At 43.9% G+C, this 115,343-nt stretch carries 89 protein-coding genes, 1 tRNA gene and 1 other RNA gene (1 of these 91 running past the window's edge); 16 read left to right on the plus strand and 75 right to left on the minus strand.

The features are described from left to right. The coding region (locus QM873_RS06560; RefSeq protein WP_414279025.1) for a Spy0128 family protein at positions 1–2,083 on the minus strand (2,083 nt) is incomplete at its 3' end. Between the two features lie 228 nt (positions 2,084–2,311). Between QM873_RS06560 and QM873_RS06565 the strand changes: the two genes are divergently transcribed. Both QM873_RS06565 and galU read left to right on the plus strand, forming a co-directional pair. Continuing rightward, positions 2,312–3,328: an NAD(P)H-dependent glycerol-3-phosphate dehydrogenase gene (locus QM873_RS06565; RefSeq protein ID WP_270297276.1), complete on the plus strand. Its 1,017-nt coding sequence runs from the start codon at positions 2,312–2,314 to the stop codon at positions 3,326–3,328. A 61-nt stretch (positions 3,329–3,389) separates the two neighbouring features. After that, entirely contained in the window at positions 3,390–4,298 is a 909-nt protein-coding gene (gene galU / locus QM873_RS06570; RefSeq protein ID WP_123159615.1) for a UTP--glucose-1-phosphate uridylyltransferase GalU, read from the plus strand. 225 nt (positions 4,299–4,523) lie between these two features. On the opposite strand, the gene QM873_RS06575 is transcribed toward galU, so the two are convergent. The 15 genes from QM873_RS06575 to QM873_RS06645 form a co-directional block, all read right to left on the minus strand. Next, positions 4,524–6,488 carry a C69 family dipeptidase gene (locus QM873_RS06575; RefSeq protein WP_123159616.1) on the minus strand — a complete coding sequence of 655 codons (1,965 nt, stop codon included), beginning with the start codon at positions 6,486–6,488 and terminating at the stop codon, positions 4,524–4,526. A 239-nt stretch (positions 6,489–6,727) separates the two neighbouring features. Then, positions 6,728–7,402 (minus strand): rhomboid family intramembrane serine protease, encoded by a 675-nt coding sequence (locus QM873_RS06580; protein ID WP_414279026.1) that lies wholly within the window; start codon positions 7,400–7,402, stop codon positions 6,728–6,730. Continuing rightward, positions 7,386–7,925, minus strand: a complete 540-nt coding sequence (locus QM873_RS06585) for a 5-formyltetrahydrofolate cyclo-ligase (protein WP_154854332.1) — start codon at positions 7,923–7,925, stop codon at positions 7,386–7,388. Before QM873_RS06585 ends, QM873_RS06580 begins: the two co-directional genes overlap by 17 nt. 12 nt (positions 7,926–7,937) lie before the next feature. Then, positions 7,938–9,071, minus strand: a complete 1,134-nt coding sequence (locus QM873_RS06590; RefSeq protein WP_414279027.1) for an N-acetyldiaminopimelate deacetylase — start codon at positions 9,069–9,071, stop codon at positions 7,938–7,940. A gap of 63 nt (positions 9,072–9,134) precedes the next feature. Then, the gene (dapD, locus tag QM873_RS06595) at positions 9,135–9,833 is read right to left on the minus strand and encodes a 2,3,4,5-tetrahydropyridine-2,6-dicarboxylate N-acetyltransferase (protein ID WP_006595464.1); all 699 of its coding nucleotides are present in this window, start codon (positions 9,831–9,833) and stop codon (positions 9,135–9,137) included. Between the two features lie 209 nt (positions 9,834–10,042). Beyond that, entirely contained in the window at positions 10,043–10,957 is a 915-nt protein-coding gene (locus tag QM873_RS06600; RefSeq protein ID WP_154854325.1) for a hypothetical protein, read from the minus strand. Between the two features lie 69 nt (positions 10,958–11,026). After that, the gene (locus tag QM873_RS06605; RefSeq protein WP_154854322.1) at positions 11,027–11,938 is read right to left on the minus strand and encodes a hypothetical protein; all 912 of its coding nucleotides are present in this window, start codon (positions 11,936–11,938) and stop codon (positions 11,027–11,029) included. Between the two features lie 17 nt (positions 11,939–11,955). Then, a complete protein-coding gene (locus tag QM873_RS06610; RefSeq protein ID WP_270297253.1) occupies positions 11,956–12,702 on the minus strand; it encodes a hypothetical protein in 747 nt (248 codons plus the stop codon). A gap of 10 nt (positions 12,703–12,712) precedes the next feature. Beyond that, positions 12,713–13,444 (minus strand): hypothetical protein, encoded by a 732-nt coding sequence (locus tag QM873_RS06615; RefSeq protein WP_048716641.1) that lies wholly within the window; start codon positions 13,442–13,444, stop codon positions 12,713–12,715. Positions 13,445–13,653: 209 nt separating this feature from the next. Further along, positions 13,654–14,448, minus strand: a complete 795-nt coding sequence (locus tag QM873_RS06620; protein WP_048716644.1) for a hypothetical protein — start codon at positions 14,446–14,448, stop codon at positions 13,654–13,656. Positions 14,449–14,469: 21 nt separating this feature from the next. After that, positions 14,470–15,612 (minus strand): hypothetical protein, encoded by a 1,143-nt coding sequence (locus tag QM873_RS06625; RefSeq protein ID WP_414279028.1) that lies wholly within the window; start codon positions 15,610–15,612, stop codon positions 14,470–14,472. Positions 15,613–15,795: 183 nt separating this feature from the next. Further along, on the minus strand, positions 15,796–17,145 hold the full coding sequence (locus QM873_RS06630; RefSeq protein ID WP_129269852.1) for a glucose-6-phosphate isomerase: 1,350 nt from the start codon (positions 17,143–17,145) through the stop codon (positions 15,796–15,798). Between the two features lie 510 nt (positions 17,146–17,655). After that, an RNA gene (gene ffs, locus QM873_RS06635) (signal recognition particle sRNA small type) lies at positions 17,656–17,751 on the minus strand. Between the two features lie 38 nt (positions 17,752–17,789). Beyond that, a complete protein-coding gene (tadA, locus tag QM873_RS06640) occupies positions 17,790–18,302 on the minus strand; it encodes a tRNA adenosine(34) deaminase TadA (RefSeq protein WP_049474207.1) in 513 nt (170 codons plus the stop codon). Positions 18,303–18,521: 219 nt separating this feature from the next. Further along, complete coding sequence (locus QM873_RS06645; RefSeq protein WP_070665062.1) at positions 18,522–19,814, minus strand: adenylosuccinate synthase; 1,293 nt, start codon at positions 19,812–19,814, stop codon at positions 18,522–18,524. 296 nt (positions 19,815–20,110) lie between these two features. Here QM873_RS06645 and gshAB point away from each other — a divergent pair, with 296 nt between their 5' ends. After that, on the plus strand, positions 20,111–22,366 hold the full coding sequence (gshAB, locus tag QM873_RS06650; protein WP_414279029.1) for a bifunctional glutamate--cysteine ligase GshA/glutathione synthetase GshB: 2,256 nt from the start codon (positions 20,111–20,113) through the stop codon (positions 22,364–22,366). Between the two features lie 252 nt (positions 22,367–22,618). On the opposite strand, the gene QM873_RS06655 is transcribed toward gshAB, so the two are convergent. Beyond that, entirely contained in the window at positions 22,619–22,747 is a 129-nt protein-coding gene (locus QM873_RS06655; RefSeq protein ID WP_006595453.1) for a hypothetical protein, read from the minus strand. Between the two features lie 111 nt (positions 22,748–22,858). On the opposite strand from QM873_RS06655, the gene hslO reads away from it, so the two are divergent. Beyond that, positions 22,859–23,731: an Hsp33 family molecular chaperone HslO gene (gene hslO / locus QM873_RS06660; RefSeq protein WP_049485821.1), complete on the plus strand. Its 873-nt coding sequence runs from the start codon at positions 22,859–22,861 to the stop codon at positions 23,729–23,731. Continuing rightward, a complete protein-coding gene (dusB, locus tag QM873_RS06665) occupies positions 23,718–24,698 on the plus strand; it encodes a tRNA dihydrouridine synthase DusB (protein WP_006595451.1) in 981 nt (326 codons plus the stop codon). Before hslO ends, dusB begins: the two co-directional genes overlap by 14 nt. 317 nt (positions 24,699–25,015) lie before the next feature. Here the strand turns inward: dusB and QM873_RS06670 are convergent, their stop codons facing one another. From QM873_RS06670 to QM873_RS06715, 10 genes are all read right to left on the minus strand, one after another. Continuing rightward, positions 25,016–25,813, minus strand: coding sequence for an NUDIX domain-containing protein (locus tag QM873_RS06670; protein ID WP_343093950.1), 798 nt, complete (start codon positions 25,811–25,813; stop codon positions 25,016–25,018). Beyond that, entirely contained in the window at positions 25,814–26,596 is a 783-nt protein-coding gene (gene pnuC, locus QM873_RS06675; protein ID WP_195611745.1) for a nicotinamide riboside transporter PnuC, read from the minus strand. It lies immediately after the preceding gene. A 12-nt stretch (positions 26,597–26,608) separates the two neighbouring features. Next, complete coding sequence (locus tag QM873_RS06680) at positions 26,609–27,667, minus strand: AAA family ATPase (RefSeq protein ID WP_343093951.1); 1,059 nt, start codon at positions 27,665–27,667, stop codon at positions 26,609–26,611. A gap of 203 nt (positions 27,668–27,870) precedes the next feature. Next, the gene (locus QM873_RS06685; RefSeq protein WP_023024639.1) at positions 27,871–28,605 is read right to left on the minus strand and encodes a hypothetical protein; all 735 of its coding nucleotides are present in this window, start codon (positions 28,603–28,605) and stop codon (positions 27,871–27,873) included. Positions 28,606–28,767: 162 nt separating this feature from the next. Then, positions 28,768–29,172, minus strand: a complete 405-nt coding sequence (locus QM873_RS06690) for a DUF4430 domain-containing protein (RefSeq protein ID WP_023024640.1) — start codon at positions 29,170–29,172, stop codon at positions 28,768–28,770. Next, positions 29,153–29,641, minus strand: a complete 489-nt coding sequence (locus QM873_RS06695) for an ECF transporter S component (RefSeq protein WP_023027354.1) — start codon at positions 29,639–29,641, stop codon at positions 29,153–29,155. The genes QM873_RS06690 and QM873_RS06695 overlap by 20 nt, the downstream gene beginning before the upstream one ends. An 11-nt stretch (positions 29,642–29,652) precedes the next feature. Beyond that, the gene (locus QM873_RS06700) at positions 29,653–32,082 is read right to left on the minus strand and encodes an ATP-dependent Clp protease ATP-binding subunit (protein ID WP_414279030.1); all 2,430 of its coding nucleotides are present in this window, start codon (positions 32,080–32,082) and stop codon (positions 29,653–29,655) included. A 7-nt stretch (positions 32,083–32,089) separates the two neighbouring features. Next, on the minus strand, positions 32,090–32,548 hold the full coding sequence (locus QM873_RS06705; RefSeq protein WP_048716682.1) for a CtsR family transcriptional regulator: 459 nt from the start codon (positions 32,546–32,548) through the stop codon (positions 32,090–32,092). A gap of 384 nt (positions 32,549–32,932) precedes the next feature. Next, positions 32,933–36,622: an alpha-L-fucosidase gene (locus tag QM873_RS06710; protein ID WP_414279031.1), complete on the minus strand. Its 3,690-nt coding sequence runs from the start codon at positions 36,620–36,622 to the stop codon at positions 32,933–32,935. A gap of 106 nt (positions 36,623–36,728) precedes the next feature. After that, on the minus strand, positions 36,729–43,607 hold the full coding sequence (locus tag QM873_RS06715; protein ID WP_414279032.1) for an Ig-like domain-containing protein: 6,879 nt from the start codon (positions 43,605–43,607) through the stop codon (positions 36,729–36,731). Between the two features lie 387 nt (positions 43,608–43,994). Between QM873_RS06715 and QM873_RS06720 the strand changes: the two genes are divergently transcribed. After that, complete coding sequence (locus QM873_RS06720) at positions 43,995–44,465, plus strand: COG2426 family protein (RefSeq protein WP_048716691.1); 471 nt, start codon at positions 43,995–43,997, stop codon at positions 44,463–44,465. A gap of 129 nt (positions 44,466–44,594) precedes the next feature. On the opposite strand, the gene tsf is transcribed toward QM873_RS06720, so the two are convergent. Beyond that, positions 44,595–45,635 carry a translation elongation factor Ts gene (gene tsf / locus QM873_RS06725; protein WP_023024647.1) on the minus strand — a complete coding sequence of 347 codons (1,041 nt, stop codon included), beginning with the start codon at positions 45,633–45,635 and terminating at the stop codon, positions 44,595–44,597. Positions 45,636–45,714: 79 nt separating this feature from the next. Continuing rightward, a complete protein-coding gene (gene rpsB / locus QM873_RS06730; protein ID WP_414279033.1) occupies positions 45,715–46,497 on the minus strand; it encodes a 30S ribosomal protein S2 in 783 nt (260 codons plus the stop codon). A gap of 311 nt (positions 46,498–46,808) precedes the next feature. Here rpsB and QM873_RS06735 point away from each other — a divergent pair. Then, positions 46,809–46,879, plus strand: a tRNA-Cys gene (locus QM873_RS06735). Positions 46,880–46,995: 116 nt separating this feature from the next. After that, positions 46,996–47,718, plus strand: coding sequence for a hypothetical protein (locus QM873_RS06740; RefSeq protein WP_243635763.1), 723 nt, complete (start codon positions 46,996–46,998; stop codon positions 47,716–47,718). A 419-nt stretch (positions 47,719–48,137) separates the two neighbouring features. On the opposite strand, the gene nusG is transcribed toward QM873_RS06740, so the two are convergent. The 3 genes from nusG to rpmG all read right to left on the minus strand — a co-directional run bounded on the left by nusG (position 48,138) and on the right by rpmG (position 49,199). Next, the gene (nusG, locus tag QM873_RS06745; protein WP_006595435.1) at positions 48,138–48,674 is read right to left on the minus strand and encodes a transcription termination/antitermination protein NusG; all 537 of its coding nucleotides are present in this window, start codon (positions 48,672–48,674) and stop codon (positions 48,138–48,140) included. Positions 48,675–48,860: 186 nt separating this feature from the next. Next, the gene (secE, locus tag QM873_RS06750; protein ID WP_023024653.1) at positions 48,861–49,037 is read right to left on the minus strand and encodes a preprotein translocase subunit SecE; all 177 of its coding nucleotides are present in this window, start codon (positions 49,035–49,037) and stop codon (positions 48,861–48,863) included. A 9-nt stretch (positions 49,038–49,046) separates the two neighbouring features. After that, complete coding sequence (gene rpmG, locus QM873_RS06755; protein WP_006595433.1) at positions 49,047–49,199, minus strand: 50S ribosomal protein L33; 153 nt, start codon at positions 49,197–49,199, stop codon at positions 49,047–49,049. A 126-nt stretch (positions 49,200–49,325) separates the two neighbouring features. Between rpmG and ypfJ the strand changes: the two genes are divergently transcribed. Further along, the gene (gene ypfJ, locus QM873_RS06760) at positions 49,326–50,246 is read left to right on the plus strand and encodes a KPN_02809 family neutral zinc metallopeptidase (protein WP_414279034.1); all 921 of its coding nucleotides are present in this window, start codon (positions 49,326–49,328) and stop codon (positions 50,244–50,246) included. A gap of 307 nt (positions 50,247–50,553) precedes the next feature. Here ypfJ and pbp2a read toward each other — a convergent pair whose 3' ends face one another. Further along, complete coding sequence (gene pbp2a / locus QM873_RS06765) at positions 50,554–52,785, minus strand: penicillin-binding protein PBP2A (protein WP_414279035.1); 2,232 nt, start codon at positions 52,783–52,785, stop codon at positions 50,554–50,556. Between the two features lie 183 nt (positions 52,786–52,968). Here pbp2a and QM873_RS06770 point away from each other — a divergent pair, with 183 nt between their 5' ends. After that, on the plus strand, positions 52,969–53,844 hold the full coding sequence (locus QM873_RS06770) for an RluA family pseudouridine synthase (protein WP_414279036.1): 876 nt from the start codon (positions 52,969–52,971) through the stop codon (positions 53,842–53,844). 355 nt (positions 53,845–54,199) lie between these two features. Here QM873_RS06770 and QM873_RS06775 read toward each other — a convergent pair whose 3' ends face one another. The 33 genes from QM873_RS06775 to QM873_RS06935 form a co-directional block, all read right to left on the minus strand. After that, positions 54,200–57,412 (minus strand): pneumococcal-type histidine triad protein, encoded by a 3,213-nt coding sequence (locus QM873_RS06775; RefSeq protein WP_414279037.1) that lies wholly within the window; start codon positions 57,410–57,412, stop codon positions 54,200–54,202. 8 nt (positions 57,413–57,420) lie between these two features. After that, positions 57,421–58,356, minus strand: a complete 936-nt coding sequence (locus QM873_RS06780) for a metal ABC transporter solute-binding protein, Zn/Mn family (RefSeq protein ID WP_414279038.1) — start codon at positions 58,354–58,356, stop codon at positions 57,421–57,423. Between the two features lie 182 nt (positions 58,357–58,538). Further along, positions 58,539–63,872 carry a Cna B-type domain-containing protein gene (locus QM873_RS06785; RefSeq protein ID WP_414279039.1) on the minus strand — a complete coding sequence of 1,778 codons (5,334 nt, stop codon included), beginning with the start codon at positions 63,870–63,872 and terminating at the stop codon, positions 58,539–58,541. A 439-nt stretch (positions 63,873–64,311) separates the two neighbouring features. Next, complete coding sequence (locus tag QM873_RS06790) at positions 64,312–66,774, minus strand: GBS Bsp-like repeat-containing protein (RefSeq protein WP_414279040.1); 2,463 nt, start codon at positions 66,772–66,774, stop codon at positions 64,312–64,314. A gap of 252 nt (positions 66,775–67,026) precedes the next feature. Continuing rightward, on the minus strand, positions 67,027–70,185 hold the full coding sequence (locus tag QM873_RS06795) for a GBS Bsp-like repeat-containing protein (RefSeq protein WP_414279041.1): 3,159 nt from the start codon (positions 70,183–70,185) through the stop codon (positions 67,027–67,029). 144 nt (positions 70,186–70,329) lie between these two features. Further along, the gene (locus QM873_RS06800) at positions 70,330–71,382 is read right to left on the minus strand and encodes a sugar transferase (RefSeq protein WP_154854288.1); all 1,053 of its coding nucleotides are present in this window, start codon (positions 71,380–71,382) and stop codon (positions 70,330–70,332) included. A 15-nt stretch (positions 71,383–71,397) separates the two neighbouring features. Next, entirely contained in the window at positions 71,398–72,495 is a 1,098-nt protein-coding gene (glf, locus tag QM873_RS06805) for a UDP-galactopyranose mutase (protein ID WP_129269810.1), read from the minus strand. 128 nt (positions 72,496–72,623) lie between these two features. Then, on the minus strand, positions 72,624–73,772 hold the full coding sequence (locus QM873_RS06810; protein WP_129269808.1) for a polysaccharide polymerase: 1,149 nt from the start codon (positions 73,770–73,772) through the stop codon (positions 72,624–72,626). 202 nt (positions 73,773–73,974) lie between these two features. Next, positions 73,975–75,393: a flippase gene (locus QM873_RS06815; RefSeq protein WP_126404956.1), complete on the minus strand. Its 1,419-nt coding sequence runs from the start codon at positions 75,391–75,393 to the stop codon at positions 73,975–73,977. 6 nt (positions 75,394–75,399) lie between these two features. After that, complete coding sequence (locus QM873_RS06820) at positions 75,400–76,425, minus strand: zinc-binding dehydrogenase (RefSeq protein ID WP_154854284.1); 1,026 nt, start codon at positions 76,423–76,425, stop codon at positions 75,400–75,402. A 1-nt stretch (position 76,426) separates the two neighbouring features. Beyond that, positions 76,427–77,134, minus strand: a complete 708-nt coding sequence (locus QM873_RS06825) for an IspD/TarI family cytidylyltransferase (protein ID WP_129269804.1) — start codon at positions 77,132–77,134, stop codon at positions 76,427–76,429. A gap of 56 nt (positions 77,135–77,190) precedes the next feature. Beyond that, positions 77,191–78,156 (minus strand): glycosyltransferase family 2 protein, encoded by a 966-nt coding sequence (locus QM873_RS06830; RefSeq protein ID WP_129269802.1) that lies wholly within the window; start codon positions 78,154–78,156, stop codon positions 77,191–77,193. Further along, positions 78,156–79,250, minus strand: a complete 1,095-nt coding sequence (gene wecB / locus QM873_RS06835) for a non-hydrolyzing UDP-N-acetylglucosamine 2-epimerase (protein WP_154854281.1) — start codon at positions 79,248–79,250, stop codon at positions 78,156–78,158. Before wecB ends, QM873_RS06830 begins: the two co-directional genes overlap by 1 nt. Continuing rightward, positions 79,247–80,332 (minus strand): glycosyltransferase family 4 protein, encoded by a 1,086-nt coding sequence (locus QM873_RS06840; protein WP_129269798.1) that lies wholly within the window; start codon positions 80,330–80,332, stop codon positions 79,247–79,249. Before QM873_RS06840 ends, wecB begins: the two co-directional genes overlap by 4 nt. Beyond that, positions 80,307–81,032, minus strand: a complete 726-nt coding sequence (locus QM873_RS06845) for a WecB/TagA/CpsF family glycosyltransferase (RefSeq protein WP_414279068.1) — start codon at positions 81,030–81,032, stop codon at positions 80,307–80,309. Before QM873_RS06845 ends, QM873_RS06840 begins: the two co-directional genes overlap by 26 nt. A gap of 17 nt (positions 81,033–81,049) precedes the next feature. Beyond that, the gene (locus QM873_RS06850) at positions 81,050–81,835 is read right to left on the minus strand and encodes a LicD family protein (RefSeq protein ID WP_414279042.1); all 786 of its coding nucleotides are present in this window, start codon (positions 81,833–81,835) and stop codon (positions 81,050–81,052) included. Positions 81,836–81,838: 3 nt separating this feature from the next. Beyond that, the gene (locus tag QM873_RS06855) at positions 81,839–83,212 is read right to left on the minus strand and encodes a sugar transferase (protein WP_129822572.1); all 1,374 of its coding nucleotides are present in this window, start codon (positions 83,210–83,212) and stop codon (positions 81,839–81,841) included. Positions 83,213–83,231: 19 nt separating this feature from the next. Beyond that, entirely contained in the window at positions 83,232–83,927 is a 696-nt protein-coding gene (locus tag QM873_RS06860) for a tyrosine-protein kinase (RefSeq protein WP_048715614.1), read from the minus strand. Between the two features lie 12 nt (positions 83,928–83,939). Beyond that, positions 83,940–84,635: a Wzz/FepE/Etk N-terminal domain-containing protein gene (locus QM873_RS06865; RefSeq protein ID WP_129269790.1), complete on the minus strand. Its 696-nt coding sequence runs from the start codon at positions 84,633–84,635 to the stop codon at positions 83,940–83,942. A gap of 42 nt (positions 84,636–84,677) precedes the next feature. Further along, the gene (gene cps4B / locus QM873_RS06870; protein WP_414279043.1) at positions 84,678–85,409 is read right to left on the minus strand and encodes a capsular polysaccharide biosynthesis protein Cps4B; all 732 of its coding nucleotides are present in this window, start codon (positions 85,407–85,409) and stop codon (positions 84,678–84,680) included. Continuing rightward, positions 85,402–86,880 (minus strand): LCP family glycopolymer transferase CpsA, encoded by a 1,479-nt coding sequence (gene cpsA, locus QM873_RS06875; protein ID WP_414279044.1) that lies wholly within the window; start codon positions 86,878–86,880, stop codon positions 85,402–85,404. Before cpsA ends, cps4B begins: the two co-directional genes overlap by 8 nt. A 489-nt stretch (positions 86,881–87,369) precedes the next feature. Next, positions 87,370–88,230, minus strand: a complete 861-nt coding sequence (locus QM873_RS06880; protein ID WP_414279045.1) for a hypothetical protein — start codon at positions 88,228–88,230, stop codon at positions 87,370–87,372. Between the two features lie 156 nt (positions 88,231–88,386). After that, positions 88,387–89,922 (minus strand): cardiolipin synthase, encoded by a 1,536-nt coding sequence (gene cls, locus QM873_RS06885; RefSeq protein WP_414279046.1) that lies wholly within the window; start codon positions 89,920–89,922, stop codon positions 88,387–88,389. A 265-nt stretch (positions 89,923–90,187) separates the two neighbouring features. Beyond that, positions 90,188–90,610: an SP_0198 family lipoprotein gene (locus QM873_RS06890; protein WP_414279047.1), complete on the minus strand. Its 423-nt coding sequence runs from the start codon at positions 90,608–90,610 to the stop codon at positions 90,188–90,190. A 121-nt stretch (positions 90,611–90,731) separates the two neighbouring features. Further along, positions 90,732–91,979: a bifunctional folylpolyglutamate synthase/dihydrofolate synthase gene (locus QM873_RS06895; protein ID WP_414279048.1), complete on the minus strand. Its 1,248-nt coding sequence runs from the start codon at positions 91,977–91,979 to the stop codon at positions 90,732–90,734. A 224-nt stretch (positions 91,980–92,203) separates the two neighbouring features. Continuing rightward, positions 92,204–92,515, minus strand: a complete 312-nt coding sequence (locus QM873_RS06900) for a DUF1292 domain-containing protein (RefSeq protein WP_006595405.1) — start codon at positions 92,513–92,515, stop codon at positions 92,204–92,206. A 17-nt stretch (positions 92,516–92,532) separates the two neighbouring features. Further along, entirely contained in the window at positions 92,533–92,952 is a 420-nt protein-coding gene (gene ruvX, locus QM873_RS06905) for a Holliday junction resolvase RuvX (protein ID WP_414279049.1), read from the minus strand. After that, positions 92,952–93,218 (minus strand): IreB family regulatory phosphoprotein, encoded by a 267-nt coding sequence (locus QM873_RS06910; RefSeq protein ID WP_006597020.1) that lies wholly within the window; start codon positions 93,216–93,218, stop codon positions 92,952–92,954. The genes ruvX and QM873_RS06910 overlap by 1 nt, the downstream gene beginning before the upstream one ends. Positions 93,219–93,359: 141 nt before the next feature. Continuing rightward, positions 93,360–93,911: a hypothetical protein gene (locus QM873_RS06915; protein WP_048715629.1), complete on the minus strand. Its 552-nt coding sequence runs from the start codon at positions 93,909–93,911 to the stop codon at positions 93,360–93,362. 9 nt (positions 93,912–93,920) lie between these two features. Then, positions 93,921–94,514: an SP0191 family lipoprotein gene (locus QM873_RS06920; RefSeq protein WP_313964793.1), complete on the minus strand. Its 594-nt coding sequence runs from the start codon at positions 94,512–94,514 to the stop codon at positions 93,921–93,923. A 183-nt stretch (positions 94,515–94,697) separates the two neighbouring features. Beyond that, positions 94,698–95,096, minus strand: coding sequence for a transcriptional regulator Spx (spx, locus tag QM873_RS06925; RefSeq protein ID WP_006595399.1), 399 nt, complete (start codon positions 95,094–95,096; stop codon positions 94,698–94,700). Between the two features lie 87 nt (positions 95,097–95,183). Continuing rightward, positions 95,184–96,326, minus strand: coding sequence for a recombinase RecA (gene recA / locus QM873_RS06930; protein ID WP_125335103.1), 1,143 nt, complete (start codon positions 96,324–96,326; stop codon positions 95,184–95,186). A 46-nt stretch (positions 96,327–96,372) separates the two neighbouring features. After that, the gene (locus QM873_RS06935; RefSeq protein WP_414279050.1) at positions 96,373–97,641 is read right to left on the minus strand and encodes a competence/damage-inducible protein A; all 1,269 of its coding nucleotides are present in this window, start codon (positions 97,639–97,641) and stop codon (positions 96,373–96,375) included. Positions 97,642–97,998: 357 nt separating this feature from the next. On the opposite strand from QM873_RS06935, the gene QM873_RS06940 reads away from it, so the two are divergent. Continuing rightward, positions 97,999–99,036, plus strand: a complete 1,038-nt coding sequence (locus QM873_RS06940; RefSeq protein ID WP_414279051.1) for a S66 family peptidase — start codon at positions 97,999–98,001, stop codon at positions 99,034–99,036. Between the two features lie 53 nt (positions 99,037–99,089). Here the strand turns inward: QM873_RS06940 and QM873_RS06945 are convergent, their stop codons facing one another. From QM873_RS06945 to mutL, 3 genes are read right to left on the minus strand one after another with little or no spacing between them, the layout of a single operon-like run. Beyond that, the gene (locus QM873_RS06945) at positions 99,090–99,656 is read right to left on the minus strand and encodes a DNA-3-methyladenine glycosylase I (RefSeq protein ID WP_414279052.1); all 567 of its coding nucleotides are present in this window, start codon (positions 99,654–99,656) and stop codon (positions 99,090–99,092) included. A gap of 9 nt (positions 99,657–99,665) precedes the next feature. Beyond that, positions 99,666–100,259 (minus strand): Holliday junction branch migration protein RuvA, encoded by a 594-nt coding sequence (gene ruvA, locus QM873_RS06950; protein ID WP_414259988.1) that lies wholly within the window; start codon positions 100,257–100,259, stop codon positions 99,666–99,668. 20 nt (positions 100,260–100,279) lie between these two features. After that, positions 100,280–102,229, minus strand: coding sequence for a DNA mismatch repair endonuclease MutL (gene mutL, locus QM873_RS06955; RefSeq protein WP_414279053.1), 1,950 nt, complete (start codon positions 102,227–102,229; stop codon positions 100,280–100,282). Between the two features lie 252 nt (positions 102,230–102,481). On the opposite strand from mutL, the gene QM873_RS06960 reads away from it, so the two are divergent. Further along, positions 102,482–102,922: a LytTR family DNA-binding domain-containing protein gene (locus tag QM873_RS06960; protein WP_414279054.1), complete on the plus strand. Its 441-nt coding sequence runs from the start codon at positions 102,482–102,484 to the stop codon at positions 102,920–102,922. Further along, complete coding sequence (locus QM873_RS06965; protein WP_061564496.1) at positions 102,916–103,374, plus strand: DUF3021 domain-containing protein; 459 nt, start codon at positions 102,916–102,918, stop codon at positions 103,372–103,374. The genes QM873_RS06960 and QM873_RS06965 overlap by 7 nt, the downstream gene beginning before the upstream one ends. Positions 103,375–103,606: 232 nt before the next feature. On the opposite strand, the gene mutS is transcribed toward QM873_RS06965, so the two are convergent. After that, on the minus strand, positions 103,607–106,150 hold the full coding sequence (mutS, locus tag QM873_RS06970; protein ID WP_414279055.1) for a DNA mismatch repair protein MutS: 2,544 nt from the start codon (positions 106,148–106,150) through the stop codon (positions 103,607–103,609). Between the two features lie 106 nt (positions 106,151–106,256). Beyond that, positions 106,257–106,700 carry an arginine repressor gene (argR, locus tag QM873_RS06975; RefSeq protein WP_414279056.1) on the minus strand — a complete coding sequence of 148 codons (444 nt, stop codon included), beginning with the start codon at positions 106,698–106,700 and terminating at the stop codon, positions 106,257–106,259. Between the two features lie 102 nt (positions 106,701–106,802). Between argR and argS the strand changes: the two genes are divergently transcribed. Both argS and QM873_RS06985 read left to right on the plus strand, forming a co-directional pair. Then, complete coding sequence (argS, locus tag QM873_RS06980; RefSeq protein ID WP_414279057.1) at positions 106,803–108,491, plus strand: arginine--tRNA ligase; 1,689 nt, start codon at positions 106,803–106,805, stop codon at positions 108,489–108,491. A gap of 166 nt (positions 108,492–108,657) precedes the next feature. Further along, entirely contained in the window at positions 108,658–108,903 is a 246-nt protein-coding gene (locus QM873_RS06985; protein WP_006596982.1) for a hypothetical protein, read from the plus strand. 240 nt (positions 108,904–109,143) lie between these two features. Here the strand turns inward: QM873_RS06985 and nrdI are convergent, their stop codons facing one another. The 4 genes from nrdI to malQ form a co-directional block, all read right to left on the minus strand. After that, complete coding sequence (gene nrdI / locus QM873_RS06990; protein ID WP_006595385.1) at positions 109,144–109,611, minus strand: class Ib ribonucleoside-diphosphate reductase assembly flavoprotein NrdI; 468 nt, start codon at positions 109,609–109,611, stop codon at positions 109,144–109,146. Between the two features lie 55 nt (positions 109,612–109,666). Next, the gene (locus QM873_RS06995; RefSeq protein WP_006595384.1) at positions 109,667–110,179 is read right to left on the minus strand and encodes an ABC transporter permease; all 513 of its coding nucleotides are present in this window, start codon (positions 110,177–110,179) and stop codon (positions 109,667–109,669) included. Between the two features lie 173 nt (positions 110,180–110,352). Beyond that, positions 110,353–112,611, minus strand: coding sequence for a glycogen/starch/alpha-glucan family phosphorylase (glgP, locus tag QM873_RS07000; RefSeq protein ID WP_414279058.1), 2,259 nt, complete (start codon positions 112,609–112,611; stop codon positions 110,353–110,355). Between the two features lie 42 nt (positions 112,612–112,653). After that, positions 112,654–114,186 carry a 4-alpha-glucanotransferase gene (gene malQ, locus QM873_RS07005; protein WP_125335125.1) on the minus strand — a complete coding sequence of 511 codons (1,533 nt, stop codon included), beginning with the start codon at positions 114,184–114,186 and terminating at the stop codon, positions 112,654–112,656. 478 nt (positions 114,187–114,664) lie between these two features. On the opposite strand from malQ, the gene QM873_RS07010 reads away from it, so the two are divergent. Next, positions 114,665–115,343 carry the 5' portion of an extracellular solute-binding protein gene (locus QM873_RS07010; RefSeq protein ID WP_048715031.1) on the plus strand. Its footprint extends 578 nt past the window's final position, so only the first 679 of its 1,257 coding nucleotides appear in the window; the start codon lies at positions 114,665–114,667; its stop codon lies off the right edge, out of view.

Consider the following 115,343-nt stretch of genomic DNA (forward strand, 5'->3'; position numbering starts at 1 on the left):
CTGTGTAAGAAATAGCGTCAAAGGTCACTTTACCAGATTTGTTGGTGACAGTTTGAAGTTTATTCGCACCTTCGTACAATTCAAAGCTAAACTCACCGTCTACCAAGTCACGACCTGTCAACTCTTTAGACAACTCAATTGTTGCAGTCGTTGCGTTTGGTGTGAAGGCATTGGTAAATGTTTTGTTTTCTGGATAGACGACTTCTGCCTGCAAGGCATTTCCATCACGAGTAACTTTAACAGTCACTTGTTTTTCAGCTGTGTCGTAAGCAATAGTGGCATTATCGCCTTTGACCTCTTTCACAGTGTAAGTGTGTTCACCTTCTGCTGTGTAAGAGATTGATTCAAAGGTTACTTTGCCAGATTTGTTGGTGACAGTTTGAAGTTTGTTTGCACCTTCGTACAATTCAAAGCTAAACTCACCGTCTACCAAGTCACGACCTGTCAACTCTTTCGTCAACTCAATTGTTGCAGTTGTTGCGTTTGGTGTGAAGGCATTGGTAAATGTTTTGCTTTCTGGATAGACGACTTCTGCCTTCAAGGCATCTCCGTCACGAGTAACCTTAACAGTCACTTGTTTTTCAGAAGCATCGTAAGTAATTGTAGCATTATCCCCTTTGACCTCTTTCACAGTGTAAGTGTGTTCACCTTCTTCTGTGTAAGAGATTGATTCAAAGGTTACTTTGCCAGATTTGTTGGTAACAGTTTGAAGTTTGTTTGCACCTTCGTACAATTCAAAGCTAAACTCACCGTCTACCAAGTCACGACCTGTTAGGGCCTTATCTAATTCAATGACCGCACTGGTTGGTGTCGGTTCTTTGACAATTTTCTTATTTGTAACTGTTTTAAGGGCTGTTTTTGTTGTTCCAAAATCTTCTGCTTTGACATCAATTGGAGTTGCATCCAATTCATATCCTTCTGGAGCTTTTGTTTCAACTAATTGGTAAGCTGTGTTCAACAAGCCACCAATACTTGCTTCTCCTTTTGCATTGGTTGTCAACTTACCGACAACTGCACCTGTTGCAACACGGATCACGTTAAATTCAGCACCTGCTAAAGCAGTGTTTTCATCCTGGCTATCAACTTTCTTGAGGTTGATGGAGAAGGTATATCCTTGGGCTTCCCCACCAGCAGTTTGATAAACGAATGGGTTGCTCTTAGTTTCAACAACTTTTTTTGCATTCAAAGTTACATTGTTGAGGAACTTTTCCCCATTTGCAGGGGTATAAGGAATCTTCACCTTATAGACAATCGAGTAACCTTCACCTTGGGCTACATTTCCCAAGCTAACCTTGAAACTCTTCTTATCTGCTCCAAACTCAACTGGTAAAGAGACAACTTGCCCGTTTTTCAATTCTAATTTATGCGAACTGTTAACGGCCCAATTCCCTTTTTTAATCACAAAGGAATCTTCTACATAGTTCATTCCTTCTGTTTGCAATTGGTCAGTCACAACTGTCTCTGTTAAAGGCGCTTTCGCGGCATTGACACGTACTTCATATTGACGAGTGATGCTGCCATCTGCTAAGGTTTCTGTCCCCCAGCTAACCTTATCCAAGGTCTTTTCAGCATTCCCTGGGTCAACTACAAAGTCAACTTTTCCTACAGGGACAGGATTGTTGTCCACGTTCAAGGTGATGGGTACCTTGCTTGGAGATGCAGTTGCAGGCTCTACCCGAACTGCAAAGAACATGCTTCCTGAAATATTTGATTTCTTTTCCACATAACCTTCATAAGTCAAGGTGATGGTTTTATTTGCAGCATTAATGACTGCTTTTGCAACCACTGATTGACCATCCGGACTCATTACATCAAATGTTTGATCCGAAATAAATTTTAGATTCTGAGGGAGGGTAATAACCGCTTGATCCCCAGATTTGACCCCGTTCGGAACATTGAAAGTTAGATCAACCTTAATGTCCGTGTACTGGTCCACGGGTGACTTAGCAGGTGTGATCGTTTTACTTGTAATTTGGATCTTTCCTGTTGAGCCATCAGCATGGGCCGACCGAATTTTGGACAAACCAAAGACACTAGCTAAAACTAATACTAAGGTCAGTATTATTTTTAAGCTTTTTTTCATCATAAACTCCTTTTCTTTTTTGTTTCTCCCGTATATCACTAGCTAGAGTAATATACGAAAGCAATATTACCATATTCAGAATATAAATGCAAGAATAATTTACTAAAATTACCAATATTTTTCAGTTATCATATTATTTGCTTTTCCTATGAAATTCAGCTAGATTCCAAAGCTTTTTTCTCTATAGTATGGTAAAATAGAAATGAAATCTTCACAAAGGAGAATACTATGGATAAACAAACCGTTGCGGTCATCGGTCCAGGTTCTTGGGGAACTGCCCTTTCTCAAGTCCTCCACGATAATGGCCATGAAGTACGGATCTGGGGAAATGTCCCAGAACAAATCGACGAAATCAATCAAGAACATACCAACAAACGCTACTTTAAGGATGTCCTTCTCGATCCAGGGATCAAAGCCTACCACGATCTGAATGAAGCCCTTTCTGGTGTGGATGCGGTCCTCTTTGTCGTTCCAACCAAGGTAACACGACTCGTTGCCAAGCAAGTAGCTGAACTCTTGGACCATCCTGTCAAGGTCATGCACGCTTCCAAAGGATTAGAACCAAATAGTCACAAACGGATTTCTCAAATCTTAGAAGAGGAAATCCCTGCTTCTCTCCGTAGCGAGATTGTGGTCGTGTCTGGGCCAAGTCACGCTGAAGAAACCATCGTTCGCGATATCACTCTGATCACAGCGGCTTCTAAAGATTTAGAAACAGCTCGTTATGTTCAAGAACTCTTCAGCAACCACTACTTCCGCCTCTATACCAATACAGATGTGATTGGGGTAGAGACAGCCGGTGCCCTTAAAAACATCATCGCAGTCGGAGCTGGAGCCCTCCACGGACTTGGATTCGGAGACAACGCTAAGGCTGCCATCATCACGCGTGGACTAGCTGAAATTACCCGTCTAGGTGTCAAACTAGGCGCTAGCCCCTTAACCTATAGTGGACTATCCGGAGTTGGAGACCTGATCGTGACAGGGACTTCCATCCACTCTCGGAACTGGCGTGCTGGGGATGCCCTTGGTCGCGGTGAAAAACTAGAAGATATCGAAGCCAACATGGGCATGATCATCGAAGGGATTTCAACCACTAAGGCTGCCTACGAACTGGCTCAAGAGCTAGACGTCTACATGCCAATCACACAAGCCATCTACCAAGTAATTTATGAAGGGCAAGATATTCGTGAAGCCATCAACTTCATGATGAGCAACGAATTTAAAGAAGAAAATGAGTGGAACTAAGGAATTCTTCCTTCCCAATCAGATCAACAACCAATCATTCTTCAGTTAGAAAGGAATTATTATGACAAAAGTTAGAAAAGCAGTCATTCCTGCGGCTGGACTTGGAACTCGTTTCCTACCTGCTACTAAAGCCCTGGCCAAAGAAATGCTGCCAATCGTGGATAAGCCAACCATCCAATTCATCGTTGAGGAAGCCCTTAAGGCTGGCATCGAGGATATTCTCGTTGTCACTGGTAAATCAAAACGTTCGATTGAAGACCACTTTGACTCAAACTTCGAACTTGAGTACAACCTCAAGGAAAAAGGGAAAAATGACCTGTTGAAACTGGTCGATGAAACTACCGGGATGCGCCTCCACTTCATTCGTCAAAAACATCCGAACGGCCTTGGAGATGCTGTCCTTCAGGCGAAGGCCTTCGTTGGGAATGAGCCTTTCGTCGTGATGCTGGGTGATGACCTCATGGATATCACAGATGATACAGCGACTACGCTCACCAAGCAATTGATGAATGACTACGATGAGACACATGCTTCAACCATTGCTGTCATGAAAGTTCCCCATGAAGAAGTTTCTGCCTACGGTGTCATTGCTCCTCAAGGGGAAGGCATCAACGGACTCTATAGCGTTGAAACCTTTGTCGAAAAACCGGCACCTGAAGAGGCACCGAGTGACCTTGCCATTATCGGTCGTTACTTACTGACTCCAGAAATCTTCCAGATTTTGGAAAACCAAAAACCAGGCGCTGGAAATGAAATCCAATTAACGGATGCCATTGATACCTTAAACAAGACCCAACGAGTATTTGCCCGTGAATTTAAGGGCAGACGCTACGATGTAGGGGATAAGTTTGGTTTTATGAAAACATCTATTGATTATGCCTTGCAACACCCACAGGTTAAAGATGATCTCAAACAATACATCATTGATCTTGGAAAAAAATTAGAAACATCTGAACAAACTTCGGACTAAACCATATACGAATCTGAAGGATGCAAAAGAGACTGACCATATGGTGTAAGTGGTTCGCCACTCTACAAAATGGTCAATCTCTTTTTTCTTGTAAAAAAGAAGAGAGTGGGACAGAAATCGGTCATTCGTTAGAATTCGATTTCGTCGTCCCACTTCCGCATAATTGAGAGGCTAGGACTTTTGTCCCAGCCTCCTCTTTCATTTATTCTCTTGTTTATCTATTTTTTAAGGATGAACATTGTAAGAATAATTTGTATTTGGGTAAGTCTCAATTTCACCTGGATTGAAATTAGAACCGAAGCGATTATTGTTGTTTACACTGTTTCCTGCTACAGGAGCTTCAGCTGGAGCTTGAACAGTTTCTTCAGGCTTCGCAGGGGTTGCTACTTGGGTAGGTGCAGATGGTTGTTTGTCCTTGTTAGCAGCATAGCCAAAGCGATTGTTTGGATTTCCTTCTGCATTTGCTGGGATATCCTTATTAGAAGGGGTAGCCCTATAATAAGAAGCAGGAATTTCAATTTTTGTAATATTTCCGTCAACTTGTGGTTTTTCTGAAACTGTTGGTGTGTCTGGTTTCTTAGGCTCTTTAGGATCTTTAGACTCTTCAGGATCTTTATAATTATCTGGTTTAGAAGCACGATAAGGATCTGACTTGCGTCCAGCTGCCTCTAATTGTTTTTCCATTAATCTTTCATAATCTTTGAAGTGTTGGAAAAGGCGATCAGACAAGTCAAGGGCATCTTTCGTTACTTTATCTTCAGCAGCTTTTGCAGCTTCCGGTTGATCTTTTAGTGAATAATATTCAATATCTTTCTTCTCTTGATCAGCAATAAATCCTTTTTCTAGTGCTTTCCAATGTTCTTGGACGGTTTTTCCAAAGATATCTTGATTGTTGATTGCCATGTTGTCAATATGCCAAACAGTCCAATACCAAGAATTTGGATCATAGGTTTCTGTTTGTGGTTTAAAGACTTCATGAGTGTCTTTCACATTTCCATAGAATGGGACATATGGAGTGTTCCGTGATGGTCCCATTCCTAGCCAAACTGTACCACCAAATGATTTTGGTAGTTTTGGATTGATTTGATAGACATGGGCATCAATAACATTTTCATTACCTAGTGCATATTTGTATTGATCTTTGCGAACTGTGTCGTTTGCACCATTGTCACCTTGTTTCTTGACACCGATTTGATCGTCCGGTACAAAGCGACCATTCAAGTGTTCAAAACGGTTGCGTTGGAGAGCAAAGGCATCTTCTAATGTAAATTTCTTATTTGGATCAGTTGGTGAGCGGAAGAGTTCGTATTCATCATCCTCGTAAGTCACTTTTGAATTTGGATCAAGTACTGTAATCCCTGCATAAGTCCGAGAACGGTCTCCTTCTGCATATTTTTCAGGTCCGTAAGACTTAGCAATATGGAAGTTGCCATCTTTATCAGTCTTGTAACTTCCTGATTCTTTTGCTACTTTTTCAACATCTTTTGAAGCGATAACATTTTCCTTATCATTCAAATCAACGTGACCAAGGTAGTAGGTATTTGCAAAGACTGCATATTTATCTTCTGGTACCTTCACCGCTACATATTGGTGACCTGAAAGGATTTCCATATACCAGGTTTCGTTTTGGTCAGCAACTACAACTGTATTTCCTTCGGCTGATCCCTTTTCTTCGATAACTTTTCCAAGTAATTCGATTGCTTCACGAGCTGTTTTTGCACGAGGTAAAATCACATCGAGCATAGCAGCTTCTGGAAGTCCATCTTCTTTTAGTGGATCTTTTGCTAATACTTTTTTATTTGGGATTGCTGTAACAGTGGCAGTCATTGAAACACCCGCTTCGTTGAAGCCATGTTCTCCGAAAGCACCGTTGCTACCGTCTCCACGAGCGGAGTCATAGGTAGCTGTGTATTTCATTTCACTGGCAGCATGAGGATAGGTGAAACCATTGGATTCGTCCTGAATTTGGTCCCCTTCCTTATAATTCTTGGCATCAACAACAACATAGTTTTTGTTGTGTTTTCCGCCATTTGGATAATAAGGATAGTCCTCAGTCCGGCCAAACAGGGTGGTCCCATCCTTGGTCAACTGACGTCCAATGATAAATCCACAGCAAGCCTCAACAGCTTGAAACGGAAGGAGCAATATAGCCATCGCTACTAGCGAGAGCTTAATCAACCATTTTTTCATTGCAAATCTCCTCTTATTTAATATTTTATCCATTTTATGAATGGATAAGAAAGATATTTACAATTGCTAGTTTACTCCTTTTTAACCCTTTTTGCAAGCGCTTTCTTATGTTGTCTTTATTCACCTTTAGAGCATCTTTTTGGGTGTATCTGCTTGTTTTTGGTTTTTATATACAAAAAAACTGAGACTTCACTCAGTTTTCAGATAATTTACAAATTCGTTACAAATTCTTTGAAGGGCTAAAATATAAAAGGCCAAGCGTAAAGAAGGGTGGCCCCAGCTATATAAAGGAGCAGAGCTCCCAAGCGCCAAGTTTTTTTCACGCTATCTCGCTCACCATAGACTGGAAAGACAAAGGCTAGAATCCCTCCTCCTACCAAGCCTCCTAAGTGACCTGCCAGACTAATCCCCGGCATAAAGCTAAAGAGGATATTGACCAGGATCAATGAAGTATAACTTTGGCTCAGATACTGAATGTAGGGACTCCGAGCAATGAAGCGCAAACTGGCAATGGCCCCAAAGATGCCGAACAAGGCGGTAGAAGCCCCAGCTGCTACGACTTCTGGGGAAAAGATCATCACAAAAAGATTGCCCATTAAACCTGACAAGATGTAAAGGGCTAGAAAAGCTTTGGAGCCAAATAAATCCTCTGCGATTCTTCCGAGAAAATAGAGGGTAACCATGTTTAAAACAAAATGTTGCAAGCCAACATGAACAAACATGGCAGCAAGCAAACGCCAGCTCTGGCTCGGGTCCATTTGGATTTCCGCCCCTAAGACACCCCCAAAGTCGTAAACAGTTTGGACCGATTCATAGTCAAAGCCACGAAGCAATAACATGGCTAGAAAAACGCCGGTTGTTAATAGGAGCAAGCTACTGGTCACCGGGTATTTCTTATCAAATAGTTGATTCATCCACAAGAACCTCCTGTACTGGAATATCATGGGGAGCAGGTGAAAAGTCTACTTCCTGGCAAGCATAGATAGTGCTGACGGTCGCTCCGTCGAAATCTGCCAAATAGCGATCGTAATAGCCTCCTCCATAACCCAGACGGTAGCCATCCTTTTGAAAGGCCACTCCAGGAACATGGATCAGGTCAATCTCCGACTGATCTATCACTTGAGCCCCATCCTCTGGTTCCAAGAGACCAAAGGCTGTTGGTTTCAATTTCTGCGGATCATAGACTGCAAATTCCATGCGCCCTTTGGGATAGGTTTTTGGGATGACAACCTGTTTGCCATCTTCTTGAGCTGCATCAATCAGAAAACTCGTATCCACCTCATGCGGGAAGGACAAATAGGTCGCAATCACGCTTGCTTCTTGGTAAGCTGACAAAGAGCGTAACCGCTGGATCAAGGCTCGATCAGCCTTTCGCTTGTTCTCCGGCTCCAAGCCTTTCATCTTCTTCAATATACTTTTTCGAATACTTGCTTTCATTTCCGTCTCTCTTTATTGGTTGGCTTTCATTTTTAAGAAAGGACTAATGGCTTTGACACCAAAGTGCAGGGTTTCTTCCTTGGGACTCATCTGAGGGTGATGAAGGGCATAAGGACTGTCCACTCCCAACCAGAACATGACTCCATCCACTTTTGACAAGAGATAACCAAAATCCTCTCCGGTCATGGCGGGTAGGATATCCATCAAGGTCACATCTTCTGCTTGATCAAAGAAGGTCATCAGTTCATCTGCCAAGTCTGGATTGTTTTCCACTGGCAAATAGCCCCCTTGCTTGAGTTCCAAGTCTATGTCCATATCAAAAGCAGCTGCAGCTCCTCTCGCAATCGTCTCGAGTCGCTTCTGGGTCAAGAGGTTCATTTCCATGGTCAGGGTCCGAATCGTCCCATGCAGAAAGGCCGTCTCCGCAATGACATTATTGGTCGTGCCCGCATGCATGGAACCAAAGGTCACAACTGCTCCCTCGATAGGATCGACATTACGGCTGACAATGGTTTGAACCTGGGTGACAAAATAGCTGGCAGCAACCAAGGCATCCTTAGCTTCATGCGGAAAAGCGGCGTGTCCACCTTTTCCTTTAAAGGTCAGCTTCACTTCACAGGTCCCTGCAAAGAGCGTCCCCCGATTGGTCGCGATTTCGCCTACCTTTAAGTCCGGACGGACATGGAGGCCGTAGAATTGATCAGGTAGCCAGTCTCCAAAGGCCCCATCTTCATACATAAGCATGCCTCCAGCTTCATTTTCCTCGGCTGGTTGAAAGAGGAACAAGAGATTGTTCTTAGGCTGTTCTTGAACCAATTGCTCCAACAAGCCCAAGGCTAAGGTCATATGAACATCATGGCCACAGGCATGCATCCGACCTTCGTGGTGGGAGGCAAAGTCAAGGCCAGTTTGCTCGATAATGGGCAGTCCATCGATATCCGTCCGCCAGCCAATGGTCTTTTCTGGATTGGATCCTTTCAGAAAAACCAGGATCCCCGTCCGCCAGGTCCGCTGCTCGACGAATTCTTTTCCCTCGGTGATTTCTGCGATGCGCTCCAAGAGATAGGCTTGTGTTTTAAATTCTTCTAGTCCAATTTCTGGGATTTGATGCAGGTCCCGCCGAATTTTTACTAAATCAAGTGTCATATCCATCTTCCTCTTTTGAGAAGAAGCCGAGGTATCCCCCAGCTTCCTTTTCTTATTCCTCTATTATAGGTTACGCAAGGCATCCTCAAGCGCTGTTTTTTGTTGCGTCTGTTCGTCAATCGTCTTGATCACGCGCGCAGGTACACCTGCTACCACTACATTTTCAGGTACATCTTGGGTAACAATCGCACCCGCTGCTACGACAGAGCCATTGCCAACTTGAACCCCTTCGATGACAACGGCATTGGCACCCACCAAGACGTTATCCCCGATACGAACTGGTTCTGCAGAGGCTGGCTCAATGACACCTGCAAGGACTGCTCCTGCTCCGATATGGCTATTTTTACCAACCGTTGCACGGCCACCAAGAATAGCTCCCATATCGATCATGGTCCCTGCACCAATTTCAGCCCCGATATTGATGACGGCTCCCATCATGATTACCGCATTGTCTTCAATGGTCACCTGATCTCGAATGATCGCACCCGGTTCAATCCTGGCATTCAAATAACGCTTGTCCAGCAAAGGTACCGCTGAATTGCGACCATCTTGCTCTACGATATAGTCTTTGTTTTCTGTTAAGTTGGCAAGAAGGGGCTCAATCTCTTTCCAGTCTCCAAATAGGACATTGCCTAGCTTTACAACGGATGCTGGAAGCTCTCCTGCCAATTCCCCTTCAAAGGTCACTTTTACGTTGGTTTTCTTTTCTGCATTGCCGATAAAGGCGATAATTTCTTGTGCAGTCATTTTTTGTGCAGTCATGTCAGTACCTCTTGTTCTTTGTAGTCAGTCCTCTAGGAAGATAAACTCCTTTTGAACTCTTAGATTTTACTATTATAGCATAATTTGCAAGAATTCTTTCTCATCTAAAAATTTCATCAAAGCAACACGTTCTGGACCAATAGAGACAAGTAGAGAGGCCAGAATTTTTTGACAACCCCTAAATAGGAATTCTCAGATGATCTTATCGATTATGATTTATCCTCAACACTCCTTATACTCTTCAAACGGAATCTTCCCCCAGTTTCATCAAAAGACATAAAGACACTCATCTTATCCCTTGTAGTATAGACGATTGTAATTCGTTTGACTCCCCCAATAGCATAATTATTATGCATAAAGTCAGGAGTTCCTAATTCTTTTACAGCTTCTGTCAACTCTAGACCTTCTTCAGATGAAGCTTGCAAAGCCTTATAGTCTTTACTTGTTTTCGTGACTTCTCCTCTAAAACTTTTCCTAGTATAATAGGTCACACTACTGAGTTCCATAGAATCTTGTTCTTTCTGAAAATTAAGAGACAAGCGCCCTGTATCCCCGACGAGCTCATATTCTAATCCGATTCTCTGGCTACCGTCGGAGCTAGAGGACAGGTGACCAGAGACCGCTTTCCCAATCTGATCGACAATCTGCTCTGGCGTTACATTAGGTTCATTCGCTTTTCTCACTAAAGAAATGAAATCCTCTATGGACAATTCAATTCTGTGGTCCTTGTCAATATAAGGAGAATCTTCTCCAAAAAATGTAAATTCAGTTTTTACGGATGAATCTGTTGGGAGCTTCTCAGTCTTTTTAGTGGTTGAATAGGAATCTCTTTGATGGGAAAGGTATCTTACATAGTGGAGAGCCCCACAAAAGAGACACACAATGACGACAAGACCTATCCCTAGCTTCAGGAGACCACTGCGACGAGAAAACCAGGATGCTTTGAACTGGCCCATTTGGGATGCGTATACTCGATCTGATCTCGAATATTTGTCTTCCTCAAATTGATCTTTGGATTCAAATACCTCTCCTTGTGGTTGACCTTCTGAAAACACCTCCGGTACTTTTTTATTCCCCCCTGGCACTTTTGACCATTCTCGTTGAATTTTTCTACCTTTTTGCATTTCACTCTCCCTTATTCTCGTTTCTCAGGATGGAAGAAAACGGAATGAGACTCCTCCTTCTCACTTTAGTTATTCTTTTTTATCCTTCAATTTCGTCATACTTCCCAAACGGAAAAAATCTCCATCTTGATCAAAATACAAGGTAACTCGCATCTCATCACTTGCTTTATAGGAGATAGCAATTTGAGCCTCCGTCCCAGGTAAAAAACTGGAATAGAGCCAATCTGGTACTCCCAATTCTTTGATAGCTTCCATCAACTCCACCCCCTCTTGACCTGGCTGAGGAATAAGAGCACTATAATCATCACTTGTTCTTTCAGTTGATTCTCTCTGGCTTTCTAGGGTAAAATACTGAATCGAATGCAGAAGGAGGCGATTCTCCTTTTCACTAAAATCAAAGTCCAGTGCTGCTTTATTATCGGTAAGGAGATACGTCAATACACTTCCTCGACTACCATCAGAGTCTATACTCACATATCCATCTCTTGCTTTTCCTAATTGGTTGAAAATATCATTCATAGTAAGGTTGGCATCATTAATTTTTCTAATGTATGCGACAACCTCCTCTATATTGATATCAACTTTATGATTTGGGTCTGTATAGCGAGAGTTTTTATTAAAAAGATTTTTAAATTCCTTATCTGATAAACGAGCCTCTGTCCCCTTGCTTAATTTTACAGAGTGAGAATCATGCGCAGGTGATTTCACATATCGAGACACAATGTTAAAAAGGAACAAGAGGAACAGACCTCCTAGCACTAGCTTGAAGAAAATAGAGAAATGAGCTAAGTAAGACTTCTTAAGCACACTTTTTTGAAGATTCTCTCCACCATTTCGCTTCCCTGTTTTTGCTTCTTTGACCCTGCTTGGTAGTTCCATCCTATCATTCTGCAGATTACTTTTTGAAGAGAGCTCTGAAGAGATTTTATTTCCACCTGGGACCTTAGTCCATTCTCTCTGAATCTTTCTACCTTTTTCCATTCAATTTCTCCCCTCTATCAGGTAAGACTTGTAATCCCTTGAGAGTCCACCTGGCTCTTTCGCAACAAATAGCAAGAACCATCCATTATTTCAATCTCTAATAAATAAGATTTCCCCTTCTCATCCTGAAAGGATAGTTGAAAACCTTCCTGATCAGGCCCGATCTGGCGTCGGACGAGGAATTGTAATCCCTGATAGCTACCTAGAAGTGCTTTCAGATCTATCTTTTCTCCAGGTTCTAAGTTCTGGTAAACTTTTTCTGAAAAAGCTTTTTCCCCCTCCCGGTCTAGATTGGCTAGACTGGCGTCAATCTCTTCTAGCAGATAACTCCCATCAGCCCCCTTGCTAAAAAGCAAACGGATGGAGGCTCCCTTTCCCCTATCGTCCCATCGATAGAGCAGGGAGAGACTGGGTTGCTTACTTGCTGTAGATTGAAAGAGAACTTTCTCTTGGGGGTGCCCCATCCCCTTCAGAAGGGTCTCCAGGCGACTTCCAGTCTGCTTCAGGCTACCGTTTTGGTTCTTTATCGACAGAGAAAAATGCTTAATTTGTTCCAAGGTCCATGGCGAATCCTTTTTTTCATTCGTTTCTTTTAAGAGTCGCTCCCCTTGAAATTCTTTCGCTTCAAAAGTTGATAAGTTCCTTATTTCACTTATCGCTGTAGAATTTTTCGGCGGATGACTAAGGACCTCTAACCCCATCCCTAGGAGGAGCGCTAGCAACAGGAGACCAGGAATTGTTAACTTCTTGATGACTGTATCCATTTACTCCTCCTTATTCGACCTTGACTAGATGATAGCGAGCATCTTTTTGGGCTTGCAAAGTGAGAAAGACGAGCCCCTCTTGTGCACGGTAGGTTAGGACCAAAACTGTCTTTCCATCCTTATGATTCATAAGCAATGATTGTGGCAAGCCAACCTTTTGTAAAATGTCTTCTAGTTTCATGCCAGTTTTCTCTTTCCCACTAGCAAGACTGGTCAAGGCTGCCTTTTTCAGCTGTTTACTTTCTATATTCTGCTTAGAGGTTGGTTGATAGCCCTGAATAGCTGTTAGATAGTAGCCATCCTTCATATGGGTAAATTCAAATTGGTATCTATCTCGACCATCTTGTGTCGTTCCATAGCTGAGACGAAGGAGCTGCGTTCTAGCTTTTGATTCAAGCCGAGCTTGCTTGGCTCCCCCTAATTTTTTGACCAGGGTCTCTGGTGTCGTTCCCTTGGTGCTTGGCCCACCAGTCCCATCTCCTATTTTAAATTCTAGCAATTCCTCCAAATGCACCCCAACTTCTGGTCGATCTGATTTCGCCAGGAAGGCCTGCAGATAAGCTTCTTCCTTACGAAAGGTCACTTGCTGGTCTGGATTTAGCTGGTCTTGTGGCCTCCCAGAAGCAGCAAGCCCATAGCCTACTCCCAGCATTGCGAGGACCCCGAAAATAATCCCTCTTTTTTGGATGAAAGCTAAGAGGGTCTTCAGATGTTTTCCTGTTGTTTCCTTTACATTATCCATTCTGCGATCGTATCTGTATCCCTTTCCGTCCAACTGTTCACACGTGTTTCCTTTGTCAACATATCCTACTATACCATAAATAGCCAGTCCCCGCTAGAACAGAAAAAGATCTGAAAATGCCATTCCAGATCTTTTTAGGGTTTTAGGTGAATGGATTCTTCCTCCCTTACCTCTTTCGAAAAGAATGAATGAAGAGCCCTTCTTCATCATCATTCTTTTTCAGATAAGAGGAAATCACCATCTGATTGTCTCACAAAAGTCAACCTATATTCAGAAGAACTTGAGGATTTAATATTTACTCTCATTGTAGTCACAATATCATGAGTTTTGTAGTCCTCTTCTGCAGACATTGAAAGACTAGAAATCGTATGATCCTTAATCACTTCCTTGTAGGATACACCATCCTTACCAGTTTTGGCATCTCCCACTTTCAGTTTATCATAGTAAGATGAGGTCATAAAATCGTCCTCAGCTTCTTTATAATTTCCTGAATAATAGAGGTCTTTTAAATAATAATTGTCTCCATTCTTCTGAAACGTAAGGCGCATTTCACGTACAGTATGATAAGAAGGCAGCGTATCATCCTGATCTTCGTCTAACTCGCCCCATTCTAAATCAATTTTATCTCTTCGAAACGTGCCTTTCAAAGCCTTGCCATGTGCATCCACGACATCTTCAATGCTTGTTCCTAAATCTGGAGTTTCGTATGTCCCAAACTCCAAATCAGCTAAATCATCAATGTTCCAAGAAAATTCTGCTTCTTCCGGATTAATATACTTCCCAGACTGATCACGTTTTGATTCCCCTGCGTCAGCTGTTGGGTGAAGGGCCGGTTCGCTACTTTTAGCATTTGTTGCACCAAAAGAACGACCAAGAAATAGACCTGCAATGACTCCTAAGACTGCAAAAACACTAACACAAGCGATTAACAGACCTTTCCCTGGCTTCTTTTGATTACCAGTTTCTGGCACACCAAATGGTGCCTGTGATTGATTCATATTCATCTTTCATCTATCTCCTCTATATTAATAACGCTCTGGACCAATGTATAAGAAATCTCCATCTGGTTGTGCTAAGAAGCGCAATGTCTTATAATCGTCACCGACCTTAAAGTTTACGGTTGCAATAACACGAGTAGAGTCATACTTTTCTCCGTCCTCAGTCATTTTTGTTTCTGTTCCAATTCGAACAACATTTGATTTATGCTTTTTCAAAACTTCTGATAGGGAAGTTCCACCTTCACCAGTTTTCTTATCTCCTGTTTTCAGATTTTTGAATTCTTTTGTACTCAACTCACGATCTGCAGAAGTATCTTCATCTTCATCGTCTTCTTCGTCTGCATAGAATTCTTCTAAATCAAAAGCTTCCACAGTTTTCAAATAATAGTTGCCATCAACTTTTTCAAATCGGAAATAAACATTCTGATGTTCAGCATTCTTTGCGCGATCCCAATAAAGAGTAAGGCTATTCTTATCATACTCTACACTGGAAGCCAATCCATAGGTTTCAACAATCTGATCAGCAGTCAACCCATAACCATCCTTGTTGGTATAACTCAAGGTAGCAAGGTCTTTAAGAGTCCAGGTGAAAACAGTCTCCTTCTTTTCTGTAATGAAGCTGTTCTTTACCTTCTTTGCTTCTTCATTAGCGAGTTCTAAGCGTTTTGTTCGATTAGCATCTGCTTGAGGCTTAGATGAATGTCCCCAGAAATAGCCTGCTCCGCCACCAATCAAGCCACCAAGAAGGAGTGCAAGAAGGGAGAAGACAACAATTTTCGTCCATCCACGCTTCGGTTTTGGCTGAACATTCCATTGCGATTGGAAGGCTTGAGGGTTCCCTTGTTGGTAGAAAGGATTGTTTTCTACCTGAGGAGCTTGGTTTTGGAAAAATTGTCCCTGCCCACCAGCTTGTGGTCCTTCTACTGGAGAAGACTGTTGAAAGGCTTGCGCTCCTGGTGCGCCAAATGGCTCATAAGCTGTTTGACCAGTTTGTGCTCCAAAAGGTTCTTGGACGGTTTGACCAGTTTGAGCTTCAAGAGGTTGCTGAACAGTTTGTTCTTCTTGTGCTCCAAAAGGTTCTTGAACAGTTTGTCCCTCTTGTGTTCCAAAAGGCTCTTGAGAAACGTTCTCCTCTTGTGTTCCAAAAGGTGTCTTGTCTTCTGTTGTCATAATCTCTCCTTTACTAACAACCTGCGCCCGTCATTCTCCCCACTTTTCGTGACCATAGTTTGACGTGCAAAGTATAAATATAGTAGTTCTACTATATCATAAAACAGTCTATTTTTCCACCTCATTCTGAGATATTGAAAGCGATTAAAAAACGACCTCTTGCGAGATCGTTTTGTCTATTGATTAAAGACGAGAGTTAAGTTCTTTGCTCAATTCTTCAAATCCTGGTTTTCCAAGAAGGGCAAACATGTTACGTTTGTATGCTTCAACACCTGGTTGGTCAAATGGGTTGATAGCATTCAAGTAACCTGAAAGGGCGATTGCCAATTCGAAGAAGTAGATAGTATATCCAAGAGTGAAGGCATCTTGCTCAGGAAGAGTTACGTACATGTTTGGCACGTCACCATCTGTGTGGGCAAGAAGAACACCGTCAGTTGCTTTTTTGTTCACGAAGTCAACATCTTTTCCTTGAAGGTATCCAAGTCCGTCAAGGTCTTCTTCCAAAGTAGGGATGATCACGTTCTTACGAGGTTTGTCAACGCGGACAACTGTTTCAAACATGATACGAGTTCCTTCTTGGATAAATTGACCCAATGAGTGCAAGTCTGTTGAGAAGTTAGCTGAAGTTGGGTAGATCCCTTTTTGGTCTTTCCCTTCTGACTCACCAGCCAATTGTTTCCACCATTCTGAGAAGTATTGAAGGGATGGCTCGTAGTTTACCAAAATTTCAGTTGCATAGCCTTTACGGTAAAGGATGTTACGAACAGCTGCGTATTGGTAAGCTTCGTTTTCTGAAAGTTTGTCCGAAGTGTAGTCTTTACGAGCTGCGTTCGCACCTTCCATAAGGGCCTTGATATCTGCACCTGATGCAGCGATTGGAAGCAATCCAACTGCTGTCAATACTGAGAAGCGTCCACCGATGTCATCTGGAACCACAAATGTTTCCCAACCGTTGGCATCTGCTTCAACTTTAACAGCACCTTTTTGGCGGTCAGTTGTTGCGTAGATCCGTTTGTTCGCTTCTTCTTGTCCGTATTTCTTCACCAAAAGTTCTTTGAAGACACGGAAAGCAATCGCTGGTTCAGTTGTTGTACCTGATTTAGAAATCACGTTTACTGAGAAGTCTTTGTCAGCTACGTACTCTACCAAGTCAGCAAGGTAAGTAGATGAGATTGAGTTTCCAGCATAAAGGATTTGTGGCGCTTTGCGTTCTTCTTTTGTTTGCAAGTTTGCAAAGTGGTGGTTCAAGAAGTCAATGGCAGCTTTCGCTCCAAGGTATGATCCACCAATACCGATAACGACCAAAACATCACTGTCTGCTTTGATTTGCTCAGCAGCTTTCAAGATGCGGTCAAATTCTTCGCGGTCGTAGTTTTCAGGAAGGTCCAACCAACCCAAGAAGTCGCTACCAGCACCAGTTCCTTTACGGATCAATTCGTCTGCTGCTGTAACTTGTGCTTGCATGTAGTCCACTTCATGTGGGGCAACAAATTTACCCAAAACTTTTGAGTAGTCAAATTTAATATGAGACATGTTATTCCTCCAAAATTTCTTCTTCTCTATGATATCGCTTTACTGGGATTTAATCAAGGGAAACCATCCTGTAAAACGTTTTCATTTGCTAATTTTTTTATTTTCACAAATCAAGCAACGACGCAATAGCAATCGTTTGCATATAGAGCCTTATTTTGAACGGAACAGACAAAAAAAGGAGCCTATTCCGAAGCTCTATTTTTACGCTATTATTCTTTGAATCCCCTAATGAATTTCGAGATAATGCTAGTGAATTATAGCCCTCACGTCGCAAAGCTCCTCAGGATCAATATCTCTAAATTCATCTGCGATTTGCGGGCATGATTCACTACGTTCATTTATCGGAACGTAGTTCTCGCTTTGCTCGAACTGCGTCAATGTACCTAAGTTCATCTTCGTCCCTTGGACTTGATTCACTAAGGGCTATCATAGGTTTACAGCTTTTTCCCTAACGGGAAAAACTGCATCCATTGCTCTAAGATTCGTCTGCGTCCCTTGGACTTGACTCATCAAGAGCAATAGAAAAGAGCACACAGTTCACTTCGCTTAGGGCTGCTGGATTCCTCCCCTGACCCGCTTCACGCAGAACTGTTGCTCCGATAGGTATTATATCATAATTTGTGGATTTTGCAAAGGTCCGGTTTTTATTCTTGTGTTTCGGCCTTGGCTGCGAGCTTGGCTTGTTTTTTTCGTTCTCGGCCTTGGCGGAAAAAGGTCTGCATAATGGCTGCACATTCTGCTTCCAAGATTCCTGTTTCTACTTCCACCCGGTGATTGAGACGTTCATCTGTCAAAATGTCGTAGAGACTCCCTGCTCCACCAAACTTCTGATTGGTCGCACCGTAGACTACCTGAGGGATCCGGGCCAGCCCGATGGCACCACTGCACATGACACAGGGTTCAATGGTCACAAATAGGGTGGTATCCAGCAAACGCCAGCTCTCTTCGTGCTGATTGGCTTCTTCGATCGCCATTACCTCCGCATGCATGACCGCTCGCTGCAATTCTTCTCGCGCGTTGTGCCCACGTCCAATGATCTCGCCGTCTTTGACAATGACACAGCCAATAGGAATTTCCTCATGGGCCAAGGCGATCTCTGCCTCTTTTAAAGCCTCTCGCATAAAAGCTTCTTTCTCTTCTAGGGTATAGTCTCTCACTTGTACACTCACTTACTTTTTATGTTCTTGTTCTATTATATGATGAAGCCAGAAAAAAAGCCACCAATGGGTGACTTCTTATAGGGAGATATTATGAAAAAAAGTTTGGATTCTAAACAAAGTTGGGAGGTCTTTGTTTATGGTCTTAGTATAGACCACAGGGCTTAAAGTATTCTTAAGACTCAAAAAAGTTGAGAGAGACTCCCAACTTTTATTGAATTATTTACTTGACCAGACACTTTCCAGGATATTGGTTTGGTCACGATCTGGTCCGACTGAGAAGGTTGAAATGCGCACACCAACCAACTCACCGATCCGGCGAACATAATTGCGGGCATTTTCTGGAAGCTCATCCAAGTGGCGGACACCTGTGATGTCTTCTGACCAGCCTGGTAATTCTTCATAGATTGGTTTGCAACGTTTGAGTTGCTCCAAGCTTGCTGGGTAGTGGTCAATGCGTTCTCCATCCAAGTCGTAAGCCACACAGATCTTCACTGTATCCAAACCTGACAGAACGTCGATGGAGTTCAAGCTGAGGTTGGTAATTCCTGACACACGACGGCTATGGCGCATGACAACTGAGTCAAACCAACCGACACGACGTGGACGACCGGTTGTTGTCCCATACTCATGGCCGACTTCACGGATCCGATCACCCACTTCATCAAAGAGCTCCGTAGGGAATGGGCCATCTCCAACACGGCTGGTATAGGCTTTACATACACCGACAACCTTATCGATCTTACTTGGGCCGACACCTGATCCGATGGTCACCCCACCTGCAACAGGGTTTGAGGAAGTTACAAATGGATAGGTTCCTTGGTCGATATCCAACATAACCCCTTGGGCTCCTTCAAAGAGCACGCGCTTGCCGTTATCCAAAGCATCGTTCAAGATAACAGAAGTATCGGTTACATATTGTTTGATTTGTTGACCATATTCATAGTATTCTTCGAAGATATCGTCAAATGACAAAGCCTCTGCATCATAGAGTTTGGTAAATTGACGGTTCTTTTCTTCCAAATTGATGCGAAGGCGTTCCGCAAAGACGTCACGGTCCAAAAGATCCGCAATCCGAATTCCTACACGTGCAGCCTTGTCCATATAGGCTGGTCCAATCCCTTTGATGGTCGTTCCGATTTTGTTGTCCCCTTTAGACTCTTCTTGGAGACGGTCCAATTCGATGTGGTAAGGAAGGATGACATGGGCACGGTCAGAAATGCGAAGGCTGTCTGTTGATACCCCTTCTTCATGGAGATAAGCCAACTCTTTGACCAATGATTTCGGGTTGACCACCACCCCATTTCCAATCACAGAGATCTTTTCAGGGAAGAAGATACCAGAAGGAATCAAGTGCAACTTGAACTTTTTGCCGTCAATCACGATGGTGTGACCGGCATTGTCCCCACCTTGGTAGCGAGCAATGACTTCTGCATTGGCTGATAGGAAGTCTGTAATCTTCCCTTTTCCTTCATCTCCCCACTGGGTTCCTACAACAACTACTGATGTCATATCTTTGTCTGAGCTATATAGCTCGTCCTTTCTTGAAAAGCAGGCAGGAATCTCACCTGCGATTATGTTTTATACCTCATTATATGAAAAATTTGACAATTTTTCAAGGAGGGTTCATCATTTCATTTGTTTTTTCTCTTATGTAGACGAATTACATTTTTACAAAATATGTATTTTCTGAATTTTAGTACTTAATTTAAAATAAAAGTTCGGAATTTTTGTAAAATCGTAGCGGAAATTTGCTTTCTTTTTCCGTTTGTAATAGACTAAAATAACTACCATAGGACGGTGAAACGATGACGATTAATCAATTACTGCAGAAACTGGATACATCAAGCCCTATTCTCCAAGCGACCTTTGGTCTGGAGAGGGAAAATCTGCGAGTGACAACTGATGGACACTTAGCTCAAACTGCTCATCCGAGTCAGCTTGGTTCCCGCAATTTCCACCCGATCATCCAAACAGACTTCAGCGAACAACAACTGGAACTAATTACACCTATTGCTCACTCTACTAAGGAAGCGCGGCGCTTACTGGGAGCTATCAGCGATGTGGCAGGCCGCTCAATTGACCAGAGTGAATGCCTGTGGCCTCTGTCCATGCCACCGCAGCTGACTGAAGAAGATATTATCATCGCCCGTCTGGAAAACGAATACGAACGCCACTACCGAGAGGGTTTAGCGAAAAAATATGGCAAAAAACTACAGGCCATCTCTGGTATCCACTACAACATGGAGCTAGGGAAAGATCTGGTCGCTGCTCTCTTTCAAGTCAGCTCCTATCATTTACTCAAGGACTTTAAAAATGACCTCTATCTCAAACTGGCTCGAAACTTTCTGCGTTTCCGATGGCTCTTAACCTATCTCTACGGTGCTGCTCCTCTGGCAGAAGCCGGCTTCTACAGTCAGGAATACCCGCAGCCTATCCGCTCTTTTCGCAACAGCAACTATGGCTATGTCAATGACGAGAATATTCAGGTGTCCTACACTTCTTTGGAGCAATATGTAACCGATATTGACAACTACGTTCAGTCTGGCGAGCTCAGTGCTGAAAAAGAATTTTACTCAGCCGTTCGCTTCCGTGGACAGAAGCACAATCGCGCCTATCTGGAGCAGGGTATCACCTATCTGGAATTCCGCTGCTTCGATCTCAATCCTTTTGACCATTTGGGCATTAGCCAAGAGACCTTAGATACTGTCCATCTCTTTTTACTGGGCCTGCTCTGGCTAGATGATGTAGAAAATGTTGATGCAGTATTAAAAGATGCTCATGATTTGAACCAGAAAATTGCTTGTAGCCACCCGCTGACTGCCCTGCCAGATGAGGCAGACAGCTCAGCCATTCTCCAAGCCATGGAAGGGCTCATCCAGCATTTTGAACTGCCAACTTACTATCAAACTTTGCTGGACCAGATGAGAGAGGCTCTCTTACATCCTCAGCTGACACTGTCAGGACAGCTCCTGCCCCATATCCAGCAAGATTCCTTAACAGCTTTTGGTCTAGAAAAAGCAGAAGAATACCACCGCTATGCCTGGACTGCTCCTTATGCCCTCAAAGGCTACGAAAATATGGAACTGTCCACCCAGATGCTACTCTTTGATGCTATTCAAAAGGGGCTAAATGTCGAAATTTTAGATGAAAAGGACCAATTTCTCAAGCTTTGGCATGGTAGTCATGTAGAATATGTCAAGAACGGTAATATGACCTCCAAGGATAACTATGTCATCCCTTTGGCCATGGCCAATAAAACAGTCACCAAAAAGATTTTGGCAGCAGCTGACTTTCCCGTTCCGGCTGGAGCAGAATTTTCTTCTCTAGAAGAGGGACTGGCCTACTACCCTTTGATTAAGAACCGAGAAATTGTTGTCAAACCCAAGTCAACTAACTTCGGACTGGGCATCTCTATCTTCCAAGAGCCAGCTAGCCTGGAAGCTTATCACAAGGCTCTGGAGATTGCTTTTTCAGAAGATGTCGCCGTCTTAGTGGAGGAATTTATCGCTGGAACGGAGTACCGCTTCTTTGTCTTAGACGGACAATGCCAAGCAGTCCTCTTGCGAGTGGCGGCCAATGTCGTCGGAGACGGTCAGCATACCGTGAGAGAATTGATTACCATCAAAAATGACAATCCTCTGCGGGGCCGAGATCATCGTTCACCGCTTGAAATCATTGAACTGGGGGACATTGAACTGCTCATGCTGGACCAGCAAGGCTATGGACCAGATGATATCCTGCCTGCTGGAGTCAAGGTTGACTTGCGGCGCAATTCCAACATTTCTACTGGCGGAGACTCGATTGATGTCACAGACAGCATGCACCCATCTTATAGGGAACTCGCTGCGGACATGGCAAAGGCTATGGGAGCCTGGGCCTGTGGCGTTGATCTCATCATCCCTGACAGCTCTGCTATTTCCACAAAGGAAAATCCCAACTGTACCTGCATCGAGCTCAACTTTAATCCTTCTATGTATATGCACACCTATTGTGCTGAGGGGCCGGGACAAAGCATTACTCCGAAAATACTAGCTAAACTTTTCCCAGAAATGGACCTATAAAGTAAGAAAACGCAGAAGATGTCTCTGCGTTTTTGTTTTGTAACCGAGGTAGAGTTTTAGATGATAACCTAAAAAGATTAAGCATGGTCCTCCTACAAGTTTAAAATAGCAAGTCATTTGCTGTAAAATCATCCTCTAACAAGCAAATTTCAAACCTCTCCTGCATATAGCAGAGGAAATCTTCCCTTTTTCCTAAAAAGAATCATAGGTCGCGAATACAAGGCTAGTATCATCTGAACAAGTTCCAGCCAGTTACTGTTGGCTTCCATAGCCCACCATCTCAACCGCTTTAAAACTGCCTCGGGTTAAAAATTCATACGGAACCCCTAATGCATCAGCTACCGCCAAACCATAGACTGCCGTTTTCAAAGATTGGTTCATGCTAGCCTCCTTTGTTTTATTATACTATTTTTGGTCTTAAAATTCTTCCTAATCCCCAAAAACAAGCGCAGGCCCGCGCTTGTTTTTCTATTTTATGCTAAAATAGAAGCTATGGACAAAATTATTAAAACTATCTCAGAAAGTGGCTCCTTCCGTGCCTTTGTACTAGACAGTACAGAGACCGTGCGAGCAGCCCAAGAATACCATCAGACACAAGCAAGCTCAACTGTGGCCCTCGGTCGGACCCTGATCGCAAGTCAAATTCTCGCCGCCAATGAAAAGGGAAACACCAAGATAACGGTGAAAATCCTCGGTACTAGCTCACTTGGTGCTATCATCACTGTGGCAGATACTCAAGGAAACGTCAAAGGCTACGTGCAAAATCCTGGGGTGGATATCAAGAAAACAGCGACTGGTGAAGTCGTGGTCGGACCATTCGTCGGAAATGGGGAATTCTTAGTCATCACCGACTACGGCACAGGCAACCCGTATCATTCCATGACACCTCTGGTCACTGGAGAAATCGGTGAAGACCTGGCTTACTACTTGACCGAAAGCCAACAAACGCCATCTGCAGTGGGACTCAATGTCCTACTTGATGAAGAAGACAAGGTCAAGGTAGCCGGTGGGTTCTTGGTTCAGGTCTTGCCAAATGCCAAGGAAGAAGAAATTGCCCGTTTCGAAAAACGGATCCAAGAAATGCCAGCCATTTCTACCCTTTTAGCATCTGACGACCACATTGAAGCCCTTCTTGCTGCCATCTATGGCGAAGATCCTTACAAACGTCTCTCAGAAGAAGAGATCCGCTTCCAGTGTGACTGTAGCAAGGAACGCTTCATGAATGCCCTGGCAAGCTTACCAGCCAAAGACCTTCAAGAAATGAAGGACGAAGACCATGGAGCTGCAATCACTTGCCAATTCTGTCAGACAACCTACCACTTTGATGAAAACGACTTGGAGGAACTCATTCGTGACAAATCTTAATACACCTTTTATGATTGGGAACGTCGAGATCCCAAACCGGACGGTCCTAGCACCTATGGCCGGTGTGACCAACTCAGCCTTCCGAACCATTGCGAAAGAACTCGGAGCTGGGCTTGTGGTCATGGAAATGGTCTCTGACAAGGGGATCCAATACAACAACGAAAAGACCCTGCATATGCTCCATATCGATGAGGGAGAAAATCCTGTATCGATTCAACTATTTGGTAGTGATGAAGACAGCTTAGCACGCGCGGCAGAATTCATCCAAGAAAATACCAAAACTGATATCGTGGATATCAACATGGGCTGCCCAGTTAATAAGATCGTGAAAAACGAAGCGGGTGCCATGTGGCTCAAAGACCCAGACAAGATCTATTCCATTATCAATAAGGTTCAATCTGTCCTGGATATCCCCCTCACTGTTAAAATGCGGACAGGTTGGTCGGACCCTTCTCTAGCAGTTGAGAATGCCCTCGCAGCGGAAGCCGCAGGCGTATCTGCCCTCGCTATGCATGGTCGGACTCGGGAACAAATGTATACGGGGCATGCGGATCTTGAGACCCTTCACAAGGTTGCACAAGCTCTGACCAAGATTCCATTTATCGCCAATGGTGACATCCGTACAGTTCAAGACGCCAAGCAACGGATTGAAGAAGTCGGTGCCGATGCGGTTATGATCGGCCGTGCAGCCATGGGCAATCCTTACCTCTTCAACCAAATCAATCACTACTTTGAAACAGGAGAAATCCTGCCTGATTTGACCTTCGAAGACAAGATGAAGATTGCTTATGAGCACTTGAAGCGCTTGATCAATCTCAAGGGTGAGCACATTGCCGTTCGCGAATTCCGTGGTTTAGCTCCTCACTACCTCCGAGGAACCTCAGGCGCAGCCAAACTCCGCGGAGCCATTTCGCAAGCTAGCACTCTAGCTGAGATTGAAGAACTTCTTCAATTAGAAAAAGCTTAATGACAAAAAAACAGCATCGAAATATTGATGCTGTTTAAAATATGTACTAACTATTTTTAACATAAAATAGCTAGCTGGTTTTTCAAAAAAACTGACTTATTTTTTTAGTCAGTTATGTAAATCTAAAACTTTCCGCTGTGAGAAAAGCGCCTGAAACACAAATGTTTCAGGCACTCGGAATTATTGAGACCTTAGGCTCAATAATTAGTCATGGAACTTCGAAGAAGTTCGCTGACGTCCGTACTCACTTAAGGAAAGTTTTTAGAAGAACTTATCTTCATTTGACAGCATCAACTTTTTGATGCTGTTTTTGTATCTTATTGATCCGCTTGAGATTCGCTTTCTTTCCAGCGATAGGTCTTGCGTGGTTTTTTCTTAGGTACCCGCTTAACCCCCACTTCTTCAACGTAAGAGCCATAGGTCACAAGGAAATTATTGGTCAAAATTTCTTTATCTGGATGGATCAGATTCACCAACTCGGTTGCTTCGTATACGGTGAAAGGCTCTTCTAGGAGATGGAGGAAGGTTGGATTCCAGGCCAAGCGCCCTTGGATCCGCTTGATGGATTCTTGGACAATCTCATAGTGGTCAAAGGCAAAATCTTCAGCCGTCAAGACACGTCCATCTAGGGAACATTCCCCATGTTTGAAGTCCACATCGAGAAAGAGAACTTCTTTGGCATCATCTCCAGCTCGGACTATATCTACTGCTTCAGCTGGCAAATAAACCAAGTGAGCAATGGTAATGACCCAACCCCGAGGGTCCCGACCAGGAGTAGAAACTGTCATTAGTTGCTCGACCTTTTGAGGGGTCAATTCTAGTCCAACTTCTTCCTGGACTTCACGGATACAAGCCTGGATAGCATCTTCGTGCTTTTGCAAGAATCCTCCAACCAAGGCGACCCGATGCTGACAAGGGTGGGTTTTCCGGCGAATCACCAAGAGTTTCAAGCGCCCTTCTACAAAGCAGTAGGCCACCATATCCGCTGTCACGCTTGGATTTTCATAGGTGGGATGATCCTGCTCCTTATACCAACGGAGGAATTCTTCCTCGCTGACGACCGTCTCGTAGTATTCCTTTTCGTTCATCCCTTCCGGAATGCTTGTTGCTGTCATTTAAGCAACCTCCTTTTTCACTGCTTTACTCCACTGATACCAACCGACAAGACTGTTAAGGGTATAGCCCCAGTACATACCTTGAATATGGATGCTCTTTCCCCACCAGAGGTAGATACTGAAGAGGTTGGTCGCAATCCAGAAAATCCATTGTTCGCGATAGAGACCGGTCATGAGAAGCTGTCCGACACCATTGGTCGCATCTGTTATACTATCACGGAAAGGGCGAGCACTGTGGATGCTTTTATAGGCGTAGCCCATCCCGATCCAAATCAGAGCTGTTAGAACCAAATACTTGATCCATTCCATTAAGGTTAATTTCTTGGACTCAAAGTGAGATTCTTCTGCATCCCCCTGGTCATTGATCCGATTTGACAACCAAACATAGAGACCAATTGGTTGCATCACGAAGAAGTACAGGGTTGTCAGAACTTCTCCATAGAAGTTTTTGTTCAAGGCTAGGACGAGGTAAATCGCTGAGTTAACTGCTCCAAAGAGATAGTTACTAGCCCGACCTTCTGCTACTAGTATCACACAAACGATTCCTGTCCAGGAGGCAAAGAGCCCTAACCAATCGTGACTTGCTTCCTGATTGGTAAACTCTAGGACAAAGGGCACGCTAGATAAAGCAAGCAAATAGAGCCATTGTGTCAGAGTGCGACCTGCAAATAGGTCTTTCCAAAGGAGTTTCATAATCCCTACGAAGCCACGTTTGCCAGCTTCTCGATGGACATTTTTTAAATGCTCCCCGAATGTTTGAATTTTTTCTTGTAGTCGTTTCATGCTGCTTCTCCTTTAATCAGCTTGATAAATCGTATCGATGACACGCTTTGCTTCTTCGTAATTCCCCAAGTAGTCCTGCCCGAGATAGGCTGTAGGAATATCTGCGAGATATTGGTGGCGGAGGTGATCCAGGTGATTTGAAAAACTGTTGCGAATTTCATCATCTGCCATGGTCATATCACGGAAACCATCATTGACATAGGATCCAATGGGTTGGACAAATAAGATCAGATCCCATTTTTCCTTAGCGAGGATACTAACGAATAAGTTATCAAAGGTATCCATCACACTGGTCTCTTGGCCTTCTACTTCCATATAGTAGTCGTAATAGCCCTTGGTCACCAGAGAGTTGGTATCCGCAATGACCAGTCCACGATTGGCACTACTATCGATTAATTTTGAGGTTTGATCGTATTGTCCGAGTAGGAGATAATAATAGTCCTTGGGGGTCAGCTCATCATCCCGTACATTATTTCTGATCTGGTACTCGCGAGCATACTCCAAACTCACTGGCGCATCATAGAAGCGGGCCAAATCTTTTGCCAAGGTCGTCTTCCCGTTACTAGCACTCCCCATAATGAGGACCTTTTTGGTAAACTGACGACGGAAGGGTTGCGCAATGTATTTCCAATACTTGCTGGGATTTTCCCGGATAAGGGTTCCTGAGATGCCAAACTGGCGCTCCTGTAAGTGCGCTTGAAAGCCTCTCGCTTCAAGTTCCTCTTGATACGTTTTTTCCCCAACATAGAAGATGAGCTCTTCTCTCTCAGCATCATATTGAATGGTTTCTAAGGCTGTTTTCAACCAAGGCTCCCATCCTAAGGGATAGCGAGGAAGTTCTGTCTCGTCTAATTTATAAATTTGGGTGAGTTCATCATTTGAAAAACCTTCTCGAATATAGCGAAAACGTTTCTGCAAAGGAAGGCCAACTTCTTCTCCTCGGTCACCTTTGTAACCAGAGACAATCACACAAACGCGGTCGCATTGGCGTTTTGCCCGTTGAATTAAATCAATATGACCTTGATGAAGGGGGGCAAACGTTCCAAATACTACTGCCACTTTTTCTTTCATCTAACTGGCTCCTTTATCATAATGTCAAAACATGTTTTGCTTATGATTTTATTATAAACTATAATTTCAATCTGTCAATACTTTTTTATAAAAAAATATATTTTTATAAAACAAAAATTAAAAAAGATTCAACTCTGTATGTTATTATACAGAATTGAATCCCTGATTTCAATCATTTTTTTAATTTTCTCAGTGGCGAGCCATTATTCCCGAACCAAGGCATGCGCATGGCCATTTTCTGTCACTTGAACACTTGCCACTTGACCATCTTGACCGACAACTATATCCAGGCTAGCTGCAGATCCATCTTGGGTGGAAATCAAGCCAGCATGGTAATGACCTTGATCCAAGTTGTATTCATAGCTTCCAATTGTATAGCCCACTGCATCGCCACCAGGAGTTTGAATGGTTACTTGTCCACCTTGTCCGATGCTTACGCCTGTATCGCGACCGTCGGTCCAACTACCTGCTGCTCCTGAATAATCCCCTGAGGCATAACTCAAGACACCTTTATAGCGTGGGTTCTCTGTCTTAGAGGCTTGTTCTTTGGCAGTCGTGCGACCTTCTTCCAAGCTAGGACGTTTTTGTTTTTCTGGTGCTGAGTTCACTGCTGGTTTTGTTTCTTTGGAAGGAGTTGGAACCAGGCCTTGACTGGCTTCTGGAACTCTTGGTGTCACTGGAGTTGATGGATTTTCTTGGCTCGCTTGTGTTTCGCTCGAAGCCATGGCAGGTGATTGTGCAACTTCTGTGCTTTGTGTGGTTTTGCTTGCGGTCTTTTTCTCTTCTTTTTTACTAGTAGAGCTTTGTTTCACTTGCGCAATTTTACTAGTTGAAGATGGACTGGTTTCCTTTTTCTTTTCTGATCCACATCCGCTTAAGAGAAGAGCAGCTGTTAGAGCAAGGGTAAATAGACTAAAGAAAGTTCCTTTCATTTTCATGGCAATACCTCTCTTTTGTAACATTTGTTACATTTTGTAATATAATTGTAACATTCATCTATAAGGAAGTCAAGAGGATTTGCAAGTCTTATAAAAAATAGAAACTAGTTTCAAAAAAAGAGTGAACAAATGGAGCCCTAGTCCAAGCATTCACTCTTTTTCTTATTGATAAACTTCTTGATAAAATTCGATGGTATCTCCATCTTGGACAGTTGTTTCTGCTGCCCCTTTTGGTGCCATCTCTCCATTGATCTTGTACATCCAATAGAGTCCCTTGCTTTCGTCCTGGGCTACGCCATCGATCGAGGTGATGAGGCCACTCTTCTCCTCAATCTTGTAGTTAGCTTTCAGGACTTCCATCAGGTTGGCTTTTTCAGCAACCTTCAAGGTCTTGCTTTGAGCTTCTTGCCCTTCAGGGGCGATACTGACCGTAATGGTAATTTGTTTTTCTTTCGCTACTTGTGAGCTAGAAGCTGAGCTTTCCGTAGTCGATGATTTGCTTTGTCCGCAACTGACCAATACAAGAGCTGCTAGGACAGCAAAGAAACTATAAAGTGTTTTTTTCATGATACAATCTCCTAAATACTACATAAAGTAGAGGGTAAAAACAGGCGGTGGAAAGGGCGTGGGCCAAGTTAAAGCTAAAGCCATTCACCAGAGCATAGGTCCACCAAGGCATGTGGTAGAGAACAGCATAAAGACTGTCAATCAGCACCCCGTAGAGAAAGGATAAGGTGCCGACCACTAGAGTCTGAACTTGCAAAGACAGATGGCGGTAAAGCCCCCGCCAAAGAGTCAAGAGGAGGCCAAAGGCCAGTATCTGAGCGAGCACCACTGGGCTCATCCCCAAGAGAAAAGCCGAGGTAAACATGGTGACCGCCATCACCAAACAGGCAAATTGCCAGTCTTCAAATAGCACCAGTAAAAAGAAAATGGCACTAATGGGTTGGACATTGGGCAAGAAGGCAAAGGCTTGTCTCAGTACCACACAGAGGGCTGCTAAGAGGGTGATTCGGGTCAAGCGTTTGAGAGGCACTGCATATCCTCCTAGTCAATCGTGAAGTTAAGCTGACCAGACTTGACACCTACCTTGAGGGTTTGCCCTTCAGCCACTTCTCCTCTCAAGAGGATCTCTGCCAAGTAGTCTTCCACCTGGGTCTGGATGGTCCGGCGCAAAGGACGTGCTCCCATTTCTGGATCATATCCGTGAGTCGCCAGCCATTTAAGAGCAGACGCTTGGAATTTCAGAGCAATGCCCTTCTCTGCTAGAGTTTGAACCAGCGGTTTCACCATAATCTTGACAATCTCATGCATTTGATCACTGGTCAAGCTATGGAAGACAACCTTCTCATCAATCCGGTTGATAAACTCTGGTCGATAGGTCTTCTTCAACTCTTCAAAGATGCGTTTCTCCATATTGGCTTGGTCAAAGCGAATATCCTTAGCTCCAAAGCCAACCGTCTTATCATCTCGTAAAGCGGTAGCTCCCAAGTTTGAAGTCATGATAATAATGGTATTGGAGAAATCTACCTTGCGTCCCTTGCTGTCGGTCAAGACACCGTCATCCAAGACTTGCAAGAGAACGTTAAAGATATCCGGATGGGCTTTTTCCACCTCATCAAACAAGAGGACTGAATAAGGTTTGTTGCGGACTTTTTCCGTCAACTCGCCCCCTTCTTCATAACCGACATAGCCTGGAGGGGCACCGTTGAGACGACTAGCCGCAAATTTCTCCATATATTCACTCATGTCAAAGCGGATCAAAGCAGACTCATCATCAAAGAGGACTTCAGCCAGCGCCTTCGCGAGCTCGGTTTTTCCGACCCCAGTCGGACCGAGGAAGAGGAAGGAGCCAATTGGCCGTTTGTGAGACCGAATTCCCGACTGATTGCGACGAATCGCTCGGCTGATACTTGAGACAGCCTGATCCTGACCGATCACGCGCTTATGAAGTTCTGCTTCTAATTCAAGGTATTTCTTAGCTGCTGTTTGGGTTAGTTTCTCCACAGGAATGCCTGACAATTGACTGAGCGTCTTCAGGATATCCTCTTCCTTAACTTCTAGCTGGTAGCCTTTTGGACTGGCATCTTCTTTTAGCAACTGAGCAACTTTTTTCCACTGCCCCTTGAGTAAGGCTTGATCGGCAGTTGTCAAGTCGGACTGAAGACCGGCTTGAGGCCCCTTGTTTTGCACGGTCGCTGCCGCCTCATCTAAGAGGTCAATGGCGGAGTCAGGCAAGAGGCGACTGGTCAAATAACGATTGGCATAAACAACAGCTGTCTCAATAGCCGCATCCGTAATATGAACACGGTGGTGACGTTCATAGGTCTTCTTGAGCCCTTGCAAAATCGCAATGCTATCTGCAACAGAGGGTTGCTCAATCAAGACCTTAGCAAAGCGGCGTGACAGAGCGGCGTCTTTTTCAATGTGTTTTTGGTATTCTTCTTGCGTAGTGGCTCCTACGGTCCGTAGGGTTCCACGGGCCAAGGCTGGCTTCAAGATATTGGCCGCATCCAAGGTGGAGTCAATCCCAGAGCCAGAGCCCATAATAGTATGGAGCTCATCAATGAAGAGGATGACATGTCCATCTTCTTCGATATCATTGATGATGTTGTTCATCCGCTCTTCAAAATCTCCACGGAACCGCGTCCCTGCGACAACATTCATCAAGTCCAATTCTAGGACCCGCATTTTAGCCAGTTCCGTCGGGACATCTCCGCTGGCAATCCGTTGAGCCAAGCCCAAGGCTAGAGCGGTCTTTCCGACACCGGCATCCCCGACCAGAACTGGGTTATTTTTTGTTTTACGGCTTAAAATCTGAATCATCCGCGAGATTTCTTGACCCCGACCAATCACCGGTTCCAAACTGCCATTGCGAGCCATTTCTGTCAAATCTCGGGTGTAGTCTTCCAAACCACCGCTGGTAGAGGCTGGCATGCCCATCATATTTCCCATGGTTTGACGATTGGGTTGCTGGGCTCGATAGAGCGAACGAATGGCCTTGACAGCTTCCTTGTCCCAACCTGCTCGTTGCTCCAAGCTCTTCCGAAGCTCGACGATTTTAATGCCCTCTTCCTGATCATCATAGCGGAAGCCGACATACTCCAATACTTGAGAAGCCAAGGTCCCCCTCTCTAATAGAAGCGCCAAGAGGACATGCTCTGTTCCAAGACTTTTGGCATGGACTGCCTGGGCAATCTCTTGGGAACGTTTCATGATTTCTTCGACACGGAAAGAAAAAGGAAACACCTCATAGCGGCCATCCCTCTGGTAGACTTGACCCGTAATGTGCTCCGCCGCATCTTGAAAATCATCAATCTGCATAGGATAGTCACTTAAGACAGAACCAGCTACACTATAAGGATTATTGGCTAAGGCTACTAGGATATGCCAGGTATCTAGGGTTTGGGAATCAAAATGACCCGCCAAGATTTGAGCGGCTTCAATCGTTTCTAATAAGGCTTTTGAATAGTTCATAAGGAGATTACATTCCCTTTCTATCGACTTGTTGGATAATTTTTCGTAGGATATTGGCTCGTAAGCGATGGGCTTCACTTCCCAGAACCTCGTCTGTCGTCGTCACTGACAAAAGCTCTGCCTCTCTCTTTGTAAGGAGTTTTTCTTCAAATAGCATTTGAAGGATATCGCCAAAAACAGTCTGACTGATTTGTTCTCCGATGCTTGCTCCAAGCTCTTTTAGCATCTGGTGTTGGTCTGAAAATTGGACCTTGCCAATCCGGATGTACCCTCCGCCTCCACGCTTGCTCTCTACGATATAGCCTCGACTTTCGGTGAAGCGGGTCTTGATCACATAATTGATTTGACTAGGAACAACTTGGAAGACATCTGCTAATTCGCTTCTCTTGAGCTCTGCGATGCCTGCTTGGGCCAGTAGCGACTTGATATAGGCCTCAATGCTATCTGATGTATTTTTACTTGCCATGATGCTCCTTTCTGACGTTTTCATTCTAGATAAGCTCTCTGCTTTTCAGAGGATCAAAAATGGTCTCATCATCCATGATGTCATTATTGACCTTATCTGACTATTATACAATTTTTACGCCTGTAAATAAAGCAAAGACTACGTCGAGATAGAATCTGAAGACCCCTTGTTGGTAGCCAGAAGGAGGCCAAAAAAGAGGCTGGGACAGAAGTCCTAGCCTCTCAATTATCTTTGGATTGTCGAGCAAGACGCAGTGGTTGAGTGGGCTCTACTACGCTGATTTCATCAGCTTTTACAGCCCTACTCAACTGTGCGGAGGTGGGACGACGAAATCGAATTCTTATGAATTACCGATTTCTGTCCCACTCTCTTATAGAAGGGGCATTAGGATTTCCGACGAGCGAATTTTACTCTTCCGCCTAAGAAGCCTAAGCCGAGTAGTCCGATCCAAGCTAAGAAACTTGCCTTCTCTGATCCTGTCTGAGGCAGTTTTTCTTGGGACTGCACAGGGTCCGGAGTTACTGCTTCTACCTCAGGAGAAAGAGGAGTCTCTTTCGAAGCCGTCGGTTTCAAAATTGGAGCAATTCCACTTTCTTTTTTGTCTTCTGGAGGAAGGAGCGGTTTCGTTTCTTGTGAGTCTTCACTTGGTTTTGTTGGTAGCGACAGATCCGGAATAATAGGAGCTTCTTCTACTTCCTTCGTCCCGACTTCCGTAATCTGATCCTGGGCCTCCACTTCGACAAAGGCATCGACTTCTGTCCGAATTTCTTTACCTTCTTCTTGTCGAACCTCGATCAACTTCAAGCGGCGTCCAACCTTCCCTGCTTGAAGGATCCTGCTTTCACCCTTGGCCAAATCCTTGTTTTCACGCGTTTGACTCTCAAATGGAATCTCCTCCGCTTCGATGAGAAGTTCTGGCTTTTCAAGAATCAAATCCCGAACACCTTCGTCTGGGCGTGTCTGCGTCAGTGGTTCATAATTGTGATCATCTTCTAAGATGGTCTCAAGGGCTTCCACTTGATTCGCTGTAGCAACCAAATCTGGTCGCTCTTGATTCAACAACTGAGTCAATTCCGTCAATTGCTCTTGAACAGTTGATTTGAGATTTGCTTTCAAGCGATCGAGAGAAGTAGCCTTGATTTTTTCTACTCCTTCTTTGATAACCTGTTGGAGCTCTTCTTGACTAAGCAACTGACTATCTTTTCCTGATAGGATAAAGCGGTCTACCTGAATGGCTCTAGATGACTGAGGATCATTGAGAGATGGATCCAAGTGCAGACGTAATTGGTGGTAGCCTTTTGCTAGACCTTGCAGATTGACCAAACTCTGGTCCAGTTTGCGTTGATCTCCATAGCCACTGAAGTAATGGTCGCCTTCAATCTCATAGTCATGACCACGCCCTTCTTCAAAGGCCATTTCTTTTCCATCTAGGGTGACGCTGTAGAGACCATGGCTTGGATCAACCACTCCTCGAACTTCCACACCAGTTCCCTTGAAGGTGATGGTCACATCAATGTGTTTCTTTCCTTCTTCATCGGTTACTTGGTTGAAGCTAGACCAAGATTCCGTTCCATTTGAGAAGTCTCGATTGTCCGTCTCATGATTCCAGCCTTGACTGTAGTGCAGTTTTGGATCTTGATCATCCACTTCTTTGCGATTTTCTGGAAGTAGGTCCTCGTTCATCACTTGGACTGTCAGTTCTGGAATAAAGCCGACCAGGCTGCCTTGATCCGGATGCAACAATTTGGCCTTAAAGTCATAGACATCGGTCGCTTTTCCTGCAAAATCAAGGGTTGGGACTTGGACTGTTTTTTCTGTCTCTCCATCTGCGAACTCAAGGGTGACATTGGTATCTTTGTAGACCTTGCCATGAACCCCTGTTCCTGGTTCTGTGATTAACTTAAGACTGGCACTTCCTTTAGAGCCACCTTTTCTTTTGACGACGATTTGCGCTGGCTCTCCTTTTTTAACAGCTAAGGTTGGCTGAGCAAACTCAAAGAGGCCTTTTTCTTGGTTATTGAGGGCATAAATCCCTTCCGTTGCGATAGCATCTCCCTTGCTATTGACCAAGGTCAAGGTATGGGAACCTGCTTTCAAATCTGGTGTTTCATAAACCTTTTGGCTGCGTTTGCGAGTTGGACTTTGGGTATTGACCGTCGCTAGTTTTTGCCCATCTACATAGACATCCATCTTCCCATGACCTGGGTCGACAGTTGCGACCACATAGGCCTTGGTCCCTTCGAATTGATAGGTTGCAGAAGCTCCCGCTTCCTTGGTCCACATCGAGGTGCCTCGAATGCCTTCTCCCTCTTCATTCCATTGGCTATTGGCCCGATCAGCTGTTCGATCGGAATGATAGGTCAAACCAAGCGGATAGCCATCGGTTTCTTCGATGCTGGCTGGTGTCTTATAGACAGAGACACCATTCAAGATTGGAGTGGCTTGGGCATCAGTAATTGACACTCGGAGGTAGCGACTATCAACTGGTTGCCCTTTGATCAAACGGCGATATCCAACGGTTGACCCAGCCCCAAAAGGAACCCATTGGCCATTCACCGCTACATCGATGGTGAAACCGGAAATCCGTTGGCCTTTTTCGATGGTTTCTTTGAGCTCTACCACATCAAAATGTTGCTCTTTTCCAAGATCGAGGACAAAAGAGCCGGTCTTGGCATCATCGGCAGGGGCCCAACTGGTCTTTTCATCGCCATCTGTCAAATGGCTGGCTGCGTAATGCGAATTGCGCCGTGTCGAGTCAGCTTCTACCAAAGCGCCCGCCGCATAGTCCACGCTGTAGAGTTGATCCAAAGTCTGGCGGAATTCTTTCAAACGGGCCACATCGGCATCCGCAAATTTTCCATCTTGATTGGGTGGAATATTGAGCAAGAGTGGCGTTCCACGACCGACAGATTTGAAGTAAATGTCCATCAATTCACGCAGGGACTTAGGCTCTTGATTGTCATGGTAGAACCAGCCAGAGCGAATGGAAACATCCGCTTCTCCAACTGAGTATTGTTTCCCTTCTGGATCTCCATGGTTGAGATAGCTATTGGATGGATTGTTGCGAATCTTATCCGGATTGACCTTATGCCAAACTGGATCTCCAGCAATTCCCTTTTCATTTCCTATCCAGCGAACATTGGTGGGCTCAGCTGAGAAGATAGCAATATCCCCTTGGGCTTTACGGATGGCGTCAAACCACTTATCGAAGGTATAGGTTACTTTTTGAGCCCCATCGCCACGCGCTCCATCCATCCAGACTTCAACAAATTTGCCTTTGTTTCCATATTTAGGATTTTCAAGGATTTCTTTGAGCTGGTTGAGATAGTATTCGTTGTATTGGTCCTCTGTATCCACATGGTAGAGCGGGCTGTGAGCATCCCAAGGGGAGAGGTAGACCCCCATATCCATGTCATACTTGCTAGCAGAAGCCGAAACTTCGGCTAGGATATCGCCTTTTCCTTCCTTCCAACCACTTTTGGCAATGGTATGGTCGGTGTATTTAGAAGGGTACAAGAGGAAACCATCGTGGTGCTTGACGACCATGATGGTCCGTTTGAAGCCAGCGTCTTTCAGGGTTTTGATCCACTGATCAGTATCCAGATGCTCTGGATAGAAATAATAAGGGTCTTCTTGCCCATCTCCCCACTCACGATCGTAGTAGGTGTTCATCCCAAAGTGGATGAAGGCTGCCAGTTCTTCGCGATGGTATTGCATTTGGGCCTTGCTAGGAAGCGGTCCGTAATCTGCAATTTCAGGCTCCTCATCTGCAGTAGCTACTGGTTGGGTTGCTTCTGTCCCTTGGCTGACTGCTCGGTTTTCTTTCTCACTCGTTACGGGTGAGGAATGTTCTGATTCTTCTTGGTGCTCTTTCACAGCTTTTTCCTCCTCCCCTTGATGCTCGACATCACTTGTGTCGACTCGTTCTTCACGAGTCTCACTTCTCTCAGCTTGTTCCTCTGCATAACTGGTAGTGACTCCTAAAAAACAAGTCGCTACGACTACAGAGCAAACCCCTACTGATAGTTTGCGGATGCCAAATCGATTTCTCTTATCAAATAATCTTTTTCCCATATTCCATTCCTTTATGTCATCAGGTAAAGAGGGTGGAGACTTTCCCCATCCTCTTTCTGTTACCTGTGATCTTTTCACCGTATGTTTGCTGGTTTATCCAGCTTTTTTACTTGGCCTTATCGGCTCTTTTTTTCTGATCATCCAGCACAGCACCGGCAAGACCTGCTGCTAAGAGACCTGCCACAAGGCTTGCGACGCTTTCTTCCGTTCCTGTATTTGGTAATCTACCTTCGGAAACTGAAGTTGCTGAAACTGCTGGCGTTTGAGCTGTTTTCTCGACTTCCTTCCCTGCTGCATCTGTCCCTTCCTGACGCACTGCTTTGACCTCAAGAGATGTTTGAGGAGTTGGGGTAGCTACTGGTCCTTCTGAGCCATGAGGATGTTCTGGGTTCGGAAGCGGTTGTGGCTCTGGCCGTGGTTGCGGCTCTGGCTGTGGCTGTGGTTGCGGCTCTGGCTGTGGTTGCGGTTGTGGCTCTGGTTGTGGCTGAGGTTCTGGCTGTGGCTCTGGTTGTGGAGTGTCTGGAAGTACTTCTTTCGTGCCCACCTCTGTGATTTCTGCCACTGGATCTAGCTCTACAAAGGCATCCAGTTTCTTCCGGCTTTCCACACCATTTTCTTGAGAAACTTCCACCAAGCGCAATTTGCGGCCTTTTTGACCTTCTTGAACCACACGTTTCTCTCCTTTTGGAAGTTCCGCATTTGGACGTTCTAAGCGTTCAAAGTCCATCTCTTCTGGCTCAATCACCAACTCTGGTTTGGTATGGACCAGATTCTTAACCCCTTCTTCAGGAATGGCTGAGCCTGTAGGTGCTTTTGCGGATAGAGAAAGTTGATATACTGTTTCTAGCTTGCCATCTTCTGAGACAACCTTGACAAGAACCGGAGCATTGGCACTTTTAGCATCGATGACCGTAACGGCTGTTCCATTCTTGCCTTGTGCTGAAACGATTGGACGTTCTCCCTCATACTCTAGATGATAATCTGTCACATCTGGTTTAAAACCTTCTAGGTCTTTGCCATTCACTTGGATCGTAACATCAGTTGTTGCCTGGGCCTCTTCTGTTGGGGCATAGGTGCTCAATTCAATGATTCCAATTCCTTTAAGATTTTCATCACGGACCATTCTTAAACGGATGGCTTTCGTTCTGGTTTCGTTGAAGCTGAGGTTAGAGATATAACCAGGCTCAAAGGCATAATCCAAGCTATACGGGATTTCTTCCCAGTTAGAGGCCTGGTTAAATGGATGATCTGGAAGATTCTTCAAATTGCCGTAATCATCTGGGACATCAAAGTCTGGACCAATATAGCGTTCAAGAACCGTTTTCGTTGGCAGACCTGTTTCCTGATCTGCAAAGAAGTCGACCGCTACTTTATTGACTAAGCGCTCTGTTACTTGACCATTTTTCTTGAAGATGAGACCAGCAAACACTTCTGTTTGATCTGGCTCTCTCTTCCAGTTGGTCCAACGGTAGTACTCGTTGTAGCCACCATCATTGATGTAATCGATATAGTCGATTTGATTTGGATCGAGATCGTTGGTTTCACTAGCAAATGCTCTGGTATCCTCTGCATTGTAGTCACGGTTCACAGAGAGGATTTCTCCTGTCTTTTCTGACACCCGAACGGTCAGCTGAGCTGTCAGATCATAGCCGAGGACTTTTCCTTCTAACGTGAAGCTGCCTTCATGAGAAAGTGCATCAGCTGGGATAGCCTGCCAGTCCACCGTCAGTTCCTTGCGTTCATAACCTGTGTCCCCTTTAAAGTAGACACCTACTGTAGATGGTAGAACTAGATCTTGACCGACTTTCACAAAACGTCTGCCTGCTTCTACTGCTACTGGAACAGCTTGTTTCAGTTTTTCTGCATCGCTTGTGAGATGGAGGCGGTATTCTTGTAAGATGGTGCCATCTTCCGCTTTGTGGATGACACGGATTGGCTCACCTTCATGGACGCTTGGCACAACCGTTGCAAGGCCGTGATGGCTAGCTGTGGCTTCCACTTGTGGATAAGCCCGATCACGCGCATCTATGTAGTAATCTGTCACACTTGGGTTGACCCCTGGCAAAACCTCACCATTGACACGAATGGTCACTTGGCTCTTTTCTTCTGCCGCAACCTTATTGGCAAATACCTGAATCTCTGAAATAGAGCTTCCACGTTTGCCTTCTGGTGTCTTCATTCGGATCCGAACCGCATAAGTGTCGACTTTATCAAAACTAAAATGATTCATCTTGCCAGCTGCTACCGGTTCTTGAACGGTGAGGTTGCTGACTTCTTTCCAGTTGGCTGGATTGTTAAATGGATGGTCTGTTTCGTCTTTGACGCGATTTGGATTGCTTGGAACAGTTGGGATTTGTTCCCCTGTATAGTACTCAATCACATATTCACTTGGAGCGCCAACGCCGTGGTCTTCGTGGAAACCAACATGGAGGTTGTCCACTGCTCGCTTGGTCAAGATACCAGAATCCCCAAACAAGATACCAACAGAATCTTCCGCATTGTCACGGCCCCAGTTGGTCCAACGGTTAGCTGGAACATCGGTAAAGGAGATGACCTTATCATTGACCTTAGCAACTGGATCCGCATCGTTAGAGTCACTTGCAAAGGCGAGTGGCAAGACTGATCCTGTCCATTGCTCAGCTACATTGGCTCCCTTGACTGTGGTGCTAGAAACACGAATATGAAGACGTGTTGGAAGGTTGGTTCCTTCTACACGGCCTGCTAGGACAACTTCTCCTTCTTGGGTCAAGAGTTGCGGATCGACCGCATCCCAGGCCACCTTGGCAGCATAGGTCTTGCCATTGGAGTGATAAGTCCGCACGCTTTCTGGAAGGGCTGGTTTTTCACCAACTGGCGTTGTCGTGCTGACTTCTTCTACAGCGATAATGCCTTCAACGGTGACTTGAGCTTGGGCTTCTTTTTCCACACCCTCTACATGACCTGTGACTGTAAAGCTATGATAATCCTTGACTTGATCCGCTGTCACGGCATCCCAGGTCACACGTTTTTCTTTCGGGAATCCCTTATCATACTCGACCAAGACGGTCTCCGGAAGAGCTGGCAAAACGTTTCGATCGGTGCTGATCCGTACAGGACGCACCTTGACAACCGTCTTTTCTTCTGGATTTGGCGTGATGGTAAAGGTTAATTCCCCTGTTTTTCCTTGGAAGTTGGCTTCTAAATGAACCAATCCTGCTTCTCGCAATTCCAAACCTTTATTGGTTGCGACTGCTTTTCCTTGACTTCCCGCTGCTGTTGCCACATCGATTTGATCTGCTTTGAGACTTGCCTGGCTACCATCTTGGTAATGAGCAATGACTTCAAGTGGTACTGTTTGGTCTTCCTTGAGTTCTTGCCCTTTTGGCAGACGCAATTCTAGGCGCTGGATCTGTGGACTTTCTTCTTGGAATTGGACCACATAGGTCTGTACAGCTCCCGTATCCTTAGCGGTAACATAGATTTGAGCCTTCAAACCATTTTCACGGCTAGCTTGTAGGACTGTCACTTGGGCATTTTCTGCACTTGCTGTGACTTGACCTGGCTCTTGCCCATAAGCGAGGGAACGGAAAATGGTATGGTTGCCACTACCAAATTTTGGAAGAGCTACTCCATCTCCATCTAGCTGAACCGTTGGTTTCTTAGCCTTGGCTACATCTCCTCCTGCAACCACTAGCGTCGCTTGGACCGTTTCCCCATTGCCTAGGAGACCTGTCGCCTTCAAGCGAGCACCTGGTGTGGATAACTGATCTTCTTGACCAGCTTCCAAGGTCCATTGATCAACTTCATAGCTAACTGTTCGGCCATCTGTAAAGACCAATTGCACAGTCTTATCCACTGTCGCTAGATCTGCTCCCTGCGGGATTTGTTTGATGACTGGAAGGACTTGCTCCACACCAATCACATCGACCAGAGCTTCGACCGTCCGTCCTTGAACATGACCTGTCACCCGGACTTGGCCAGCACGACTATAGTCTGCCGCATCCCATTCGACGGCTTCTTCTTGGGCCTTGCCATCACTATAAACAACAGATACGTGACTTGGAAGTTCAGGATTTTGTCCCAAGTACACTTGAGTTCGAACCGGTTCGACTCCCAAGACAGAGCGTTCTTCCTGGTCCTTCTTACCAGTAAAGAGGCTGACTTGGTCTGACTGCAAGCGGTCTGAGTCTGCATACAGGGTAAAGGCACCCGCCTGCTCAGTCGATTTGACAATGACAACCCCTTTGCCGTTGAAGGCCCGACGTTGCCATGAGCCATCTTCCTGCGCTTTGTAGCGTTCCCGGCTGGCTTGTTCCCCGTTGTCGACGCCGACAATTTGGCCTTGTCCATGCAAATGGAAATGCACCAAATTATTGGCAGTTGGAACGACACGACCTGCTTCATCGACGATTTCATAGGTAATATAGGTCAGATCCTTGCCGTCTGCTGCAATGGCGTGTTCTTCTTTCAGCAGGCGAACACCGGCTGGCTTCCCAGCTGTTTCGATTTGATCGCGGGCAATCACTTCGCCTGCTTCGTTGCGGGCAATAGCTTCCACCTTACCTGGCACATAAGGAACCAACCACTCTAGATAGAGTTCATCCGGATTTGCCCCTTCTTGGTAGGTCCGGCCATCTGCTGTGGTCTTCTTGGTAAAGGTCTTGACCCCTTGTGATTCCCCATTGACAATCAATTCCACACTGTGGGCATTAGAGAAGGAACGAACAGGGATCCGACCTTCTTCATCCATGACACGATTGGCCAATTCTGGATTTTCCCAGTTCCAATGCGGTAAGAGATGGACCATTGGATGTTTCTCAGCTGACAACCATTGACTTTGGTAGAGGTAAAAATCATTCTTCGGAAGACCGGCAGTATCGACAATACCGAAATAAGAACTTTTCACAGGTGTGTCATTTTGGTTGTGCCATGGTGTTGGCTCACCGATATAGTCGGTACCTGTCCAGATAAATTGCCCTGCATAGCCGGCATGATCGCGGTCAAAGGTCCAAGAGGCTGTCGCTGTCCGACCCCAACCAACCCGGTCATTGCCGTAGTCAGATTGTTCATAGTGGCGGTCTTCTTGGTTGCTTCCGACCCATTCTCTTTCAGGATGATAGTAAGAGCCCCGTGTCCGCGTTGCAGAAGAGGTTTCAGAACCATAAATGAGCCAGTTTGGGTGTTTAGCGCGTAGGCTTTCATAGTTGGCCTCTGAATAGTTAAATCCAACTGCATCGAGCTCTGCCGCTACCTTTTCATGCCCTCCTGATCCATCACCAAAGCGGAATTTATCAGCTCCCATGGTGACATAGCGGGTTGCATCCACTTCCTTGATGGTCTTGACCAGACGACGAACGGTTGCGACAGACTTATCAGATCCATCTGCTTCACCGACTTCGTTACCGATTGACCACATCACAATGGAAGGATTGTTCTTGCCTCGCTCTACCATGGTCCGAAGGTCATAGTCAGACCACTTATCCCCTTTACGAGCTTCTGGATGTGTTGCATCCTTTTCAAAGAATCGACCGTAATCGTATTGCTTTTTGCCACCATACCAGGTATCAAAGGCTTCTTCTTGGACCATCAAGCCCAACTCGGCCGCAATTTGCAGGGTTTGTTCACTCGCTGGGTTGTGGGTCGTCCGGATGGCATTGACCCCCATGTCCTTCATCTGTTTGAGACGGCGGTATTCAGCCTTGTAATTTTCCTCAGCTCCGAGGGCTCCATGGTCATGGTGAAGGGAAACACCATGGAATTTCGTAGCCGCTCCGTTAAGGAAGAAGCCACCTTCTGGTGTCCAGTTGAGATAGCGATAACCAAAGCGTTCCTTTTGCACATCGACCAATTGCGAATCCCGATAGACCCGTGTATACAGAGTATAAAGGGCTGGGTTATTGGTTTTGACATCCCAGAGGGTCGGTTTTTCAACATGAAGAGTATGAGACAGGTTGATCTCTTGACCAGCCAAAACGGATTGCACTTCACTGCGCACCTTTTCACTGACCACTTGACCATTTTGATCGACGATTTCGTATTCCGCATACACACTGTGGGCTTGATCATCTTGGTTGACAATACGACTCTTCACAAGAGTATCGACTGCCCCATTCTGTTGTTCTTCTAATTTTGGACTCGTGATGGTGGTCCCATACTTAGCTACATGGACCTTATCCGTCACACTGAGTTTGACATCACGATAAATCCCACTTCCAGAATACCAACGACTACTTGGCTGTTGGTTGACCACATGAACCGCGATGGTGTTTTCACTTCCATCCGCATTCAAATAAGGAGTAATATCATAAGAAAAGGCATTGTAGCCATTTGGATAATGACCCACAAATTGTCCGTTTACATAGACTTTGGAATCCATGTAAACTCCACCAAATTCCAAACGCACCTTCTTATCGAGGTCCTTGTCTTCCAAACGGAAGGTCTTGCGATACCAAGCATCCCCTCCATTTAATTGCCCCCCTTCATTTTGAGCAGGAGAGTTGTGATCGAAATCAAAGAAAATAGACCAGTCATGAGGAAGATCTAATTTTTTCCAATCCTTGACATCCACTTGACGCCCTTCTGCACCAGGAGCTGCGTTTAACTTGAAATACCAGTCCTTGTTAAAGTCTCGTTCGCGATCTTGCACCATGTCCTCCGCTACTTGTTTTTGATCCTTGGTAGCCTCTTCAGTAGCCCCAGCAGAACGTTCACTTGTTTGAGGTTCCCCCTGTGGCTTTTCGATTTCGCTCTCATTTCTTTCAGGGGTAATCACAGCAGGTGCCTCTAAGGTTGTTGAAGCTTTATCACTTGTCCCAACTTCTCCATTCGTCACCTCTGACGCTTCCCTTGTGGCTGTCATCTCCTCTTCTGTTACAGCTCTTCCTTCTTCTTCAGCTAAGACAGATGGAGCTCCAAAAAAAGATACACCGATTAATACAGAACAAGCTCCAACCGCGAGCTTGCGAATACTAAATACACTGCGCTTTTCAAAAAAAGACTTTCCCATATTTAACCTCCTCTTGGGATTTTTAACAATGTAAGCGCTTTCTAAAATGCGTTTGCAAAAAAAGAAACTCTACATTTTAACTATACCAAAAGTTGAGGCTTAAACAAGAGAGCTAGCTAAGAATATATAGTTTGTACTAAAAGAACTATACTTTGTCGAACTGATTTTTATTAGCAAAAATAGCCTTGTCTGGAGAATTAATCTATAATAACACTTCTTTCATATACGAGAACTTGAGAAAGAAATCGTGAGGATGATCCCAATTTAATACAAAGGATTCGAGCTCCCTCTATTCACATGCCTTCAAAAGGAATTCTCCTGTTTGAAACAGTTGTCATTCCAGCGGAGATAAGGTAGAATGAAAAGGATGAATTGAAAGGATGACACATGAACTACATTATTACTTTTTTGATCTCCATGATTCCTCTGGTAGAACTTCGTGGAGCTGTTCCCTACGCCATCTCTAGCGGAATTCCTCTTTGGCAAGCCCTCCTGATTGGGGTCGTTGGCAACATGCTTCCTGTCCCTATTATTTTCTTTTTCGCTCGCCATATCCTGGAGTGGGGGAAAGAAAAGCCTGTTATAGGGAATTTCTTTACCTGGTGTCTCAACAAGGGACATCGTGGAGGACAAAAACTAGAAGAAGCTGCAGGGGATAAGGGAATCTTTTGGGCCCTACTCCTATTCGTCGGTATTCCCTTACCAGGAACTGGAGCCTGGACTGGAACCCTCGCCGCCTCTATTCTAGACTGGGACTTCAAACGGAGCGTCCTTGCTGTTATGCTGGGAGTTGTCCTAGCAGGTCTCATCATGGGATTTCTCTCGCTCCTCTTTGGACTGGATACCTTTGCGCATTAATCACTAAAAGGACTGAAACATCTGTTTCAGTCCTCTTAGTATGTAGACAACCTATTTTTTACATAAAATAGCTAGATCACTTTATCTTACAAAAAAGAGGTTTCCAGCGAAACCTCTTATTTTTTATTCTTAGTTGTTAAGAGCTGCTGCCATTGTAGCTGCAACTTCTGCTTCAAAGTCATTTGAAGCTTTTTCAATACCTTCACCAACTTCAAAGCGAACAAATTCAACAACTGAAGCATTTACTGATTCAAGGTAAGCTTCTACTGTCTTGCTGTCGTCCATGATGTAGACTTGTGCAAGAAGAGTGTATGCTTGGTCAACTTTTGTGTTGTCCAAGAAGAAGCGATCCATTTTACCTGGGATGATTTTATCCCAGATTTTTTCTGGTTTACCTTCAGCTGCCAATTCAGCTTTGATGTCTTCTTCAGCTTGAGCGACAACTTCGTCAGTCAATTGAGCTTTAGATCCATACTTCAAGTGTGGAAGAGCTGGTTTACCAACCATTGCACGGCTTTCGTTGTCTTGGTCGATCACGTGGTTCAATTGTGCCAACTCATCTTTCACGAATTGCTCATCCAATTCTTTGTATGAAAGAACAGTTGGTTTCATTGCAGCGATGTGCATTGAAATTTGTTTAGCAAGGGCTTCGTCTCCACCTTCGATAACAGAGATAACACCAATACGTCCACCGTTGTGTTGGTAAGCACCAAAGTGTTGTGCATCTGTTTTTTCAAGCAAAGCAAAACGACGGAATGAGATTTTTTCTCCGATTGTAGCAGTTGCAGATACGTATGCTGCTTCAAGAGTTTCACCTGAAGGCATTGTCAAAGCAAGAGCTTCTTCGTTGTTAGCTGGTTTACCTTCAGCGATTACTTTCGCTGTTGCGTTAACCAATTCAACGAATTGAGCGTTTTTCGCAACGAAGTCAGTTTCAGCATTTACTTCAACTACTGCTGCAACGTTACCGTTCACATAAACACCAGTCAAACCTTCAGCGGCAACACGGTCAGCTTTTTTAGCTGCTTTAGCCATACCTTTTTCGCGAAGCAATTCGATCGCTTTTTCGATATCACCTTCAACTTCAACCAATGCTTTTTTAGCGTCCATGACACCAGCACCAGATTTTTCACGCAACTCTTTAACAAGTTTAGCTGTAATTTCTGCCATTTTGTTTCTCCTATATTTTTTTAAAAATAGGAGAGCCGGGCTAAGCCCCGCCCTCCTAGGTAATTACTATTTATACGAATTAAGCGTTGTCGCCTTCAACAACTTCAACGATTTCTTCGATTGAATCTGCTTGAGTTTCAGTTGCTGCCAATTCAGCTTCAACTGATGCAACTGCATCTTCACCTTGACGTCCTTCGATAACAGCATCAGCCATTTTCGCAGTGATCAATTTAACAGCGCGGATAGCATCATCGTTAGCTGGGATGATTACATCGATATCGTCTGGGTCAGTGTTTGTGTCGACCATCGCTACAACTGGGATACCCAATTTCTTAGCTTCTTTAACAGCGATTTGCTCTTTGTGTGGGTCAACAACGTACATTACGTCTGGGATACGAGGCATATCTTCGATACCACCCAAGAATTTTTCAAGACGAGCGCGTTGTTTGTTAAGAAGTGCAACTTCCTTCTTAGGAAGAACGTCGAAGATCCCTTCTTCTTCCATGCGTTTGATTTCTTTCAAACGAGCGATACGTTTTTGGATTGTTCCCCAGTTAGTAAGGGTACCACCCAACCAACGGTGGTTGATGAAGTATTGACCTGAACGAACAGCTTCTTCAGCAACAGCTTCAGCAGCTTGTTTCTTAGTACCAACAAACAATACAACTGCGTCGTTTGCAGCAGCTTCACGCATGAAGTCATATGCTTGGTCAGCGTATTTTACAGTTTGTTGCAAGTCGATAACGTGGATTCCGTTACGCTCAGTGAAGATGTACTTAGCCATCTTAGGGTTCCAGCGACGAGTTTGGTGACCGAAGTGTACACCAGCCTCAAGAAGTTGTTTCATTGAAATTACTGCCATGAGTAAATTCTCCTTTTTGTTTTTTTCTCCTCTCCCAGACGTCAGCTTGCAACACGACCACAAGGGCAACGGTGCCACAATGGTTCCGGGATGAGTATTTATTGCCTTACGCAACTTTATAAGTATAGCAGATTTAGAAGCTTTTTGCAAGTCATTTGAGAGAAATTCCTAGACTTTCCTGCTTTTCTTCAGAGTCTCCCTCCTTCCTTTATTTTTTCTGCAAAATTCTCATTCTTTCCCTTTCACAGACCTTTTGTCTGAAATTTTTTCTTGACCTTATCTGATTTTTAAGATAAAATAGAATATGTTGTGGCGGTATAGCCAAGTGGTAAGGCACGGCTCTGCAAAAGCTTGATCGTCGGTTCAAATCCGTCTACCGCCTTCACAAACAAATATCAATGAGCCCAGCAATGGGCTTTTTTGATACATCAGCTTGATTGAATCTCACTTTCGCTGCTTTGTCAGTGATCGTGTTTTCCAATTATGAAAGGAAAAGATATGATGAAAAAAGTGACCTTATCTGCTCTCAGCATCCTCTCTTTGGCCATGCTCGCCGCTTGCCAACCAGCACAAAAAGAGACTCAACAAAGAAAACCTCTTGTAAGTAGCTCTAAAAAAACCTCTAAAAGCTCTAAGAGTTCTAGAAGTTCATACTCTAAAAAGTCATCTAGCAAAAAGGATTTTTCATCAGGTTTCGATGACGATCATTCTTCTAGCTCTTCAGACTCTAACACGCGCGAGGATCCTAACTATACAATGAGTTTGATGGACCAAGGAGAATCACTGGAAGCTATCGGGGATATCCCTGAAATGCCAAAATGGGCTGCCTTCAAAGAAATTAAAGTGGAAATCCTTGTTGGAAATGAAGCCCTTGCTCCTACTTCAAAAGAAGAAGCCATCAGCAAGTTAGGTCCTACTGATTCCACTTCTGGCAATGGTGCTTACTGGCATGGAGATGGCAGTGCTATCTTGATTGATTTTAATGAAAAAGGTCAAGCCACTAACAAAATTGCAACCTTGCCTAACTCTAAAAAGGTTACGAATCTCAAGGATATTCAACCTGGAATGACAGCTAAAGAAGTCATTGAAAAACACGGCCGTCCAGAAACTGTTTTCGTCTTTGGCTACGCGACGATTTTTACTTGGAAAGGTGAAGACGGAAAGGACTACTCTGTCGGTTTTGACAAAGAAACAGTCTTCCAAGTCTCTGAACCTGCATAAAAATCCCTTTTTCGGGATTCTTTTCTAATCCTATTCAAGCGCTTAGCTGCTTTTCTCACCGATGGGATAGAAGTCCTTTTCATAACACACAAACCCTCCAAGACCAACGTCTTGGAGGGTTTCTTTGAATAAGAGGCTGGGACAAAAGTCCTAGCCTCTTAATTGTTTTTTGATTGTCTAGCAAGACGCAGTGGTTGAGTGCTCAAAGCACTGCTTTGAGGTGGTGGATAGAACTTGCGAAGCAAGTATCCTAAGTCTTTGTTCGCTTTTAAGCTCCAAATATGACCTAATGAGGGAAACAAAGTTTCCTTTATCTGCAACCTTCAACAGTCTCCCAGACTGTTGAAGCTGTGCGGAGGTGGGACGACGAAATCGAATTCTAACGAATGACCGATTTCTGTCCCACTCTCTTTCATCCATTACAATTCTGCAATTTGATTGAGGTTGACTTCTGCCACAGTGTCATTTCCAAACATGGTGATAATCATTTTCACCTTGTTGTTATCGATTTCTGTGATCTTACCAGTGTAATCTGCAAAAGCTCCATCGATGATGCGTACAGTATCTCCTACCTTCACATCAATGTTGAAATCTTGAACGGTTTGTCCCATTGAGATCAAGATGTTACGGATTTCATCTTCCAAAAGGGGAGTTGGTTTTGAACGGTTCCCGTGTGATCCAACAAATCCAGTTACGTTTGGTGTATTCCGAACGACAAACCAAGCTTCATCCGTCATGACCATTTCTACCAAGACATAACCAGGGAAACGATTTTCTTCGATTTCTTTTGTTTTCCCGTTCTTCTCAATTTGCACAGTTTGAGTAGGGATTTCTACACGCAAGATGTTTTCCAACATGTTATATGTTTGTGCGCGTTGAAGAAGGTTTTCCTTCACTTTGTTTTCATATCCTGAGTAGGTCTGTAGGACAAACCAGCCTTTGTCAAAACTATCCATTTTTATTTCCTTTCTTATCTACCAGAAGGGGTTCGTTTCATCACGATACTAAAAAAAGCCTTCTGGCTCTTGTTTTCCTAGCTCCATTATAACATAAAACCGGAGAAATCAAAGAAGTTTCTCTTGTTTTTCTTTAGCAAGACAAGAAAAAAAGCATCCACATGGGACGCAGATTTGTTTCTTTTTTTAGAACATATCGATGATCTTCAAAATACCTTTAGCCACTACTTGGTCAAACAAATAAATCAAAGCTACAAAAAAAGCGGTGTACTCAATTACTGAGATAAAATTTTTCCATCTTTCCTTGCGATTTGGCCAAGTCGTGTTTTTCAGCAAGACAAAAATATCTTTAAAAAATTTCACAACATTCTCCTATCTGGTTTCTTTATGAATTGTATATTTGCTACAATGTTTACAAAACTTGTTAACTTCTAGACGTTTGGGTTTTGGCGTCGCACTCAACTTGATTGAGTAGTTGCGTGACCCACAAACCGTACACGCTAGACTTGCTTTTTTTAATGCCATAACGCCTCCATTCACACCATTATAGCAAGTTTTCCACTATTTGACAAGTTCTTCTGCTCTTTGGGAGCGCATTTTGTTTGGCTTTTCTCTACGATTTGGTACAATATAGAGGATAAAGGAGAAATTATGAAAAGCGATCATCTGAAAGAAAGTAAAAACATTGAAGACCGTCGCGGGCAAAATGGTGGAAGCTACTCATCTAGCCGCTCTGGTGGGAATTTAGGGGGTGGTATTTTACAAATCCTCCTCTCACCTGGAAGCTTCAAGAGCAAACTAATCTTGATCCTGGTCCTCATCTTTTTGAGTGGCGGAGCTGGATTGAGCGGGCTCTTTGACCAGGGCCAAACCACGCAGAACTATAACTCAGGACAAGTCACTCGCCAAGGCAATACCCAGGTGAGTGACGGAGATAGCAAATTCGTCAGTCAAGTCCTTGGAACTACTGAGGATTTCTGGGGGCAAACCTTCCAAAAAGAAGGCCGAACCTATCACAAGCCAACCTTGGTTTTCTATACGGGTCAAACTCGAACTGGCTGTGGTGTAGGCCAAGCATCTGCCGGCCCCTTCTACTGTCCGACAGACCAAAAGATCTATTTGGATATCAGCTTTTATAAAGAGCTAACCACCAAATACAAGGCTAGCGGCGATTTTGCTATGGCTTATGTCATCGCTCACGAAGTCGGCCACCACATCCAAAACGAATTGGGGACTCTTCAAAGTTACCAGCGAGCCATCCGAGGGAAAAGTGAGACAGAAAAAAATGCCTTAAATGTCCGTTTGGAACTTCAAGCTGACTATTATGCGGGTATGTGGGCTCGCTACATTGAAGAGCAAGGCCTCATGGAGGCGGGAGATATCGAAGAAGCGCTCAATGCTGCCCACGCCGTGGGAGATGACACCCTTCAAGAACAAGCCTATGGCTACTCCGTTCCTGATAGCTTCACCCACGGGACTTCTGAACAACGTATGCGCTGGTTCAAACGTGGTTACCAATACGGTGACTTTGAACACGGAGATACCTTCAGCGTCTCCGACGAAGACTTGTAATGAAACTAAAAACAAAAGCCTTTCAGATCATCATCTGAAGGCTTTTTTGTTACCCTATCGACAGCTGTCTGAGCATCGAAAAGTATTGAAAAAAATTCTTTGCATTCAACATCTTCTCAGAAACTTTCCGCCGTGAGAAAAGTGCTTGAAACATTACGTTTCAAGCACTCGGAATTATTGAGACCTTAGGCTCAATAATTAGTCATGGAACTTCTTCGAAGTTCGCTGACGTCCGTACTCACCTAAGGAAAGTTTCTAAGAAGACTGTGAATGGCAAGGAACCTTACCATCTTTTAAGCATCTATTTTTAGAATCCAAACCAACCTTTGAAAGTATCCCAGGCATTTTGTGCTTTTCCAGGAATATCTGCTTCATCGATGGCTTTCTTGGCATCGTCTACGATACCTGCAGCGCGTTCTTTGACTGTATCAAAGAAGCCCTTGTCCTCTTCTGGACTCTCAGTTTCTGTTTCTTGACCGACAGGGGCAATGCCATTTTCCTGGTAAGAATTTTCCTCATTATCAAAGCTGGTTCCTTCTGTATAAGGTAGGACGCTATTGGCTACATTTCGGAAGATTACTGAGGCTGTCTCTGCACTGGTCCCTGTCAAATAGTGGGTTTCATCCGTCTTAGGAAAACCTAGCCACTGACTAATGACCACATCTGGCGTGTAGCCGATGACCCACTGGTCTCCGGAAAGATCGGGGTTGAAGTCCGTTTCAGTCGTTCCTGTTTTACCAGCCATGGTATAACCATACGGTGCTGCGTTGACACCCGTTCCGTTGGTAAAGGTTCCCAACATCATATTGGTCATCTTCTTATTGGCTGAGCTGCTGAGCACTCGTTTTGATTTCTGACTGTGACTTTTCACCACCTGACCGCTAGCATTTTCAATCTTGGTAATGAGATGGGCATCGTTCATCACTCCGTCATTGGCAAAGGTTCCATAAGCCTGAGCCATCTGAAGAGGGTTGGTCGTCACGCCTGATCCCAGGGCTACTCCGAGAGATTTATCCACATTGTCCATATTGAGGCCAAATTTTTTCCCATAATCAAAGACAGTATTGAGCCCTAACTCATTGGCTGTCGCTACAGCTGGAAGGTTGAGAGATTCTGCCAAGGCTTGGTACATAGGTACGGTCGGGCTACCTTGAATGCCGCCGTAGTTATCGACTGTATAACTGCCGTAGACCTTGGTCGTATTGTCCAATTCTTTGTTGGTTGACCAGCCGTTGGCAACAGCTGGACTATACACGACGAGAGGTTTAATGGTAGAACCAGGACTTCTAGCAGATTGAGTCGCATAGTTATAGCTTCGGAAGCCAGCATCTTGGTCACTAGCCACGCGCCCGACAATTGCCCGCACTCCTCCAGTCTTAGGATCCAGAGCTACACTACCAGATTCTGCCCGCGTGCCATCTTCAGCAACAGGGAAGAGATCCACATTGTCGTAGATGACCTGCATGCTGGCTTGGTAATTCTGGTCCATCTCTGTATAGATCCGGTACCCATTCTTGATGATATCTTCTTCTGTTAGGCCATATTCGTTGACAGCCTCGTTGATAACCGCATCGAAATAGGACGGGTAGCGATAATCTTCTGACTTGCCTTCATAGGCATCCACCAGTTGGCCATGAATATCAACTGCAGCGGATTGATCTGCTGTCGCTTGATCGATATAGCCAGCTGCGACCATATTTTGTAGGACCGTATTGCGACGATTGGTTGCATTCTCGACCGAATAAAGGGGATTATAAATTTCTGGCCCCTTGAGCATACCGGCAAGGACAGCCGACTGATCCAGAGTCAACTCACTAGCAGATACACCGAAATACTTCTTAGAAGCATCTTCAATCCCCCAAACCCCATTGCCAAAATAGGCATTGTTGAGGTACATGGTCAGGATTTCTTTCTTACTATACTTTTTGTTAATCTCGAGGGCTAGGAAGAACTCCTTAGCCTTCCGCTCAACCGTCTGGTCCTGAGAAAGATAGGCATTTTTGGCCAACTGTTGGGTGATCGTCGATCCCCCACCTGAGCGACCGGCAGTCAATATCGCCAGGAAGAAACGCCCATAGTTAATCCCACTATTTTTGTAGAAACTCCGGTCTTCCGTCGCAACAACCGCATTTTGTAAGTTTTCGCTAATGGCATCTAACTCAACGTAAGTCCCTTTTTGTCCTGTTAGGCTACCTGCTTGGTTCCCATCTTTATCATAGATGATCGTGGTTGCCTTGAGGGCATTTTGCAAATCTGCTACATTGGTCGTCTTGGCTATGTAGAAAAGATAACCTCCGACGACGAGACTAAAGGTCAGGCCAATCAGTAAGAAGATCTTGGTCAAGTGATACTTGCGCCAAAAGCGTCTGATCGGATGTTGGGAGTGAGATTTTCTCCGTGACTTGTCCAAGCGGCTATAGGTTGGAGCTTGCTCCTCCCCGTCTGTTGATAACTCAACCTCTTCCGCAATTTTCGTTGGTTTTTTTTCTCTTTGGAAATGACGAATCATTCCCTCCATTAATTCTTTTAATTTGTTCATAGTCCCTATTTTATCACCTTCCTAACGTCTAGACAAGAAAGACCTTCGCAAGAAAGGATGCTTTTAGCTTTCTTTAAGGTTGCCATCTAGTCCACACTAGAGCGGGTTTCAGCGTCTTGTTCCTCCCTCCCTCTTCCTCCTTCTCGCCTTTTCTTTCCTCTTGCTTTCTGATACAATAACACTATGCACTATACAATTACGATACCAAGCGCCTTGCCCGCCATGACGGTTAAAGAGGCCCTTGAAGATTATTTTCTCATCCCACGAAAGATTCGTCATTTTTTGCGAACTAAAAAACATGTTCAAGTCAATGGGGAGACTGTCCATTGGCAATCCATGCTTAAGGCTGGTGACCAACTGACCCTCACCTTTGATCCGGAAGATTATGAAGAAAAGGATCTCCTAGCAGGAGATGCTAGCCTGGTCCAAGCCCTCTATGAAGATGAGCACCTCATCATCGTGAACAAACCGGAAGGCATGAAAACGCACGCCAATCAACCAGATGAAATCGCCCTCCTCAATCACGTCTCCACTTATGTCGGGAAGACCTGTTATGTAGTCCATCGCTTAGACAAGGAGACTAGCGGAGCTCTTGTCTTTGCCAAGAATCCCTTTGTTTTACCCGTCCTGAATCGGCTGTTGGAAGACAAGAAAATCCAACGAGACTATTGGGCCTTAATCCTAGGCAACTTACCCAAAAAGCAGCTGGTTTATAAGGACAAATTGGGCCGGGATCGCCACGATCGACGCAAACGCATTGTTGATCCTCGAAAGGGCCTCTATGCGGAAACCCATGTGACCAGCTTAAAGACTTTCAAACGCACCAGCTTGGTCAACTGCCAGCTCCAGACAGGTCGCACTCACCAGATCCGCGTCCACCTCTCTCACCACGGCCATCCGATCGTGGGAGATCCTCTCTACAACCCCGAAAGAGCTCCTCGCCTCATGCTCCATGCCCATCGCTTACGACTCACTCACCCCTTCACTTTAGAGAAAATTCAAGTCGAGGCCCCTTCTCCAAGTTTTGAGAAAGGCTTAAAAGAGCAGACTTCTCCATAGAGCCAAATTCCTGATGTTTCTAATCTAGTGGACTAGAAAAAGCTTTCCGTTTGAAGACAAAGTCATTTTTGAAAATTTCCTACATGACTAAAAAAAGTCATTTTTGAAAATCATCTAGCTATTTTATGTAAAAAGTAAGATTATCTACATCTAAAAGAGGCTGGGACAAAAGTCCTAGCCTCTCAATTGTCTTTGGATTATCGATTAAGACGCAGTGGTTGAGTGGGCTCTACTGCGCTGATTTCATCAGCTTTTACAACCCTACTCAACTGTGCGGAGGTGGGACGACGAAATCGAATTCTAACGAATTACCGATTTCTGTCCCACTCTCTTTTCTGTTATTTCTACATAGGTCCTAGTCCGTCGTTTCTTCACTTGCGGCTGGGCTGACTTCTGTGTTTTCTGACTCTGGAGATGGAGTCTGAGCAGGATCTGAAGTTTCTTCCTTATTCAGATTAGAATCGCTCGTGGCAGGACTTTGAGGGGCTGGGTCTGCTTCCACTGTCACTGCTGTCGATGGAGCCGCTAGCAAATCATTTCTAAGGGCTTGGATCGCCTGTAACAAGGCTTTCTTGTCGCTCTTTGGATCAGCTAGTTGATCAAAGAGGGCTTCTAAGCGTTCAAACTGAGCATCACTGGCTCCTTTTTCGACCAATTGTTGGTGGAGAGCGATCAACTGGTTATAAATCTCTTGATAGAGGGCTACGTCGCCAAGTTGAGGTTCTTCTGTTTTCTTTTGCTTTTGTTGTTCAATCGTTTCACCAACTTCACGCAAAAGAGTTTTCCCAGTTGTCAAAGCCTTATCAGCATCTGGCTCTTGGCGCACCTGTTCCAAACGTTCTTCAAAAGCAGGACGTTTGCTTTCTTCTACTTGTGGCAAAAGAGAAGAGATTTGATCGATAAGGGCTGTCAGGAGATTAGAGCGTTGACGAGACTCTGTCTTTTCATCCAGGTCGCCATAGACCCCCTTGAGGAAGTCGTAAACAGCTAGGTTATAGGACGGAGCATCTGCTCCCTTTTGATCCAGAACTGTTTTTTCAATTGGATAGGTTGGAGCATTTTCCTGAGATACTAGTTGGTCAATGGCTTGCTTGGCTTGGTAGAGTTCCATGAAATGGGCTTTTGAGTCCCAAGCTTCTTCAAAGGCCTGAGCCCGGTAAAGCTTCAAAGCAAGGTCTGCTGCTGTCGCCCGCAATTCTGGTGTCAAGCGCGCATCACTTAAACTTTGGTAGAAATACTTGAGGTAGTCCACCGAAGTCACACCGGTCCGATCTTGCATCTCTTGAATGGCCTGCAACAATTTTCCTTCTTGCTCCAATCGTTGGCTATCTTTGGCCGTATAGGCTTCCTGCAACTGAGAAACCAGGCTTTCTTTCTTGAGTTGGAAGGCTTCGGTATCTAGCAAGCGAACCTGCTCCAACAATTCCTGGTAGCGACGGTCCAAGGCCGTTTCTTCTTTCGGTTTGACTTCCTGGGTCGCGTGGATATATTCCTTGTCAACTTGGTCAAGACTAGCCAAGTAGCCTGCTGTTGAATTGCTTGGGAAATTTTTAACAGTTTCTAAGAATTGACCCAAGTTCAGCTCAATCCGTCTTTGTTGCAGAGGGTCTGAAGCGTACAAAGTCCGACTTTCTGCTAGGAGTTGGTTGACCTTGTCCTCTATAGCTTTCTGGTCCAAGTCACCTTTCTGGTAAGCTGCTTGGATGGTCGGTAGACGGTGAGCTAAGTAGTCCGCCAGGCCTGCAGAGCGCACCTTGATATAGTGGTTATGGTCTCCATGCGGAATGACAAACTGACCATTCTCGATTTGCATCGTATATGGCGAAATACCGGAGCGAAGCGCTGTTGCATAGAGCTCGTTGATAAAGTCTAGCTCAGGATTCCCTGTTTCAAGCGGAATCCGAACATGCTCCTTCCGTACTGCATAAGGGTGGATATGGGTTGGATCATATTCTTGGTCTGGATTGTTAAAGACAAAGAAACCGTTTGAAATCTTGATAGCTTCCCGAGGGACGCCGTAAGTCTGGCTAATGTACTGAATTTTTTCTTCATCCGAAGCATCGCGCGAATAGGTCGCCACATCATCTGTCAGTGGTTGACCCTTGTCCTCTTCCTTCTTACCAGCCAACACTGCCTCTGCAGCTGCGATCTCTTGTGGAGAGAGATCCTTCTTGTAGAAGTAATGAGCATGGTCTCCGTGAGCGACCATATAGCCCTCGTCATCCTTGCTGATGACATGATCTGCATGGAATCCATGATCGTGCTCATGGGCCTGTTCGCCTTCATGATGATGATTATGATCGGCTTCATGGTCCTCATGGTCATGCTTGTGATGAGGATCCTCCTTCTCATGGTCGTGGTCCTGATCGACTGGTTTTGTATCTGGGCTTGAAGGTTGTGTTGGACTCTCTTCTTTTGCGATACTTCCACCTTGTGTACGGGACAGTTGGAACTGTCGTGCCAACTCCCGCTCTAAAGGCGAAAGGAGACTATAAGGGATGAAATGGAAGTGATCCCCATGAGGATAAACTACCCCTTGATCAGTCCATTTGGTGATCTTACTTGGATCAAAAACAGAACCATCCGACTCAACATGGCGCTCTGAAAGCGGAGTTTTTTGCAACTCTTCCAAAAGGCTCGGCAAGGTTCCCCCCTTATTAGTTGCTGTTGGATGAGGCACAGAAGCTGTAATCGTTGGAGTGACCGGGTCTGAGATTGGCTGATTCGGATTAACCGATGAAGCTAGCTGGCTAGAAGGTGGAGCAATAGGATTTACTTCATTTTTTCCTCCTCCATTTAAAACCGCTAAGGCAGCATATAATTCTCCAGCTGATAAGGCACTCTTCGGAATATAGTGGTAGTGTCCCCCATGAGGCACGATAAAGCCATCTCCTGTATCAGAAATTACATCCCCAGGATGGAAGACATAGCCGTCATCTGTCCGGTAGCCACCTTGGCTAGGCTTGACTCCTGCTGTTAGACTGGCTACTGTTTTCCCTTCTCGTAAAGCCTGACTTGGCTGACTAAAATCACGAGTTTGCCCAGCTTTTTGGACACTATCTTTCGAAGCTGAAACCAGCTCTCCTTTTTTCTGTTGGGCAATTTCCTCCACTGAACGAACATTCAGTGTATGTTGCGGATCGGTTAGATAAAGGTAGTAGGTCCCATCCTTCTTGATAATATAGCCATCTCGCACCTGTGTGACAATATCCGATTGCTGCAGTTGGTAAGTGGGATCACGTAATATCAGTTCCTCACTAAATATCGCATCGTAAGGGACCTTGCCATTGTAGTAATGGAAATGATCTCCATGGGAAGTCACAAAGCCCTCGTCAGTAATCTTGACCACAATCTGCTCTGCCTGGGTCTTTTCCTTCGAGTTGACGGTTTCAATGCTTTCTTCCTGCTTGTTTGAGCTACTAGCTGACTTTTTCTTGTCTCCTTGTAAATACTGCACCTGGTTCTGATTCTTTTTGCCTTCCTTGACTGGTGCTTGCTGACTTAAAGCGTAGGCACATAAACCCAGACCTAGGGTTGCTACTAATCCGATTGTTCCTTTTTTCTTCATTCTTCTACTTACTCCTGTAATTCTTTGGCTAGGCTAGCCATATTTTCTTCTAGGTTCTCCAAGAAATCTTTGTTATTTTCTGGATCTGCTTCGAGAGGATCCAAAACCTTCACTTTTGCCCCTGTCGCCTTGGCAATGCTATCAGCCACCTTGGAAGAGGTATGCTTCTCAACAAAGATAGTCTGAACTTGATAGTCCTTGACAAACTGCTGAATCTCAGCCAATTGACGGGCTGTTGGTTCCTGCTCAGGCGAGATTCCTGCAATTCCTAATTGTTTCAAACCAAAGCGCTTGGCTAAATAAGAAAAGGCTGTATGCTGAGTCACAAAGGTTTTTTGTGTCGCTTTTTCAAAGAGAGGTTGGTATTTGTCCACCAAAGCCTCACAGCGTTTTGCAAGCTTTTGGGCATTAGCCTCATAATAACTTCTATTTTCTGGATCGATGTCTCCCAACTCTTTGGCGATGATCTTCCCTTCTTCGGCGATTTTCAGTGGATCCATCCAGGTATGAGGGTCATACAAGTGTTTTGCATCCTTCCCTTCCGTATCCTCAATATCTTCTAAGCCAGCGACCTTATCCAATTCCATTCCCTTGCTGGCTTCGATGACCCGCAGTTTCGAGTCTTGCAAGCTAGGATCTAGACGTCCAGCCCAAGATTCGAGTGTTTGAGAATGGTAGACGAAGACATCCGCATCATAGATCTGGGCTGTCTCCTTGGCCGAAGGTTCGTAATCATGAATCCCAGCACCTGACTGAACCATCCATACTTCGTTTCGATCGCCTGAAATTTCCTTCACCAGGGAATAGACAGGGTAAAAACTCGTCACAATTTTAAGCCCCTTTTTAGTAGAGCCAGCTCCCGAACTCCTCTGGCTCCCACAAGCCACTAGCAACAAAAGGCAGATGAATCCTATTCCTAAGGCCCTTAGTTTCCTCCCAAACATGTATAAATCCTTTCTTTTTTCTTAATCGGTTTATTAAACAGTTAATTAACTAGTTAATGATAACGTTAATTTTTTAGTTTGTCAAGAATTTTTTTGTATTTTTTTTCACACAGAAAAAAGAGGCCCCTAGGGGCCTCTTCTATTCTCTTGATTAGTTAGACAAGATTAATCAAACCATGCGCTTATTTTTTCTTCTTTTTAAGGAGATAAGCTGCACCGCTTGCGACTACAAAGGCTAATACCAAGCTAATCAAGGAGATAGTGGTACCAGTGCTTGGCAAGATACCAACCTTCTTACCTGGTTTCTTAGGTTCTGGTGTCACTGGCTCTGTTGGTTCATGTTTATTGGTCAGAACAACATTACCTTGACCGTCATCTGTTTTCGTCACTTGGTAACCGGTTGGAACATCGACTTCTTCCACCGTATAGGTGACAGCTTTGCCCTTGACATTCTTGTCTAGATCCGCAAATGTGTGAGTCCACTTGTTCTCAGCTGACAACTCAATGACGTCACCAGATTTCTTACCATCCGCATAAAGTTGCACTTTCACACTCTTCGGACGAAGGCCATCTTTGTCCTCTTGGTCATCCCACTGTTTGGTTACAGAGAGGGTTTTCTTACCTGGAGTGTGCGTATTGGTAATAGTATAGCTTTCTTGGTCAATGCTTGGTGAATAGTTATTAACCTCTTCTTCTTGAAGGGTGTAGACGATTTCCTTGCCATCCTTAAACTTAGGAAGGCCAGTAAAGGTTTCTTTCCAATCGGTCTCGCTTGTAATATCTTTGCGAGCCACTTCTCCACCATTGGCTAGAAGTTTCACAGTGATCTTAGTCGGACGAAGACCATCTTGGTTGTCATTGTCCACCCAGATCTTAGTGACTGGAATATCTACCGTACTTGGAGTGTGCGTATTGGTCAAGACGATATCGCCCTTCTCCTTGCTCTCTTCTGTTACGGCGTAACCTTCAGGGACATCCACTTCTTTCACAGAATAATGAATCTCTTGTCCGTTTGCTTTTTCAGCAAGTTTCTCAAAGGTATGAGTCCATTTATTGTCAGCAGACAAGACAACTTCCTTGCCTAGCTTTTGATCACCTGCATACAATTGGACGCGAATTTCTTTTGGACGAAGGCCATCTTGGTTATGAGCGTCATCCCATTTCTTAGTGACCTTGACCTGAGTGACAGCTGGTTCATGCTTATTGGTCAAGACAGGATGAGCTGGATCCTTGTCATCAATTGAAAGGGTGTAACCTTCTGGAACATTCTCTTCTTTCACAGTGTAGTGAATGGTCTTGCCGGCTGCTTTCTCATCAAGGTTTTCAAACGTTCCTTGCCATTGATTCGCTTCTGACAATTCAAGGGTCTGGTCTGTAGCGACTCCATCTTTATAAAGTTTGACCGTAATCGTCGCTGGACGAAGACCATCTTGGTTATTAGCATCTTCCCATTTCTTGGTTACTTGAACTTTCGTCTTAGAAGGAGTGTGCGTATTGCTAATCACTACTTGACCCGGGTTCGTAGCTTCTACAGTTTGAGTATAGCCTTCTGGCACCTCTGTTTCTTTCACGGTATACTGAACCGTTTGACCAGCTTTCTTCTCATCCAAGTCAGAGAAGGTGTAAGTCCAGTCGTTGTCTGCAGAAAGTTCTACTTCTTTACCTGATTTTTGGTCATTAGCATAGAGCTGAACCTTGATGCTCTTCGGACGAAGGCCATCTTGGTTTTCTGCATCAGCCCACTTCTTGGTTACTGTTACACTTGTCTTTCCTGGTTTGTAGGTGTTGGTGATGGTTGATCCTTCGATAGCAGTTGAGTAGTTGGCAACTGTATCTTCTGTTACCGTATAGACTAGTTTTTGACCATTCTTATAGACTGGCAAGTCAGTGAAGCTGTGGCTCCATGTATCTCCCTCACCAGACAGAGTAGCCGTTTGTACTTCCTCTCCGTTGGCTAGGAGATGGACCGTGATGGTTGATGGACGGAGACCGTCTTGGTTTTGAGCATCGTCCCAAACTTTTTTCACGCTTACTTCTGTAGTTTCAGGAGTACGCTTGTTTGTAATGGTTGCTTTTCCATCGACGAACTGAGCTTCTTGACTATCAGCTGTATAATGAGTCGGTACCTTGACTTCTTTTACAGTATAGGTAAGCACATTACCATCATTGTCTTTGTCTGGAAGAGCGCTGAAGGTTACTTTCCAGTCATTTCCTGCTGAAAGAGCTACTGGTTTACCTTCTGCTGTTCCATTCTTGTACAATTGGAATTCAATCTTTTCTGGACGAAGACCTTCGACGTTGTCTTGGTCATCCCAGACTTTGGAAGCTTCCAGATCGATATAATGGATATCTTGCTCATTGGCGATTACTTTTGGTGAAGCTTTTGAACCAGTCGCTTCGCCATCAATCGTGACATGGTAGAGCTGCTGATCTGCATCGTAAGTGACAACGACTGCGTGCTCTGTCTCATCCAACTTGTAGTTGTTTGGAGCTTTCGTCTCTTTAAGAGTGTAAGTTCCTTCTGTTAGGGTGGTAAAAGCAAGGTCGCCGTCCTTGTCAGAAACTTGAGTCGCAAGGACAGTACCAGTCGCATCTGACAAGCTGAACTCCGCACCAGCTAAGCCTTTGCTAGTATCATCCTTGTCTACTTTCTTCACATGGAAGCTCGCCGCAAAGATTTGAGACGTTACGGTGTTGGATTCTCGGTTTCCTTCATGGCCTTTAGCCTTGTAACCAAATTGGTTATGAGCTTGTACGACACCTGAACGGCCACCGTTGTCCTTGTTGTCTTCTGTACGGTCTAGCATCAATTGCTTAACTTGGTCTGTCAATTCACTTGGATTGACAACAGGTATAGCAATATCTACTTGACTACGAGCACCAATAGTGGTTCCTTCGTTAGCAACAACCTTAATACCTGTAACCTGACTGTAGTCTGTGATATCTGTTGTCCAAATATCTTTGTCTGCAGCTTGTGCCATGGTGCTAGCTGTAACTGTGGTATCTGTTGTGTAGTATGCTGTCCATCCTTCTGGAGCAGTGATAGGACCACGAAGACTAACGGTGTATTCTGTCTTACGGGCTGAAGCATCCAGTGTATTGACGTCCCCAACTTTAGGAAGAACATCATAGATAACTGTATTTTCAACAGGGTTATCTGTGTTGTTTTTAATGGTTAACTTGTAATTAAAGGTTTCCCCTGGTTTAAAGGTACGAGTTACTGTTGAAGCATCAGACAAGTCATCGTTCTTGGCGATGAACTTACGAGAATAAACCCCTTCAGCTGCGACAATGGTATAGTTGGATTCCGCATGAGGGATTTTGTCCGTTGTTGAACCGTTGTTATTTAAATCATAGCTATCAACTGCGACTCTATTCGGATTAGCAGTTTCTAAATCCCAGAGTCCTTCCCCTGCCAGATAGATATGGTTGGTAAAGGTTCCGCCATCGGCCTTTCCTTTCAGCTTGGTATAAATAAACGGCAAACGAACTTGACCACCAGTCTCTAGAGCACGTTTGATAAATTCCTTTTGATCCAAATGGATAATCAAGGCAGAACGTCCAGAGTTGTGGTAGTTTTCGATGACCTCATAGGATTTATACCAAGGGCTATAATAGCGACCGTTCTTATCAAAATATTGATCTAAGTTATTGAAGTCGATATCCAGCGTATTTGGATCAAAGAGGTCAATGACTCGCAAGTCTTTGTAGTCCTTACCTGGATCCAAACGCACATTCTCCGCAGATAGGGCAAAACGAATGGTTCTTCCATCTGTGAATTGGACATTGTTGTAATCTGTATTCTTGGTCAGATTAACATTTTCTGTCAATGGAAGAAGCTTGAACTGCCATTTAGCAGATTGGTCTCTGTCCGCCCCTGACTGGGTTTTGTAAGTAATCCGTCCAGTATTTTCATAGGCATTCTTAGCCTCATCGTTCTCATCAATATGAGTCTTTTCTGGATCCTTGAAGGCTGTATAGGTAGAAATATAAATCCCTTGACCAGATGGAAGTTCAAAGTCGTCCTTCATCTCCAGTCTCCAGCCGACAACAGTACCATATTTGGTCAAATCAGTGCTTCCAAATCCATCCTTGTCTGCCTCTGGTTGGATTTCTTTAGTCGAGCCATCTTCCATTGTAAGGATGATGCGTTTCACGTATTGATTGATCAGAGGTCCATTTCCATAGTTCCCAATCATCATACGAGCATATTCAATCTTAGTAAACTTCAAGCGAGAGTCTACTTGCTCATCATAAAAGACAACATTCTTTTGAGCAAATGGTGTAATGTTATTGTATTTCAAGAGCCACTTGTAGTTAGCCGCCTTGTAGTCTGTCGAATCGTAGACATTTCCATCTGCTTGCTTAGCAAAGGCTCCTTTACCTTCCAAGTCACGTGAAGTGAGTCGGAAGATGAGAGAATCTTCAGCCGTTACATCCGGTTCTCCCTCACCGCGTTCCGCAGGAATCCCAACGACAGTTGCAGTATTGGTCAAATCTTTTACTAAGACATCTTCTAAGGTTTGGTCTTTTTCCATGACCAAATCAGGGAATTTCAAGTATAAGAAACTCTTATCTTGGATTTTTTGCATCAAATCTGAGTGGTAACTTTGAACATTTTTATTTTCATCAGCTACAAAAGTTTTTGATACAGTTCCGTCTCCATTATCGACCCAACCTTCTGATTTTTCTGTATCTAGAACCGCTGTACGAGTTTTTCCATCTTTGTCCGTATAGGTTGGCAGCTTATCTGTGATTGTTGCAGATTCCAACTGACGATAGCTACCATTGTACTGTCCACGCATCCCATCTAACAAGAAGGCAAACGGAACGGAAGTAGCTTTTTCGATGTACTTTTTGCCATCTGCTCCAGTTACAATCCCTGGAGAGGCTTCCGCATAGTCTCTGGACATGGTCGCATCATAGTTCTGATTGACAAACTTGGTCAAGGTATAATCCTTGTATTGAGGTTTCCAAGTGATACTATTTAAAGCAGTCTCAGCACCGTTAATATTGAGCGTCCCTGTAATATCCATCGAGTAGTTAGTAGGAGGGAATCCCAACTTAAACTTGGCGATGAATGGTAGGGTCAAGACTTCAGATTTTTGGTAGTTCGTAAAATGTAAGCTTACATGGTAGTCATCTCCCACCTTTGTCACTGTTGGTGCATCATGTTGTGAGCTACTATTAAACTCAGGAACATTGACCTCATCCAAGTACTTCCCTGGAAGCACTAGATTGACAACCACGTCATCGAGATCTGTCGTCAGATTCTTAGGGGTAATCTGAATGTAGCCAGACATGGTATCAGATGTGGTGTAGGCCATGCCGCCAGGATGCTCTTGCTTATCTCCATACAAGAGGCTAACATCTAAGGCACCATTATCTCCGACTGCTAGCTCTTGCGCCAGGGCTGTTACAGCACCTTGACCCAATTGACCCAGCATCATCAAAATGGTGAAGAGAGCAAACCCTTTTTTCAAAAAGGTTTTCCATAAGGACGGTCTCTTTTTCATTCTTTCATCTCCTTTTATCATTTTGAACCCAAAAAGTTCCACACTACATTTTTATCATATATGAGTCAATTAAGCCAACGATTATACAAAAAGTGTCGCTAAATGAACAAATGATCAACCTAATGTTTTTGTTTTTTTAAGTTTTTTTGATTTTTTCATCAACCAGCCAATTTAGGTTAAGTCCTCCGAAAATATGATTGCAAAGATCTATTATACGGCTCTACCCACTGTTTTCATAGCTTTTTTATACCCTATTCAATTACATTTAAATAGTTGCATATATATATTTAGGGTGTTTCTGAGTTTTTAAAATTGATTCCTTGTCTAACGACTCCTCGTCCAATCATCAAAGGGAGGCAAAAAACCAACCCCTTTATAGAGCTGGTTGTCTTTCTATTCTAGAAATATCATTAGGCAAAAATGCTGAAAAATATGTATGTTATTTATAGCGCGGTGTCGCAAATCCGCGGATATTGCCATGTCCGATACGGTATACATTGCGTTTGACAGTTCCAACTGCACCGGAATTTCCTTCGATTGTATGAATCAGTCCATTTTCGACGCGTTCCACAATTCCAATATGGTCTGCCCAACCATCATTTGATTGATAATCTTGATCCCAGTTAAAGGTGATGATATCCCCTGCTTTTGGTGTAGAGGCACCATTTTCATTCCAAATGCCCAAGCGTTTGAAAATTTGGATGTGACGTTCAACTCCACATTCACGGCCAATCAAACCACTCAAGCCTTCCCGCTGAAAGACCGTTGTGACAAAGACGTCACACCAGTCATCAGTCATCTTCACCTCATAACCAACTGGAAGTGGTTTGATACTGTTGTAATCATTGACCAATTGTTGGTGAGCTGCACTTCCTGTGCGAGCACCGACTAAACTAGCTGCTGCCCGTAAGACACGGTCCCGTTGCCCATTCGTTACACGAGGACTAAAAGCGGTCTGATCTACTGTTGCACGGGGATGAAGGGCTGTTTGACCAAGGTTAAAGCCTTCAACGCCACCATCGACGTAGTCCACATAGACGTGAGTAGTATAGTTGCCTGATTGATACTGGTGATTGGCTACAGAGACTTGCACTTCTGTATGTGTACCAGAAGGTGCTGTTGAATACCAGAAAAGATTTTCTTGGTGAGTTTGAGACCAGGCTGCGACACGGATGTTCTTAATCCGACGTCCCTGAGGCGCTTGATCCACCGTTACCATATAGGTTCCAGCACCAGAATTGACATTTTTGATCCCTGTTTGTGTCTTGGTCTGGGCATTTCGGAACTCAACTTCTGTAGTCGTTGAACCGACACCCACACGAGAACCATCATTTTGAATATAGTAAAGGTGAATATGGTACTTACCAGTAGAGTTCTTGTGATCGCTCGCTTTGACTGATACCTTGTAGTCTCCATTTGATTGACGAGTCGCTTCATACCAGCGAATATCGTCTTGGCCATCCCTATCAGACCAAGTTGGGACTTGCACAGTCCGAACACCTTTAGGGCTGTAAACATCCTTGATAATGACATCAAAGGTACCTGTATCCTTGTTATTATTTTGGATTAAGAGACTAGCAGTTGGACGTGACTGATTTTTGAAATCAATAAAGGCCTTCTTGACAAACTTATTTTGACCTTTGGCATCCACATAGAAAACTTGCGCTTCATATTGGCCATCAGCGTTTTCGTGGTCACTAGCTTTGGCTGTTACAGTATATGAACCATCTGCTTGACGAGTTGGCGTGTACCAGATGATATCTTTCATCCCATTGGCATGAGACCAGAATGGAATCTTCACTTCCTTGTAGCCATCGAAACCTTGAAGGTTCTTAGCTGTAATAGTGAAAGTCCCGTCTTTTTCTGATTTTGTAATGGTCAGATCAGCAGATGGTTTAGAAGCTGTGTAATCGATAAAGGCTTTCTTGACAAACTTGTTTTGGCCTTTGGCATCCACATAGAAGACCTGCGCTTCGTATTTGCCATCAGCGTTTTCGTGGTCACTAGCTTTGGCTGTTACAGTATAAGAACCATCTGCTTGACGAGTTGGAGTGTACCAGATAATATCTTTCATCCCATTGGCATGAGACCAGAATGGAATCTTCACTTCCTTGTAGCCATCGAAGCCTTGGAGGTTCTTAGCCGTAATGGTGAAGGTGCCATCTGACTCTGATTTTGTAATGGTTAGATCAGCAGATGGTTTAGGAGCTGTGTAATCGATAAAGGCTTTCTTGACAAACTTGTTTTGACCTTTGGCATCTACATAGAAGACCTGCGCTTCGTATTTGCCATCAGAGTTTTCGTGATCGCTTGCTTTGGCTGTTACAGTATAAGAACCGTCTGCCTGGCGACTTGGAGTGTACCAGATGATGTCTTTCATCCCATTGGCATGAGACCAAAATGGAATCTTCACTTCTTTATAACCATCCAAGCCTTGGAGGTTCTTAGCTGTAATGGTGAAGGTACCTTCTGAATCTGATTTTTCAATATTCAAATCTGCAGAAACTGGAGATTCCTGTTGAGGAACACTCTCATTTCGTGTTTCTACCACTCGTGCGCGTGCGCCATATGGAGCGCGACTAGCTACCACAGCTGGTGCTGGTTGCTCTGATATAACCTTGTCGCTAGTGCCCTTGTCAAAAGACTGGTTATTACTAAGAGTCGGTGTGTCAGGTACTGCCTCTGTTGCAACGACATTCTCTGTCTGAATACCTTTCTCAACTCCCACTCCTTCGTTCACAGTATTCTGCGCTTCTGATGAAGTTGTTGTTTTCAAAACAACAGCTGAAGTATTTTCTGGTGTTTGATCGGACGCATGTTGCTCATCAGCTTTGACTTGTTGTGTCGAAAAAGCTAACAAAACGGCTGTCCCAGCATAAAAAATAAGATCTTTCTTTTTCATGTATCTTCCCTTACAATTTTTTTACGGATTGTACCCACGTAATAGTATTATAGCACAAACCACCGGATCAAGGAACCTCTATAAAAAGTATAAGTTGAAGTAGAAAAAAAAGTTCTTGGTTGATTCAGTAAGTCCCTATATTTTTAAATTAAAAACGAGCATCTCCGTCTATGAGAATACTCGTTTTTCCAAAACAAAATGGATTATACCTGATTGCCATTGAATAAAATTTACTTACTTTTTTAGAAGTAGCTAAGCAAAAACACTGAAAAATGGCGATCCTAATTTTGCATCAATTGGATCTGTACTTTTTACCGAGAAGATGTAATCAATAGAATGCCAACCGTTATTAGCAGGGTTGAATGGATCTCTTACATAAGTTTTCCCATTATCGTAGCCCTGCAAGACAATTTCATGCGTATAAGGAGCATTGATAAAGATGCTTTCCTCAACTGCAGCAAGAACGTGTTTTCCTGATACTAAGGTAGCTGCAATTGCATCTTTCCCTGTAAGCATTTGGCTCGTCAATCCCCAATGCTTAGTAGCAGCCACTAGTCCATCTGCATCAGTTCCAGCTACAGCAATTTTATTAAAGGAATTGGTATTGTAATACAGATAATCCGCTACTGTCGTGGGTAGCACTTCTCTTCCGAGAATATCCGTAAATGCCATAGCTAAAGAAGTTGGAACACACCCGGATTGGTCCATATTGCTCACACCATACCATTTTGCTCCCCAACGAGGGTCCCGTTGAGAATAATAGGTTGTTTGTGGATTTACCTTTTGATTTCGTGGAGACAAGGCTGTCTGACCGAGGTTAAAACCTTCAACTCCCCCATCTTTGTAATCTACATAGACGTGAGTGGTATAGTTGCCCGCTTCATTACCGTGATTATTGGCAGAGACAGTGATCTCTGTATGCATACCTGTCGGTGTTGCGGAATACCAGTAAAGATTTTCTTGGTGCGCTTTAGACCAAGCTGCGACACGAATATTCTTAATCTGACGTCCCTGAGGTGCTTGATCCACCGTTACCGTAAAGGTTCCAGCACCAGAATTGACATTCTTAATAGCAGCTTGCGTCTTGGTCTGGGCATTTCGGAACTCAACTTCTGTAGTCGTTGAACCGACACCCACACGAGAACCATCATTTTGAATATAGTAAAGGTGAATATGGTACTTACCAGTAGAGTTCTTGTGATCGCTCGCTTTGACAGATACCTTGTAGTCCCCATTCGCTTGGCGAGTCGCTTCATACCAGCGGATGTCGTCTTGTCCGTCCTTATCAGACCAACTAGGAACCTGAACGGTCTGCACCCCTTTGGGGCTGTAGACATCCTTGATGATGACATCAAAGGTACCTGTATCCTTGTTGTTGTTTTGGATCAAGAGAGTGCCGGTTGGACGAGATTGATTTTTGTAATCAATAAAGGCTTTCTTGACAAACTTGTTTTGGCCTTGAACGTCCACATAGAAGACCTGCGCTTCGTACTTGCCATCAGCGTTTTCGTGGTCACTAGCTTTGGCTGTTACAGTATATGAACCGTCTGCTTGACGAGTTGGAGTGTACCAGATGATATCTTTCATCCCATTGGCATGAGACCAGAATGGAATCTTCACTTCCTTGTAGCCATCGAAGCCTTGGAGGTTCTTAGCCGTAATGGTGAAGGTGCCATCTGACTCTGATTTTGTAATGGTTAGATCAGCAGATGGTTTAGGAGCTGTGTAATCGATAAAGGCTTTCTTGACAAACTTGTTTTGACCTTTGGCATCTACATAGAAGACCTGCGCTTCGTATTTGCCATCAGAGTTTTCGTGATCGCTTGCTTTGGCTGTTACAGTATAAGAACCGTCTGCTTGGCGAGTCGGAGTGTACCAGATAATGTCTTTCATCCCATTGGCATGAGACCAGAATGGAATCTTCACTTCCTTGTAGCCATCGAAACCTTGAAGATTTTTAGCAGTAATGGTGAAGGTGCCGTCTTTTTCTGATTTTGCAATAGTCAGATCCGCTGAAACCGGAGTCTGATTTTTCTTTCCAATGGCTACTGTCGTCGTTGTTCCACCCACACCCGTCATTTGTCCATTGTTCTGAACATAGTAAAGATGGATATTGTAAAGACCGGTTGAGTTTTTATGGTCCGCCGCTTTTACATTGACGGTATAGGTCCCATTTGCTTGACGATTGGCTGTATACCAAACAAGGTCATCTTGACCACCTGTTTCTGACCAGATCGGTACAGAAACGGTTCGAACTCCATTTGGTGCCTTGACATTTGAGATGACAACGTCAAAGCGACCCGTCATAGTATCGTTATTGACAATGTCAATCTTCCCACTTAAGCTGCCTTCTGTTGGATCCGCTGCAGGTTTTGCGTTCGCTGTAAAGCGACCGGTATAGTCCACACTGTGGTCAAAGAGGTGTTTTCCTGGAAGCAATTCCGCTTGAGAAGTGAACTGCCACGCGCCAGCTTTCCCATTGTAACGCAAGCTTTTCGCATCGTTTACAGACAGTTTTGGAGAAGGGTATTGGGCAACCCAGAAGTTTTGAAGGCCAAATTGAGAGGTGTTGACTGGACCTTTCTTGCGAAGATTGTTTTCATCCAACCAGCTAGCACTGGTGTAGAACATCAAATTGGTGTAGCCATTTTTACGCATTTCATCTGCCCAAGCTTGGGTGGTGCGGTTGATGTTTGGCTGCATCTTAGCATCCTCAAAGTCATTGACCATGAGGGTGTTCTTTGGAAGATTCAACCGTTGCGCCGCTGCAATATAAAACCGTGCTTCTGTACGCGCTGCTTCTTCAGAAGTATAGCGAGAGAAGTGGTAGGTCGATACTTGCAGACCTGCTGCTTGCGCATTGCGAATTTGGTTCTCCGCATTCGGGTTCTTGTACCAAGTGTCTTCTGTCAATTTAACAACAACACCGCCCACGCCCTTATTAGCTAGGGTACGATAGTCACCAATACTAATCTCTCCGTTGTGGCTACTCACATCAACGAATGATTTTGGCTGAACCGCTACATCTGTTGAGCGACCAGCTGGAGCGTGAGTGCCTGTGTTAAAGAAGGTCGTGCTTCCTGTATCAGATGGAAGAGGAGTTTCTTCTTTCTCAGTAGTCGATGCTTCTACCGCTTTCTCTACAGATGGGGTTCCACTTTCTGAAGCCGCGACCTTGCTCGCAGGTGCTACAGGCTGTTCGGTCACATTTGCTGGTGCAGCATAGTTACTTGCGATTGGTGCTACCGACTTTTCAGCAACGGCTACTTCTGGCGCTTTTTCAGCTTGGACTTGGTTGCCTTCAGTAGTAGTGGCCTCGTTTGAAACCAGCTCATCTGCACTGACTCCCTGAGCAGATACAGCCATCAAGACTGCCGCTCCGGCATAAAAAATAAGATCTTTCTTTTTCATATAAACTTCCCTTTATACAAATTTTATACGTTAATCATTTTACCACACGGTTTCAGCGATGAAAAGTTTTATAAGGCGAATTTTTAAAATTAGTGATATTTTTTGAAAAACTAAAAAAAGAAGTCAGTCTGACTTCTTTTGATCTTATGATAAATGATTTAAGGCTGTCTTCAAGTAGTGACCATCTCGGATTTCCTGACCAACACGCTTGGCATTATCTACCAAATCTTGGTAATCGGCATCTGAAAGATTGTCGATGGTCTCCTTCAAGTCATGGAGCGACTCTACTGCAATCCCACAGCCCTTCTCAAGGACAAAGTGAGATAAAGCTGACTGTTTCCACACTACAAGCGGGAAGCCCGATGCTAGATAAAGCGATGCCTTGTGAGAGTTGTTGTAGCGAAGGTACTCGCCAAAAACACCATTACAGGTTTCCGCACTATCCCCATCCCAGACAAGTCCAAAACCACCCTCAAGAGCAGCAGGAAGTTCATCCGGTAGGAAAGAGCCAAAGTAGGTCTCATTCTCTAGGGCTCTACTCTCATCAAAGCCAACACCATAGAGGTTGTAGGCAGGTTTTGCAGGAAGAGCATAGAGATAACCAGCTTTTTCCTGGGCCAAATTCCCTGCTACAATGATTGGTTGATCCTTTGATAGACCATCTTTCTCTTGGTAATCTGGAATCATATAGTCGAAAATTCCAAGGCTGACAATCTTATCTTCCGCAATTCCCTTGTCTACCAAGACAGATTTCATAACTGGATTGTGGGCGATGATCCCATCAGCTGTTTTGAGAAAACTTGCTTCTTGAAGGTACATCCGAATTCTGTGTTTTAAAGGTAGTGAAGTCATATTGGCATGGCGAAGCACTTCTAGGTCATGAATCAAGAGATAGACTTTAATCCCTCTTTTTTGTGCTTTTTTAACCAAATGGGTTGAGAAAAAACTATGGTGAAGCATTGGAAACTGGATCAGCAACTCATCTCCTTGCTTTAGTTGATCCAAGGCTTGACCAAAAGCCTTTGCCTTATGGCGTTGAGCCGCAAGGGTACTCATCTGATACCAATTGTCGACAGAAAGGACCAAGGGATGATAGCCTTCTTCTTTCACAATACTTTCTACGTCATTGCGTGCTTTATTTCCTGCGTTCTTTGCGTTGACATCATGCAGGAATTCTTCTTTTAAATAGTATTTCATAGATTATCGTTTCTCTTAATCAAACTCATTTGCCACGACTTCTAGAGCACGCTCAATGACCACGTGCATGTCGTAGTATTTATAGTCTGCTAGGCGCCCACAGAAGATCACCTTGTCATTTTTAGTGGCTTCTTCTTGGTACTTGGCAAACATAGCGTTGTTCTTTTCATCATTGATTGGGTAGTAGGGTTCATCTCCCCGTTTCCAGTCAGCTGGGTATTCACGTGTGATAACTGTCTTAGGTTGAGTTCCATACTCGAAATGCTTGTGCTCAATGATCCGAGTATATGGAATTTCACGCTCGGTATAGTTGACCACGGCATTCCCTTGATAGTTTTCCTCATCCAAGACCTCGTGTTCAAAACGAAGGCTACGGTACTCCAACTCCCCATGTTTGTAGTCAAAGTACTGGTCAATCATCCCTGTAAAGACAACTTTATCAGCTGAGCTTTCTAGCTCTTCACGATTGGCAAAGAAGTCAACTCCAAGCTCTACTTCCACATCACCCAGCATGTTTTCGATGATGACGTTATAGCCACCGATTGGAATCCCTTGGTAACGGTCATTAAAGTAGTTATTATCAAAGGTCAGACGAACCGGAAGACGTTTGATGATAAATGGTGGAAGGTCTGTGGCAGAACGTCCCCATTGTTTTTCTGTATAGCCCTTGATCAACTTTTCATAGATATCCGGACCAATCAACTTGATGGCTTGTTCTTCCAAGTTTTTCGGTTCAACATCCTTCATATCAGCTGTTTGCTCAGCAATCTTATCCTTGACTTCTTGAGGAGTCTTAGTGCCCCACATAGCATAGAAGGTATTCATGTTGAAGGGAAGATTGTAGAGGCTCCCCTTGTAGTTAGCCACCGGCGAGTTGATATAGTTGTTAAACTCAGCGAACTGGTTGACATAGTCCCACACTTTTTTGTTAGACGTATGGAAAATGTGGGCACCATACTTGTGAACATTGATCCCTTCCACTTCTTCACAGTAGATATTGCCACCAATGTGGTCCCGTTTATCAATGACTTTTACTTTTTTACCACGCTTGGTCGCCTCATGAGCAAAAATTGCCCCCGATAAACCAGCACCAACAATCAGATAATCGTACATAGTTGTCTCCCTTTAAAAATATAGTCATCAGTTTTTAACTTAGCATGCTTCGAACTGATACAAAAACATGTCCAACAATCGTATTCTTTTACCTTATATGAGTCCTCCAACGACTGCTGAGATTATCACTAACTTAATGCTGACTCACCGACTGTTGTCGATGAGTTAACATCCACCGTGTTTCGAGTGAAGAGGATAAACATAAAAATATTATAAGAAGGTACAAACCAAAAGGCTTCAATCATACAGTTGACAGTGATCAAAGAAAGAATAGCAACGTAAAGATATCTCCCTTTCTTGAATTCATCCCTAGATACTAGAACATAAATTAAAATCAAAGCAAGTACCGGAATAATACCATAAGTGAAGAGCATTTGAACGTAGGAAGAATCAACATAGTTGTAGCTGAGAACAGACTCTGTACTTCCCCCTGAACCAATAAATTGAACGCCTCTGGTTCCAAACCAATTCAATTCGTATAAATTAAAGGCATTTTTCCCTAAGGCTAAGCGCCCTGTAATAAATTGATTGATTTTTACATAGAAAGGCGAAGTCCATGAGAAGTGATAAGTCAGATAGAGAATGAGGGAAGAAAAGAGCGCAGCTGAGTAGGGCATGAGGGCATAGAGCCCAATTTTCTTTTCCTTGGTTAAATAAAAGAAAACAAAAACCAAGGTTCCTACAAGCAGTGAATAAGCATTCATCCGAGCGTCACAAAACTTGATGAGAAAGACGGCCAAGAAAAGCCCACTCAGGGTCCGTAACCAGATGTAACGATTCTTCAACAGATAAGAAATCGCTATGAAAAGATAAAAACAGTGCGAGGCAAAATCCGTAGGATAGATAAACCCAAAGGAATTCCGAATAACGCCTCCCCGACTATATTGCAAGTTCGGAATAACTTTTAAAAGAGACAGGAAGAAGACTGATACAAGAATACTTCCACCAACAAAGATATAGGTCCGTAAAACAACCTTCCTATCTGCACTTATTAACAAGGACATCAATAAGGAATAGACTAAAAAATTGAGTCTACCAGTTTTCACAAATACGAGGACACCAATTGATAGTAAGGCTAATGAAAATAACAAGTACGTATAAGAAACATGAATCTTGTTCCAAAATCGCAATGCTAATAGTAAGACTACTAACAAAAGAGTGCTTGCATTCATGTGAAAAATCCCTTTATTCAACATCGTTGTTGATAGGGTATTAAAGAATATGACGATAGCTACGACAACACTAACGAGGAGGTCGTCAAATTTCATTTTTAACATATTGATAATACATTGATAAAAAACAAGAAAGCACGGATAACAAGAGACAGGTTCGTCTTGTGCCAGACAGAAGTGTCCATCTCACTATTTATATCCAAGCTGATCAAGAATCTTTTATCTTTCCTTTCTCGGCCTCTCTTTTCATAGTTACCATTATTTCGTCTAGCAAGTACCTCTTCCATCTTTATGGATGAGTCTTGCTCTATGCACGTTTCGTAAATTGCTGTTTCAACTCTTTCACATCCACCACCTTGAAGAGTAAAATCAAGGTTCCATAGATGACCCCACCTAGTCCAGCATACAGAACGACATTCAGAGTCGGCGAAAAATGGACAATGGACTTGACTAGTAGCAAGAGACCATACATGAGGCCTGAAGCGAGCACAATCTTCATCATTGAGCCTATAATCGGCACTTCTTTAAGATAAGCTCGTGTGAAGTAGAGTTGAATCCCCCATACCAAAGCTTCTGTCAACACTGAGACAATCGCAGCTCCAATAAAGCCCAGTTTTGGTAGGAAGATGAGGTTCAATCCGACACTGACAATGGCAGGTACAGTAGTCGAAATCATAAATTCTTTATTTTTATTATGAGGGATCAGAATTTGAATCCCCATGATATTGGTCCATCCGATAAAGAACATTCTAAAAATCATGATGGCAATGGCATAACGCGCATCCTGGAAGTCCTTCCCTAGGAAGAACTGAACAAAGTCATCATTGACGATTAGCATGCCGGCAATAATGGGGAAAATGACCAAATTATAAATCAAAAAGGACATTTGGTGCATCTTATTAACCGCCTTGTGGTCTCCTGAGGATAAGAGACTCGATACCCGAGGCAACATGACACTGCCCAGTGAGGTCACCAAGGTCAACAAAATATTGACCAGTTTTAAGGCTTGGTCATAAATCCCCACATCCTTTGTAGAGGCGAGAGCCCCCAGCATGGTTCGGTCCAAGGTGACATAGAGGGAAATGGCAATCTGCGGTAAAAAGAGCAGAATGACCGGCTTCAAATGCACCCGTGCATAAGCCATATCAAAATGGGCTTTCCCAATGAACTCCCGAGCAGGTAGCCACATACTGAGCTGACCTAAGAGCTCAAAGATGGTCAGTAAGAATACATAGAGATACAGATCATTGGCAGATTTGACAAACAAGAAGATGGAGATGACTCCAACTAGTTTGACCGTGATATTCCGAACCGTAATCTTGCGAAAATCTTCTAATCCCTGAAAGAGCCAAGAAATGTCGAGTCCCTTAGAAACCAAACTAAGTCCTAGGATATAAGCAACAGGATTTTGCATGGAAGGTAGGGTGAGACACAAAAGAACATAAAGGGTAAGAGATAAAATCGTAGCCCCCAACTGGAGGGTATAAATCCCCCAGAAATTCTTCTGGATATCTTTCCGATGTCCTGAGATCTCTTTGGTTCCATAATTGGCCACTCCTAGCGTCGCCAAGAGGATAAAATAGGTGACGATGGAGTTGAAATAGCCATAGGTCCCCAAGTCATTCGAGCTAAAAACCCGTGTTACATAAGGGGTGGTGATAATCGGCAAGATAATCACCAGCAACTGGTAGGAGAGATTATAGGCGTAATTTTTTAACACTTTCATGACTGTCTACAATCCCCACTTGAAGACCGTTTTAAACGGTGTGATCAAATCCGTCGCAAAAGCTCGGTGAATATCTGGAATGGTTTGAACTTCTCCATCAACGTGAATAATGTTTTTCAAACGACTTTGGACTCGACGATTAGCCAGCATCTCTACAGCCCGCTCGAAATCTTCACGACCTGAGCGAGAAGACCCCACAAAGGTCAATCCCTTTTCAAGAACATCTCTTGTATTAACTGCGACCCGGTTATCACTAACCCCCATTAACATCACGGTTCCTTGAGGCTTGATATGATCAATAATATCATTGATGGCTGGTTCACTTCCTTGGCCACCAGTACACTCAAAGGCGTGATCAAACCGTTGGTCGTCTGTCAACTCGCTGGTCAAAATTGCTTGATGAATGAAATTAAACAATTGCAGTTTATCACTGTTGCGCCCAACTACAGTTATCTTCAAATCTGGGTATAGATAGTGCAAAGAAGTCGCAACCACATATGAAAGACTACCATCTCCTAAAATCAAAACGGACTCTCTTCGTTGGTGGGCAATGAGATCAAAGCGATGAATGGCATGCATGGCAACACTACTAAATTCCGCTAAGGCTGTCACAGGACCCCGAACTTCCTCTGGATAAGCCACTACACGATCCAGTGGCAAGGCAACAACTTCCTGCATAAAGCCATTAAAGCCACTAGACAAGAAGTGCGTCCCCTCCAAATAATTTTCAAAGAAGACACCCTCTGTTTGATGAGGAGGTTGATTGGGAACCATAGCCACAATCTGTCCTGGTTGATAGGTTCCCGTAGAATCCGCTACCACGATACCAGACGACTCATGGATCAGGGCCATGGGTAATTTCTTTTTAAGCACCTTAGGATCCCGTTTCCCTTGATAGTAACGTTGGTCCGCATGACAAATAGCCATGTAATAGGGGCGAATCAACACCTTGTCTCCACGGCTCATGTCTTCTTCTTGGTATTTGATGGTAATATTTTTCGGCTGGGTCAGCTGAAAGATTTGGTTCAACATATTAATTGTCCTCAATCATACCGCGTGCAATTTTCAAATCTGTAATCGTCGTAATTTTAATATTGGAATATTCCCCTTTGGCAAGGGCAACTTTTTTGCCATTAATGACAAAGATCTTGCAGGCATCAGTCAAGACTTCTTTTTGTTGGTCACTTAAATCATGATACAAGGTAAGAAAGTCTTTCATTTTGAAGGTTTGAGGGGTTTGACCCTGATAGAGATATTGGCGCTCTGGGATATCCGTGATAAAGGTATTATCCAAGCTTTGAACAATGGTATCGGTCGCTTCGACCACTGTATCCACAACATCATGGCTCTTGGCCAATTCAATGTTCTCTTGGATGGTTTTTAGGCTGACAAAGGGACGAACCGAATCATGGGTGACGATAATGTCCTCATCTGTCAAAGGCTGCAGCTCATCGATAGCCAGGATGATGTTTTCGATGGTAGTGTTGCGGTCACTTCCTCCCTCTACAACCAAGATCCGGTCCTTGTAAGAGGCCAAGTATTTGTCAACTAGGTCTTCTGTGTAGGTCACCCAGTCTGGATGAATCCCCAATACAATCTTTTGAATCTCATGAACCAATAAGAACTTCTCAACCGTGTGGATTAAAATAGGACGTCCACCCAAATCCAAAAATTGTTTGGGCATATCCGTAATCCCCATCCGTGAGCCTGTTCCACCTGCTAAAATCCCTGCATAAATCATCCTAAACCTCCTGTTTTGTCTCTTTTTCCTTCTATAGAACATGGCTATTTAACAATCTAGCCTAGTCTTGCTCTTACCTTTTGATACAAATGAGGAGAAAGGAGCAAAAGAAGGTATTTGAGTTTATTTTTTCTTGTAATATGTGAATTGATTAGAATATCTTTCCAATAGCGACGATACTCTTTGCGAATTTTGTTAACCTGATCATACATATGAGAACCCAGCATAGCATGGACCACATGCAAGCCATTAAAGACATAGCGGGTATTGAGCGCTTTTTTCATTTCCGGATCATCAGGATAGTCTCGCTCGACATAGGCTCTGTTCCATTCCATGGCCTTGTAGAAATCCAAGAGCCGATCGCTATAAGAAGAATTGACGATACTCCCTGGTCTTCGATAGTATTTATAAAGATTTAGATCGCTAACTGCAATTTCCTCACAACAAGCAATATGTTCATAAGCAACAGCCAAATCTTCGTAGATCATTCCTTCTGGATAGGGGTATTGGAGCAAGATCTCTTTCTTGTATAGTTTTCCTCCTGAATGAGTTCCAACGTGGTGACCATAGAACATTTCTTTGAGGGCTGTATGACGATCTAATTTCCTTGAACTTTTTTCATTTAGATCTCCTGAAAAATCCTTGTCCTCATGATTTCTGACTTCAATAACCGGTGTCGATACAAGGTCAACTTTATACTGTTCTTTTAAGCCAACCAAATATTCGACTGTTCTAATGTCATAATAATCATCTGAATCAAGGAAGATAATCCAGTCAGTTGTCGCAGCTTTTACTCCTGTATTTCGAGCATTAGATAATCCTCCATTTTGAAGATGGAGCACTCGAATACGGTCATCTTCCTGAGCATACTGGTCACAAATTTCTCCTGATCGATCGGTTGATCCATCATCGACCAGGATGATTTCAATATTTGAATAGGTCTGTTGTCTAAGACTACCGACACTATACTGTAAATACTCCTCGACATTATAGACCGGTATGACAATCGAAACCTTTTCCATTATGCTAATCCCTTCATAATAATTTCTACAATCTGTTGACAAGCTGTTCCATCCCCGTAAGGATTACTTGCCTGGCTCATCTTTTTGTATTCGTCTTGGTCTACCAGAAGGAGTTTAAAGTTGCGATAGATGTTTTCTTCTTCTGTTCCGACCAATTTCAAAGTCCCTGCAGCCACACCTTCTGGGCGCTCTGTCGTGTCGCGCATGACAAGGACAGGCTTTCCTAAAGAAGGTGCTTCTTCTTGGACGCCACCTGAGTCTGTCAAAATCATATAGCTTTGGTTCATGAAATTATGAAAATCAATCACTTCCAAGGGCTCAATGATTTTCATTCGCTCATTCTCTCCAAAAATCTTGCTAGCCAATTCTCTGATCTTTGGATTTTTGTGGATGGGATAGACCACCTTGACATCTTCAAACTCATCCAAAATCCGGTTGACCGCACGGAACATGTGTTCCATTGGTTCTCCAAGATTTTCGCGACGATGAGCCGTCAACATGATGAGCTTGCTCCCTTTTGCCCACTCCAATATAGGGTGGTCGTAGTCTTCTCTTACCGTTGTTTTTAAGGCATCAATAACAGTATTTCCTGTAACGAAGATATTGGTACGCCCCTCTTTTGAGAGGTTTTCTTTTGAAACTTGGGTCGGTGCAAAGTTATAGTCTGCCACAATGGAGGTAACCTGACGATTAAACTCCTCGGGATAAGGGCTTTGAAGATTGTATGTCCGTAAACCTGCTTCCACATGCCCCACTTTGATGCCCATATAAAAGGCCGCCAAAGCTGTCGCAAAGGTGGTGGTGGTATCCCCATGGACGAGGACAATATCAGGTTGCTCCTGCTCCAAAACTGGTTGGATTTTTTCCAAAATAGAGGTTGTGATGGTGAACAAGGTTTGGTTGGCCTTCATGATACCAAGATCATAATCTGGAGTGACTTGGAAGACATCCAAGACCTGTTCTAACATTTCCTTGTGCTGCCCTGTTACACAGACTACGGTTTCAATCGTATTGTGCTGCTTGAGTTCATTCACCAAAGGACACATTTTAATGGCTTCTGGACGCGTCCCAAACACCAACATTACTTTTTTCATTTTGAGCCCTTCCTCATCGATTGGTAAAAGTTGCGATAGTTGTTTAAAAAGATCGGATAGCTAAACTTGTTATCATAATCTCTCTTTGCTTGAGCAGCTAAAGAGGCTCTTTCCTCAGGATTCTCTGCCAATTTTTTAATTGCTTGAGCTAAGGCTTGTGGATTCTCAGCTGGGACGAGGATCCCATTCTCAGAATTCACTACTTCGTTCACACCTGGAATATCTGTTGCGATCATCGTTTTGCCGTTCATAAAGGCCTCGATTGCAACCAATCCAAATCCTTCAAAAACTGATGGAAGAACACAAAAGTCAAAGCTATTGATACATTCTACAACGTCACTCCGGTAGCCCAAAAAATGAATTCTTTCTTCCAGATCGAGCCCTTTTGTTTGATTTATCAAATCATTTTTCAATTCTCCGTCACCGACAAGAAACAAGGACACACTTGGATTTGCCACTAGTGACATGGCTTGGATCAGATAGGGCAGACCTTTTTGTTCGGAAAGGCGAGCGATACAACCTATTTTGATACCGTCACACTGAGTAATTTCATTTACTGTATGCTTACTTTGTTTCATTTTCACTCCATTATAAATTACAATAGAGTTTTTCGACCTTACATCATTAAGGATATTTTCCTGGACAGCTTGACTGACAGCAACCGTTCGAGCCTTGCCTAGGGCAAATTTGTATAGTGGCAATTTGTCCTTAAAAACATTATGGGCTGTATAGACATGGATCAATTTCGGATGGCGCATCTGCAACAAACGAACATAGAAAGCAGCCATCCGGTGATGGGTGTGGACAAGAGTAATCTCATTTTCTTTGATGATCTTGGAGAGACTAGCAAGGATCTTGAGCACCGTAGCTGGCTGTTTGCTATCGACGTCTAAAATGCGATGGTGTTGAATCCCATTCTCTGCTAGCTTTTCTTCCCACAATCCACCAGTTGATGCGACATGAACCTGATCAAATTCATCCTTAAGATCTGTCGCCAACTGATAGACAATACGTTCCGCCCCACCGATATCCATGGTTCGCGAAATGTGAAGGATATTATTTTTTTGCTTTCCGTTTTTCATGTACTACTCTCTTAATAAAAGTGGCATTTCCAACAAAATAGCGCTTAAAGAGCCGTTTGGGTTCGTTGGCCACACGGAACAACCATTCCAGATTGGCTTTTTGCATCCACATAGGTGCCCGCTTGATATGACCTGAGAGGACATCAAAGCTTCCTCCCACTCCCATAAAGACAGAGTTCACTCCATTGTCCATAAACTTCTGGATCAAGTACTCCTTTTTAGGAGAGGTGATGCCGACAAAAACAAAATCTGGATTCTTCTCACGAATATCTTCTTGAATAGCCTCTTCCTCTTCAGCAGAGAAATAGCCATTGCGATGCCCCATTACTCGGAGATTCGGATAATCCTTTTTAAAGATAGTTAACATATCTGTCAAGACTTCCTCTTTTGCGCCGAAGAAGTAGACAGAGTAGCCTTTTTCATTGGCCAAATGAAGCAATTCCTGCATCAAATCGATGCCTGCCACGCGTTCTGGCACAGAATAGCCCAAATAGCGTGCCGCGAGAACAACAGAAGCACCGTCTGCATTGATGATTTCAGACTCATTGACAATCTTCTTGATGGCCTCATCTGTCGCACATTGATTGAGCTTGTCTGCGTTGACCCCCATCAAATGGAGCGGTTTTTTATCTCGTACGAATTGTTCTGTAGCAGCAACGGTTTCTGCCATTGTTAAAGGGTCAATTCTGACCCCCATCATTGTAAAACTTTTCAAGCTTATTCTCCCCAAGTGGATTCAAAGTGACCTTTTTTCTCTGATTCTTCTGGCAACTTCATATAATCGCCATAAATCTTTGTCAGATAAGCATCCGGATCAGCATGTCCACTGATTTTAATGGTTTCAAAATCAAGGAGTTGTGGCTCCCCAAACACCTCTTTATAGGCCAACTCTCTCTCGCGATAGGATCCTAAGACGTTTCCGACAAGAGCACTTGTCTCAAAGTCGTACTGTTTAATCGTATTCTGTAATTTCCGATTAATTTTTTCTGTATTTAATAATTTGTCCAAGTGAAGGATCTTAGAAACCTTCACAATTGAATTTTCAAAGAATCCTCGGTCCCGATTGTGCAATCGATTGATGACAGATATTTTTGAAAGGGCACGGTAATACTTGATTTTATTAGTATGCAAGAAATAGTGGAAACCATCTGACGGATAACCATCTAAAGGAAACACATCGATAAACGGACTACACACAACCCCACCAAATTCAATTTGAAGGGAAGTATCCATGATAGAGGTGTTACCTAAATTATCGTCATGGATTCTTAGGATAACATGATCTGGTAATTCCTTTTCGCAAATTTCCAGGAATTTTTCATAATCTTTTCTAGGCATTCCCAAATCCATATCATCATCCCAAGGAATAAATCCTTTGTGACGAACCGCTCCTAATAGAGTCCCACCTAAAGCATAATAGCGAAGATTGTACTTTGAACAAATCTCAATATACTTTTCTAATAAGGACAACTCTCCTAATTGAATCTGTCTTACTTTACTCATTTTCTACTTCGCTCCATCTCGTTTAAATACAACTTTGATCGTTTTCAGCAAGATTTTAATATCTGACCAAATGGTCCAATCATCAATATAAGATACATCTAAGCGAACCACTTCATCAAAGTCTGTAATTTCGCTGCGTCCACTCACTTGCCAGAGTCCTGTAATACCAGGCTTAAAGCTCAAGCGGCGCTTTTGTTCTGGAGTGTATTTCTCATACTCATCCACTGTTGGCGGACGGGTTCCAACCAGACTCATGTCTCCTTTTAGGACATTAAAGAATTGGGGTAGCTCATCCAGACTGGTCTTGCGGATAAAGCGGCCAATCGGCGTGATCCGAGGGTCATTGTCCATTTTGAACATGCCACCGGTCATGGTGTTTTGATCCATCAATTCTTTTTTCCGCTCCTCTGCATCGACATACATTGAACGGAACTTATAAAATTTGAAATAGCGGCCATTTTTCCCGACCCGCTTCTGGGCAAAAATAGCAGGACCACCATCCTTACGAATCAAAGGAACCAATACAATCGCCACCAAACCACAGAGAAGCAAGCCTACCAAGGAACCACAGATATCAATCACACGTTTCGCGGTCACGTGGCTAGGTTTGTAGAAGTTGGTCGAGAAGGTGACGACATTGAGCCCAGCCACTTCTCGAATCCGTTTGTTACCAGCAAAGTTCAAATCAAAAGCATTGAGGTTGACGGTAACGTCGATCCCCATCGTCTCAAATTGTGAGACATACTCCCCAATATCATACTCTTCACTTGGAAGATTGAGAAAGACTTCATCTACCACTTCATAGGTCGCAAAGGTCAATAGGTCTTCCTTTGGAACAACCCGAACAGAGCGGTGTTGAAAGTCTGGGCGGTCTAATACAGTGACCGCTACCACTTCCCCACCGCTATCATTTGACGAAAGAAGCCGATCCAGGACTTTATCCAGACGAGAATTCGCTGTAATCAAGAGAATCTTGTGACTTCCTTTGAGGCTATAATAGAATCGTCGCCAGTAGCGTTTGATGAGGTAGTTCATCAAGTAAAGAGTCAGAGTAAGAAGCACTAGAAAATAAATCATCCCCCGACGGGAGAGGGAGAACTTCTCCTCCAAAAAGAAGCTCGAAAAACTGATGGCAAGCGCGAAACACAAGCTGTATTTCAAGGTTTGTAAGAAATCAACCAGGTGCCCCCGCTTGAAATAATCTTGGTTGTAATCACTGACGTAAAAGGCTACGTAATGCAACAAATACAGATAGAAAATTGTATTAGAGTGGATTTCTGTCTCTGTCACAAAACTAAACAAATAAGCCACAACTAAGACTGGTAAGCTTTGAACAAAGGCCAAAGCAAATTTGTGAAATCCCCTTCCTTCTGTCATAATATCCCTATCCTATCCCTTATCTCTTTTTCCCGTAATTGCCATAGTTCCCGTAATTACCATAGGAACCATATTTTTCTAATTGAATATCAAATTTATTGAGGACCACTCCTAGGAATGGTGTCCCTGTCTGCTCCAGTTGCTCTTTGGCCTTTTGAACAGCCTTGCGACTAACAGCTCCTGCTGCTGTCACAATCAAGCTACCATCACAGCGTTGAGCAATAATCGCCGCATCAATCACCATCCCAATTGGTGGGGTGTCGACAATGATATAGTCATAGTGATTGCGAAGTGCCTCAATGATGACCTCGAAGTTTTTGCTTTGCAAGAGACCCGTTGGATTTGGAGAAACCTGCCCTGCCAGGAGCACATCCAGTTTTGGATAATCTGTCGTCGCAATCGCTTGAGAGATCTCACTCTTCCCAGAAAGTACTTCTGTCAATCCTGCGACACGACCTTGGCTCTTGAAGACACCTGTCATGACCGAGTTACGGATATCCGCATCGATCAACAAGGTACGATAGCCCGCACGCGCAAAGGCGGTCGCCAAATTCGTAGAAATGGTTGATTTTCCTTCGTTTGGTTGCACAGATGAGATGGCAACGACCTTAATATTGGTCCCACTCAACTGAATATTGGTACTCAAGGCATTGAAATACTCTTCAGCCTGAGTCATCGCTGCTAATTTGCTTTTTACAATTTCTAAGGTTGCCATGAATTCTCCCTCTTACAGTTTCTTCACACTAGGGATCACACCTAATAGTGTGATGCCCATCACTTCTTCGATATCTTCTGGTTTCTTCACACGGTCATCCAATACCTCTGACAAGATCACCAGAATGGAAATCAAGACACCACCAAGGACAAAGCCAATGACAACATTTCGTTTGATATTTGGTGAAGAAGGATTTTGCGGTACGACAGCCTCATCCAAAGTCGTCACGTCAGACACCTTGGTTACAGCAATAATTTTTTCTGCCGCTACATCTTTCAAACCATTCGCGATCCGAGCTGCTTCTTTGGGATCTGGATCTGATGCTGTGATAGACAAAATCCGAGTATCTGTCGGAACTGCTACTGAGACTTTCTTAGCAAGCTCTGCTGGCGTCATTTCCAACTTCAACTCTTCAATAGCCTGGTTCAAGACGTTTTGAGAAAGGATAATCTCGCGATAGTCTTTAACCAAGTAGGATCCCGCTTGAAGATCTTGGTTGGTCAAGGCATTGTTTTCTTGATTCTGACGGCTGACTACGTAGATACGGCTGGTACTTTGGTAGATCTTTTTCGCTACAAAAGCGCTGTAGCCTAGGGCTCCGATCGCAAATAGCAAGGCCGTAATTAGAATTGAGAATTTACGACGCCATAAGGTTTTAAAGAGGGAGACCACATCCAATTCGATCTCTTTGCTCTCTTGGTTTTTCATATTCACTTTCTCCTTTTCAATCTCCGTGATGGAACTTGATGATTAAAACAATTCGTCATCCAATAATGTTTGCTGATTTTCAACAAAAAGGGCACGCGCCCGGTCACTACCGTAGCGTTTTTCAATCAACTGATAAGCCTGGTCCATGTATGGAGGGCGCTGATCAACATTGTGCATATCGCTGGCAACAAAATGGACCAAGTCCTTATCCAAGAAATATTGGGCACGATGTTTCATGAACTTATAGCGATCACCAAACAACTTAGGCTTGAGGACACTCGAACTATTGATCTGGGTATAGCATCCCATTCGGATCAATTCCCGCACCCGTTTTTCATTTTTTTCCAAACAGTGGTAGCGTTCAATGTGGGCAACCACCGGAGTCACTCCTAAGCGCAAAACTGCACTTAAGGCCTGGTGAATCTCCTTGTAGGGGGTCGCCATACTAAACTCGATCAAGGCAAAACTGGTATCAGCAAGCGTTGGAATAGTCCCGGCTTCTAGCTTTTCTAGGATATCTCGCGTATAGTAGATTTCTGCTCCGAAATGCAGTTTCATTTCAGGCAGATAGGTCTCTACCATCCCTTTTACTGCCAAGTAGTTTTGATAGATCTTTTCTTCTGGGGTTTCAAACATCCCTTTTCGACGATGGGACGTCGAAACGATGGTACGAACCCCTTGACGGTAGCTTTCCTCGATGAGGAGCTTGCTATCCTCGATCGTCTTTGGTCCATCATCCACATCAAAGACAATGTGTGAATGAATATCAATCATTGTTTTTTCCTTCCATGGTTTGGTTTATTTTTTCTTTGGCTTGTGCCACGCTATCAGCATTCAGCTCCATCATGTAAAGAGCAGATCCTGGCATCGCATATGAAGGCAAGTCATTTCGTCCTTGTCCAGTGACAGCTTGTGAAGTCACCTTGTAGCTTCCACCAGTCTCCAACTGTGTATTGACCAAATTCATAATGGTTGGCAAGGGCATATTGGTTTGCAAGGAATCTTGTAAACCAGAAACGATTTCGTTGTAATTGCTCAATGCTTTGGTCGATGTTAATTTATGGATAATGGCTGCGATGACTTTTTCTTGGTTCTTCCCACGATCGTTGTCTCCACCTTCGAGAGAGTAGCGTTCACGGACAAAGCCAAGGGCCTGTTCCGAATTCAAGTGAACTTTCCCTACAGGGAAGTGGTAGTTCCCGTGTAGACTTGTAAACTCTTGATCATTTTCTACATCAATCCCTCCGACGAGGTCGACAAGCTTCAAGAAGGATGTGAAGTTCAAGCGGACATAGTAGTCAATCTTGATGTCGTACAGATTTTCTAAGGTATGAATAGACGCATCTACTCCGTAAATCCCAGCGTGGGTCAACTTATCCCCTTGGTTGTTCCCGCCATCAGCAATTGGAACATAGGCGTCACGCGGAGTCGTGGTCAGCAAGACTTGCTTGGTCTTTCGATTGACCGTCATGATAATATTGACATCAGACCGAGAAACCGAAGTGACTGGACCGTAAGTGTCAATCCCGCTGACATAGATGTTAAAGGTATCCGCATTGGCATCTGCCTTCGCCTTGGTTTCCACTTGGCGACGGATCTTGTAAGAGTAGATTTTCTTTAATTTTTTTGCGTAGTCAGCATCCACACTTGCTACAGTATCTTCAAAGGTACTATTCAAGGCGATGGCTTTCGTCTTGTCTTCTTGTAGGGCCTGGTAGGCTGCCGCATAAGATTCCACATCTTCGATGGTCAGGTCATGCTGGCGCGTTTTCTTCACTTCCTCTACTAGGGCCATCAGATCATCTGCATTATTATTCCCCGTAGGCGCTGCCACACTGCTGATTTCTTTGATATCTTGGATTGGACTATCTGCTTTAACATAGACAGCCATCTCAAACTCTGTATAATTGGCATTTCTGTTCACATTTCCAGCGACATCGACCAACTGTTGGGTAACATAGGTTCCCACAGAGGTTCCTAGCAAGCCTAGGACCAATAAAAATAGCGTCGTCTTTTTAGCCTTGCCTGCAAGGATCAAACCCAAGGTTAAAAAAAGTCCGCCAACCAGCAAGGCCGTCACAAGGATATTCAAATAACGGAAGGCTAGGATATTGTAGCTAAAGACATTATAAATAAAGAGCCCAGCCACAAGTAGCGTTAAGACCCAGAGACCGCTATTGACAATCCGTAGCTGATCCCAACTGCTAGTTCTAGTTGAGCGTTTGTTTTTTCTGCTTTGATTCATTTTATCCCCCATACTATTTTCTTAAATATTATAACATAAAATCATCCTAAAAATTGGAATCTAGGCCCAATTCTCCACTATTAATTTTATACTATTCTGAGCTCTCTGTACAGCAATATGGGACAAAGAAATGAGTAAATAAAAAAGGTGAGGAAACTCACCTTTTTGAATGTAGATAAACTATTATTTTACATAAAACAGCTAGTTACTCTTCAAAAATGATTTATTTTGCCATTTAAGAAGATTAAAAACTTTCCGCTGTGAGAAAAGTGCCTGAAACACAATAGTTTCAGGCACTCGGGAGTTTTGAGAGTAAAACAGTTTGGGAAACTGTTTTAGCCCGAGCCCAGAAATTAAAGAGCGAGGGGGCTCAAAACTAAGTCATGGAACTTCTTCGAAGTTCGCTGACGTCCGCACTCACCTAAGGAAAGTTTTTCGGAAGACTTTATCTTCAATCTGAAGGTGAGGAAACTCACCTTTTTTATGGATTTATACTTTATCTTTTGAGGTTGAACTTGTATCTGAATCCTTGCTAGTTGAGTCACTCTGTGAGGAATTGCTTCCTTTACGAGTTTCAGCTCCATCAGCAGAATATTCGTTTACAAAGATTTCCTTACGCAATTCAAGGAAGCTTTCATCGCTAAGGATGTAACGTCCTTCTTTGGTTTTAGTCAATTCCAAAGTATACTCGCGTGGTTCGATGTAACCAAAGTCTTCATTCAAACGGTCAAAGGCATAATAGAACAAGAAGTTGTTCAATAGAGACAAGCGTTTTTCTAGTTCTGGATCTGTGTTGTCTTCTAATTTTTTAACATCTTCAATTCCGTTTTCAAACAGACTAGATTTTGCACGGTTGATCAAGTTAGCCAAGTCACGTGTTGCAATCGCACGAGATTTGAAGGTAACTGTCGCAGTATCTCCTTCGTCTTCAACCTTAGTGATTTCATAGTCATCACCAATCGTTGCTAACACTTTGAAACGAGCTTGGTCAAACAATTCCAAGATTTTTTCTGGAGTGAATGTTTCAGTTGTCAGTTCAAGCGTGAAGTCTTCTGCAGGTAGATATTTTGATGCATTTTCATCAACAAATTTTTCAGTAATTTGTTTTTTCCACTTGTCAACCGATGTTCCCATCAAAGTTGTGAAACCAGAAGAATGGTCAGTGAAGATGGCACGAAGAATGATATCTCCATCTTTCTCAATTTGTTTTTTTGTTTTTTCTTCTTTTGATTCACTAGATTGTTCTACCTTGTCCTCTTTGGCTGGTTTTTTCTCAGTAGCTGGTTTTGACGAACAAGCTGCCAACAACAAGCAGGCTGGTAAGACACCATATTTTACGAGCTTTTTCATAAGTTCTCCTTATTTTTTATAGATTATGTTCATTATACCAAAAATAGCCCCCTTGAACATTCTTAGACAAGCCTATGTAAGGAAATTGTAATATTTTGTCTCTCCTTCGTAATAAAAAAATCCCTTCTCTTGAGAAGGGATCTAATCGCCTATCAACTATAGCATGGGCGCAAATAACTGCATAATTTCTTTGATCAAATGCTGATACCAGGTGATCCGGAAAGTGTCCAACTGGATCTGCTGAGATACGGAGAATATCTCTTCAAAATCCGCTCGGATCTTGGTCAATTCTGGGCTTTGATACATCCAGACAGCATTCTCATAGTGATGAACTAGGCTCCGATAGTCAAAGTTAATGGTCCCGACTACTGCGACTTCATCGTCGGCCAATACTTGCTTGCTATGGATAAAGCCTGGGGTGTATTCATAGATTTTCACCCCTGCTTCCATCAGGTCTGGATAAGCCCCTCGTGTAACGATTTGGATCAATTTTTTATCCGGAATGAAAGGGGTCACGATGCGTACATCGACACCACGGAGAGCCGCATTTCGAATATCTTCCGTCAAATCATAATCAATGATTAAATAAGGGGTCGTAATGTAGACATAGTCTGTTGCCTGATTGATGATATTCTGATACACAGACTTACCAACCTGGGACTTGTAGATGGGTTTCGGTCCACTCCCAAAGGGAATATAGAAGCCTTCTCCATCTACCGCTTGGTTTTCCATATGGTATTTATCGAAATCTTCAATCTCTCCCTGGTTGATGTACCAGTTCATGAGAAAGAGTCGCGTCAAGGCCTTGACGGCTCGGCCGTCCAAGCGCACTGCACTATCCTTCCAATGACCGAAGCGTTCTCTCTGGTTGATATACTCATCCGCTAGGTTAACGCCACCTGTATAGCCAATCTGGCCATCAATGACCAAGATCTTGCGGTGGTCTCGATTGTTATAAGCCGCCGTCAATCGTGGCACCACCTTGTTAAACTTATGGGCATCAATGCCTAACTTACGCAAGCGTCTGGTGTAGTTTCCCTTCAGGGTCGCCATACAGCCAATATCATCGTAGAGCAGCTTCACCTCTACCCCTTCTTTGACTTTCTCAAGTAGGATCTCTAGGATGCTGTTCCACATGAGACCTTCCTCGATGATATAGAATTCGAGAAAGATAAATTTCTTGGCTGAGCGCAAATCCTCTAATAGTTGTGGGAGCATCTGGTCCCCTAGTGGGAAAAAGGTCGAAGCCGTCCCGTTGTAGAGGTCTGCGTTGTGGTCCATGGACAGAATAGACTTGACCATCCCATAGACGCTCTTACTCTCTTCTTTCAATTGCAGGCGAAGCTCACGGCTGTTGTCCTCACGGAAATTCATGGATTCCATATTTTCCAACTGGACCATTTCTTTTTTGGACAGACGCCGTTCCCCAAACATGAGGTAAAGAAGGGAACCAAAGACAGGGATGACGGCAATCAGGAGCCAGGTCACCTTGCTCTCTGGAGGCATATTTCGGTTGACGATCGCCAAAATGGTCGAGATATACAAGAGAACCATGATGGTGACAGACATCCAATTTGGGAACCATTCATTTAGCCAAAAGAAGGCCGCAAAGGACAGCCAGAGTTCAAACCCCATAAAGAGGATACTGAACCCATATTTGGACATTAACAATCGAATCTTTCGAAAACTCACCCTCATTCTCCTTCTTTTATAATCCCTACTAGTATACCAGTTCTAAGAAGGGAGCGCAAACCCGATAAAATGAAAAAAGAGAGTGGGACAGAAATCGGTAATTCGTTAGAATTCGATTTCGTCGTCCCACCTCCGCACAGTTGAGTAGGGCTGTAAAAGCTGATAAAATCAGCGTAGTAGAGCCCACTCAACCACTGCGTCTTGCTCGACAATCCAAAGACAATTGAGAGGCTAGGATTTCTGTCCCACTCTCACTTCTGCTAGTTTATTGCTTGGTCAGAACGATCGTATCCTGATTACCCAAGTCTTGATCCGCTTCTTTCAGGGTCAGTTGTTGCCCCTCCAATTGATAGCGATAGCCATCATCTCCGATAAAGAGGATCTGGTTGGCAGCATCTAGCTTGACCTGTTTCAGCTCTTGCTCTCCATCTACCTCTACAGCCGTCCAAGTCCCTGAATCACCAGCGATGACGAGGGTCACTTGATCGCTTTCATCCATTCCTATATAGGTTCCGTCCAGAACTGTTTGGTTAACCTGCGGACTAGTCGTTGTCTGTTGAGAAGAAGTTGCCGTTGTTGTCGTCGCACTTGATGACGTGTTCGTTTGCGATGGTGTTTGCTGGTTTGAACACGCTCCAAGTAGGAGGACTGTAGCTGTTGCTAATAAAGCAGTTACTTTCTTTGTCATGGATGGTCTCCTTTCGCGCCAACTTTTCAACGGACTTCCCCGTTCATTTGTGGCTCACCTTTAGTATACGTTAGAGCCTGTTTTTGGTCAATCTTTATGACTGGCCGATGAGAGTTGCTACCTATAAAGGATTCTTTCCCTGCTCTAATAGATATGCGCGAACTTCGGAAATAAAGTAGAGAGAGCCAGTGACAAAGAGCACCTCTTGACCATCTTGTCGGCTATAAAAATCTTGCAAATAATCTCTGAAATCCGCCACATAAGGATAGCCTAAGCTATCCGCCTCTTGGACCACTTCCCCATAAGCAAAGGTCGTCACCGTCAAGTCCGCCTCCGGCAAATCGTTTGCAAAGATCTCCAACATTCCCTGGTAATCCTTGCGTTTTAAAGCACCAAAGAGGATCTTCACGCGCTTATCTGAAAAAGTGCGGGCATATTCGACCAAGCGATGGATGGCATGAGGGTTATGAGCGCCATCTAGATAGACGCCTTGGTCAAAGTTTTCCAGACGACCCGGCCAGCTAGTCGCTTGCAAAGCCTCCCGAACACCGTTTTCATCGACCGCCAGACCTCTCTGCTCCATGAAGAGGAGAAAGGCTTCGAGAGCCACCGCAGCATTCTCTTCCTGATAAGCTCCATTGAGCCCAATTTTCAGTGAGTCAAACCGATGGTACGCATCTTGAAAGACGCCCTTCACCAGTTGGAAATCTTCTCCATAGCGAGCTAGCGGACAGCCTATTGCTTGGGCCTTTTCTATGCAGACTTGCTCAGCCTCTTTAGCCAGTGGACCGATAACAGCCGGCTTCCCGGCTTTAAAGATCCCAGCTTTTTGCCTAGCAATGGCCTCTAGGCTTCCTCCCAAGGTCTCCTGATGATCCAGCCCTACTGAGGTGATCACTGCTACCTCTCCTGTGATGACATTGGTCGTATCAAGGAGGCCTCCGATCCCAACCTCGATCAAGGCCAGGTCTACTTTTTGTTCATGGAAATACAAAAAGGCCAAGAGGGTGATGATTTCAAAGTAAGAGAGTTGGTCGTGAGTCTCAAGAAGCTGAGACTCCATCGCTTGGATGCTCTGACCCAAGCGAATCAGATCTTGATCCGAAATTGGTTGCCCATTGATACAAATCCGATCATGCATACTAACAATATGCGGAGAAGTAAAGGTCCCGACTTTTAGGCCATGTTGTTGGAATAGCTGGCGCATAAACGCAATGGTCGAGCCCTTACCGTTGGTCCCCGTCACATGGATCATCGGAACAGCTTCACGAGGGTCCCCTAAGAGCTTTACAGCCTGTTGCATCCGCCCCAAGCCTGAACGAAAATTGAGTCCAATTCGGCTATTCATCCATTCTTCAATTTGATTCATATCTTTCTCCTAAAAGAAAAGAGCGATCAAGCCTTGTTGCTGGCTCACGCTCTGCTATTTCTTTGGTTTCTTATTTCACTTCCAATATTTTTAGAAGTTGGGCTAAAAACGTCCCCCGACTTACTTGCGGTCCTTGTTTCTAGCGCAAGGGTAAAAATGTTCACTGAACTTACCAACTCTTTCCAGTCTCTTGGAGTTGGGGTGATACAGTCTCCCAGACTGTATCACTCCTCCATAAAGCTGTTGAAGACTTCTTCAATCATGTTCCATTCATCATCTGAATCTTCTGGGATTGGTTGAAGGTCGCCTTCTGTTCCGTCTTCGTTTTCAGTAAATGAGTAAGCTTGGATTTCTACTTCACCGTTTTCATCTTCTTCTGCATTTGCAGGAATCAAAAGAACATAGTTTTTACCAAATTCTTCTTTTCCATCAATGGTCAAAAGGATTTCAAACAAGGTTTCGTTTCCTTGCTCATCTACCAATGTAATCAATTCGCGTTCGTCATGGTTGTGGTCATGATCATGATTGTGTGCCATCTTATTTCCTCTTTTTTCTAAAATTTTCGATCTAAATAATTTTGCAAAATCAACTGGGCAGCCAATTTATCAATTACTTTTTTTCGCTTATTTCGGCTGATATCCGCTTGTTCAATCAGCATCCGCTCTGCGGCAACGGTCGTCAAACGCTCGTCCTGATACTCAACCGGCAAGTTGAATAACTCTTCAAGGCGCTTCCCATAAGCTTGACTCGCTTCCACTCGAGTACCGCTTGTGTTGTTCATGTTTTTCGGCAAACCAACGACAAAACGATCAACCCGGTATTCCTTCACCAGTTCAGAGAGACGGTCAAAACCAAACTCTCCTTTCTCCTCATCAATCTGAATAATCTCCAGACCTTGAGCAGTAAAACCTAATGGATCACTGATGGCTACTCCGACAGTCTTCGAGCCAACGTCTAGTCCCATAATTCTCATTAGAGATCGATCCCTTGCCCTTTCAAGTAGTAACGAACCAATTCTTCAACAATTTCATCTCGTTCGTACTTACGAATTTGGTTGCGAGCGTTGTTATAACGAGGTACATAAGCAGGATCACCACTGAGTACATAACCAACGATTTGATTGATTGGATTGTAGCCCTTCTCATCCAAAGATAAGTAGACATCCTTTAATGTATCACTAATTTCTTTACGGTTTGAATCGTCAAGATTAAAACGTACTGTTTCGTCTGTAAATCCCACAATACCACCCTCTTTCTTTATATTCATACTATTATATCATAATTTCCATACTTTCTCAAACGAAAATTACTGATTTCATGGGCTTTCTTGGACTTTTCATCACTTGTTTCCGAAAGCAATCTTCTACAGTTTTCAATGACTTTATTTTACTTCTTTAAAACCATTTTTTTCCATGTTTTTGATGAAGAGCGTTGGAGAATAGGTCTTGATCATTTTGCAAATTTCTCCCAAGTCTTCGCTGTTTTTAATGTCATCGAAGTCTACTTTATCAGGATCAATCTCAATCTCAGAGATCATTGCTTCACCTGTCCAATCTGATGTCACGGTGATTCCATCGTAGTCTCTCAATTCATCAATGCCACCTTCACCTTCGTAACCTTCGATCAAGGCTTGTTTGGCACCTTCTTTATCATCCTCAGCATCGATCAATTTCTTGACTTCATCTTTGAATTCGTCCGACACATGAGTCGCTAGTTTGATAGAAACTTTCTTGTATTTCTTACCTTGGTAGGATACGGTTACTGTAATTTCCTGTTTGGCTACCTCGTCAGCTTCATTGACATCTCTGTTAATCTTAAAGGTCCGAGTAACGACGCTATCTTTCGATAAGGACTTGCCCCCTTTTGATTGAGAATTCCCACAACCTGCCAAGATAAGCAATCCAGCAACGACTAGTAATAGAAATTTTTTCATGTTTTCTCCTTATTCTTCTTTTGCTCCATTACGGAGTAGATTATTCATATATTCCGTTGGTGTCAACTTCAACAAATCCGCAATATTAGCCGATTTGAAGTACTCTAACTCAACCGCTTTTTTAGTATCCAACTGGGTGAAATCATAGGTGATGACCGTTTGGTATTCATTTTCATTTGGTACGGTCAGTTCAATGGTAAAGCCTGGAAGAGTCCGGGCTTGTTTGAGTTGTTCATCCTTGTCCATCGACTCCACCATCAATCGTTGGGCTTCTTCGAGGCCGACCTCTTGAATGGCTTTTTTCAATTCATCACTAGCAGGAGTGGTATTGGTCATGACCAATTTTTGTAATTGTTCCCCTTGATAGGTGATGGTCTGCTCTTGGCGAATACCTTTCTCATCTGTTGGAAGAACAAAGTGTTTGGTAAAGACTTGCTGCTCTTCTGCCTTCTCTAACAAATTTCGATTTTCTTTATTGAACGATTCAATTTTAGCACTGTTGGATTTTTGAACACTGGAAGAATCGGTTTTCCCATGTTTCTTCTGTCCACAAGCTGTCAGCGCCAGAAGCAAGACTCCTAGACAAATAAGCTTCTTTTTCATGTTTTCTCCTTTGATAAGCTTCTATAAAGGGATTTTTCCCACAGAAGTATTGTACCATAGAATGCCCCGCAAAAACATTCTTACATCCATTTTTTCGTGGATTCTTTGATCGGATAAAAAAGAAAAAGTCGAGATTCTGACATCTCGACTCTTCTCAGTAGCTAAACGATTGGCTACTTGTTCTTATAGGGCTGCTCTTAAGCGAGCCTCCGCATTTTCAACATTTCGTACAGAACGTGGTAAAAAGGCGCGAATATCATCTTCCTTATAACCAACTTGAAGTCGCTTGTTATCCACTAGGATAGGACTTTTCAAGATTCGTGGTGTTTCTAAGATGATATCGATGACTTCATTCATGCTGAGATCTTCAATATCGACACCTAGATTCTTAGCGTATCGGTTTTTTGAAGAAACGATACTTGCAATCCCATTTTCTGTTTTGGTCAAAATATCGAGTAATTCTTCTTTTGTAATCCCTTCTTTACCAAGGTTTTGTTCTTTATAGATCAACTGATGAGCATTTAGCCAAGTTTTGGCTTTTTTACAACTGGTGCAACTTGAAACTGTGTAAATTTTAATCATGCATGCACTCCTTTCGCCACACGATAATAACATTGTAGTATATTATACCATAAAAACCATCAGTCTTTCGACCTATTTTGAAAAAAATTACTCTTCAATCTCAATAGCATCATCAAGATCTAGTGTTACTTCTTCAAGAAGTGGGCTTTCAGCTACTTCATCTTGTGCAACTACAGCAGTGTCATCATCGATCAAGCCGAAGCGCACGCGCACTTGGTGATCAATCTCATCAAATATTTCTGGATGGTCTGCCAAGTATTTCTTAGCATTTTCAGAACCTTGGCCGATCTTCTCACCGTTATAAGAATACCAAGCCCCTGCTTTTTGGATCAAATCAAGGTCTGTTGCAATTTTTAGCAATTCACCTGTACGTGAAATTCCTTCCCCGTACATGATTTCAACCATGGCTTCTTTGAACGGTGGAGCCACCTTGTTCTTCACAACCTTGATCTTGGTTTCCTTACCAACGTTGGTATCTTTTTGGTCCCCAGTACCCTTGATTTGAGTATTTCCACGGACATCTAGACGAACAGAAGCGTAGAATTTCAGGGCACGACCACCAGGTGTGGTTTCAGGGTTCCCAAACATGACCCCAACTTTTTCACGCAATTGGTTGATAAAGATAGCAATGGTCTTGGTCTTGTTGATCGAAGCTCCGAGCTTACGCATAGCCTGGCTCATCATCCGAGCTTGCAAACCAACGTGGCTGTCACCGATATCTCCATCGATTTCTGCGCGTGGAACCAAGGCAGCAACAGAGTCGATAACGACCAAGTCAACGGCACCAGAGTCGATCAATTTACCAGCAATTTCAAGTCCTTGTTCCCCTGAGTCTGGTTGAGACAAGAGGAGTTCATCAATATTAACCCCAAGAGCTGCTGCATAAGATGGATCCAAAGCGTGCTCGGCATCGATAAAGGCAGCAATGCCTCCTTCTTTCTGTGCTTGCGCTACTGCATGGAGGGCAACGGTTGTTTTACCTGATGATTCTGGTCCATAGATTTCGATGATCCGACCCTTTGGATAGCCACCAGCACCCAAGGCAATATCAAGCGCCAAGGAACCAGAGCTCATGACTTGAACTTTTTGCTCTGCGCGTTCGCCCAGACGCATGATGGATCCTTTACCAAAGTCTTTTTCAATCAACTTTAGGGCATCATTGAGCGCTTTTTCACGCTCATCTCCGAATTTCTTAGAGATATCATCTAATTTTTTCTGTTTTTTCGCCATTCTTTTCTCCTATATTCAAAGCGTAATGTTTTACACCTTCTTTTTATTATAGCAAATTTTCATCTAATAATACAGTCCGGCGTACCAGATTAAAGGCATGGAGGACTGCAACTTTCCGAACATCCATACGACTCCGGCCAGCGATATTGACCTTGATCGATTGGACTCCTTTTGGACCTGCAATTCCAATAAAAACGGTCCCTGCTGGGTGGCCTTCTAGACTGTCTGGACCAGCAACACCTGTCAGACTGACTCCATAATCAGCCCCTGTCAAGAGACGGGCTTGCGCTGCCATCCGCTCAGCTGTATGGGCAGAAACCACTCCATGTTCTTGCAACTCAGCTAAGGGGATTTGGAGCATTTTGCTCTTTTCCTCTATGCTGTAGGTGACGAAACCTCCTGGTAAGACTGCTGAGGCTCCTGAGAAATTAGCCAGAGTCGACTGGAACATCCCGGCCGTCAAGCTCTCTGCTGCGGTCAAAGTCAAGCCTCTCTCGCGCAAGAGTTCAAAAGCAACCTTGGCTAGGGAATTGTCATCACCATAGCCATAGAAGAGCTGGCTCAAGGCTTGACCATCCAAGGTCTCATGTTGGAGAATCACTTGCTCCAACTGATCCAATTTCTGATTAGCCTGCTCTTGTGACGCAGCCTTGGTCGACAAGCGCAAGGTGACTTCTCCGGTCTTGGCATAAGGAGCCACCGTCGGATCAGTCTGGCCATCAATCACATCGGCTAGAACGGTTACCAGCTGGCTTTCCCCGATTCCAAAGAAGCGCAAGACGCGTGAGTAGAGCTTTTCGCCTGTGGCTAGCAGAGGCACTAACTCATCAGTAAGCATGGGTTTCAATTCACTAGGGGGACCAGGCAAGACCACATAGCTAACGCCCTCTACTTCAATCAGCCCTCCCACTGCCAAACCAGTCAGATTTTGGAGCGGTGTTGAGCCTGTCACTATTTGCGCTTGTCTCAGATTGTTGGGAGTTCGGACATGGTCTGGCCGACTGGCAAAGAAGCGGTCCAACTTGGCCATCGCTTCTGGATCAAAGGTCAGGTCTCTACCCAAGAACTGGGCTAGGGTCTGCTTGGTCAGGTCGTCTTCGGTCGGTCCGAGGCCTCCCGTGAGGATGACGAGATCACTTCGATCACGCGCAATCTTAAGAACCGACAAGAGACGATCGGCATTATCCCCAACTGCAGTTTGGAAATAAACGTCGATCCCTAGACCGGCCAACTTTTCTGATAAGAATTGCGCATTGGTATTGACAATCTGTCCTGTGAGAATTTCAGTTCCCACTGCAATGATCTCTGCTTTCATAACGCCTCCACTTATACTATTCGTAATTTTTCTTCATTGTAACACAATTTCCTAAATTATTTTAAAAACAGATTGAAGAAAAAGTTCATTTTAGGCAAGTTTCTTCAATCTTTTTCTTTTAGAGTATTATAAAGTAAAAAACTCTTATAAATTCCGTTACATCAATATTCCTAAGAGATTTAACTACATGGTAACCAACTTCTAAAAGGGCTTGCCTATATTCTGAAGTAAGCACATCGAGCGGTTGTTTTTATATTACTTTATTGACATAAAATCGTATCTCTAACGCTATTCCTTATATTTTTCTATCATTTTTTATGATACAATAGCATCAATTTATTTTTAGGAGGATAATATATGACTTCTACTATTGGTATTATAAGTTTATCTAGTGGGACTATGGGTGAAGACTTTGTCAAGCACGAAGTGGACTTGGGTATTCAACGTCTCAAGGACCTCGGACTCAACCCTATCTTTTTACCTCATTCACTAAAAGGCTTAGACTTTATCAAAGAACATCCCGAAGCTCGTGCGGAGGATTTGATTCAGGCCTTTTCTGATGATAGCATCGACATGATCCTATGCGCCATTGGTGGAAACGATACCTATCGCTTGCTACCTTATCTTTTTGAAAATGACCAACTACAAAAGGTTATCAAACAAAAGATTTTTCTTGGCTTCTCAGATACAACCATGAACCATCTCATGTTGCATAAACTAGGAATCAAGACTTTTTACGGCCAATCATTTCTAGCAGACATTTGTGAGTTAGACAAAGAAATGTTGCCATATAGCCGCCACTACTTTAAAGAATTGATTGAGACTGGAAAAATATCAGAAATTCGCCCTAGTAACGTTTGGTATGAGGAACGGACTGATTTTAGTCCCAAAGCCTTGGGAACACCTCGTGTCAGCCATGCAAATACAGGTTTTGACTTGTTACAAGGCAATGCTCAGTTTGAGGGAGAAATCCTCGGTGGTTGTCTTGAGTCTCTCTATGATATTTTTGACAACTCTCTACACGCAGATAGCACAGACCTCTGCCAAAAATACAAACTTTTCCCTGACTTATCCGACTGGGAAGGAAAGATTCTATTGCTAGAAACAAGCGAAGAAAAGCCTAATCCTGAAGACTTCAAAAAGATGTTGCGGACTTTAAAGGAAACTGGTATATTCGAGGTTATTAGTGGACTCTTGGTCGGAAAACCTATGGATGAAACTTTCTATGACGACTATAAAGAGGCACTATTGGATATCATTGACAGCAATATCCCGATTGTCTATAATCTGAATATCGGACACGCAACTCCAAGAGCAATTGTCCCCTTCGGAGTCCACGCCCATGTAGATGCAACGGAGCAAGTCATTCGCTTTGACTATAACAAAGAAAGCTGAGATAGAACTCTCAGCTTTTTTTCTATATTCTCAGATGTTCTAGACATCTAACGTCACTTATTTCCACTTTTCCATTCACAAGCATTCTCATGGTCATTGACCAGACCTGCAGCCTGTAGAAAGGATAAAACTGCAACAGGACCCGTAAACTTAAAGCCCCGCTTTTTGAGGTCCTTGGCTAGCTTCTCAGAAAGAGCTGTCTTCGCTGGAGCCTGCTGGTAATCTGGAACATCATTGTTGATGGTTTTCCCATCGACAAAAGACCACAGATAGGCATCAAACGATCCAAATTCCTCCTGGACTTGTAGAAAGGCTTGGGCATTAGCTCGTGTCGCAAAGATCTTGGCTCGATTTCGGATGATAGCTGGATTGTCCATCAAAGCCTCCAGTTCCTCATCCGTCATCTCCGCGACACTTTGAAGGTGATAGCCATGAAAAGACTCTCGGAAAGCCTGCCGTTTATTGAGCACCGTCTCCCAAGATAGGCCAGCCTGATAGGTCTCCATGCAAAGTAACTCAAAAAGCACCTGGTCATCATGGAGGGGCCGACCCCATTCTTCATCATGGTAAGCTACATATAGTGGGTTGTTCATTTTAACCCAGCCACAACGTTTTGGCATAGGAACCTCCTATTTCACCAACATCTTCAGGGCAGACTTGATATAGTTCTCTGCTGTATCGGTCGTGCCTTCAAAGAATTTCTTGATTTTCTTAAGCTCCGTTGCCTTGTAGCCCAATGCCAACATAGCTTCCATGGCTTCTTCTAAGGCTTGGTTCTCTTCTGTCGCCTTAGCTTTTGTCTGAGCCGGTGCATCTTCTAGGTCAAGATTGATCTTACCTTCCAGATCCAAGATCATCTGTTGGGCTGTTTTCTTGCCGATCTTCGGAAACTTGGTCAAGTAGGTGATATTCTTGCTTTCGATGGCTTGGACAAGGCCTGCATTGTCATCCGCAGCGATAATAGCCAGAGCTGAGACAGGTCCAATCCCAGAGACAGAGATCAAGTTTAAAAAGAGCTGTTTCTCTTCTTCGGTCGCAAAACCATAAAGAAGGTGGGCGTCTTCACGGACCACTTGGTGCAGATAAACTTGCACCTCGTGATTCATTTTGCCAGAGTAGGCATAGGGATTGGCCACATGCAAGAGATAGCCGATTCCAGCTGTTTCTACCACGATGTATTTGGCAGTGATTTTCGTTAAAATTCCTTTAATGTATTCGTACATAAGATTCCTTTATTGTTTGTTTAATATTTGCCCAATTCCCGTAAACTGGTGTGATTTTCCTGAATGCGTCGGAACATCTTTTCCATATCGGACTTGGTAAAGTTAACCAAAACCGGACGGCCGTGGGGGCAGTTATAAGGGTTGTCACATTGGGACAGTTGGTAGATGAGATCACGTGCGGAGTAATCGTCCAGTGTGTGATTGGCCTTGATGGAGCGTTTGCAAGACATCATGATGGCCAACTCAGCCCGGTATTTCTTGATGGACACTTCCTTAGTCAAAAGGAGCATGTCACACATTTCGTAGATACCCGACTCGATCTCTTCTTCCTTCATCCAGATCGGATGCTCCCGCAAGATCAACTGGTTGGCTCCGTACTCTTCTAAGTAGACACCCACTTCTTCTAGAAGGTGTTTACGCTGTTGCAGGCGGATCAGATCGTCTGCAGGGAATTCAAAGATATAAGGCACCAGCAGTTGTTGCTGACTGCCGTCTACGTCCCCGATGCTCTCCCGGTATTCTTCGTATTTGACCCGCTCTTGGGCCGCATGCTGGTCAATGATGTAAAGACCCCCATTGCCTTGGGCAAAGAGATAGGTCCCATGCATCTGACCGAAATATTCCAACTCTGGGAAGGTCGAATGTTCTTCTCCTTCCAACTTGTCATAAGCCTTATCTAGACTAGCTAGATCCAACTCTGGGTGGTCCAGTTGATCATACTGAGGCGCCTTTCGCTCCGCAAATTTGATGGCTGGTGATTTAGCCTCCTGATTTCCCTCTTCTGAGGCAAAGAGAACCGTTTGCTCTGGGGTCAATTCACCACTTGGCTGGGATTCCCCGACCTCTGGACGGACAAAGAAGTCTCCCTTGTCTCGGTCGTAATAGAGGCTATTTTCTTTTAGAGGGAGGCTGGTTTGGACTGGTTTTTCTGTTCGACGAAGCGTCGACTTGGCTAGATTTTCCAAAGCATCTGGAATCAGATCCTGCTCTTTCAAAGCGGAGACAATCGCTTGGGAGATCAAGGCCATTAGTTCTCGTTCTTTAGAAATGCGCACCTCTTGCTTGGTCGGGTGGACATTGACATCGGCTAGATAGGGGTCAATCTGGATATTAATCACTGCTATTGGGAAGCGTCCGACCATAAGTTTACTGCCGTAGCCATCCAAGATGGCCCGATTGAGCAAGAAATTCTTGATGTAACGACCGTTGATAAAGAGACTAATGTAATTGCGATTGGCCCGGGTCAATTCTGGCAAAGAGACGAAGCCCGACACTTCAAAGTCCAAATCACCTGTCTCGATGGCAACCATTTTCTTAGCGGTAGCGAGCCCGTAGACTCCTGCGATGGCTTGACGGAGATTCCCCGTTCCTGCCGTCCGTGTCATTTCATGGCCGTCATTGATCAAGGTAAAGGCAATCTCTGGATGAGCCAGACTCAGGCGGTTGAGAATGTCGACGATATGGGACAACTCTGCCTGTTGGCTCTTCATATATTTGAGGCGGGCTGGTGTATTGAAAAAGAGGTCCTCAACTGTGATTTTAGTCCCCACAGGGCTAGTCGCTGGCTCAAGAGAAGTGATTCCCCCCCCTTTAGCCTCTAGCTTGGTCCCATGACTAGCTCCTTCCTGAGCTGTCAGGATGGTCATGACACTGACAGAGGCAATAGACGGCAAGGCCTCGCCACGGAAGCCTAGTGTCCGAATGCGAAAGAGGTCGGCTTGACTCTTGATCTTACTAGTGGCATGGCGACGAAGGGCTAATTCCATTTCCTCATGGGCAATCCCTTGTCCATTATCCGTGATTTGAATGCTCTTTAAGCCAGCTTCTTCGATCTCTACGACAATCTGACTAGCTCCCGCATCTATGGAGTTTTCAACCAGTTCCTTGACCACACTAGCAGGGCGCTCAATGACCTCACCGGCAGCGATCTGATTGGCTAGAATTTCTGGTAATTCGATAATCTGTGACATAGCTTCCCCTCTTATGTTTTATACGCGCATAGGTAGAACTATTATACCATATCTACAAGGAAGCCCTCCCTTTATAAAACCTTGTGCTCCAGCTCCATTAAAGATACCGTCTTCTACCAGATAAACAGAGAAAATGACCGAATATGCGAAAAACCTTGTCTTGATGCCTGAAAAAGTGTTTAATAGAATTGTAAGCAAGAGGTCCTGCTAGCGGATCGCTTACCTGACGTCAATCACTTAGAAGGGATTTGTATGAAAGTAACAGTTACCATTGACCCCCATTTTCAAGAAGAAGGCGTAGCCATCACAGCGCCACAACCTAGCGAACACATCCAGAAAGTCCAACAATTCATAGAGGAATTGGACCAGAAGGAACGCTTGCGAGCGAAAAAGGATGGGGAAACCTATCTTGTAGAGACCCACTTGTTTCATCGGTTCTATATTGAAAACCGTCAAGTCGTTGGGGAAACAAAGGATGACCACTTCATCCTCACCGGTCCCCTCTACCAACTCTCTGAAGACTTGCCCATCTACTTTTTAAAAATTTCCCAATCTGAAATTATCAATACCAAAGAAATCGATCATCTGCATTTTACCAGCAGCGGATCGGTCCAAATCAATCTGAAAAACGGGACCATCACCTATTCGTCTCGTCGCTATTTAAAAGCTATTAAGGAGAAATTATCATGTTAAAGACTCATCTATCGAATGCCTCTAAAGGCATCTTCATCGGCCTTACCCTCTCTATCGTCTTTTCTTTCCTAAACTCACCTTCCACTTACATGCCTCTCAGTCCAAGTTCAGGCGTTGGACAATGGATGCAAGCCCACGACGTGCATGGATCCCTTGTCATGCTCTATTGTATCCTTATATGGGCTGGCATCGGCTTGCTCTTCAGCTTAGGAAAAAACCTGTTCAACAAAGACTGGAGCCTCCTCCGTGCGACCCTCAGCCACTACCTTTTGATGCTCTTTGGTTTTCTACCTTTGGCAACCTTGGGAGGCTGGTTCCCAATCCAAATCAGCTTCTACATCTCCGTCATTATAGAGTTTAGCCTTGTGTACTTGGTTATCTGGGCTGTTTCTTATCGCATTTACAAGAAAAAAGTAGAAGAGATCAACCAACAGTTGCAAGGGAAAGCCTGAAGAATTCAAAAAAATGACTTTTATTTTTTAGTCATTCAAGAAGATGAAAAACTTTCCGCTGTGAGAAAAGTGCCTGAAACAACTGTGTTTCAGGCACTCGGGATCATTGAGACCTTAGGCTCAATGATTAGTCATGGAACTTCTACGAAGTTCGCTGACGTCCGTACTCACCTAAGGAAAGTTTTTAAAATTACTTTGTCTTCAATCTGAAACAGTTCGAATGAACTGTTTTTTAAATTCTCTTTTTCATCTCAGCAACTGCCATCATGACTTCCATCGGGGTCATGTTGTAGATATCGAGAGTTTTTAATTCTTCTAGTACTGGATGAGTGGCATCTGCTGCAAACAGAGATAACTGTTCTCCAAGCTCTGGAGAGGCTTGCTGTGTTGGAGTCGCCATCGACACTTCGTGGCTTTGGCCTTCTAGTTGACTCAAGATAGTATCTGCCCGCTTCAAGAGATCGCTTGGCAGGCCTGCAATCTTGGCCACATGGATTCCATAGGATTTATCCGCCGGTCCCTCTTCAATCCGGTGCAAGAAGGTCACTTGGCCATCCTTCTCCAAGGTAGCGACATGGACATTGCGCAAGCGAGATAGGGTCTGCTCCAAGTCGGTTAGCTCATGGTAGTGGGTGGCAAAGAGCGTCTTGGCCCCTGTCCGGTCATGGATGTATTCGATGATGGCTTGAGCCAAGGCCATCCCATCATAGGTCGCTGTCCCCCGCCCCAACTCATCAAACAAGATAAGAGAAGCCGGAGTCGCTTGGCGAATGGCATTGTTGGCCTCCATCATCTCAACCATAAAGGTCGACTGGCCGGACACCAAGTCATCTGCAGCCCCAATCCGGGTATAAATGGCATCAAAGAGAGGAAGGGTCGCTGCCTGTGCCGGTACAAAAGAACCAAGCTGAGCCATAATGACAATGATGGCCAACTGGCGCATATAGGTGGACTTCCCGCTCATATTGGGCCCCGTAATCAACTGGATATCACAGGTCTCATCCATAGAAATGCTGTTGGGGATGTAGCTTTGAGCTCCCATCACCTTCTCAACAACTGGGTGACGACCCTTCTCAATCCGGATATCACGCGCCTCTTGGAAGACTGGCCGGGTCAGTTGTTGTCTTTCAGCCACACAGGCCAAGCCTTGCAAGACGTCCACCGTTGCTAGGGCTTGGGCTAGGGACTGCAAGCGCTGGATGTACTTGCCGACTTCCTCTCTGATCCGTAGGAAAATCGCATACTCTAGGCTAGTCGACTGTTCCCGAGCTTCTAGCATCTCCCCTTCGATCCGAGCCAGTTCTTCTGTCCCAAAGCGCTCAGAATTTTTCAAGGTTGCCTTGCGGAAGAAATGAGCTGGCACACGGGATAATTGGGAATTGGTCACATGGAAATAGTAGCCATCTTTTTTATTGTAGTCAATTTTAAGTCCGGTGATGCCACTGGCCTCCCGTTCTTTAGCTTCAATCTCTGCAATCCAGCCGGTCCCTTCCCGGAGGACGACACGGTACTGGTCCAGAGTTGGGTCAAAGCCGGTACGGATGATATTGCCTTCTGTTAGAACAATCGGGGCATCCGGATCAATCGCAGCTTCGATGAGACGGCAAAGCTCTGGTAGCTCATCTAACTGGGCGATGAGGAGGTCTAGCACCGGCTCTCCCATCTCGACCAAGAGCGACTTGATCAAGGGAACATGGCGTAGGGTTTCGCCCAACTGCAAGAGGTCCTTGGGAGTGGTCTTACCAAAGGAAACCCGACTGGCCAAGCGCTCGATGTCATAGACACCCTTGAGACGATCTGCCAGATCGCTTCGCTCAAAGAAATGGTCCAAGAAGACCTGGATAATCTCTTGGCGTTCTTCGATCCGATGGCGATCCATTAAAGGCTTCTGGATCCAAGCCCGCAAGAGACGGCCTCCCATAGCTGTCTTGCTTTCATCTAGGAGCCAGTAGAGACTGCCATGTTTCTTGCCAGTCCGAGCATTTTCTGTCAAGTCCAAACTCGCCTTGGTCGCATAATCCATCTGCAAGAAATCACGGACTTCATAGTGATGAGCAGGCTTGATATGGTGGAGTTCCCGCTTCTGGGTTTCCTGGACATATTGGAGCAGGCCTCCTGCCGCTATTCTCTCCAAATGAGTCAATTCAGCCCCTAAAAGTTGGACATCCTCCGCCACTTCTGAGATAGGGGAGAGCAAGAGGTTCATTTGGCCGAGAAGAACTCTTTCTTCCATTTCTGACAAGGAGTAGGTCAGGACAATCTCCCGCGCCCGTAGGTTGCGAATCTCCCCACAGACCATGGCAAAATCATACAGACTGGTGACCTGAAACTCCCCGGTCACTAGGTCCATATAGGCAAGGCCATAGTCCGTCTCATCATGAGACAAGGCTACCAGGAAGTTGTTGGCGCTGTCTGGCTTGGTCGAATCGACAACGGTCCCCGGAGTAATGACTTGGACCACTTCCCGTTTGACCACACCGACGGCTTGCTTGGGATCTTCCATCTGCTCTGCAATAGCCACCTTATAGCCCTTTTCGATCAAGACATCGATGTACTGCTGGGCCGAATGATAGGGAACTCCAGCCATGGGAATCGGATTTTCTGCATTTTTATTCCGAGAGGTCAAAGAAATCTCTAAAATCTGTGCTGCATTGACGGCATCTTCATAAAAGAGCTCATAAAAATCCCCCATCCGAAAGAGCAAAAAAGCATCCGGATAGTCTTTTTTGATATCTAGGTATTGCTGCATGCCAGGTGATATTTTTTCTGCTGCCATATCGCTCCTTTTCTATATCATTGCATTCATTTTGAGTGCTTACTCTAACTCTAAACTGACATAAAAGGAGGGCCGATCCCTTTCTGGACTGGTCCCTCGCCCTTGACTAGTGACTAGAATGTTGGAGAATGGTCTGCTGGACTGTTTGTGCTACTTCTTGGTCCTTGCAAACAATTAAGAGGGTATTGGCACCTGCCACGGTACCAAGGATTTGATCATCCAAAATCTCATCGACTGCGTTGGCTAAAATAGCCGCTTCTCCCAGCTCCGTCCGAACAACCAATGTGAACTCCGCTCTCGAGACCACTTGTGCATATTGAGCAATCAGTCTAAAAATATCTGTTCGATCTGGTTCGTCTGCTAATTTATAATAGAGGCCACCCTTTTCTTTTACCTTGATCAGACCGATTTCTCTTAGGTCCCTGGATAAGGTGGTCTGGGTCACTCCCGCCCCTCTTTTATCTAGGCGGTCTTGAATGTCTTTTTGCGTCGATAACTTCTCATGTTGAATAATTTCTCGAATCAAAAGCTGACGTTCATCTTTTTTCATTTTTGCTCCACTTTTGAATAATTATACTTTGATTATACCAAAAAGTTTGAAGAAAGGCCGAATTTTGTGATAGAATAGTAACAAAAGACCAAAGGAGCTACTATGAATCATAAAGAACTTATTGCAAGTGAATTGGCAAAAGTCATTGAAGGCTTAGACCAAGAAACTATCTTAAATTTACTAGAGCAACCAAAATCTTCAGACCTCGGAGATATCGCCTTTCCTGCCTTTTCTTTGGCTAAAATCGAACGCAAAGCTCCTCAAGCGATTGCTACTGATATTGCGGAAAAAATCGATGCCTCTCACTTTGAAAAAGTCGTTGCAACTGGACCTTATGTAAACTTCTTCTTGGACAAATCACAAATCTCTGATCAAGTCATCAAATCTGTTATCGAAGCAGGTGCAGACTACGGTCAGCAAGACGAAGGACATGGAGGAAATATTACCATCGACCTTTCTAGTCCAAATATTGCAAAACCTTTCTCAGTTGGTCATTTGCGTTCAACCGTTATCGGAGATGCTCTTTCAAATATCTTCCGCAAAATGGGCTACAACACCATTAAAATCAACCACTTGGGAGACTGGGGTAAACAATTTGGTCTCTTGATGGTCGCTTATAAAAAATGGGGTAGCAAGGAAGCTGTCGAAGCCAATCCAATCGATGAATTGTTGAAACTCTATGTCCGCATCAATGCTGAAATCGAAAATGATCCTGCTTTGGATGAGGAAGGACGTCTCTGGTTCAAGAAATTGGAAGATGGAGATCCAGAAGCGACTGAATTGTGGCAATGGTTCCGTGACGAAAGCTTGGTAGAATTCAACCGTATCTACAAACTCCTCGGTGTTGAATTTGACAGCTTAAACGGAGAAGCCTTCTACAATGACAAGATGGATGAAGCTGTCCAAATCCTTGAAGAAAAAGGCTTGTTAAAAGAGTCTAAGGGAGCTAGCATCGTTGAGTTGGATGATGTCAACCTTCCACCAGCTATGATTAAGAAATCAGACGGTGCCACTCTTTATATCACTCGTGATATCGCAACCGCAATCTACCGTGCACGGACTTACAACTTTGTGAAAAACATCTATGCTGTCGGTCAAGAACAATCCAACCACTTCCGTCAGTTGAAAGCTGTTTTGAAGAAAATGGGATTTGACTGGAGCGACGATATGATCCACGTTGACTTTGGTTTGGTCACAAAGAATCGCCAAAAATTGTCAACTCGTAAAGGAAATATCATCCTACTCGAACCAACTCTTCAAGAAGCCATCTCTCGTGCCAAAGCGCAAATCGAAGAAAAGAACCCTGAATTGGAAAACAAGGAAGAAGTAGCACATGCAGTCGGTGTTGGTGCCGTTAAGTTCTACGACTTGAAGACAGACCGTCGCAACGGGTATGACTTTGACCTTGAAGCCATGGTATCCTTCGAAGGAGAAACAGGACCATACGTTCAATACGCATACGCACGTATCCAATCCATCCTTCGCAAAGCCAACTTCACACCATCTGCAGATGCAACATACAGCTTGAGCGACCCAGAAAGCTGGGAAATCATCAAACTTCTCCAAGACTTTGCTCGTGTCGTGAAACGTGCTGCTGAAAACTATGATCCATCCTTGATTGCTAAATATGCGATTAACTTGGCTCAAGCCTTTAACAAGTACTATGCTCACACTCGTATCTTGGATGAAAGCCCAGAACGCGATAGCCGTCTTGCTCTTAGCTACTCAACAGCAGTAGTCTTGAAAGAAGCGCTTCGTCTATTGGGTGTAGATGCGCCTGAGAAAATGTAATATCTTCCTTACTTTTTGATAGGAAACCATCTCTTTTAGGGGTGAGAGGAATCGCTAAATAAACCTTATTTAGTTCCATCTCACTCCTTTTCTCATGCTAAATAAACCTATATTTTTAGGGGCTATCGCTTCCCTTTATCCATTATCTTATCCTTTGGAGAACCCTATGAATCAAACTGTTTATATTCTTATTTTAGTTAGTCTGCTCATTCTCTTTTTAATCAATAAATACGAGAGAGAAAAACTACAAAAGATTTTACAAGAGCAACTCTTAAAAGATGAAGCCTTCAAAGCAAGCATCAAGGAACAAATCCAAACGACGGAAAACATCAACGATGTTATCCACGCCATCAATAAGGACTATCGCCTCGGCCTCTTGCTCTCGAAAGAAATCACAGATCAATTAAAATAAGCCCTAAAAGAGGAGTCATACAAAATATGACCCCTCTCTCTTCAACCGTAACAAATAAGAGAGTGGGACAGAAATCGGTAATTCGTTAGAATTCGATTTCGTCGTCCCACCTCCGCACAGTTGAGTAGGGCTGTAAAAGCTGATGAAATCAGCGTGGTAGAGCCCACTCAACCACTGCGTCTTGCTCGATAATCCAAAGACAATTGAGAGGCTAGGACTTTTGTCCCAGCCTCTTTTGTTTTAAAGACGATACAAATCTTCTACAATGGCCGCTACTTTTTTGATATCCCCTAGCATCCCTCTCATCTCAAAGTCTGCTAGCACAGGGAAACCAAAGCGTTGGCTATACTGCTTGGCCGTTAGGCAATATTGATTGTTGAAGTTGCGATTTCCTGATCCTACAACTCCCAAGCATTTAGTGGCATTGTCTCCATAGGCAATAAAGTCTGCTACATCGGTCGTTAAAATTTCCACATCTCCATTATCAACACCATTTCCTCCTTCTAGGTAGGTCGGCAAAAAGGCGATAAAAGGTGTATCAACTTCAAAGAAGGGCTTCCCTTCTTTGACTAGGTCTTTGACATGGATTTTTTCAATGACCAAGTCAGGGTACTGCTCCCATAGATAATCACTGAGACGACGAACAAAACTTTCAGTATTGCCACTTAAACTGATATAGACAAAACATACTTTCATTTTCTTCTCCAATCAGACCAGCTCCTCTTCTTTGTTCCAGACTTGAGGAGTTTTTTAATGCTATGATCTAAGCTTGAAGGTCGCTAGCTGGTCTATTTTTCAATTTGTAGAGGAGGATTCCCAAGTAAACAAGGGCTACAACCACACTCAAGACAAGTGCATATAAGCTAGAAGCCTGTAACAAGGTCCGCAATTTGTCTGACGTGATCACAGACATAGAAGAACGATAAGACAAGAAATTATGCAAGCTCATTAAGACAAAGGCACCAATCTGTCCCATATAGGCATAGGTCGCCTTAACAATATCCTTTTTAGACAGGAAGAAATAGGCAACTGCAATCAAGCCCCCAATCAAAAGAGATAGCAACAACCAAGCAATCGGTCCGCGTAAGGCTACGATTAATTTCTCAAGGAAGGCTTTGTATTCTTCCCGTTCAAGAGCAGTGGTTAAGTTCAAAGAAGCTGCCATTTCATCTGTGAGCTCCACTTTAGCCAATCCAAAGAAGGACTGAGCAGTTAATAGAGTTCCCATCGCTGATAGAGCTAGCAAGACATACATATAAATTGGATTTTTCTTCATTGTATTTCCTCGTTTCTAATATCCATAGTATTTATTATAACGTGAACCTTAGGGAAGCGCAAGTTTAGATTTTCCCAGCGATCCTGTGCTAAAAAAGCTCCCTCTAAATCAGGATATGATTCAAAAGGAGCTCTTCTTTCTAAGTATATTGCTTCTAGAATGTCGAAAACAAATTAGTTCAAGTGCCAGATATCTTCGTTGTACTGAGCGATGGTACGGTCAGATGAGAAGAATCCTGCTTTGGCAATGTTGACGATGACTTTATCCAACCATGCGTCACGGTCTTCATAGTCAGCCAACATTTGCTCTTTGACTTTGATGTAGTCTTCCAAGTCAAGAAGGGTCATGAACCAGTCTTTGTTGATCAACTCATTGTGAAGGCGTTCCAAACGTTCTTGGTTACCAACTGCAAGAACAGCGTCGCTGACGATGAAGTCAACCAATGGTTTGATTGCTTCACGAGCGTAGAATTCGCTTGATTTGTATGCAGATTTTGCGTAAAGGTCGATAACAGTTTCTGAATCTTCACCGAAGATATAGATGTTTTCGTCTCCAACCAACTCAGCGATTTCCACGTTAGCTCCGTCCATGGTACCAAGCGTCAAAGCTCCGTTCAACATGAATTTCATGTTACCAGTACCTGAAGCTTCTTTAGAAGCCAATGAGATTTGTTCTGAGATATCACATGCTGGGATCAAGAAGCTTGCTGCAGTCACGTTGTAGTTTTCAACCATCACTACTTGCAAGTGTGGAGCTACTGCTGGGTCGTTTGCAATGACTTCTGACAAGCAAAGGATCAAGTGGATGATATCTTGAGCGATGGTGTAGGCAGGAGCTGCTTTACCACCAAAGAAGACTGTGATTGGACGAGCAGGGATGTTTCCAGCCTTGATGTCCAAGTATTTGTGGATGACATACAAAGCGTTCATTTGTTGACGTTTGTACTCGTGAAGACGTTTGATTTGGATATCAAAGATAGAATTTGGATTGATTTCCACACCTTGGTGATCTTTCAAGTGACGAGCCAATTTACGTTTGTTGTGGGCTTTGATGTTTTCCAATTTTTCTTTGACAGCAGCTTTATCTTCGTATGAGAGAAGGTCTTCCAACTTAGAAGCATCATGGTGCCAGTCACGTCCAAGAATCTCATCCAAGTAGTGAGACAAGCTTGGGTTGGCATGCATAAGCCAACGACGGAAGGTAATTCCGTTTGTTTTGTTGTTGAATTTTTCTGGGTAAAGGTCGTAGAAGGCCTTCAACTCTGAGTTCTTCAAGATTTCAGTGTGAAGAGCTGCAACCCCGTTTACACTGTATCCATAGTGGATATCCATGTGGGCCATGTGGACACGATCGTGTTCATCAATGATTTGAACAGCTGGATCTTTGTGTTCAGCACGAACACGACGGTCCAATTCTTCAATGATTGGTACCAAGTGAGGAACCACTTCTTGCAAGAATTCAAGTGGCCATTTTTCAAGGGCTTCTGCAAGGATTGTGTGGTTAGTGTAAGCGGTCATGCTACGAACGATAGAGATGGCTTCATCCATTTCGATACCGCGTTCAGTCAAGAGACGGATCAACTCAGGAATGACCATAGATGGGTGAGTATCATTGATTTGTACAACTGCGTAGTCAGCAAGGTCATGCAAGTTGCTTCCTTTTTCGATCGCTTCGTCGAGGATCAATTGTGCACCGTTTGAAACCATGAAGTATTGTTGGAAAATACGGAGCAATTCCCCTTGACGGTTACTATCATCTGGGTAAAGGAAAAGAGTCAAGTTGCGAGCGATATCTGTCTTGTCAAAGTTGATACCATCTTCAATGATGGATGAATCAACTGAATCCAAGTCAAACAAGCGCAAGCGGTTCTTGGTTTCGATCTTGTAACCAGGTACATCGATATCATAAAGCGTAGAAGTCAAGGTAAAGTGTGCAAATGGCACTTGGTAGCTACGGCTTGAACGAACGAGCCAGCTTTGGTCAGTCAACCACGCATTTGGAATCGTTTCTTGTTGGTTGTTTTTAAGAACTTGTTGGAACAAACCAAAGTGGTAGTTCAAACCAACCCCATCCCCTGTCAAACCAAGGCTTGAGATAGAGTCGATAAAGCAGGCCGCCAAACGTCCCAAACCACCGTTACCAAGTGATGGTTCCAATTCCACTTCTTCTACTTCGATCAAGTCTTTACCAGCATCTGACAATTCTTTTTTGACATCGTCGTAAAGACCCAAGTTGATCAAGTTATTCGACAAGAGTTTACCGATCAAGAACTCAGCTGAGATATAGTAAACTTTTTTCTTACCAGTATTTAATTTCTTTTGGGCACTTGCCTGCTTGGTGTAATTAAGCAAAGCAATGTACAATTCTTCGTTTGAACATTCTGCAATTGTTTTTTGATGATGATCAATCACATATTTTTGTAATGATTCCATGGTTAAGTGTCTCCTTGTGTTTTGATTAGATAGGGGGAAAGATTATTTTTCTGCTTTTTTCGCTTCTTCTTTCACCAAGTCAGTATTTTCACGACGATAGATGGTTGTGAAATCAAGTAATTCTTGCTCAACAGCAGGAGTCAATTGATCCGCTGTCATCCGCCATGCCCAGTTGCCACCAAGGGTAGATGGGAAGTTCATACGAGCTGAGCCATCCAACTCTAACAAATCTTGCATGGTAGCGATGGCCATAAAGCTGACTGAAGCAAAGACGGTACGAAGCATCGCATGTGGAACAGATTCGTATTCTTTACGGTTGGTGTAACGAGCAAGGTACTCACGAGTTGGATCGTCAATTTCATTGCGGTACCATCCAAGAACCGTGTTGTTATCATGTGTACCAGTGTACATAACAGAGTTATTTGGCGCTAAGTGAGGGCTGTCGATACTTTCATCATCAGGATTGAAGGCAAATTGAAGAATCTTCATGCCTGGGAAGCCTGTGCGCTCACGAAGCTCAATGACTTCGTCCGTCATGAAGCCAAGGTCTTCTGCGATGATGTTCAAATCACCGAGTTCTTCTTTCACTGCGGCAAAGAGTTTGTAGCCAGGACCTTTGACCCATTTACCTGGTGCTGCTGTATCAGAACCAGCTGGGATTTCCCAGTAAGATTCAAAACCACGGAAGTGGTCGATCCGCACGATGTCGTAGATCTTGAAGCTCTCACGCAAGCGTTCAATCCACCATTTGTAACCATCTTTGTCCATTGCTTCCCAGTCATAGATTGGGTTGCCCCAAAGTTGACCAGTTGCTGAGAACTCATCTGGTGGGCATCCTGCGATGCAGGTTGCTTTTCCATTTTCATCTGTTTTAAAGAGATGAGGATTTGCCCACATATCACTTGAATCTTCCGCTACGTAGATTGGCATATCACCTACGATTTCGATGTGATTGTCGTTAGCGTATGCTTTCAATTTCAACCATTGTTTGAAGAAGAAATACTGTGTTACTCGATGGTAAGTCAATTTGTCTTCCAATTGAGCGCGATATGAAGCAAGGGCTTCCGGTTGACGTGCACGAATCGCAGCGTCTGGCCATTCTGTCCATGCTTTTAATTCAAAGTGCTCTTTAATAGCCATGTATTCAGCAAATAATTCCAACCAAGCTGCATTTTCTTCAGCAAAACGGCTGAAGTCATCCCAATCACCATTTTCAATAAAAGCTTTAACCGCTTTTTCTAGAAGAGGACGACGTTGTTCGAAGATCTTCGCATAGTCTACTTCTGTTGGGTCTTGACCAAAATCAACACCTTCGACATCGGATGCATCCAAGAGCCCTTGCTCGATCAAGAGATCGAAGTCAATAAAGTGGGTGTTGCCTGCAAAAGCTGAGAAGGATTGATAAGGAGAATCTCCATAACTGGTTGTTCCGAGAGGCAAAATTTGCCAATACCGTTGCTTAGTCCGAACGAGGAAATCGACAAAATCGTAAGCTGCTTGACCAAACGAACCGATTCCATACTTCCCAGGCAAGGATGAAATGTGCATCAAGACACCACTTTGGCGTTTTTTCATTGAGGGTACCACCTTTAGTTTAATATTTTTTGTTTCAAAGAAAAATAGACCAACTTTCTACTCTGTTCTGTTCCAGTTCTCATTCCGACTCTTAGAAGGCATAAGAAGCGACCAACTTTCAGACATAGAAATAAATTTAGCCTATTTATAAATGACCTTAGATCATCGTTATGCAACGTTCAAGGAAAACGTTTGCGTTACGTGTCCATTATAAAGTATTCTTGTGGTTTATGCAAGAGGTTTCCTAAACTTTTATGATTTTTTCTGCAGGTTCACCCCACGCCTAGTTTATCCCTTTCTCATTTTCTTGTCAACTATTTGTGTGTATTTAATAGAAGATAAAAATTTTTAAAAAATTTTTGCACAAAGAGCTTGCAAACGTTTTCTCTCTGTGATATACTATTCGTGTTAAGGAAAACGTTTGTCTAAAACGTTTTCAACTAATAATCTTATTTTTATTCTTTAGGAGGAATAAATCATGAAACGCACAATTCTTCGAAGCGCTGCTGTACTTGGTACAGTTGGATTCGCATCACTTCTTTTGGTAGCTTGTGGAGGCAAAAAAGAAGATTCTTCTTCTGCTAAAAACGAGTTGACCGTCTACGTCGATAATGGTTACAAATCTTATATGGAAGAAGCTGCGAAAGCTTTTGAAAAAGAAAGTGGCACAAAAGTAAACATCAAGACTGGTGACGCTCTTGGTGGTTTGGACAAATTGTCTCTTGACAACCAATCTGGTAAAGCTCCAGACGTTATGATGGCACCATACGACCGTGTAGGTGGTCTTGGTAACGATGGTCAATTGGCTGAAGTCGCATTGAACAAAGACAGCAAGACTGACAAAACAACTGAATCACTTGTAACAAACGGTGGTAAAGTATACGGAGCCCCAGCAGTTATCGAAACATTGGTTCTTTACTACAACAAAGACCTCTTGCAAGAAGCTCCAAAAACGTTTGGTGAACTTGAAGAATTAGCAAAAGATAGCAAATATGACTTCGCTGGTGAAGATGGTAAAAATACTGCCTTCCTTGCTGACTGGACAAACTTCTACTATGCATACGGACTCCTTTCAGGTAACGGTGGATATGTCTTCGGTAAAAATGGTACAGATCCAAAAGACATTGGTTTGAACAACCAAGGTGCTATCGACGGTA

It is taken from the genome of Streptococcus australis (assembly GCF_047463015.1).
In the GTDB taxonomy this organism is placed as follows: Bacteria; Bacillota; Bacilli; order Lactobacillales; family Streptococcaceae; genus Streptococcus; species Streptococcus australis_F.

What these genes read in the sequence shown, in the direction of transcription:
- QM873_RS06715 (WP_414279032.1), bottom strand. Translation starts at nt 43,607, where the DNA reads ATGGGAAAGTCTTTTTTTGAAAAGCGCAGTGTATTTAGTATTCGCAAG.
- QM873_RS06940 (WP_414279051.1), top strand. Translation starts at nt 97,999, where the DNA reads ATGACTTCTACTATTGGTATTATAAGTTTATCTAGTGGGACTATGGGT.
- glgP (WP_414279058.1), bottom strand. Translation starts at nt 112,611, where the DNA reads ATGGAATCATTACAAAAATATGTGATTGATCATCATCAAAAAACAATT.
- rpmG (WP_006595433.1), bottom strand. Translation starts at nt 49,199, where the DNA reads ATGGCATTAAAAAAAGCAAGTCTAGCGTGTACGGTTTGTGGGTCACGC.
- QM873_RS06985 (WP_006596982.1), top strand. Translation starts at nt 108,658, where the DNA reads ATGAATCAAACTGTTTATATTCTTATTTTAGTTAGTCTGCTCATTCTC.
- QM873_RS06895 (WP_414279048.1), bottom strand. Translation starts at nt 91,979, where the DNA reads ATGAATCAAATTGAAGAATGGATGAATAGCCGAATTGGACTCAATTTT.
- QM873_RS06610 (WP_270297253.1), bottom strand. Translation starts at nt 12,702, where the DNA reads ATGGATACAGTCATCAAGAAGTTAACAATTCCTGGTCTCCTGTTGCTA.
- QM873_RS06690 (WP_023024640.1), bottom strand. Translation starts at nt 29,172, where the DNA reads ATGAAAAAAACACTTTATAGTTTCTTTGCTGTCCTAGCAGCTCTTGTA.
- QM873_RS06890 (WP_414279047.1), bottom strand. Translation starts at nt 90,610, where the DNA reads ATGACAAAGAAAGTAACTGCTTTATTAGCAACAGCTACAGTCCTCCTA.
- mutS (WP_414279055.1), bottom strand. Translation starts at nt 106,150, where the DNA reads ATGGCAGCAGAAAAAATATCACCTGGCATGCAGCAATACCTAGATATC.
- mutL (WP_414279053.1), bottom strand. Translation starts at nt 102,229, where the DNA reads ATGTCACAGATTATCGAATTACCAGAAATTCTAGCCAATCAGATCGCT.
- QM873_RS06800 (WP_154854288.1), bottom strand. Translation starts at nt 71,382, where the DNA reads ATGAAATACTATTTAAAAGAAGAATTCCTGCATGATGTCAACGCAAAG.
- glf (WP_129269810.1), bottom strand. Translation starts at nt 72,495, where the DNA reads ATGTACGATTATCTGATTGTTGGTGCTGGTTTATCGGGGGCAATTTTT.
- QM873_RS06845 (WP_414279068.1), bottom strand. Translation starts at nt 81,032, where the DNA reads ATGATGGGGGTCAGAATTGACCCTTTAACAATGGCAGAAACCGTTGCT.
- QM873_RS06740 (WP_243635763.1), top strand. Translation starts at nt 46,996, where the DNA reads ATGATGAAAAAAGTGACCTTATCTGCTCTCAGCATCCTCTCTTTGGCC.
- QM873_RS06575 (WP_123159616.1), bottom strand. Translation starts at nt 6,488, where the DNA reads ATGAAAAAATGGTTGATTAAGCTCTCGCTAGTAGCGATGGCTATATTG.
- QM873_RS06630 (WP_129269852.1), bottom strand. Translation starts at nt 17,145, where the DNA reads ATGTCTCATATTAAATTTGACTACTCAAAAGTTTTGGGTAAATTTGTT.
- QM873_RS06780 (WP_414279038.1), bottom strand. Translation starts at nt 58,356, where the DNA reads ATGTTTGGGAGGAAACTAAGGGCCTTAGGAATAGGATTCATCTGCCTT.
- QM873_RS06965 (WP_061564496.1), top strand. Translation starts at nt 102,916, where the DNA reads ATGTTAAAGACTCATCTATCGAATGCCTCTAAAGGCATCTTCATCGGC.
- QM873_RS06850 (WP_414279042.1), bottom strand. Translation starts at nt 81,835, where the DNA reads ATGAGTAAAGTAAGACAGATTCAATTAGGAGAGTTGTCCTTATTAGAA.
- cps4B (WP_414279043.1), bottom strand. Translation starts at nt 85,409, where the DNA reads ATGATTGATATTCATTCACACATTGTCTTTGATGTGGATGATGGACCA.
- ypfJ (WP_414279034.1), top strand. Translation starts at nt 49,326, where the DNA reads ATGAAAAGCGATCATCTGAAAGAAAGTAAAAACATTGAAGACCGTCGC.
- cpsA (WP_414279044.1), bottom strand. Translation starts at nt 86,880, where the DNA reads ATGAATCAAAGCAGAAAAAACAAACGCTCAACTAGAACTAGCAGTTGG.
- QM873_RS06770 (WP_414279036.1), top strand. Translation starts at nt 52,969, where the DNA reads ATGCACTATACAATTACGATACCAAGCGCCTTGCCCGCCATGACGGTT.
- QM873_RS06790 (WP_414279040.1), bottom strand. Translation starts at nt 66,774, where the DNA reads ATGAAAAAGAAAGATCTTATTTTTTATGCTGGGACAGCCGTTTTGTTA.
- argS (WP_414279057.1), top strand. Translation starts at nt 106,803, where the DNA reads ATGAATCATAAAGAACTTATTGCAAGTGAATTGGCAAAAGTCATTGAA.
- galU (WP_123159615.1), top strand. Translation starts at nt 3,390, where the DNA reads ATGACAAAAGTTAGAAAAGCAGTCATTCCTGCGGCTGGACTTGGAACT.
- QM873_RS06960 (WP_414279054.1), top strand. Translation starts at nt 102,482, where the DNA reads ATGAAAGTAACAGTTACCATTGACCCCCATTTTCAAGAAGAAGGCGTA.
- QM873_RS06825 (WP_129269804.1), bottom strand. Translation starts at nt 77,134, where the DNA reads ATGATTTATGCAGGGATTTTAGCAGGTGGAACAGGCTCACGGATGGGG.
- QM873_RS06685 (WP_023024639.1), bottom strand. Translation starts at nt 28,605, where the DNA reads ATGAAAATGAAAGGAACTTTCTTTAGTCTATTTACCCTTGCTCTAACA.
- QM873_RS06785 (WP_414279039.1), bottom strand. Translation starts at nt 63,872, where the DNA reads ATGAAAAAGAGACCGTCCTTATGGAAAACCTTTTTGAAAAAAGGGTTT.
- QM873_RS06995 (WP_006595384.1), bottom strand. Translation starts at nt 110,179, where the DNA reads ATGAAGAAAAATCCAATTTATATGTATGTCTTGCTAGCTCTATCAGCG.
- nusG (WP_006595435.1), bottom strand. Translation starts at nt 48,674, where the DNA reads ATGGATAGTTTTGACAAAGGCTGGTTTGTCCTACAGACCTACTCAGGA.
- tsf (WP_023024647.1), bottom strand. Translation starts at nt 45,635, where the DNA reads ATGGCAGAAATTACAGCTAAACTTGTTAAAGAGTTGCGTGAAAAATCT.
- QM873_RS06600 (WP_154854325.1), bottom strand. Translation starts at nt 10,957, where the DNA reads ATGCAAAAAGGTAGAAAAATTCAACGAGAATGGTCAAAAGTGCCAGGG.
- QM873_RS06710 (WP_414279031.1), bottom strand. Translation starts at nt 36,622, where the DNA reads ATGGGAAAAAGATTATTTGATAAGAGAAATCGATTTGGCATCCGCAAA.
- QM873_RS06645 (WP_070665062.1), bottom strand. Translation starts at nt 19,814, where the DNA reads ATGACATCAGTAGTTGTTGTAGGAACCCAGTGGGGAGATGAAGGAAAA.
- pnuC (WP_195611745.1), bottom strand. Translation starts at nt 26,596, where the DNA reads ATGAAACGACTACAAGAAAAAATTCAAACATTCGGGGAGCATTTAAAA.
- QM873_RS06775 (WP_414279037.1), bottom strand. Translation starts at nt 57,412, where the DNA reads ATGAAGAAAAAAGGAACAATCGGATTAGTAGCAACCCTAGGTCTGGGT.
- recA (WP_125335103.1), bottom strand. Translation starts at nt 96,326, where the DNA reads ATGGCGAAAAAACAGAAAAAATTAGATGATATCTCTAAGAAATTCGGA.
- QM873_RS06680 (WP_343093951.1), bottom strand. Translation starts at nt 27,667, where the DNA reads ATGAAAGAAAAAGTGGCAGTAGTATTTGGAACGTTTGCCCCCCTTCAT.
- QM873_RS06900 (WP_006595405.1), bottom strand. Translation starts at nt 92,515, where the DNA reads ATGGCACACAATCATGATCATGACCACAACCATGACGAACGCGAATTG.
- QM873_RS06945 (WP_414279052.1), bottom strand. Translation starts at nt 99,656, where the DNA reads ATGCCAAAACGTTGTGGCTGGGTTAAAATGAACAACCCACTATATGTA.
- spx (WP_006595399.1), bottom strand. Translation starts at nt 95,096, where the DNA reads ATGATTAAAATTTACACAGTTTCAAGTTGCACCAGTTGTAAAAAAGCC.
- QM873_RS06590 (WP_414279027.1), bottom strand. Translation starts at nt 9,071, where the DNA reads ATGACACTTGATTTAGTAAAAATTCGGCGGGACCTGCATCAAATCCCA.
- ruvA (WP_414259988.1), bottom strand. Translation starts at nt 100,259, where the DNA reads ATGTACGAATACATTAAAGGAATTTTAACGAAAATCACTGCCAAATAC.
- QM873_RS06855 (WP_129822572.1), bottom strand. Translation starts at nt 83,212, where the DNA reads ATGACAGAAGGAAGGGGATTTCACAAATTTGCTTTGGCCTTTGTTCAA.
- QM873_RS06815 (WP_126404956.1), bottom strand. Translation starts at nt 75,393, where the DNA reads ATGAAAGTGTTAAAAAATTACGCCTATAATCTCTCCTACCAGTTGCTG.
- QM873_RS06605 (WP_154854322.1), bottom strand. Translation starts at nt 11,938, where the DNA reads ATGGAAAAAGGTAGAAAGATTCAGAGAGAATGGACTAAGGTCCCAGGT.
- wecB (WP_154854281.1), bottom strand. Translation starts at nt 79,250, where the DNA reads ATGAAAAAAGTAATGTTGGTGTTTGGGACGCGTCCAGAAGCCATTAAA.
- QM873_RS06705 (WP_048716682.1), bottom strand. Translation starts at nt 32,548, where the DNA reads ATGGCAAGTAAAAATACATCAGATAGCATTGAGGCCTATATCAAGTCG.
- QM873_RS06670 (WP_343093950.1), bottom strand. Translation starts at nt 25,813, where the DNA reads ATGACAGCAACAAGCATTCCGGAAGGGATGAACGAAAAGGAATACTAC.
- dapD (WP_006595464.1), bottom strand. Translation starts at nt 9,833, where the DNA reads ATGACTGCACAAAAAATGACTGCACAAGAAATTATCGCCTTTATCGGC.
- QM873_RS06915 (WP_048715629.1), bottom strand. Translation starts at nt 93,911, where the DNA reads ATGAAAAAATTTCTATTACTAGTCGTTGCTGGATTGCTTATCTTGGCA.
- QM873_RS06700 (WP_414279030.1), bottom strand. Translation starts at nt 32,082, where the DNA reads ATGAACTATTCAAAAGCCTTATTAGAAACGATTGAAGCCGCTCAAATC.
- QM873_RS06830 (WP_129269802.1), bottom strand. Translation starts at nt 78,156, where the DNA reads ATGGAAAAGGTTTCGATTGTCATACCGGTCTATAATGTCGAGGAGTAT.
- QM873_RS06580 (WP_414279026.1), bottom strand. Translation starts at nt 7,402, where the DNA reads ATGAATCAACTATTTGATAAGAAATACCCGGTGACCAGTAGCTTGCTC.
- QM873_RS06620 (WP_048716644.1), bottom strand. Translation starts at nt 14,448, where the DNA reads ATGAATATGAATCAATCACAGGCACCATTTGGTGTGCCAGAAACTGGT.
- QM873_RS06655 (WP_006595453.1), bottom strand. Translation starts at nt 22,747, where the DNA reads ATGAACCAATCTTTGAAAACGGCAGTCTATGGTTTGGCGGTAGCTGAT.
- QM873_RS06880 (WP_414279045.1), bottom strand. Translation starts at nt 88,230, where the DNA reads ATGAAAAAGCTCGTAAAATATGGTGTCTTACCAGCCTGCTTGTTGTTG.
- QM873_RS06820 (WP_154854284.1), bottom strand. Translation starts at nt 76,425, where the DNA reads ATGTTGAACCAAATCTTTCAGCTGACCCAGCCGAAAAATATTACCATC.
- QM873_RS06810 (WP_129269808.1), bottom strand. Translation starts at nt 73,772, where the DNA reads ATGTTAAAAATGAAATTTGACGACCTCCTCGTTAGTGTTGTCGTAGCT.
- QM873_RS06720 (WP_048716691.1), top strand. Translation starts at nt 43,995, where the DNA reads ATGAACTACATTATTACTTTTTTGATCTCCATGATTCCTCTGGTAGAA.
- argR (WP_414279056.1), bottom strand. Translation starts at nt 106,700, where the DNA reads ATGAAAAAAGATGAACGTCAGCTTTTGATTCGAGAAATTATTCAACAT.
- QM873_RS06565 (WP_270297276.1), top strand. Translation starts at nt 2,312, where the DNA reads ATGGATAAACAAACCGTTGCGGTCATCGGTCCAGGTTCTTGGGGAACT.
- QM873_RS06865 (WP_129269790.1), bottom strand. Translation starts at nt 84,635, where the DNA reads ATGAAAAACCAAGAGAGCAAAGAGATCGAATTGGATGTGGTCTCCCTC.
- pbp2a (WP_414279035.1), bottom strand. Translation starts at nt 52,785, where the DNA reads ATGAACAAATTAAAAGAATTAATGGAGGGAATGATTCGTCATTTCCAA.
- malQ (WP_125335125.1), bottom strand. Translation starts at nt 114,186, where the DNA reads ATGAAAAAACGCCAAAGTGGTGTCTTGATGCACATTTCATCCTTGCCT.
- gshAB (WP_414279029.1), top strand. Translation starts at nt 20,111, where the DNA reads ATGACGATTAATCAATTACTGCAGAAACTGGATACATCAAGCCCTATT.
- hslO (WP_049485821.1), top strand. Translation starts at nt 22,859, where the DNA reads ATGGACAAAATTATTAAAACTATCTCAGAAAGTGGCTCCTTCCGTGCC.
- QM873_RS06920 (WP_313964793.1), bottom strand. Translation starts at nt 94,514, where the DNA reads ATGAAAAAGAAGCTTATTTGTCTAGGAGTCTTGCTTCTGGCGCTGACA.
- rpsB (WP_414279033.1), bottom strand. Translation starts at nt 46,497, where the DNA reads ATGGCAGTAATTTCAATGAAACAACTTCTTGAGGCTGGTGTACACTTC.
- ruvX (WP_414279049.1), bottom strand. Translation starts at nt 92,952, where the DNA reads ATGAGAATTATGGGACTAGACGTTGGCTCGAAGACTGTCGGAGTAGCC.
- QM873_RS06935 (WP_414279050.1), bottom strand. Translation starts at nt 97,641, where the DNA reads ATGAAAGCAGAGATCATTGCAGTGGGAACTGAAATTCTCACAGGACAG.
- QM873_RS06615 (WP_048716641.1), bottom strand. Translation starts at nt 13,444, where the DNA reads ATGGATAATGTAAAGGAAACAACAGGAAAACATCTGAAGACCCTCTTA.
- QM873_RS06860 (WP_048715614.1), bottom strand. Translation starts at nt 83,927, where the DNA reads ATGGCAACCTTAGAAATTGTAAAAAGCAAATTAGCAGCGATGACTCAG.
- QM873_RS06625 (WP_414279028.1), bottom strand. Translation starts at nt 15,612, where the DNA reads ATGACAACAGAAGACAAGACACCTTTTGGAACACAAGAGGAGAACGTT.
- QM873_RS06840 (WP_129269798.1), bottom strand. Translation starts at nt 80,332, where the DNA reads ATGAAAAACGGAAAGCAAAAAAATAATATCCTTCACATTTCGCGAACC.
- QM873_RS06795 (WP_414279041.1), bottom strand. Translation starts at nt 70,185, where the DNA reads ATGAAAAAGAAAGATCTTATTTTTTATGCCGGAGCGGCAGTCTTGATG.
- QM873_RS06585 (WP_154854332.1), bottom strand. Translation starts at nt 7,925, where the DNA reads ATGAAAGCAAGTATTCGAAAAAGTATATTGAAGAAGATGAAAGGCTTG.